Here is a 111928-nt window from a genome sequence, read left to right as displayed (position 1 = left end):
GCCCGTGAGGAGATCTTCGGTCCGGTGCTCTCCGTTCTGACGTTCCGCACCCCGGCCGAGGCGATCGCGAAGGCGAACAACACGCCCTACGGCCTCTCCGCTGGCATCTGGAGCGACAAGGGCAGCCGCATCCTCGCGGTCGCCGACCAGCTGCGCGCCGGCGTCATCTGGGCGAACACGTTCAACCGCTTCGACCCCGCGTCGCCCTTCGGCGGCTACAAGGAGTCGGGCTACGGCCGTGAAGGCGGCCGGCACGGGCTCGCGGCGTACCTGGCACCGGCGCCCATCGGCCAGGCAGCCGTCACCGGCGGTCGAGTGAAAGCGAAGCTCCCCGCCGCCGGTCGAGAAGCGGCGAAGCCGCCCGCCGCTGGTCGAGGAGCGGCGAAGCCGCGTATCGAGACCTCGGATGCCGCGAAGGGTGATCTCGATACGGCCGCAAAGCGGCCTGCTCGATCAACCAAGCCCGCGACGAAGGGATCGAAGCGATGAGCCGCCTCGCCGTGCCCAAGACCTACAAGCTCTACATCGGGGGAGCCTTCCCGCGCAGCGAGTCGGGTCGCACCTACGAGGTGCTCCGGGCCGACGGCGGCTTCCTCGCGAACGCCGCGAAGGCCTCCCGCAAAGATGCTCGCGACGCCGTCGTGGCCGCTCGAGCCGCAGTCGGCGGATGGTCGGGCGCCACCGCGTACAACCGCGGGCAGGTGCTCTACCGCATCGCCGAACTCCTCGAAGGCCGGCGGGCGCAGTTCGTCGCCGAGATCGAGGAGGCCGAGGGGGTCACGCGCGCCGTGGCATCCGCTCAAGTCGACGAGGCGATCGACCGCTGGGTCTGGTACGCCGGCTGGGCCGACAAGTTCGCCCAGGTCACGGGCAACGCGAACCCCGTCGCGGGGCCGTACTTCAACATCTCGGTGCCGGAGCCGACGGGCGTCGTTGCGGTCATCGTGCCGCAAGACAGCTCACTGCTCGGCTTCGTCTCGGCCGTCGCGCCGGCACTCGTGGCCGGCAACTCGGTCGTCGCCGTCGCGAGCGAGCGCTTCCCGCTGTCGGCGATCAGCCTCGCGGAGGTGCTCGCGACGAGCGACGTGCCGAAGGGCGTCGTCAACGTGCTCACGGGTTCGCCCGCCGAGATCGCGCCGTGGCTCGCGAGCCACTCCGATGTGAACGCGATCGACCTCGTCGGCGCCGGCGATCTCGACTGGATCTCGCTCGAGATCGACGCGGCCGACACCTTGAAGCGAGTGCTGCGTCCCGAGTCCGGGCCGGATGCCGCGGCGCCCGCGCTCGGCCGCATCAGCGCGTTCACCGAGACCAAGACGGTCTGGCACACGAAGAGCCTCAAGTAGGCGTGACGACATGGCCGGTCGCTCTGGAGCGTCGGACGAACGGGGTCGGCTCGTCACCGACCCGTTCGAGTACCGAGTCACGAAACAGGGAGGCGTGATCGTCTCCCGCGGCGGTACGCCCGTGATGACCGTCGGCGGCCGGGATGCGGCACGTCTCGTCGCTGCGCTGCAACTCGCGGACGATGCACAGGCGCAGCACCTGCTCGCCCGGGCGAGCGGCAACTACCGGCGAGGCAACGAACGGTCATGATGCCCGGCGCGGGCCAGGGCCCGGCCCGGGCGTGCGCATGGGCGGGCAGGCGTCGCCGGTGATGGCATGGCGTAGCCTCAGGAGCAGGTCGCCGCATGCGCGGCCGGTGATTCGACGGCGACCTGTTCATCGCGGATTCCTCTGAGCGAATCCGTCGAGTGCAGCGCACCGGCGGGAGACAGGACGTCCGCCATGACCGCGACCACCCCGCAACTCCTCCGACTCGGAGTGCTGGCGCACTCGAGTAAGCCCGACGAGAAGCGGCTGCCGTTGCATCCGTCGCACCTCGAGCGGATCGATGTCGACCTTCGCGAGAACCTCTTCCTCGAGCACGGGTACGGCGAGCGTTTCGGCTTCACGGATGCCCAGCTGGCCCCGTTGGTCGCCGGATTCGGCTCTCGAGGCGACCTCCTCGCCCGATCCGATGTCGTGCTGCTGCCGAAGCCGCAGGCATCCGACCTCGAAGGTCTGCGCGACGGTCAGGTGCTCTGGGGTTGGCCGCACTGCGTGCAGGACCGTGCCCTGACGCAACTCGCGATCGACAAGGGCCTCACGCTCATCGCGTGGGAGGCCATGAACCACTGGACTGCCGGCGGGGGCTTCGGGCTGCACGTGTTCCACAAGAACAACGAGCTCGCCGGCTACTGCTCGGTGCTGCACGCCCTGCAGCTGTGCGGCTCTACGGGTGACTACGGCCGGCGTCTGAGCGCTGTCGTCATCGGGTTCGGGGCGACCGCCCGAGGCGCCGTCACCGCGCTGAACGCCCACGGCATCCACGATGTGCGGGTGCTCACCAACCGCGACACCGCTGCGGTGAGTTCGCCGATCCCCTCGGTGGACATCATCCAGTTCGAGCACAACCCCGAGGCGCCGTTCGAGAGCACCGTCAACACCGAAGACGGGCCGGTGCCGCTGGCTCCATTCCTCGCCGAGCGGGACATCGTGGTGAACTGCACGCTGCAGGATCCGAACGCACCGCTCACGTACCTGCGCACGGAGGACCTCGGCGTCTTCCGCCCGGGCAGTCTCATCGTCGACGTGTCGGTCGACGAGGGCATGGGCTTCAGCTGGGCACGCCCCACGTCGTTCGAGGACCCGATGTTCATCGTGGGGGAGTCGACAAACTACTACGCCGTGGATCACAGCCCGTCGTACCTGTGGAATTCGGCCACCTGGGAGATCAGCGAAGCGCTCATGCCGTTCCTGCGCACGGTCATGGAGGGCCCGGATGCGTGGGCGGCGTCGGAGACGATCGATCGCGCCACCGAGATCGCCGGTGGCCGCATCTGCAACCCCGCCATCTTGGAGTTCCAGCGTCGATCAGCGGAGTATCCGTACCCCTCGATCGCGTAGGCCGCCCTCGCGACCCACGAACGGGAGGTAACGAAATGGTAACGGGCTTGCTAGAGTGACCTGCACCGATCGCGCAACGGCGCGCGAACGGTGGAAAGGCCCGAACCCGTGCACCACGCCCCCTCCCGACCTGCCCCCCGACTCCGCCTTCGCTTCGCCCGCCCCCGTCTCGCCCGCCTGACGCTCTCGAGCCTCGCGGTGGCTGTGCTCGCCGGCGTCCTCCTGTTCACGCAGGTTCCGCCGACCGTCTACGCCATCGACGTGTTCGGCGCCCTCCGCGAACCGGGCCAACCGGCCTTCACCGTCGGCCATCGCGGCGACCGCGCCGCAGCACCCGAGAACACGATGCCCTCACTCGAACTCGCGATGGACGAGCTCGCGTTCGTCGAGACCGACGTGCAACTCACCCGCGACGGCGTACCCGTGTTGTTCCACGACACCACGCTCGAACGTGTGACCGGCGACCCGCGCTCCGTCGCAGATCTCGACCTCGACGAGATCGCTCGCCTCGACGCCGGATCCTGGTACGGACCCGATTTCGCCGGTACCCGCATCCCGACGCTCGACACCTTCCTCGCTGCACTCGCCGAGCGCAGCGATGCCAGGGCCCTCGTCGAGCTGAAGGCCGACTGGGGAGCCGATGGTGTTCGCACCGTCACGGGCCTCATCGAGCGACACGGCCTGCGGGGCCGCATCGTGCTGCAGAGCTTCAGCCTCGAAACGCTGTTCACCCTGCAGCGCGTCGCACCCACGATCCCGCGCATCATGCTCATCAGAGAACTCCCTGCCGACCCCGTGCCGCTCGCCGAACGACTCGGCGTCATCGGGTTCGGGACGACCGTGGCATCCGTCACCGCAGTGCCCGAGGCGCTCGTCGCCCTGCACGAGGCGGGCGTGGCGGTGCTCTGCTACACACTGAACAGCCATGAGCACTGGCAGGAGGTGAGCGCCCTCGGGGTCGACGGCATCATCACCGACGAACCGAGTGAGCTCGACGACTGGCTCGCGCTCACCGCTCCCGGCACTTGAGTGAGCTCCCGGCACCTGAGTGAAAGTGACTTGAAAGCAGCCTGCACGACGATGGCTCTCGACTATCGAGGGCGATCGGAGCAGGCATGGGCGACACGGGGTATCGACGAGCGGGTAGCGGTGAGGCAACGGCGGTCACGCCGCTGTCGAGGGCACGCATGGTGGTGGTCTGCCTCGCGTTGCTGCTCGAGGGCATGAGCTCGTCGGGCATCAACGTGCAGATCGCGGCGATGCGCGACGACATCGGCATCGGGCCCAGTGAGCTGTCTCTCGTGGCGAGCGCCTTCTTGATCGCCTACGCCGGACTCCTGCCGATCGCGGGTTCCCTCGCCGACACACTCGATCGTCGCCGCGTGTTTCTCATCGGCATTGCACTGTTCGGGCTCGGATGCCTCGTCTGCGCGTTCGCGCCCGAGGTCTGGGTGCTCGTGGTCGGCCGGCTCGTACAGGGTGCGGGCGCGGCGCTGAGCGCGCCGGCGGCTCTCGCGCTCATCACCGAGGGACTACCGGGCGGTGCGGCGCGCAACCGGGCGGTCGCGCTCTACGGCGCGATGGGGGCCGTCGGGTTCTCGCTCGGGCTCGTCGTGCCGGGCGTCGTGGTGACCCTCCTCGGCTGGCGAACGAGTTTCCTCGTCTCGATCCCGGTGGTGCTCGCGGTGCTCGCCGCGACCTGGACGATTCGCGCCAGTCGAACCCGTTCGCCTGGGCGGCCCGACGTACTGGGGGCAGTGCTGCTCACAGCCGCCCTCATGATCGGAGTTCATGTCATCGGGGCGATCGGCTCCCTCCCGGTCGGCGTCGCCGCGGTCGAGCTCGTGGTGCTCGGCCTCGTCGTGACCGCTCTCGTGGCGCGTCGGGGTGTGCGCGGGTTCCCGAGCAGTGTCGTGCGCTCTCCGGGCGTGCGTGCTGCGTGCGTCGCGCTCGCCGGGGTGTTCGCCGGGGTGGTCGCGTCGATGTACGTGTTGAGCCTCGGGCTCGTCGAACTCGGGGCGACTGCGCTCATCGTCGCGCTCGTCATCCTGCCGCAACCGCTCGCCTTCAGCCTGCTGGCCGGCACCGGCGCTCGGCTCGTGACCCGTATCGGCGCTTGGCGAACGCTGGCCATCGGCGTCGCGCTGCTCGTGGCGAGCCTCGTGTGGCTCGGCGCCGTGGGTCTTGCGGCGCCGCCGTGGGTGGGCGTGCTGCCCGCGATGCTCGGCGTGGGGTGTTCGCTCGCCCTGGCGTTCCCGGCCGTGTCGGTCGCGGCGGTCGATGCCGCGCCCGCGGAGGCTCGAGCGACGACGGCCGGACTGTTGACGACCGCGCAGAACATCGGCGGCGCGGTCGGAATCGCCCTCGTCACGACGGCGGGCCTCGTGCCCGGTGCCGGGGAGTCGATCGGCATCGAACCCGCGATGTTCGCCTCAGCGCTCTTCGTCGTCGTCGCCGTGGTCGGGGCGACAAGGATCGGCGTCGTGCAACTCCGAAAGGCGCAGGCGCGCGCGGCGGCCCTGCGATGAGTCTCGTCGTCGCCACGGATCTCGACGGCACGATCGCGTTCGGCAATCGGGCCCCTGATCACCTCATCCGCACGATGCTCGCTCGACTCGTGTTCGGCTATGACGCCCGACTCGTGGTGGCGACGGCACGCTCGCCGCGAGTGCTCGGCACCTGGTTCGGTTCGCTCGCCCAGGAGATCAGCGGAGTATGCTGCAACGGCGCCCTGGTCAACTCGGGTCGGCGCGAGGTGCACCGTGCCGCACTCGCGCCCGAGGTCGTCCGCGAGGCGATACCGTGCTCGCACTGGGCAACGACCTGAACGACCTCGAACTCCTGCGGTCGGCCGATCGGGCGATCGTCGTCGGTCAGGGCCTACCCGGCATCGAGCGGCTCGAGCACGTGGTCCGGGTTCCGGCCGATACGCGGTGGATCGCCGCGGCACTGATGGCGGAGACGCGCAGCCTCGCACCGTGGATGCCGCGGGCGCGATTGGCGTGACATGCGTCGGTCACGGCTCGATGGCGCCGAGTGCCCCGGCCTGCAGGCGCTCGCTGATCGCCCGGGCCTCGTCGAGGAGTCGGGCCGCTTCGGCAGGCGCGCGCGTCTCGCGGAGCGCCGCGAGCGCGCGAAGCGAGGAGGCAAGTTGCGTGAGTGAGCCACTGCGTCGGCTCGTTTCGACGGCTCTCTCGAACATCCGCTCCGCGTCGTCCGGCGCACCATTGGCGAGCAGTGCACGGCCGAGCACTTCGGCCGACCACACCTCCATCTCGGTCTCATCAAGGCTTCGCGCGAGCCTGAGCGCCCGCTGGGCGATCGACACGGCCTCCGGCGGCGAGCCGAGCCCGAGCACCGCGCCGGCGAGCGCCCGAAGCCCGAGGCAGCAGAGGCGTTCGGAGCCGACCTGCTCGGCGATCTGAAGGGCACGGCGGCTCTCGACCTCTGCAGCCTCGTACGCCTGGAGGGCATTGTGAGCGAGCGCGAGGTTGCCGTGGCTCAGACCGACGCGCGTGAGATCGCCTGCATCTTCGTTGATCAACAACGCCTCCTCGAGCAGCTCGACCGCGCGTGCGGGGTCGCCGAGGAGTCGCTCCATCTCAGCGAGGTTGTTCAGTGCGATCGACGTGCCCGTGCGATCGCCGAGTCGTCGACTCAGTTCGAGTGCACGGACGAGGCGCTGGGCGCCGATGCCGTACTCCACACTTTCGACGTCGAGTGAACCGAGCAGTCGCAGGGCCGTGGCCTGAGCCAGCAGGTCATCTCGGCGAGTGGCGCGCTCGAGCAGGTCTTCGAAGAGGACACGCGCTTCGCTGAGCCATCCCTGCCTCGCGAGGTACGGCCGGAGCCGGAGGACGATCGCGATCGCCCTGGCATCCGCCTCGGGGCCGGCCGCAGTGACGACGGCGACGATCGCCCCGCGCTCGTCGTTGAGCCACGCCATCGCGGCCTCGGCATCCTCGAACGGCCCGGCACGCGTCGCGAGATCGACCGAGGCGATGGCGGCTTCGTCGGGTTCGGCAGTATCGCTCGATATCGGCAGCGGGCCCCATCGGGCGGTCAGTGCCGTGGCGGCGTCGGCGCATCCCGCCGCGTAGTAGGCGAGTAGGCGAGCGCGAGCACCGAGCTCGTCTTGCGCCCGAGGCTCCGTTTCGGAGAGCTCCCGTGAATACGCTCTCAACAGATCGTGCTGGGTGTGACGACCGTGATCGTCGACCTCGACGAGATGCACGCGCCGGAGGGAGCGCAGATCGGTGCGTGCCTCGCTCGGGTCGCCGCCGACGAGGGCGACCGCCGCGGCTTCGGGCGCACCCTGTTCGGGCAGGAGCCCGAGCAGTCGGAAGACGCGGCGAATTCTCGAGTCGAGTGCCTCGTACGACCACGAGAGCACGGTGCGCACGCCGGATCGAGCGTCGTCGCCGGTGTCGAGCCGGTCAAGGTGGTCGCGGTGGGCGTCGAGATCGGCGACCAGTCGAGCGACGCCCTCGCCGCGAGCAGCGGCGATGCGGGCGGCGATCTGCAAGGCGAGCGGGAGGCAGGCGCACTGCACCGCGAGTCGTTCCGCGTCGCGCTGTGTGACCGGGTCGTGCACGATGGCGCGGATGAGCTCGACCGAGGCGCGAAGGTCGAGCGCGTCGAGTTCCTCGGTGTGCACTCGCGCGTGCACGCCGAGGCCGACGAGCCCCTCACGACTCGTGACCACGACGACCGGGCCGTCGCCGCCCGGCAGCAGGGGCCGCACCTGGTCGACCGATCTCGCGTTGTCGAGCACGATCACCATGCGCCGGTCGTGCACGAGGCTGCGGAAGAGCGCAGCGAGTTCTTCGGCATCGTCTGGGAGGTTCCAGCGATACCCGAGCGCGCGTACGAATCCGGCCAGCACTTCCCCGGCGGAGCGTGGCTGGGTCTCGCTGAAGCCGCGGAGGTCGACGAACAGACTGCCGTCGCCGAAGTGCCGGCGTGCCCTGCGTGCCCATCCGAGTGCGAGCGCCGTCTTCCCGGCGCCGGCCGTGCCCGAGATGACGGCGATCCTGGGCCCATCGGCGCGGGTCAGGTCATCGAGTCGCTCGAGTTCGGCGTCGCGTCCCACGAGGCTGGCGGCGGCGGGCAGTTGCCGCGGGGCCGGGGTCGGGTCGAGGGCGTCGCCTGATACGAGGCGACGGTGCAGTTCGTCGATCTCCGCGCCCGGGTCGAGGCCGAGTTCTTCGGCGAGCGTGGAGCGGAGTGAGAAGTATGCGTCGACGGCGTCCGCCTGCCGGCCGCTCCGGGCGAGCGCGGTCATCTGCAGGGCGACGAGTTCTTCGTCGAGCGGGTCTGCGGCCACTGCCGCGCCGATCTCGGCGATGAGTCCGGCCGGGTCGTTGTGTTCCAGCTCGGCGTGGAGCACACGGTGCCGCACGGCTCGCTGCGCATCGCGAGCGCGGATCCGCGCAGACTCGAACGGTTCGCCGTCGAACCCGTCGAAGGCGGGTCCACGCACGAGGACGAGGGCGGCGCGGCCGCGGTCGGATGCTGCGAGGCGCTCGAACTCGACCGTGTCGAGCTCGTCGTCGCTTGCGGTGAGCCGGTAGCCATCGGGTTCGCGCACCACCCTGTCGGAGTCGTCGAGCGTCGCGCGCAGGCGGTGCACGAGCAACTGCAGCCGCGCGGCGGTTCCCTCGTCGCCCCAGAGCAGGTCGCTCAGGCGGTCATCGGTCACACGGGCGCCTTCCGCGGCGAGGAGGACCGCCAGCAGCGTGCGCACGCGGCTTCCCCCGGGCGTGACGTCGTGGCCGTCGATGCGCACGACGAGCGGGCCGAGCACCTCGAAGCGCATGGTCATGTGGTTCGCCGTCGACACCGCATCGCCGGAGTCTATCGAACCGACCCCTGTTCGGGGGTCAATCGGGGGTGACGGGCGCGATCCCGAGCTCTGCCGCGGCATCGGCGAAGGCGCGGTGCATGTCAGCGGAGAAGAGCACGAAGCGCATGAGCGCCGGCGACGACGCGGAAGCCGCGGCCCCGAGGGCCACGCGTGCGGCGTCCGCTGCAGGCCAGCCGTAGACACCGGCTGAGACCGCGGGAAGGGCAACGGAGACGGCGCCGAGTTCGGCGGCGAGTGCGAGCGAGTTGCGGTACGAAGCCGCGAGCAGCAGGCGCCGGGCGTCGGCCTCCGCACCGGGGCCGGGCCACACCGGCCCGACGGTGTGGATGACCCAGCGCGCCGAGAGCCTGCCGGCGCCGGTCGCCACGGCCTCACCGGTCGGCAGGCCGTCGGGCAGGATCGTCTCGCGAAGGCGTAGACACTCCTCGAGGATCGCCGGTCCGCCTGCGGCGTGGATCGCCCCGTCGACGCCCCCGCCTCCGAGCAAGGAGGAGTTGGCCGCGTTCACGATCGCATCGACCCGTTGCACGGTGATGTCGCCCGTGATGAGTTCGATGCGCGGCATCCGCTGGCCTACCCCCGATTGTTGGAGAGCTCGAAGATGCGCACGAGTTCGGCCACCGCGGCTTCGCGCTGCTCACCGCCGGCCTCGTACATCTCGGTCACGTGGGTGCGCAGGTGGTTCTCGACGAGGAGCTTGTTGAGCGAGCCCAACGACTTCTGCACGGCGAGCGAGAGCGTGATGATGTCGACGCAGTACTCGTCGTTCTCGATCATCTTCTCGATGCCGCGCAACTGGCCCTCGATGATCTTCGTGCGGTGCAGGGCGCGCTTCTTGATGTCCTCGATCACCTTGACAGGATACCCCGTTTGCAACAGATACCCCCTAGGGGTACGGTTGGGATTCGAATCGACAGGGAGACACGGATGGCGCTGCAGCACGACACCCGCACGATCGACCTCGGCATCGAGGGCATGACATGTGCGAGTTGCGTCGCCCGGGTCGAGAAGCGGCTCGGCCGGCTCGAGGGTGTCGAAGCTGAGGTGAACCTCGCGACCGAGAGGGCGCGCGTGCAGTTTCCGGTGACGACCCCGATCGACGAACTCCTCGAGGCGGTGCGCCAGGCGGGCTACATCGCACACCTTCCCGCCGCACCGCCCGCGACCGAGATGTACGAGGCCGAGCTGCACGAGGCCGGTCGGGCAGGGGAGAACCCCGCGGCATCCGACCCGCTGTTCACGCGTCTCGTGATCTCGGCCGTGCTGACCGTGCCGGTCATCGTGCTCGCCATGGTGCCGGCACTGCAGTTCACGTACTGGCAGTGGTTCTCCCTCGTGCTGACCGCGCCCGTCGTGGTGTGGGGCGGCTGGCCGTTCCATCGCGCTGCCGCCGTGAATCTGCGGCACGGCGCCCTCACGATGGACACGCTCGTCTCGCTCGGCACCCTCACCGCCTTCGCCTGGTCGGTCTGGGCGCTCTTCTTCGGCCACGCCGGCATGCCGGGCATGACCCACGAATGGACGTTCGGGGTGCGAGGCACGCCGGGCGGCGACATCTACCTCGAGGTCGCGGCCGGCGTCATCACGATCCTGCTGCTCGGGCGGGTGCTCGAAGCGCGCTCGAAGCGCCGTGCAGGCCAGTCGTTGCGCACCCTCCTCGAGCTCGCCCCGCGTGAAGTTTCGGTGCTCCGGCAGAGCGGCTCCGCCGAGCACGAAGATCGGATCCCGATCGTCGCACTTCGCCCCGGAGACCGTTTCGTCGTGCGCCCAGGGGAGCGGATCGCTGCCGACGGCGCCGTCGTGCGCGGTGAAGCCGGAGTCGACGAGAGCATGCTGACCGGCGAGCCCGCCCCCGTCGACGTGCAGCCGGGGAGCGCCGTGACGGCAGCGACCATCGTGCACGGCGGCAGCCTCGTCGTCGAGGCGGTACGTGTCGGCGCCGACACGCGGCTCGCGCAGATCGCGCGGCTCGTCGAAGACGCCCAACTCGGCAAGTCCCGCGCGCAGCGGCTCGCCGATCGCATCTCGGGGGTGTTCGTGCCGATCGTCATCGCGATCGGCGTGGGGACGGCGATCGTGTGGGTCGTCACCGGCAGTCCCGTCGAGCAGGCCATCACCGCGGCCGTCGCCGTGCTCGTCATCGCCTGCCCGTGCGCCCTCGGCCTCGCCACCCCCGTCGCGATCCTCGTCGGCACCGGTCGGGGCGCCGAGCGCGGCATCCTCATCACCGGCTCCGAAGCGCTCGACCGCGCAGGCGACGTCGACACGATCCTGCTCGACAAGACCGGCACCCTGACCACCGGGCGCATGAGCCTCACCCGGGTCACCGGCGCAGGCGGCGTCGACTCGACGGCAGCGCTCAGGATCGCGGCTGCACTCGAGCGGCGCTCGGAGCATCCGATCGCGCAAGCCGTCGTCAGCGGGGCGGATGCCTCGGGCTCCGCTCATCGGGCAGTCGCGGTCGCCGGGTTCCGTGCGCACGCCGGACTCGGGGTCACGGGCATCGTCGACGGCTCGGAGGCGGCTGCCGGTCGCCCGGCATTCCTCGTCGAGCTTGGTTTCCGCATGCCGGCCGAACTCGAAGCACGCGCGGCCGACTCCGACGACACGCTCGTGGCCGTGGGCTGGGCGGGTGAGGTGCGGGCACTCCTCGAGGTCGGCGACCGCGTGCGCGACGGCGCCCGCGAGGCGATCGATCGGCTCCGCGCACAAGGCCTGCGTCCGGTGCTCGTCACCGGCGATGCCGAGCGGCCTGCGGCGCGCGTTGCGGAAGTGCTCGGCATCGAGGAGGTGCACGCCGGGGTGAGCCCGGAGGGAAAGCTCGAGATCGTGCGGAGCGCCCAGGCTGCGGGGAGCCGGGTCGCGATGGTCGGCGACGGCGTCAACGACGCCGCCGCGCTCGCCGCCGCCGATCTCGGCATCGCGATGGGCGGGGGCACGGATGCCGCGGCGTCGGCGAGCGACCTGGCGCTCACGCGAGACGAGCCGGGCGCGATCGCCGACGCGATCTCACTCGCGCGGGCGACCCTGCGCACGATCCGGGGCAACCTGTTCTGGGCGTTCGCGTACAACGTCGCCGCGATCCCGCTCGCTGCTGCCGGCTTTCTGAACCCGATGATCGCGGGGGCCGCCATGGCGTTCTCGAGCGTGTTCGTCGTGCTCAACAGCCTGCGGCTCCGGCGGGCGTAAGCGGTCGGCGGCCGCCGTCGCCGCGCTAGCGTAGGGGCATGGTGCGCCCTCGAATTGCCGGAATCCTCGCCGCCGCGACTGTGGCGGCGGCACTCGCCGTCGGGCCGGCTTCGGGTGCGTGGGCGGTGGCCGCGGGCGATGCCGCCGGTCGCACGGGCGCCCAGGCCGCGGCATCCGTCATCGGGGCGGTCTCGACCGGGGTCGACGACTTCACCTTCGATTCGCTCGACGCCGTCTACGAACTGTCACGCGACGAGGGCGGTCACTCGGTGCTCGACACGGTCGAGACGATCGTCGCCCGCTTCCCCGAGATCGACCAGAACCGCGGCATCCGGCGTGCGATTCCGAGCTCCTACCGCGGGCACCCGACCGACATCGAACAGATCACTGTGACGGATGCCACGGGCGTGCCTCGCTCGTTCGAGGCCGAGGAGGACGAGGACGGCGAGTTCCTCCTCATCACGATCCGCGCCGACGACTACGTGCACGGCGAGCAGACGTACGTGATCGGCTACCGGCAGCACAACGTGACCCTGCAGCCCGACGATGCGACCATCGACGAGTTCTACTGGGACGTGAACGGCACGGGATGGGCGCAGCCCTTCGGTCGGGTGAGCGCCGAACTGCACCTGAGTGACGATGTCGGCGCCGCGTTCACGGGCGACGTCGCGTGCTATCAGGGCGCAGACGGGTCGAGCACACCGTGCGACTCGATCGAGGTGGAGGAGTCGCAGCCGCCGGTGCTCACCGCCGAAGCGCTCGATCTCGGGCCCTATGAGAACCTCACCCTTGCCGCGGCCTTCGATGAGGGCACCTTCATGCCGCGCGATGAGTCGTTCGGCTCCTCGCCTGCCGCGATCACGGGGGCGATCGCAGCAGTGTTCGCCGCGCTCGCCGCTGCTGGTGCCATGTTGGTGCGCGGCACGCGTTGGCGCAATCACCCGGGCCGGGGCACGATCATCGCCGAATACGAGCCGCCCGCGGGCGTCTCGGCCATGGTCGCGGCCGATATCGTGGGGCGGCCCGACAAGGGGGTGACGGCGACGATCCTCGATCGTGCCGTCGCGGGCGAGCTGCGCATCGTCGAGTCGGGTGCCAAGAAGTACGCGATCGAGTATCGCGGTGAAGCGAGCGGCGAGCCAGACGACGCCGACGCGGCAGCGGTCGTGGGGGCGCTGTTCGCCACACCTCATGCCGGCGAGCGCCGGGAACTCACTCGCGACACGGCACTCGGCAAGCGACTCCTCGCGCTCCGCCAGCGCGTCGCGAAGCGAGTGGTGACCGACGGTCTGCGCCGGCGACCCGCCCTCGGGCCGCGGCTGCTCTTCGCTGCTGTCGCCGTCGTCGGCGCCGTGCTCGCCGTGGTCTTCGGCGTCATCGCGCTCGACGCTCAGATGGGCGGCTTCTGGCCGGCGGCGTGCTTCATCGTCGCGATCGCGGCGGCCATCGTCACGTTGGTGACGGTCATCGGCGTGCGGCCGCTCACCGAACGTGGGCGCGCCATCAGGGACCATCTCGAGGGTCTGCGCCTCTACATCCGCCTTGCTGAAGCCGACCGGTTGCGCGTGCTGCAGAGTCCGGGCGGTGCGTTGCGAGTGCAACGGCCCGCCGCGTCATCCGCTGCAGGGTCTCCGGCGACGGATGCCACGGGCGCGACGGCCGCGATTGTCGACCTCGACCCGGTCACGGTGCTGAAACTCAATGAGCGCCTGCTGCCGTATGCCGTGCTGTTCGGCCTCGAGCGCGAGTGGAGCCGTGAGCTCGCCGCACTCTACGAGCAGGCGGGTACCGCGCCCGGCTGGTACGGCGGGCGCGACGGCTTCAACGCGGGCCTGCTCGCTGCGGGAGTGGCGTCGTTCTCGACGGCGTCGAGCGCCTCGTGGTCGGGCTCGAGCTCGAGTTCGTCGTCGAGCGGCTCCGGCGGCGGTGGATCCTCCGGCGGTGGCGGGGGAGGCGGCGGAGGAGGCGGCGTCTGACCTCCTTGGCGGGGCGTTGCACCGTCGCGGGCCGCTGTGGCGCTAGAATGAAGCTTGCGCACGGCGAATCCGCTCTTCGTCCGACCGCGTGAGCTGGGTCTTGATGAACCTGAGTTCGCGCGATGCTCGGTTCGGGATTCGCGCACCGCGAGCCACCGACCTGCTCGGTGCGACCAAGCGGTTCGATCATCGGATTTGTCGAGGGGCGTGCCGGATACGGCCCAAATACTGGAGGACCATTGGCCCAGACGAGGCAGCGACAGCGTACGCGTTCGCGTGACGATGACGCACCGATCATCCCGATCCTTGCGCGCAAGGTGCGCGAGGTCGAGCAGAAGGCCCAGAAGGGCAAACTCGGCCCGACCAACCGCACGAAATTCCAGGTGATCGCGCTCCTCATGCGCGAAGAGCGTGCCAGAGTCAAGGCCGACACCGAGGTGACCGATTCCGCGCGCGCTGAGCTGCTCAAACGGCTCGACGGCATCGCCCAGATCCTCGCGAAGACCGCGGCGCGCGACACGAGCCTCATCGCCTTGCTCGAACCCGATGCCTCGATCTCGACGGTCGCGCAGCGGTTCCGCCGCGACTGGCTGCTCGAATCGGGCGCTGAACTCTCGCCCGACGAGCTCATCATCACCCGTGAGCCCGAAGCCAGACCCGAGCTCAGCGAGAACCAGGTGATCCCGGCGTCCGTGCGGTCTCGTCAACTCGCGAACCCGTTCCTTCCGCCCGACTTCGCCAAGTCCGCCGCCGCGGCGGTGCCGGTGCGGCGGCTCGCGAACTGGGAACTGCTGGGTCCGTTGTTCAAGTCGTTCGAGGTGGGCTCCGGCGGCCAGGCCGCCACGATGGAACTGCCCGAGGCGCCGAAGGTCGACCGGCTCTCGCCGCGCGGCCTCGAGCTCATGAAGCACCAGGCGCGCTTCATCGAGAGCGCCCGCCAGGGGCACCGCACGTTCCTGCTCGCCGATGAGCCGGGCCTCGGCAAGACGGCGCAATCGGTGCTCGCGGCATCCGTCGCCGGTGCCTACCCGTTGCTCGCGATCGTGCCGAACGTCGTGAAGATGAACTGGGCTCGCGAGGTCGAGCGGTGGACGCCGCACCGCCGCGCGACGGTCATCCACGGCGACGGCGATACGCTCGACGCCTTCGCCGACGTCGTCGTCGTCAACTACGACGTGCTCGACCGGCACATGGCGTGGCTCTCGACGCTCGGGTTCAAGGGCATGGTCGTCGACGAGGCGCACTTCATCAAGAACCTGCAATCGCAGCGATCGAAGAACGTGCTCGCACTCGCCGAGCGCATCCGCCGCGCCGCGCCGGGCGGCGACCCGCTGCTGCTCGCCCTCACGGGCACGCCGCTCATCAACGACGTCGACGACTTCCGTGCCATCTGGAAGTTCCTCGGCTGGATCGAGGGCGACAAACCCTCGCCCGAGCTGCTCGGCAAGTTGGAGGAGACCGGGCTGACCCCGGCCGACCCCGGGTTCTACAGCGCTGCCCGCCGCGCCGTGATCGACCTCGGCATCGTGCGCCGCCGCAAGGTCGACGTCGCGGCCGACCTGCCTGCCAAACGCATCGCCGACCTGCCCGTCGAACTCGACGACGAACTCGGTCGCTCGGTGCGCGCGGCCGAGCGTGAGCTCGGCAATCGGCTCGCGGGTCGCTTCCGCGCCCTCGTCGAAGCACGGCACTTGCGCGTCGGCGACCTCGACGAGGAGCAGCGCGACCAGTTCATCCGCGCGGTCGCGAGCGCCGAGCTCGAAGAGTCGAAGTCGACCAAATCGGGCGAGAACGTCTTCACGATGGTGCGCCGCATCGGCCAGGCGAAGGCGGGCCTCGCGGCCGACTACGCCGCCCAGCTCGCGCGCTCGGTCGGCAAGGTCGTCTTCTTCGCAAAGCACATCGACGTGATGGACCAGGCCGAGGCGGCCTTCGCCGCCCGAGAACTCCGCACGGTGTCCCTCCGCGGCGATCAGACGGCCCTGCAACGCCAAGCCGCGATCGACGCGTTCAACAACGACCCGGAGATCGCCGTCGCCGTCTGCTCGCTCACAGCCGCAGGCGTCGGTGTGAACCTGCAGGCCGCGTCGAACGTCGTGCTCGCCGAGCTCAGCTGGACGGCAGCCGAACAGACCCAGGCGATCGACCGCGTGCACCGCATCGGGCAAGACGAGCCCGTCACCGCCTGGCGCATCATCGCGGCGCACACGATCGATGCCCGCATCGCCGAGCTCATCGACTCCAAGCAGGGGCTCGCCGCCCGTGCTCTCGACGGCAGCGACGTCGAGCCCGGCTCAGCCGACTCGGTGCAGCTGGACGCCCTGCAGCACCTGCTGCGGCAGGCGCTCGACGGCGCGTTGTAGCACCGGACGGCCTCCTCGGGTCAGGCGCGCGACTCGACGAGTTCGGCGAGCTGTCGGGTGACGGTGCCCCAGCCGTCGTGGAATCCGAGCTGTTCGTGCTGGTCGCGGTCGGCGATGTTGCGGTGCATCGCGGTGGCGGTGTACTCGGTGCCGTCCGGGTGATCTTTGACGTTGATGACGGCGGTCACGAATGACGCCTCCGCGGGGCGCCAGCCGGCAACGAGCGCGTCGGTGTAGACGATGCGCTCGAGTTCGTCGACGGCGAGGAAGCAGCCGGTGATGTGCGGGCCGAATGCGATGCCGTCTTGGCTGAGCTCGGTTCGGAAGGCCCCGCCGGGTCGCAAGTCCATCTGCCGTACGCGACAGACCTCTGGCGCGGGAACCCACCACTGCTCGAAACTCGCGGGGTCGGTCCAGGCGTTCCAGACGGCGGAGCGCGGGGCGCGGATGATTCGGGTGACGGTCAGGTCGAGTTCGGGGCGAGCGGAGTCGGTCATTCGGCGGTTTCCTTGTCGTGAGTGGTGGTGACGAAGTGCTCGAGCCGGTCGGTGCGGCCTTCCCAGAGGCTTCGCTGTTCGCTGAGCCAGGTCTCGATCACATCGAACGAGGTCCTCTCGAGGGCGCAGGTTCGCACACGGCCGGTCTTGCGCGTGCTGACCCAGCCCGTCTTCTCGAGGTAGTGAATGTGCTTCATGAACGACGGCAGGGCCATGTCGAACGGCGCTGCCAGCTCGCCGATGCTCGCCGGTCCCGTGCCGAGACGACCAAGCACAGCGCGCCGGGTCGGGTCGGCAAGGGCCTGGAATGCCCCATCGAGTGCGGATGAATACTGAGCCATGTGGCTAAGTTACATCGAGCGAACACCGAGCGCAACACCCGGGAATCGCTCCCGCTCGGTGCCTCCGGCCCGGCCACGGGAGTCGAGGTTCGCTAGACTTCCGGAGTCGTGCCCCGATGAAGTGGCTCCCGCGACGCTTCCCCCACTGCAAGGAGTCCCACGAGCCATGAAGATCGGCATCCTCACGTCGGGCGGCGATTGCCCCGGCCTCAACTCGGTCATCCGCGGTGCGGTGCTGAAGGGCGTCATCTCGCACGAGGCCGAGTTCGTCGGATTCCGCTGGGGCTGGAAGGGCGTCGTCGAAGCCGACATCATGCCGATCACCCGGCACGACGTGCGCGGTCTCGCGAAGCAGGGCGGCACGATCCTCGGCTCGAGCCGCACCAACCCGTTCGAGGGAGAGGGCGGGGGGCCCGAGAACATCCAGCGGATGCTCGACGAGCACGGCATCGACGCGATCATCGCGATCGGCGGCGAGGGCACGCTCACTGCCGCTCGCCGCCTCCACGACGAGGGCGGCATCAACGTCGTCGGCGTACCGAAGACGATCGACAACGACCTCGCCGCCACCGACTACTCCTTCGGCTTCGACACGGCCGTCGAGATCGCCACCGAGGCGATCGACCGCCTGCGCACGACCGCCGACTCGCACGGCCGCTGCATGGTGCTCGAGGTCATGGGCCGCCACGTCGGCTGGATCGCCCTGCACTCCGGCATGGCCGGCGGCGCCCACGCGATCCTCATTCCCGAGCAGCCGCGGTCGATCGAGCAGATCTGCGAGTGGGTCGAATCGGTGCGCGACCGCGGCCGGGCTCCGCTCGTCGTCGTGGCCGAGGGATTCACACTGCCCGGCATGAACGAGGCGCACTCGCACAAGGGGCTCGACGCGTTCAACCGGCCGCGCCTCGGCGGCATCTCGGAGCAGCTCGCCCCCATGATCGAAGAGCGCACCGGCATCGAGTCCCGGGCGACGGTGCTCGGCCACATCCAGCGCGGCGGAGCCCCTTCAGCGTACGACCGGGTGCTCGCGACCCGGCTCGGCATGGCCGCCGTCGAAGCCGTCTACGACCGCGCATGGGGTTCGATGGTCACGCTTCGCGGCACCGACATCAAGACCGTCTCGATCGCCGATGCGGTCGGCAGCCTCAACCGGGTTCCGCAGTCCCGGTACGACGAGGCGAAGATCCTCTTCGGCTGATCCCTCGAGCTCAGGAACCAGCAATGCCACTGCCCCAGGTCTGCGTCTGCTACCTCTTGCGCGAGCACGAGGGGCGGGTCGAAGTGCTCCTGGGGCGAAAGAAGGTCGGGCTCGGCCAGGGCTACTACGTTGCGCCCGGCGGCAAGCTCGAGCCGGGCGAGTCGGCAACGGATGCCGCGGTGCGCGAGGTGTTCGAAGAATCCGGCCTCGTCGTGGCTGCCGCCGACCTCGAGCCGCGCGGCGCGCTCAGCTACTTCTTCCCGCATCGCGAAGCATGGAGTCAGGTCTCGAATGTCTTCGTGTGCCGCCGATGGGAGGGTGTGCCTGCGGCATCCGACGAACTCGACCCAGAATGGTTCGATGTGCAGCAGATCCCCCTCGAACAGATGTGGGACGACGCCCGCCGATGGCTGCCGGGCGTGCTCGCCGGCGGTCAAGTGCGGCGCAGCTTCGTGTTCGGGGACGACCTCGCGACCGTGGTGGAGGAGCAGAGTCCCGTCGCGTAGTATCGACGAGTGCACGGCGAATGCCGACTCTGCAAGGCACGTCCCCTGAACATCTGGTGAAATCCATCCCGAAGGCGTGGGCATCACCGATCCCAGAGAAAGACGCCGGTGGATCTCACCCTCATCGTCGTGCTGGTCATCGCACTGGCGCTCTTCTTCGATTTCACCAACGGTTTTCACGACACGGCCAACGCCATGGCCACTCCGATCGCGACAGGTGCGCTGAAGCCGAAAGTCGCGGTCGGCCTCGCCGCCATCCTGAACCTCGTCGGCGCATTCCTCTCGACAGAGGTGGCCAAGACCATCTCGGGCGGCATCATCAAAGAGGGCGACGGGGGAGTACTGATCACCCCCGAGCTCATCTTCGCGGGGCTGATCGGCGCAATCGTGTGGAACATGGTCACCTGGCTGCTCGGCCTGCCGTCATCATCGAGCCACGCCCTCTTCGGCGGCCTGATCGGCGCGGCGCTCGTCGGGTTCGGTTTCGGCGCGATCGACTTCGGCGTCGTGCTGTCGAAGGTCATCCTGCCCGCGCTGCTGGCGCCGCTCACCGCCGGGCTCATCGCCTACACCGCGACGAAACTCGCCTACGCCATCACGCGCCGCTACGACGGCAAGCCCGACGGTCGCGACCGATTCCGCCACGCGCAGGTCTTCTCCTCCTCGCTCGTCGCGCTCGCGCACGGCACCAATGACGCGCAGAAGACGATGGGTGTCATCACGCTGACCCTCGTCGCAGCCGGTCTGCAGCCGGCCGGCGCAGACGTGCAGCTGTGGGTCATCGTCACGTGCGCCATCGCGATCGCGCTCGGCACCTATATGGGCGGATGGCGCATCATCAAGACCCTCGGCACCGGCCTCACCGACGTGAAGCCTGCGCAGGGCTTCGCGGCCGAGACGGCCACCGCCGCGACGATCCTCGCATCGAGCCACGTCGGATTCGCGCTGTCGACCACGCAGGTCGCATCGGGCTCTGTGATCGGCTCCGGGCTCGGTCGCCGCGGCTCGAAGGTGCGCTGGCGCACGGCCGGTCGCATCGGTGTGGGATGGCTCCTGACCCTGCCCGCTGCAGGAGGCGTCGGCGCGCTCGCCGCGGTCGTCGCCCACCTCGGCGTCATCGGCATCATCATCGACACGGTCGTCGGCGTCATCGTCATCGCCACGATCTTCGTCTGGTCGCGCCGCAACGAGGTCTCCCACCACAACGTGGTGAGCGAGGTTGCGCACTCGGGCCGCGCCGTCAAGATCAAGCGCAACCCCAAGCCGAAGAAGAAGGTGAAGCCGTGATCGACTGGTTCGCGTTCCTTCTCGTCTTCGTCTCCGCGATGATCGGCACCGTCGTCGTGGTCGCCGCTTACTCGCTCGGAGTCCGGCTCCTCACGATCTCTGGGCGCACGCCCATCGTGACGCCGGCCGAGTTCACCGACGCGATCACCGTGGTGACGCCCGCCGAGATCCGCCAAGCTGAGAAGCGGGCGGCCAAGGCGGCGAAGAAGAGCCCGTTGAGCGAGGGGCAGAAACGTGCCGCGCTCGTCGGTGCGTGGGCGTGTTTCGCTCTGAGCGGCCTCGCCGTGATCTTCGGTCTCTACTTGATCGTGGGCGAGCACGTCATCAAGCTGTTCACGAGCTGAACAATTCCAGTCCACCCGTCGCGCCGCACGCGCGTCCCTCATCGAAGGTTCCCGGATGACCACTGAAACGACCCCTGAGACGGCCCAGCAGAGCGAGAGGCCGTCCCACCCCATCGATCGATTCTTCGAGATCACCAAGCGCGGCTCCACCGTCGCGACCGAGGTGCGCGGCGGCATCGTCACCTTCGTGACGATGGCTTACATCGTGATCCTCAACCCGATCATCCTGTCGGCCGGCGTCGACGTCGACGGAAACCAGCTCGGGTTCGCACAGGTCTCGGCGGTCACGGGCCTCACGGCCGGCGTCATGACGATCCTCTTCGGCCTCGTCGCGCGGCTGCCGTTCGGCTTCGCCGCGGGGCTCGGCATCAACTCGTTCCTCGCAGTCTCGGTCGTCGGTCAGGTCACCTGGCCCGAGGCGATGGGTCTCGTGGTCATCAACGGCCTCGTCATCGTGCTGCTCGCCGCGACAGGCCTCCGCCGCCTGATCTTCGACGCCGTGCCGATCCAGCTGAAGCTCGCGATCACCGTCGGTATCGGCCTCTTCATCGCGTTCATCGGCTTCGTGAACGCCGGCTTCGTCACCGCAACTGGTGCTTCTTCGCCGCCCGTCGGCCTCGGCATCGCCGGTTCCGTCGCGACGGTGCCGACCCTCGTCTTCATCTTCACCCTGCTGCTCACGGGCATCCTCGTGGCACGCAAGGTCAAAGGCGGCATCCTCATCGGCCTCGTCTCGGGCACCGTGCTCGCGGTCGTCGTCGAGGCGGTCTGGAACATCGGGCCGATGTTCGCCGGCGAGGAGTTCAACGCGGGCGGCTGGAGCCTCTCGGTACCCGAGCTCAGCGGCTCGATCGTGAGCCTGCCCGACCTCTCGCTCGTCGGTCAGGTCTCGTTCGGCAGCTTCGAACGCATCGGCGTGCTCGCCGCCGTGATGCTCGTCTTCACGCTCGTCTTCACGAACTTCTTCGACGCCATGGGCACGATGACGGGCCTTTCGAAAGAGGCTCAGCTCGCCGACGCGAAGGGCGACTTCCCGCGCCTGAAGTCCGCGCTGATCGTCGAGGGCGTCGGCGCCGTCGCGGGCGGATACGCCTCAGCGTCGTCGAACACGGTCTTCATCGAGTCGGGTGCAGGCATCGGCGAGGGTGCGCGCACCGGCCTCGCGAACATCGTGACGGGTCTGCTGTTCCTCGCCGCGATGTTCTTCACGCCGCTCGTCTCGATCGTTCCGACCGAGGTCGCCTCCGCTGCGCTCGTCATCGTGGGAGCGCTCATGATGGCGCAGATCAGGTACATCGATTTCTCGGAGTTCTCGGTGCTCCTGCCGGTGTTCCTCGCGGTCACCGTCATGCCGCTCACCTATTCGATCGCGAACGGCATCGGCGCGGGCTTCATCGCCTGGGTCGTCGTGCGCTCGCTGTCGGGCAAGGCGCGCGAGATCAGCCCGCTGCTCTGGATCGTCGCGGCCGGCTTCCTCATCTACTTCGCCCGCGGTCCGGTCGAGGCGCTCCTGGGAGCCTGAACCGCAGGCTGAGACGTGGATGCCTCGTGCCCGATCGGCCACGAGGCATCCAAGTTCGAGCGCCCGATCAGATCGAACGGTCGGTCATCGGGGCGCTGCCGGGGAATGCGACGCTCGCGATGACGACCGCCGCGAGCGCGATGAGCGCGCCGCGAGGGGTATCCGCCCGGCACGGAGTCGTGCACGCCCGCCTCGGGTTCGGGGGGATAGCCCGATACCGCGTGCACCGGGGCATCCGTAGCGTTGAAGCACACCCACGAACAGGAGATACACACCATGACCACCGTCACCGACACCGCAACCCAGGCGCCGTTCGCGGAGCCGAACCCCTATGCTGCGCCGGCCGCGGAGACGCGCGGGTTCAGCATCTCGAGCCTCGTGCTCGGCCTCGTCTCGATCTTCGCGAGCTACACCTTCTTCGTGCCGGCGATCGGCCTCGTGCTCGGCATCCTCGCGCTGAAGCGCGAGCCCGCGGCTCGCACCATGGCCATCTGGGGCATCGTGCTGAACTCCGTCATGCTCGCCGGCGCCGTCATCGCGACCCTCGGCTTCCTCGTCTTCGGACTTGCGATGCTGCCCTTCGCATTCCTCTGAGCTCGCCGCCTGCGCTGGTCGAGTAGCGACGAAAGAGCGTCTCGAGACCCGGTTGCGCGATCTCGATACGCTCGCTGGCGCTCGCTACTCGATCAACGGGTGCGGGCTTCGCTGGGGCGCTACTCGATCGATGGTGAGCGGTTGGTATTAGCACCATCGAGCATGAGCCGCAAGGGGCTATCGGGACAGCCGGTTGCGCCGTAGCGTCGCAGGCTACTCACGCTCCCGATCTCGCCGGGGATTTCGACGTCGCCTTCGGCTGAGCGCGGTATACATCCGGCCGTCGATGAGGACCGATCGGGCTTTCGCGGCGACCCTCGACAGAGGGAAATGCGATGAGAAACACGCGAGTACGTTCGGCATCCATCGGCGCGGCAGTCTTGACCGCGGTCTTCATGATCGGGTCGACGGTCACGCCGGTCGCCGCCGCCGAAGAGCCGTGGATGGACACGTCCCTCTCGGCGGACGAGCGGGCGCAGCTGCTCGTCGATGTCCTCACCCTCGAGGAGAAGGTGACGCTCCTCATCCAGTCCGGCGGACCGGGTCTGCCGCAATACGGCGTTCCACCGATCCGAGGGAAGGACGGATGCTGCGGTGTCGCGGTGACCGACACCGAGTCGACTGCACTGCCCGTCGGCATCGCCCTCGCGTCGACGTTCGATCTCGAGGCGGCAGAAGCCTACGGCGCAGTCGCCGGCGAGGAAGCGCGGGCATTCGGCTACAACGGGCTCGCCGGACCCACGATGGACTTGCTGGTCACGCCCCTCAACGGGCGGATGTGGGAGGCCTTCGGCGAGGACCCGCTCGTCAGTGGCGGGATGGCGGCGGCGCAGGCCGCGGGTAGCCAGAGCGAAGACATCTCCGTCATCGTCAAGCACTACAACCTCAACAACCAGGAGACCCGTCGCGGCCACGTCGACGCCGTCATCGAGGAGCGACCGCTGCAAGAGGTGTACACCCGACCGTGGGAGACCCTCGTGCGCGACGCCGATCCGGGCGCCATCATGTGCGCGTTCAACAAGGTCAACGGCGAGTACTCCTGTGGGAACGACGAGCTCCTGAACGGCATCCTCAAGACCCAGCTCGGCTTCGCCGGGTACGTCTCCTCGGACTTCAACGCCGCGCATTCGTTCGCCGACTATGAAGCGGGCATGGACGTGCCGGGGCCCGGCTACGAGTACTCCTCGGACAACCTGATCGCCGCCGTGCAGAGCGGACTCGTCTCCGAGGAGCGGGTGACGGATGCCGCGCGCCGGGTGCTCCGGACCTTCTTCGCGGTGGGCATCATCGACGATCCGCCGCCCGGTTCGTTCGAGGATCCCCAGCCGGCATCCACGCCGCTCGACGCGGCCACCATCACCGAGCACGACGCCGTCGCCGAGGCCATCTCTGACACCTCGGCTGTGCTGCTGCGCAACGACGGCACGCTGCCGCTTGCCGATGAAACGGGGTCTCTCGCCGTGATCGGAGCCGACGCGGACTGGTACATCGACGGCGGCGGCAGCGGCGCGATCCAGCGGCCGGCAGAGCTGACCACGATCCTCGACGGCATCACCGACCGCGCCGCAGGTGACGTGACCTACCAGCGCGGCACCGATGCGGTCTCGCTCGCCGACACACTGCCGGGCCCTGTGCCGGTTCCCTCGTCGGTGCTCCGGCCCTCGAGCGGCGCCGACGAGGACGGGCTGACCGCGTTCTACTTCAACGGACTCGGGTTCCCGGGGGAGCCGACCCTGATTCGAACCGAACCGCAGGTGAACTACCGCACCGGCATCTCGAATGACACGATCAACACCTCTCAAGTGCCGAGCCCCGGCGTCCAGTATGCCGTTCAGCCGATCTCGGTCGTGTGGAGCGGCACGTTGACCGCGCCCGCCACCGGTTCGTACGAGCTGTCGCTCAGCCACCTCGGCACGGCCAAACTGCTCGTCGACGGTCAGACCCTCATCGACGACTATGGAACGACGTACGGTACCGACGCCGCGACGATCGATCTCGTCGAGGGGCAGGAGTACTTCGTCGAGGTCAGTTACGAGACGGACGTCCCGGATCAGTTCAACGGCGGGCTCAACGATCAGCCGGGGGCGATGGTGCGCTTCGGCTGGGTGCCGCCGGTCGGCGTGCTCAACCCGACCATCGATGAGGCTGTCGCCGCCGCTGCAGACGCCGACGTCGCGGTGGTCGTTGCGCGCGACTACACCGGCGAGGCCGCCGACCGCGGTTACCTGGTGCTGCCGCAGAACCAGGACGCGCTCATCGAGGCGGTGGCCGCCGTCAACGACAACACGGTCGTGGTGCTCGCCACCAGCGGTCCGGTCGCCATGCCGTGGATCGACGATGTCTCAGCGGTGCTCGAGGCGTGGTACCCGGGTCAAGCCCAGGGACGCTCCGTCGCCGGACTGCTCTTCGGTGACGTCAACCCCTCCGGAAAGCTGCCCGTGACGTTCCCCGTGGATGATGCACAGGTCACCGCGGTCGGTGGCCCCTACCAGCATCCGTTCGATCAGGTCACGCAGATCTACCCGACCACGGTGTACGACGAGGGCATCTACGTCGGATACAAGGCGTATGTCGAGAAGGACGCCACGCCGCTGTTCCCCTTCGGGCACGGCTTGTCCTACACGACGTTCGAGTACGGTTCCGCCGTCGAGGCGGCCCCCGTGGATCCGGATTCGGACGAGCAGGTCGCCACGACGGCGACCGTCACGGTCACGAACACCGGAAGCGTCGCAGGCACCGAGGTGGTCCAGGCGTACGTCGGGAACCTCCCGACGGACGTCGAGACGGTCGATCTTGCACTGGCGGGCTTCACCCGAGTGACGCTCGATCCCGGCGAGAGCGCGGAGGTCGCCATCCCGATCGACCGACGTTCCCTGCAGTACTGGGATGTCGCGACCGATTCCTGGGTGACGCCCTCCGGTTCCGTGCCGCTGTACGTCGGCGGCTCCTCGGCGGACACCCCCGCCACGGGAACCATCACCGTCGGGCAGCCGGACGTCACTCCGCCGACCGTATCGGTGACGGCGGATCCGGCGACGCCGAACGGCGACAACGGCTGGTACACCGAGCCCGTCACGTTGACCTTTGCAGCGACGGACGAGACCGATCCGGCGCCGGTCGTCGAGGTGAGCGTCAACGGAGGCGAGTACGCCGTGCAAGACGGTCCGCTCGTGCTCGATGCCGACGGTGTCTACACGGTCGGCGCGCGGGCGACGGATGCCGCGGGCAACGTGTCGGAGGTCGTCACCACCGAGATCAAGATCGACCGAACGCCACCCACCGTAACGGCGGAGCGGACTCGATTCAGGTTCCTCACCCAGCTGACGGCGACAGACGAGATCTCAGGGGTGGCGAGCATCGAGTATCGCTACCAGATCCATATCGGCAAGCGCACGATCGTCAGCCCATGGCAGAACTACCGGGGAGTGGTCTTGACGGGGACATCGCGATTCGTGCTCGAGTACCGCGCAATCGATAACGCCGGCAACGTCAGCCCGATCGGAAGGGCCGGATAGGGCTCGGCGATCGGCCTCAGAGAAGGAATCGTGTTCGTGGGTTCCTCCGCACCGCGAGCGAGTCGGTGCGGAGGAACCGTCTCTCGACGAACAGTGCTTGCCATGGGAGGGGTGGCGGGGCTGGCGGCGGCGATCTCCGCATGCACGCCCCAGTCCGCTCCGAACAGTGCATCACCACGTGCCATGAGCGCGTCTCCGACGCCAGGGTGGAATGTGGTGTGGGAGGACGACTTCTCGGCTGGCCTGAATTCCGAAGTGTGGACGCCTGAGGACTTCGGCGGCAATCGTGACCTGAACGAGCAGCAGTTCAACGATCCGAGAATGGTCGCGATCGAGGGTGGCAACCTCGTGCTGCACGCCCGTCAGGAGGAGATGGACGGGTATCCCTTCATCGCCGGGAGCATCTCCTCGAAAGGCAAAGTCACTGTCGGACCCTATGGTCGCCTCACCACTCGTCAACTCCTCGGGCCAGGACAGGGCGTGGGGTTCGGCGTGTGCCTCTACGGTGCCGACATCGATTCCGTGGGCTGGCCCGCGTGCGGCGAGATCGACGCCACGGAGATCGCGCTGGGTCGCCCTACGGCGCCGTTCGCCTCCCTTCACGGCCCGGGCTATTCCGGCGAGTCACCGATTTCGACCACTGGTACCGTGCCCTCGCTCGTCGATCGGTGGGCGGAGCATGTACTCGAGTGGGAGCCAGGTCGTATCACCTGGGCGATCGACGGGCAGGTGTACCACGTCGCCGAGGCGACTGACTCGCGCGCCCAGGGTGGTTGGCCCTTCGACCAACCGTTCTTCATCACGATCGTGATGACGGTCGGCTCCTTCCTCTCCGGTCCGGTCGATCTGAACACGTGGCCACACGACGAATCCGGCGCACCCGAGACGTACGCGGCCGTACAGTTCGTTCGGTTCGAGCAGCGGTTCGAGTAGCGACGAAGTTGGGTGATCTCGATACGCGATCAGCGGGTGTGGGGTGCGTTGGTCGAGTAGCGACGAAGGAGCGTATCGAGACCCGGTTGCGCGATCTCGATACGTTCGCTGGCGCTCGCTACTCGATCAGCGGTTCACTCACGCATAGAAGCCGCGCAGCAACGCTTCTGTGCCCTCGAGGTGTTCGGCCATGGCGCTCGCCGCTTCTTCGGGGCTGCCCCGGAGGATCGCTCCGACGATCGCTCGGTGCTGCTCGTTCGAATGCGCGATGTTCGGCGCGAGCAGCGGGATGCCGTCGAGGAGCTCGTTGACCCGCATGCGCACATCGGCGACGAGCGGGATGACGCTCGGCGAGCCGAGCACCTCGGCGATCAGCAGGTGCAGACGGGAGTCGGCCATGCGGTACTGCTCGCCGGTGGCCGACCGGCACTCCTCATAGGCCTGCCACAGTCGCTCGCGATCGTTGCCCGTGAGTTCGCTCTCGGCGGCCCGGTACGCGGCGCCGACCTCGATCATCGACCGCAACGCGAGGGTGTCCTCGAGTCTGCCCGCGGCGACGAGGGGATCGTCAGCGGTGCCGGCCGTCGCGGGCAATGCCGCCGGAAGTTCGTCGGAGACGAACGTGCCGCCGTAGCGCCCGCGGCGGGCAATGACCCATCCTGCGTCCGCGAGGGAGGCGATCGCCTCGCGGAGCGTGTCGCGGCTGACCTCGAGCATGCTCGCAAGCTCGCGCTCGGCGGGCAGGCGCTCGCCCGGGCCGATGAGACCGAGCCGGATCGATTGCAGCAACCGCTGCACCGTCTCCTCGAATGCGTTGGCGGGGCGCGCCGGAGTGAGCAGGAGCCCGGCGCTCAGCACCTCGGTGGGTTCCGCCTGCTCGTCGTCCGCTCCGTCGGTCATATCTCGAGCCCGTCGGTCATGTCTCGAGCCTAGAGCGGCGTGACGTACGCCGAGCTGATGCCGCCGTCGACGAGGAACGTCGAGCCGGTGATGAACGAGGCGTCGTCGCTCGCGAGGAACGCGACGGCCGCCGCGAGCTCCTCGGGCTCGGCGAAACGGCCGACGGGGATGTGCACGAGTCGGCGCTGCGCACGCTCGGCGTCCTTCGCGAAGAGCTCCTGCAGGAGCGGCGTATTCACCGGGCCGGGGCACAGCGCGTTCACGCGGATGCCCTGCCGAGCGAACTGCACGCCGAGCTCGCGGCTCAACGCGAGCACGCCGCCCTTCGATGCGGTGTACGAGATCTGCGAGGTCGCCGAGCCGAGCACCGCGACGAACGACGCCGTGTTGATGATCGAGCCGCGGCCCTGCGCGACCATGTGCCGCAGCGCTGCGCGCGAGCACAGGTAGACCGACTTCAGGTTGACGTCTTGCACCTTCTGCCAGGCGGGCAGTTCGGTCGTCTCGATCGAGTCGTCGTCGGGCGGGGAGATGCCGGCGTTGTTGAACGCGATGTCGACCGACCCGTATACCCGCGCGGACTCGTCGAAGAGATGGTTCACCTGATCCTCGTCGGTCACGTCGACCTCGATGAAGAGTCCGCCGACGAGTTCGGCGGCGGCCGCTCCGGCCGTGGCATCCGTGTCGCCGATGACGACCGTCGCGCCCTCGGCGGCGAACCGCTTCGCGGTTGCGAGCCCGATGCCCGATGCGCCGCCCGTGATGACGGCGGTGCGGCCGGCGAGGCGCCGGCTGAGGTCGATGCGAGGGAGGTCGGTCATGGTGCTCCTGTCGTAGGGCTCGGGGTCTCGATACGCTGCGCTACTCGACCGGCGGAGAGTCGACGGCGAGGAAGACGTTCTTGGTCTCGGTGAAGGCGAGCGGTGCATCGGGTCCGAGCTCGCGACCGAGGCCCGATTGCTTGAAGCCGCCGAACGGCGTCGAGTAGCGCACCGAGGAGTGGGAGTTCACCGAGAGGTTGCCGGACTCGACCGCGCGGGCGACGCGGATGCCGCGGCTCAGGTCGCGGGTCCAGATCGAGCCCGAGAGGCCGTACTCGCTCGCATTCGCGAATCGTACGGCGTCGTCTTCGTCGTCGAACGGGAACACCGAGACGACGGGGCCGAAGATCTCCTCGCGTGCGGTGCGAGCATCACGCGACGGGGTGAGCACCGTCGGTGGGAACCAGTAGCCGGGGCCGGTCGGCGCGGCGGCGCGGAAGGCGAGCTCCGAGTCATCCGGCACGAATGAGCGCACCCGATCGAGGTGTGCGGCCGCGACCAGCGGGCCCATCTCGGTCGTCTCGTCGGCGGGGTCGCCGACCCGTACTCCGGCGACGGCCGGCTCCAGCAGCTCCATGAACCGCTCGTACACGCTGCGTTCGACGAGGATGCGGCTCCGGGCGCAGCAGTCCTGACCGGCGTTCTCGAAGACGCCGTAGGGCGCTGTGGCTGCTGCACGCTCGAGGTCGGCGTCGGCGAAGACGATGTTCGCGCTCTTGCCGCCGAGTTCGAGGGTCACGCGTTTCACCTGGTCAGCGCACCCCGCCATGATGTGCTTGCCGACTTCGGTCGAGCCCGTGAAGACGATCTTGCGCACGACCTCGTTGGTGACGAAGCGCTCGCCGACGACCGAACCCTTGCCGGGGATCACCTGGAAGAGCCCGTCGGGCAGGCCTGCCTCGAGGCCGAGCTCGGCGAGGCGCAGGCTCGTCAGCGGCGTCCACTCCGCAGGCTTCAGCACGACGGCGTTGCCGGCGGCGAGCGCCGGGGCGAAACCCCACGAGGCGATCGTCATCGGAAAGTTCCACGGGGTGATCACGCCGACGACGCCGAGCGGCTCTTGGAACGTGACGTCAAGGCCGCCGGCCACCGGAATCTGCCGGCCGAAGAGGCGTTCGGGTGAGGCCGAGAAGTACTCGAGCACGTCGCGCACGTGACCTGCCTCCCACCGAGCCTGGGTGATCGGATGTCCCGAATTGCGCACCTCGATCGACGCGAGTTCTTCGACCGCGCCGTCGACGGCATCGGCGAACCGTCGGACCAGTCTGGCCCGGTCGACGGGTGCGAGTCGAGCCCAGTCGGCCTGGGCTGTGGCGGCGCGCGCGATCGCGGCATCCGTCTCGTCGATCGATGCGGCGGCGACCACGGTCACGACGCTCTCATCGGCGGGGTTGATGATCGTGTGCGTCACGAGGACGTCCTCTCGGCGTCGGTGCGGAACCCGGCGGTGCGGGCGGCGTGATGTTCGCGGGCGGCGCGATGTTCGCGGGCGGCATCGACGAGTCCGGCGAAGAGACGGCCGTCAGCCGCGTTCTCTTCGGGATGCCATTGCACGGCGATGCCGAACGGCACGGTCTCGAGTTCCACAGCCTCGATCACGCCGTCGCCCGTGCGCGCGGTGACCCGCAGGCCGGGCGCCACCTCATCGAGTGCCTGGTGGTGGTAGACGTGGATCGGCAGGGGAACAGCCGCGTCGCCGAGCAGTGCCGCGAGCTGGGAGTCGGGTTCGACGGATGCCTCGGTCTCGCCGAACTGCGCGGGGGCCGGTTGGTACGCATCGCTGCCGACCACGTCGGGCAGGTGCTGCACGAGCGTGCCACCGAGGGCGACGTTGAGCATCTGCGCCCCGCGGCAGATGCCGAGGAAGGGCAGCTCGAGGTCGATCGCCGCCGTCAGGAGGTGGTGCTCCCAGTCGTCGCGGTCGGTGCGCGGCGCGCCGGTGCGTCGGTGCGGCGCCTGGCCGTAGCGCGTGGGGTCGACGTCGGCGCCGCCCGAGACGATGAGCCCGTCGAGCGTGCCGAGCACGGTTCGTGCGATCTCGTCAGTCGCCGGCTGCGGCGGGAGCAGTACGGCGATGCCTCCGGCGTCGGTCACGGCGTCGATGTAGACCTTCGGCAGGAACGACGCGCGCACGTCCCAGACACCGGTCTGCGCCTGCTCGAGATACGTGGTGACGCCGATAACCGGTACGGATGCCGCGGCCCCCACCGCGGCATCCGCACCGTTCCCCGTGTCCCCCCGGGTCGTGGCGCGCCCGTTCGGCTCAGAGTCGTTCGAAGCCACGAACTCGCTCCCAATCGGTGACGGCCGCGTCGTACGCGGCGAGCTCGATGCGCGCGTTGTTCAGGTAGTGGTCGACGACCTCGTCGCCGAACGCTTCGCGCGCGATGGTCGACTCGCCGAAGAGCTCGGCGGACTCGCGGAGCGTCGCCGGCACACGCGCAATGTCGCTCTCGTAGGCGTTGCCCTCGAACACGTCATCGGGTTCGAACTCGTTCTCGATGCCCGCGAGTCCGGCCGCGATGAGCGCGGCGACCGCCAGGTACTGGTTCACGTCGCCGCCCGGCACCCGGTTCTCGACGCGCATGCCGAGCCCGTGCCCCACGACACGGAGCGCGCACGTGCGATTGTCGAGCCCCCACGCGATCGCGGTCGGCGCGAACGAGCCTGCGACGTAGCGCTTGTAGGAGTTGATGTTCGGCGCCGAGAAGAGCGTGAGCTCGCGCATCGCGGCGAGTTGGCCCGCGAGGAACTGCCGGAAGAGCTTCGACATGCCGTGCGGGGCATCCGGGTCGCTGAAGACCGCCTCGCCATCCGCACCGCGCAGCGAGATGTGGATGTGGCAGCTGTTGCCTTCGCGTTCGTCGAACTTCGCCATGAAGGTGAGGGACTTGCCGTGCCGGTCGGCGATCTCCTTCGCCCCGTTCTTGTAGATCGAGTGGTTGTCGCACGTGCCGAGCGCGTCGGTGTAGCGGAAGGCGATCTCCTGCTGGCCGAGGTTGCACTCGCCTTTGACCCCTTCGCAGTACATTCCGGCGCCGTCCATCGAGTTGCGGATGTCGCGGAGCAGCGGCTCCATGCGGGTCGAGGCGAGCAGCGCGTAGTCGATGTTGTAGTCGCTCGCCGTGGCGAGGTCACGGTACCCCTTGCGCCAGGCTTCCCGGAACGAGTCGTCGAAGACGATGAACTCGAGTTCCGTGCCGACGAAGGCCGTGAGCCCGCGCTCGGCGAGGCGCTCGAGCTGTCGCTGCAGGATGCGCCGGGGTGAGGCCTCGACGGGGGTGCCGTCGAGCCATTGCAGGTCTGCGGTGACGAGCGCGGTGGCCTCGAGCCAGGGCGCCATGCGCAACGTCGAGAAGTCGGGGATCATCGCCATGTCGCCGTAGCCGCGCTCCCAGCTCGACATCGCATACCCGTCGACGGTGTTCATCTCGACGTCGACGGCGAGCAGGTAGTTGCAGCATTCGGCGCCATGCTCGGCGACATCGTCGAGGAAGAGCCGCGCCGAGACGCGCTTGCCGATGAGCCGCCCCTGCATGTCGGTGAACGCGACGATGACCGTGTCGACGTGGCCGTCGGCGATGGCGCCGCGCAGCGCATCGAGGGTGAGGTATCCGGTGGGTGCCGACATCCGTTGGCGCCTCCTCAGTCCGTGATTGGTCTGTTCTGCCGACCATTACATCACATGGGTTCAAGGGCACGGGCGGTAGATTGCCTGAAATCTCGGGGCGATGCCGTCGATCGTGTTCGAGAAAGGTCTGTACGGGCAACCATTGGGCGCTCTATAGTCGGGCCAACGCATCCCACCCCCGCGCCGCCTCGGCTGCGCGCTTCGAGAGAGCAAGGGAACCGCCATGACCAAGGACACGCTCAAGGTCTCGGGAGTGAAGTACACGACCGCAGAGTCCGGATACTTCGAGAAGCGGCGGCTCACCCGCACTGCAGGGGTCTGGGGTCTCTGGGGCCTCGCCGTGGCCGCGGTCATCTCGGGCGACTTCTCCGGCTGGAACTTCGGCATCGACTTCGCCGGATTCGGCGGCATGCTGATCGCATTCGCGGTGCTCGTCGTCATGTACTACGGCCTCATCTTCTCGATCGGGGAGATGTCGTCGGCGATGCCGCACACGGGCGGCGCCTACTCCTTCTCCCGCGCGGCGATGGGGCCGTGGGGCGGATTCGTGACCGGGCTCGCCGAGACGATCGAGTACGTCGCGACGACGGCCGTCATCGTGTTCTTCTCGGGCGCCTACGCCGACGCGATCACGAGCGAGCTGCTCGGCTTCTCGATGCCGCAGTGGATCTGGTGGATCCTCCTCTACCTCGTGTTCATCGGCATCAACGCCGCGGGGGCGAGCATCTCGTTCAAGTTCGCGATCGTCGTCTCGATCATCTCGATCGCGATCCTGCTCGTGTTCAGTGCGATGGCGATCTTCTCGGGCCAGTTCTCGTGGGACAAGCTCTTCGACATCACCCCCGATGCCGGAGCGACCGCGTTCCTGCCGCACGGCGTACTGCCGATCCTGTTCGCGCTGCCGTTCGCGATGTGGTTCTTCCTCGGCATCGAGGAACTGCCGCTCGCGGCGGAGGAGTCGAAGGACCCGGTCCGCGACATCCCGAAAGCCGGCCTCATCGCGCGCGCCACGCTCATCGTCACGGGCCTCCTGGTGCTCTTCCTGAACACCGGCGTCGTCGGTGCAGAGGCGACGGGCGTGGCCGGGGAGCCGCTCCTCGACGGATTCCGTGCGATCGTGGGCGACGAACTCGCCGCCGTGCTCGCACTCTTCGCGCTCATCGGGCTGCTCGCGTCACTGCAGGGCATCATGTTCGCGTATGGGCGCAACATGTACTCGCTCTCGCGCGCCGGGTACTACCCGAAGTTCCTCTCGCTCACCGGCAAGCGCCAGACGCCGTGGGTGGCACTCGTCGCGGGCGCAGTCATCGGGTTCGTCGCGCTCCTCGTGCTCGACGTGCTCGCCCAGGTCGACGCCGAAGGGGCCGGCGCGGTCGCCGGCGCGATCGTGCTGAACATCGCGGTGTGGGGAGCCGTGCTCGCCTATCTGCTGCAGATGGTCGCGTTCGTGATCCTGCGCCGCAAGTACCCGAACGCGAAGCGCCCCTACCGCAGCCCGTGGGGCGTGCCCGGAGCCGTGGTCGCGGCGATCATCGCCGCACTCATCTTCCTCGGCTTCCTCCTGAACCCGACGTTCGTGCCGGCGATCATCGCGATCGGCGTCGTCTACGCGGTGATGCTCGCGAGCTTCGCGCTCTGGGGTCGGCACCGGCTCATCCTCTCGCCGGAAGAGGAGTACGCCGTGTCGGGCGGCCTGCACGGCGACCCGCAGGCCGAGGGGTACGGCGGGCAGGTCGAGAGCGAATTGCTCTCGGCCGACGGCATCGACGAATCCGACCGCCGCTGAGCAGCTCCGTCGGATCGGAGCCGGGAGAAGCGGCGTCCGCGGCGATAGGCTCGATGCAGAAGCAGCGCGCGGCGATCCCGCGAGCGAACTGGCGATGGAGCCGGCTGCGGGTGCGTCACATCCCGACGTGCACTCGAGCCCATTGTGGAGGAAGAAATGCACGAGCCCGAGACGACCGACGACACGTACACCGACCCAGCTCCGATCCCGTCACCGCCCGAGGTACCGACCCGCACCGAAACCGACTCGTTGGGCTCCCTCGAGGTGCCGGCCGACGCGTACTGGGGCGTGCACACCAAGCGAGCACTCGAGAACTTCCCGATCTCGAAGCGCCCCATCTCGGTCTACCCCGACCTCGTCGTAGCCCTCGCCTCCGTCAAGCAGGCTGCTGCGCGAGCGAATCGCGAGGTCGGCGTGCTCACCGCGCAGAAGGCGGCGTGGATCGACGAGGCCTGCCAGCGGATCCTCGACGGCGAGCTTCATGAGGAGTTCGTGGTCGGCGTCATCCAGGGCGGCGCCGGCACGTCGACGAATATGAATGCCAACGAGGTCATCGCCAACCTCGCCCTCGAGATCGGCGGCTACCCCAAGGGTCGCTACGACGTGCTGGACCCGATCGACGACGTCAATCGCAGCCAATCGACGAACGACACCTATCCCACCGCCGTCAAGCTCGCGATGACCTTCTCGCTCACCACGATGTTGCGTGAGCTCGATCTGCTGCGCATCTCATTCGGCCGCAAGGGCCAGGAGTTCCACGAGGTACTGAAAGTCGGCCGTACGCAATTGCAGGATGCCGTGCCGATGACCCTCGGCCAGGAGTTCCACGGCTTCGCGACGACCTTGGGTGAAGACCACGAACGCCTCAGCGAAACGATCAAGCTGCTCTCCGAGGTGAACCTCGGCGCCACCGCCATCGGCACAGGAATCACCGCCGACCCCGGCTACGCGGCCGCGGCGGTGCGCCACCTCAGTGCGATCACCGGGCTACGCCTCGAGACGGCGCCCGACCTGATCGAGGCGACGAGCGATACCGGTGTGTTCATGACGTTCTCGAGCGCGCTGAAGCGCAGCGCGATCAAGCTGTCGAAGATATGCAATGACCTTCGTCTGCTCTCGTCCGGCCCGCAGGCCGGGTTCGGGGAGATCAACCTGCCGCCCAAGCAGGCGGGCTCGAGCATCATGCCGGGCAAGGTCAACCCGGTCATCCCCGAGGCGGTCAGCCAGGTCGCCTACGCGGTGGCCGGGGCGGATGTCACGGTGATGATGGCGGCCGAGAGCGGCCAGTTGCAGCTGAACGCGTTCGAACCGGTGATGGCGCACTCGCTGCTGCAGTCGATCACGTGGATGCGGCAGGCCTGCTGGACCCTGCGGGTCAATTGCGTCGACGGCATCACGGCCAACGTCGACCGACTCGAGGCCATGGTCGCCTCGAGCGTCGGCGTGATCACCGCGCTCATCCCGTTCATCGGCTACACCGAGGCATCCACGCTCGCGAAGCACGCGCTGAAGACGGGCCGGCCGGTCGCCGACCTCGTCGTCGAGGCCGGCCTCATGAGTCGTGAGGCTGTGATGGCTCAGTTGCTGCCCTCGAAGCTCTCGGGCATCCGCCCGATCACGATGGCGATCCCGCTCATCGACCTGAAGGGCGAGCCGCGCGAGTAAGCGGATGCGTCGGCGACGCCCCCGAGTCCGTCGAGGAACGCACCTCGCGGAAGCCCGATCAATCGAACGAGGCGCGTAGCGCCGTGAGACCGGTCGTGAGCGCGCGCCGCGCGTCGCCGCCGATCGAGGCGAGGCGGGTCTGCACGGCGCCGACGACGAACGGCGTCGCCCGGGCGAGCAACGCGGTGCCCGGCTCGGTGAGGGTGATGAGCGAGGATCGACGGTCGTTCGGGTTGGCGACGCGTTGCACCCAGCCGTCGCGATCGAGGCGGTCGACTGATTTGCTGACCGCTCCGACGGTGATGCCGATCTCGTCGGCGATGTCCTGCACGCGGCATCCGTCGACCGAGTCGATCACCCGCAGCACGTCGTAGCTCGCCAGGTGCACGCTGTATTCGTCGAACAACTCGCCGTCGAGCCGTTCGAACCACCGGGTCTCGGCGCGCACGAGGTCGAAGAAGAGGGCGAGGTCATCAGGCACCGATGCATTCCTAAGAAATAGATTGACAGGAAGCTAATTACTCGTAGGGTTGATTCCTAGTAATCAATCTACGACAGGAGCAGCAGGATGTCACGCCTCGAGTTCGACCGTTTGTCCGAGTCCTATGCGGCCGCGCGCTTCGCCGCCGACGCGACCGTCGCAGAGATGCGCACCGCCTTCGCCGAAGGCGCGGTCGCCGCGCCCGACGGATTCGCCACTCGCGACGTCGTACTCGGCGAGCGTTCCGCGATCGAGCTCATACCCGGCGACGGCGGGGGAGCCGGTGCGCTGCTCTACCTGCACGGCGGCGGCTACGTGATCGGTTCGGCGGCGACCGGCGTGGGCGTGGCGGCGGCGCTCGCCCAGCGCACGGGCACTACGGCGTACTCGCTCGACTACCGTCTCGCGCCCGAGCACCGCTTTCCCGCGCCCGTCGACGACGCACTCGCCGCCTACCGCGAGCTGTTGGAGCGATTCAGCGCCCGGAGCCTGATCATCGCCGGTGATTCCGCGGGCGGCAGCCTCGCGATCGCGACCCTCCTCGCGGCCCGCGATGCCGACCTCGAGATGCCCGCCGCGGTCGTGGTCTTCTCGCCCTGGGTCGATCTGACGCTCAGCGGTGAGTCGTTCTCGCATCGGGTCGGCGATGACCCGCTCTTCGATCAAGACGACCTGCGCGGCTACGCCAACCGATACCTGCCCGAGTCGGGGGCGGCCGACGCCGCGGCGTCGCCACTCGCGAGCCCCGTCTTCGCGGGCCTGCGCGGCCTGCCGCCGATGCTCGTGCAGGTCGGCAGCCGTGAGCTGCTGCTCGACGACGCGGTCAGGCTGGTCGCCAACGCGGCGCACGACGACGTCGACGTCGTGCTCGAAGTCGCGGCTCGGGCGCCGCACAACTACCAGACGGCGCTCGGCGCGCTCGATGCGGCCGGGGTCGCGCTCGATCGTGCGGGCGACTTCCTCCGGCGCCGCCTCTCGGCCGGCGAACTCGTCGGCTGAGCGGGGTTCGCCGGCGCCTCAGACGACCCGGCAGTGCGTGGTGAGCGAGCCGATGCCCTCGATCGTGACCGTCACGGTCGAACCGTCGCGCAGGAAGACCTGCGGGTTGCGCGAGTACCCCGCGCCGCCCGGGCTGCCGGTGGAGATGAGTGTGCCGGCGGGGATCGTCGCCGATCGCGAGAGGTAGGAGATGATCTCGGCGACGCCGCGCACCATCTCGCTCGTCGAGGCGTCTTGCAGGATGTGGCCGTCGAGGTTCGTGGTGAGCCAGAGGTCTTGCGGGTCGGCGACCTCGTCGGCGGTCACGACGACAGGCCCGGTGGGCGTGAACCCGTCGAACGACTTGCAGCGCGACCACTGCGCTTCGCTGAACTGCAGGTCGCGCGCGGTGATGTCGTTGACGACGGTGTAACCCCACACATGGTCGAGGGCGTCGCGCACGTGCACGCCGCGCGCGGGCCGGCCGATGATGACGCCGAGTTCGGCCTCGTAGTCGACCTGTGTCGTGAGGTCGTCGGGCCAGGTCGTGGTGGCGCCGTGCCCGGTGAGCGAGTTCGGCCAGAGCGAGAAGATCGTCATCGCCGTCTCTGAGCGCAGTTTCAGCTCGGAAGCGTGCGCAGCGTAGTTCGCGCCGATCGCGATCACCTGTGCCGGGCGCAACACGGCGGAGGAATGCCGGAGCTCAGCCACTGGAGTCGGCTCGGTGCCGAGTGCGACGACGGAGTCGATGACCTGACGCACTTCGTCGAGGCCCTCCGCCCCGCGCTCGATGAGGTCTTGCAGATCGCGCGGCGGACGCTGCATGCACTCGTCGAGGAAGATCGCGGAATCGGCGACCACCGCCGCGAGTCGAGGGGTCGTCTGGCCTTCGACTCTCAGGTGCGCGAACTTCACGTCTTCAGGCTATCGGGCGTCTCGGCGAACCTGCTGTGCGCGATGTACAACGAACGTCGCCGCAAGCACCCTCACGTCGACAAGTCGATCACGCGAACGGATGCCGCTTCAGCTCGCCGCCGGTCGCAAGCGCAACTCCTGCATGCCGCCGTCGACCGCGAGCGCGACCCCGGTCGTCGATCCCGAGGCCGGGCTCGCGAGGTACGCGACGGCCTCGGCGACCTCGTCGGCCGACACCAGCCGCCCGTGCGGCTGGCGCGCTTCGAGCGCGGCTCGCTCGGCCGCGGGGTCGGGGGCGGATTCGAGCAGGCGACCGACCCACGGGGTGTCGGCGGTGCCGGGGTTGACGGCATTCACGCGGATGCCCTCACGCAAGTGGTCGGCGGCCATCGCCCGGGTGAGCGCGGCGACCGCGCCCTTGCTGGCGCTGTAGAGGGCACGCTCGGGCAGGCCGGCCGTCGAGGCGATCGACGCGGTGTTGACGATCGCGGCGGCGGGGGAGTCGCGGAGGTACGGCAGGGCAGCGCGAGCGACGCGCACCATGCCGACGACATTGATGTCGAGTACCCGGTGCCACTCGTCGTCGGCGTTCGCCTCGATCGTGCCCTGCGCGCCGATGCCGGCGTTGTTCGCGAGGATGTCGATGCGCCCGAGCTCTGCGACCACGCGCTCGACGCCGGCCCGCACGCTGGTGTCATCGGCCACGTCGACGGCGACGGCCAGATCGGCGTGGGCCGCGGCATCCGGCTGCAGATCGAAGACGGCGACGCGCGCACCGCCCCGCTGCAGGCGGGCGGCGATCGCGGCGCCGATGCCGGATGCCCCGCCGGTGACGATCGCGACGAGGCCGCTGAAGTCGTTGCTCATGTGATGGGTCCTTTCGGGTGGCGTGATCGCGTCGGGCGGATCGGGTCGGGCGGATCGGGTCGGGCGGATCGAATCGGGCGGATCGGGTCAGGCGGATCGGGTCGGGCGGATCGAGTCAGGAGGAGACGTACTGCTGGCGCTGGCGACCGAGGCCGTCGATGCCGAGCTCGACGACGTCGCCGGCGGCGAGGTACGGGAAGCGGCCGGAGAGGGCGACGCCCTCGGGCGTGCCCGTGAGCACGAGGTCGCCCGGTTCGAGGGTGAGGTACTGGCTCAGTGTCCAGACGATCGTGTCGATGCCGAAGATGAGGTCGCTCGTGCGCGAGTCCTGTCGGGGCTCGCCGTTGACGAAGCTCGTGAGGCGCACATCGTCTGCGTCGAGTTCGTCGTCGGTGACGAGCCATGGGCCGGTCGGGCAGAAGCCGGGCGCGCTCTTTCCCTTCGACCACTGACCGCCTGAGACGGCGAGCTGCCAGTCGCGCTCGGAGAGGTCGTTCGCCGTGACGAAGCCGGCGATGTGCGCGCGCGAATCGGCGGGGGAGTCGAGGTAGCTCGCGCGACGACCGATCACGACGCCGAGCTCGACCTCCCAGTCGGTCTTCTCGCTGCCGCGGGGAATCGCGACGTCGTCGTATGCGCCGACGACGGTGTTCGGGGATTTCATGAACATGACGATCTGCGTGGGCGGCTCCGAGCCCGACTCCGCGGCATGCGCGGCGTAGTTCATGCCGATGCAGTAGACGGCCGAGGGGCGGGCGATCGGAGCGCCGATGCGGAGGCTCGAGGCATCGGGCAGCTCGGGGAGTTCGCCGCCGGCGACCGCGACCCGCGCGCGCTCGATGCCGTCGCCGGAGAGGAAGTCGGCGTCGATGTCGGCGGTGATCCCGCGCAGGTCGAGGGTGCGGTCTCCGTCGACGACGACGGGGATCTCGGTGCCGACGTTGCCGAGCCGGGCGAATCTCATGCTGGTCCTCTCCATTGGGGCGCCGTGTGAACATCTGAACTCTGAGGTGCACGCGGGCGGGTTCTGGGAGATTCTTGCACAACTTTGCGCGGTTGACAGAAGAGACATCCGATGTTTATGCTCAGGGTCGCCACGAAAGGACGTCATGAGCACGATCGTCAGAGTTGATACCCGGGACATCCGCTTCCCGACCTCCCTCGAACTCGACGGTTCGGACGCGATGAACCCCGACCCCGACTACTCGGCGGCGTACCTCACGATCCGCACGGACGCAGCTGACGGCCTCGAGGGGCACGCATTCGTCTTCACGATCGGGCGCGGCAACGATGTCGAGGTCGCGGCGCTCGACGCGCTCCGCGGCCACTTGCTCGGCCAGGATGTCGAGGCACTGCTCGACGACATGGGCTCCGCCTGGCGCCTGCTCGCCCACGACTCGCAATTGCGCTGGCTCGGCCCCGAGAAGGGCGTCATGCACATGGCGATCGGTGCGGCGATCAACGCCCTCTGGGACCTGAAGGCCAAGCGTGCGGGCCTGCCGCTCTGGCGACTGCTCGCCGAGCTCTCGCCCGAGCAGCTCGTCGCGCTCGTCGACTTCCGCTACCTCAGCGATGCGATCACCCCCGATGAAGCGCTCGAGCTGTTCCGCGCGGCAGAACCCGGTCGCGCCGGGCGTACGGCCGAACTCCTCGAGATCGGCTACCCCGCGTACACGACCACGCCCGGGTGGCTCGGATACTCCGACGAGAAGCTCGACCGGCTCTGCCGCGAGGCGGTCGCCGACGGCTACCCGCAGATCAAACTGAAGGTCGGCGCCGATCTCGCCGATGACATCCGCCGGCTCGGCATCGCACGCGCCGCCGTGGGCGAGGGCTACCCGATCGCGATCGACGCGAACCAGCGGTGGGACGTCGATGCCGCCATCGAGTGGGTGCGCGCACTCGCAGAGTTCGACATCACCTGGATCGAGGAGCCGACGAGCCCCGACGACATCCTCGGCCACGCGGCCATCGCGCGCGGCGTCGCGCCGATCAAGGTCGCGACAGGGGAGCACGCGGCGAACCGCATCGTCTTCAAGCAACTGCTGCAGGCCGGCGGCATGCACGTCATGCAGATCGATGCGACCCGCGTCGGCGGTGTCAACGAGAACATCGCGAACCTGTTGCTGGCCGCGAAGTTCGGCGTGCCCGTCTGCCCGCACGCGGGCGGCGTCGGGCTCTGCGAGGCGGTGCAGCACCTCTCGATGTTCGACTACGTCGCGCTCTCGGGCACGATGGAGGGACGCATGATCGAATTCGTCGACCACCTTCACGAGCACTTCGTGACCCCCGCCGTGGTGCGCCGCGGCCGCTACCTCACGCCCGACACGCCCGGTGCGGGCACCGAGATGCTCGCGGCATCCGTCGACGAATACACCTGGCGCGGTGCGCACATCGGCGAGGTGCCTGCATGATCGCCGACCTCACCTCGGCCGAGGGGCTCGGGCCGCTAGGGTACGGTGCCGCCTCGGTCGGCAACCTCTACCGCGAGGTGAGCGACGCGCAGTCGGAGGCCGCGCTCGCCGCGGCGTGGGACGGCGGCATCCGCTACTTCGACACCGCACCGCACTACGGGCTCGGCCTCTCCGAGCGGCGACTCGGCTCCTACCTCGCCGCGAAGGCCCGAGAAGACTTCGTGCTCTCGACGAAGGTCGGGCGGGTGCTCGACCCGAACCCCGACTTCGCCGGCGGCGACGATCTGGCATTCGACTTCGTCGTGCCGAACCGCACGGTACGCCGTTTCGATCCGAGCGAGTCGGGCGTTCGCCGCAGCATCGAGGACTCCCTCGACCGCCTCGGCCTCGATCGCATCGACATCGCATTCCTGCACGACCCCGACGTCTACGACCTCGACCGCGGCATCGACGAGGCGCTGCCCGCGCTCGCGAAGCTCCGAGACGAGGGGGTGGTCGAGGCCATCGGCATCGGCACCAACAATGCGGATGCCGCGGCGCGCGCGGTTCGCGAGGGCGACCTCGACCTCGTGATGATCGCCGGGCGCTACACCCTGCTCGAGCAGCCGGCGCTCGCCGAGCTGCTGCCGCTCTGCGAGCAGCGCGGGGTCGGCGTCGTCGCCGCCGCGGTCTACAACTCGGGACTGCTCTCGACGTCGACGCCAGGGGCGAGCGGGCGCTACAACTACGGCACGGTGCCGCCCGAGGTGCTGACGCGCGTCACCCGGCTCGCCGACGTCTGCCGTGCCGAAGGCGTCGAGCTGCCGGTCGCCGCACTGCAGTACCCGCTCCGGCACCCCGCTGTGCGGTCGGTCGTCGTCGGCTCGGCGCGCGCGGCCGAGATCGCCGAGAACGCCGCCCGGGTGCACGCACCGGTTCCCGACGCCCTGTGGATCCGACTGCGCGACGAGGGGCTCATCCCGTGACCGCGCCCGCCCGCACGATCGATGCGCACCTGCATCTCTGGGATCGCGCGGTGAGCGACTACGCGTGGATCACGCCCGAACTCGGACCGCTCGACGCGGACTTCCCGCCCGAAGAGGCGCGGGCGGAACTCGACACCGCCGGCATCGACGCCGCCATCCTCGTGCAAGCCGAGGACTCGCTCGCCGACACGCGGTTCATGCTCGACGTCGCCGCACGCCACGACTGGGTCGCCGGCGTCGTCGGCTGGGTGCCGCTCGACGATCGCGCCGCGGCGTTCAGGGCGCTCGACGAGTTCGAGGGGGAGCGGGCACTGCGCGGCATCCGTCATCTCGTGCACGACGACCCGCGCGACGGGTTCCTCGAGTTGCGCGCTGTGCGTGCCTCGCTCGCCGAGGTCGCCCGGCGCGGCCTCGCCTTCGATGTGCCCGACGCCTGGCCTCGCCATCTCGGGGCGGCCCGGCGGCTCGCGCACGACCTGCCTGAACTGACCGTGGTGATCGACCACCTCGCCAAGCCTCCCGTCGGCCGCGACGACTTCGAGGCGTGGCGGCGCGAGTTCGACGCTGTCGCCGCGCTGCCGAACACGGTCGCGAAGTTCTCGGGACTGCACCTGCCGGGCGTGCCGTTCGGCAGCGCGACGGTGCAGCCGCTCTGGGAGATCGCGCTCGAGGCATTCGAGCCTGCGCGACTGATGTACGGCGGCGACTGGCCGATGTCAGTGCCGCATGGCGGCTACCAGCCGACGTGGGCGGTCATGAGCGGATGCCTCGCCGAGCTTGCTCAAACGGAACGTGAGGCGGTGCTCGGCGGCACTGCCGATCGGGTGTACTCGGCGTGAGTAATCGGATGTCTTTCATCGAAAATCTACCGGAGAGTATTCCATCGGGCTGAAACCTGCTGAAACATCGGATGAGTAGTACACTCGTCCCGAATCTCAAGGAAGAGAGGCGCACGTGCTGAGTGGCATCAACCCGATCCTCGGCGGCGAACTGCTCGCCGCACTCGATCGGCTCGGTCACGGCGACGAGCTCGTCGTCGCCGACGCGAACTTTCCCGCCCACCGCGTCGGTGCACTGGTCGTCGAGGCTCCGGCACTCGCCGCGGCCGACGTGGTCGCCGCGATCCGCACCGTCGTTCCGCTCGACGGCTACGAAGGCGCCTCCGTACTACTCATGGTGGCCGAGGGCGGCGAGCGCTTGCCCGTGCAGCACGAACTCGTCACCGCGGCCGACACCGCCCTCGACCGGATCGAAGAGCTCGAACGATTCGCCTTCTACGATCGGGCCGCCTCGGCACAACTCATCGTGCGTACGGGCGAGCTGCGGCCGTACGGCAACGTCGTGCTGCGCAAGGGCGTCGTGAACACGTACACGCCGACCGGGGCTGCATGATGAACGAGCGCGTCGACACTGCGATCCCACTGCTCGACCTCGAGGACGTCAGCAAGGGGTTCCCGGGCGTGCAGGCACTCGCCGATGTGCGACTCGAGCTTCGACACGGCGAAGTGCTCGCCCTCGTCGGCGAGAACGGCGCAGGCAAATCGACGCTCATGAAGCTGCTCGCGGGCATCTACACCCCCGACGCCGGCACCTTCCGCCTGAACGGCGAAGCGCTCGCGATCGAGGGACCGCGTCACGCACAGCAACTCGGCATCTCGATCATCCACCAGGAGTTCAACCTCATGCCCGACCTCACCGTCGCGCAGAACATCTTCATCGGTCGCGAGCACCGCGCCGGCGGTCTCTTCCTCGACGAGCGAGCCCTCAACCGGCGCGCCCAAGATCTCTTCGATCAGCTGGGCCTCGCCCTCGACCCCACCGAGCGCGTCGAACGTCTCACGGTCGCGCGACAGCAGATGGTCGAGATCGCGAAGGCGTTGTCGTTCGACGCGAAGGTACTCATCATGGACGAGCCGACCGCCGCGCTCAACGACACCGAGGTCGATGTGCTCTTCGAGCTGATCCGGCGGTTCCGCACTCCCGAGACGGGCGTCATCTACATCTCGCACCGCATGGAGGAGCTCGCACGCATCTCCGACCGCATCACGGTGCTGCGCGACGGCAGGTACATCGGCACGCGGGTGACGGCGGAAACCGAACCGCGGGAGATCATCTCGCTCATGGTCGGACGGGAGATCTCGGGCGAGCAGCGCCCACCGGCCGCGACGACGAGCGGCGTGCCCGTGCTCTCGGTGCGCGGTCTCACGACCAAGCACCTGCTGCGCGACGTCGGATTCGACGTGCGCTCCGGTGAGATCCTCGGATTCGCCGGGCTCATGGGCGCAGGGCGTACCGAGGTCGCCCGTGCCATCGTCGGCGCCGACCGCATCGAGTCCGGTGAGATCCTCGTGCACGGCCGGCCGGTGACGATCGGGAATCCCGCAGAGGCCGCTCGGCTCGGCATCGGCTACCTCTCCGAGGACCGCAAGCAGCTCGGCGTGCTGCTCGAGCGCAGCGTTCGCGAGAACATCGTGCTCGCCTCGCTCCGCGACTACGTCTCGGCACTGGGCTTCGTGAACGGCTCGCGCATCGAGGCCACCGGGCGCGAGTACGTCGAGAAGCTCCGCATCAAGACGCCGTCGACGGCGCAGCTCGTGAAGAACCTCTCGGGCGGCAATCAGCAGAAGGTCGTCATCGCGAAGTGGCTCGCGAAGGACTGCGAAGTTCTCATCTTCGACGAACCCACCCGAGGCATCGACGTCGGTGCGAAGGAGGAGATCTACACCTTGCTGCGGCAGCTCGCCGAGCAGGGCAAGGCGATCATCATGATCTCCTCCGAGCTGCCAGAGGTGCTCCGGCTCTCCGACCGGATCGCCGTCATGGCCGAGGGGCGCCTCACCGCAGTGCTCGACAACGCCGAGGCCACCCAGGAGAACCTCATGGACTACGCCACCCGATTCACCAGCGAAGGAACGATCGCACGATGAGCCCGACGACGACGCAACAGCCTGCACCGACCCCGTCGACGACGGCCTTCGCAGCGGTCGATGCCGGCACTCCGAGATTCGCGTGGCTGCGCGGCTCCCTGCAGCAACTCCTCGCCTTCGCAAGCCTCATCGTGATCGTCGCGGTCTTCTCCATCGCGAGTCCGCACTTCTTCACGGCGAACAACCTCGTCTCGATCCTCACGGCCGCGACCGTGACCGGCATCCTGGCGCTCGGCACGACCTTCGTGATCATCACGGGCGGCATCGACCTCTCGATCGGCACCGGCATGGTGCTCTGCGGCGTGATGGCGGGCGTCTTCCTCACCTACCTCGGCTGGCCGTTGTGGGCCGGCGTCGGCGCCACCATCCTGTTCGGCGGGCTGATCGGGCTCATCAACGGCGTGAACGTCTCGGTGCTCGGCATCCCGCCGTTCATCGCGACCCTCGGCATGATGCTCATCGCGGCGGGCCTGTCGCTCGTGATCTCGGGCACGAAGCCGATCTACTTCAACGACACCCCCGAGTTCCAGTCGATCATGAACTTGTCGATCGTGCCCGGCATCCGATTCCCGCTCGGCGTCGCGATCTTCATCGTCATGATCGTCGTCGCCGCGGTGCTGCTCTCGAAGACGATCGTGGGCCGCTACACCTTCTCGATCGGCTCCAACGAAGCGGCGACGGCACTGTCGGGCGTGAACGTGCGCCGGTGGAAGATCATCATCTACACGCTCGCAGGCCTCTTCGTCGGACTCGCGGGCGTGCTGAGCGCCTCACGTCTCTCATCGGCCCAACCGACCGGCGGCATGGGGCTCGAGCTCGAGGCGATCGCCGCCGTCGTCATCGGCGGCACGTCACTGCAGGGCGGCAAGGGATCCATCATCGGCACCGTGATCGGTGCGCTCATCATGGCCGTGCTGACGAACGGACTTCGCATCATCTCCGTGCCGCAGGAGTGGCAATCGGTCGCCGTCGGCATCGTGATCCTCGTCGCCGTCTACCTCGACATGCTGCGGCGCCGCAGGTCCTGATCCGCCGGTGCGCCCGGCACAACTCGCACCACCACGAATACCCACAACATGAAGGAGTGACATGTTCAAGAAGCGAACGATGGGCGTGATCGTCGGCGCCGTTGCCGCAGCCCTCGTGCTCGCCGGTTGCGCGAGCGACGGCGGAGGTTCCGGCACGGACGGCGGCGATGGCGACAAGCCGTACATCGCTCTCGTCTCGAAGGGGTTCCAGCATCAGTTCTGGCAGGCGGTGAAGTCCGGCGCCGAGCAGGCGGCCGAGGAGTTCGATGTCGAGATCACCTTCGAGGGCCCCGACACCGAGGCCGACGTCGACCAGCAGATCCAGCAGCTGCAGACCGCGCTCGACAAGAGCCCCGACGCGATCGGGTTCGCGGCCCTCGACAGCCAGGCGGCCGGCCCACTGCTCCAGCAGGCGAAGGACTCGAACATCCCCGTCATCGCGTTCGACTCGGGCGTCGAGAGCGACATCCCGCTCACGACCGCGGCGACCGACAACCTCGCTGCCGCCTCCGAGGCCGCCGAGCACATGGCCGAGGCCGTCGGCCACGAGGGCAAGGTCGCCCTCGTCGTGCACGACCAGACCTCGGTCACGGGCCAGGAGCGTCGCGACGGCTTCGTCGACTACATGGAGCAGAACGAACCGAACATCGAGATCGTCGACGTGCAGTACGGCGGCGGCGACCAGGCGAAGTCCGCCGACCTCGCCAAGGCGATCCTCGCGGCCAACCCCGACCTGAAGGGTATCTACGGCTCGAACGAGGGTTCGGCGATCGGCGTGGTGCAGGCGGTCAAGGAACTCGGCATCGACCCGAGCGAACTCGTCGTGGTCGGGTTCGACTCCGGCAAGGCGCAGATGGATGCGATCCGCGACGGCCTCATGATCGGCGCGATCACCCAGAACCCGGTCGGCATCGGCTACGAGACGGTGAAGGCCGCGGTCGAGGCGCTCGACGGCACGGAACTGCCGAAGACGATCGACACGGGTTTCTACTGGTACGACGCGTCGAACATCGACGACGACGAGATCCAGGCCGTGCTCTACGAGTAGCTCTGCGGATGCCGCGGGGCGTCGGCTTCGGCCGGCGCCCCGCTTCGCGGGTTGCGGGCCAGGTTTCGCTTCTTGCGGGGCGGTTCGGTCAGAGCGCCGCGCGGAGCCACTGCTCGACACCGCTCACGTGCACCACCGTGAGCGCCGATGCGAGATCGGCGTCGCCGGCGGCGATCGCGTCGAGGATCGCGTGATGCTCGGAGAGGGTGCGCTCGACGGCGTTCTCTTGGGTGATGCCGCGCCAGATGCGGGCGCGAACCGTATGGCTCGACAGCGAGTCGATGAGGCTTGCGAGGTAGGTGTTGCCCGCGGCGTCGGCGATGGCCCGGTGGAACTCGAGGTCGTGTTCGACGAGCCCCTCGACATCGGCGGCATGGTCGACGCTCGCGACGATCTCACGCAGGCGTTGCAGCGCGGCCGCATCGGCGTTGCGAGCGGCGAGCGCCGTGGCTGCCGGTTCGAGGATGCGGCGAACTGCGAAGATCTCGAGCACCGAGTGGTCGTCGTGCAGGTCGACGACGAACGACATCGCCTCGAGCAGGAGGCGCGGCTCGAGGCTCGTGACGTAGGTGCCGTCGCCGCGGCGCACGTCGAGCACGCGGATGACCTCGAGCGCCTTGACGGCTTCGCGGAGTGACGACCGCGAGAGCCCGAGCCGTTCGCTCAGCTCTTTCTCGGGGGGCAGCCGATCACCGGGGGCGAGTTCGCCCGCGATGATCATCTCTTTGATGCGCAGAATCGCTTCGTCGGTGACCGCCATGCCGAGATCGTACCGCGTCGGGGCGCACGCACGAGTACAGACATCAGATCTTTGTGCCGGCGGCGCGCCAGAGGTGCATCGAGGCGTAGCTGCGCCACGGCGCCCAACGCAGCCCGACATGCCCGAGCTCCGCAGCGCTGGCGGGCAGCCCCAGCCGCTCGGCTCCGTTGCGGAGTGCCAGATCACCCGTCAGCAGCACATCGGGTGCCCGGGTCACCCGCATGGCGACGTACCCGGCCGTCCATGGGCCGATGCCTGGCACTGCGAGCAATTCGGCCGTCAGCTCGTGACGCTCGCACTCGGCGGCGACGACGAGTGCGCCCGACTCGAGTCGGCTCGCGACGTCGATGATCGTGCGCACGCGTGCGGCCGGGCCTCTGAGCACCGTGTGGCCGTGCTCGGCGATCGCTGCTGCCGAGGGGAAGAGCACCGTCGGAGCCAGGTCGTCGCGCGGCGCGATGTGCTCGCCGAGTTCGGACGCGAGACGCGCGAGCGACGTGCGCGCCGACTTCACCGACACCTGTTGCCCGATGAGCGCGCGGAAGACGAGCTCGTGCGGATCGAGGCATCCGGGCACCCGAATGCCCGGCGTCTCCGCAACGGATGCCGCGAGTGCGGGGTCGCTCGACAGGGCCGCGTCGATGGCGACCGCATCGGCGTCGAGATCGAAGAGCCGCCGCACTCGTGCGACGAGCGGCGGGAGATCGGCGAGGGTCGCGAGCCGTGCCTCGACGTCGATGGCGGGAGCGTTCGCGTCGCCGGCCGGCGCCAGCGAAATGCTCGCCGCACCGCTCGGCAGTCGGAGCGTGCGCTCGTACCGGCCGGCGTGAACCCGCTCGACACCGTCGAGCGCGCGCGCCGCGAGCCAATCGAACACCCCGGCGGCGTCGAACGGCGGCCGCGCCGGCAGCCGCAGGCGCACGACGCCGGACTCTGCGGGCGAGGCGGGAACAGACGGCGGGACGGCCGCAGACGGCCAGGCGGGCACAGCGAGCGGAGACGGCTCGGCGGCGCCTCGCGTCGCCGATCGACGGGGTGTCGGCCGTCGCTCGCGCACCCGGGCGGCCGCACGAAGCTCGAGCGGACTGCGCTCGTAGACCTCGCGGATCGTGTCATTGAACTGGCGGATGCTGCCGAACCCCGATGCGAAGGCGACGTCGGCAGCGGGCAGTTTCGTCGAGGTGAGCAGTACCCTCGCGGTCTGGGCGCGGTGGGCACGGGCGAGCGCCAGCGGCCCGGCACCCAGTTCGGCGGTGAGCACGCGCGTGAGGTGCCGGGGTGTGTAGCCCAGTCGGGTCGCGAGGCCCGGCACGCCCTCGCGCTCGACGACGCCGTCGGCGATGAGTCGCATGGCGCGCGCGGCGAGGTCGTCGCGCAAGTCCCATTGGGGCGAGCCGGGCACTGCGTCGGGCAGGCAGCGCTTGCACGCCCTGAGCCCCGCCTCGTGGGCTGCCGCAGCGGTGAGGTAGAAGCTGACGTTCGTCGGCTTCGGCGACACCGCCGGGCAACTCGGCCGGCAGTAGATGCCGGTGGAGTGCACGCCCGTGATGAACTGCCCGTCGAAGCGGGAGTCGCGTGCCTGCATCGCGCGGTAGCGCTCGGCGAACTCGGGGTCGTCGAGCGGATCGGTCGCGAGCCGGCGCGTGCTCGTTGCGGTGGTCATGCACCCAGCCTCGCATGCCCCGCCGACATCGACCGGCGGGAATCGGACACGAGCGGCGCGACGTATGGTGGAGGGATGCCGCACGTCGTCGTGACCCTCCTGCAAGACGCCCTCAGGGCATCCGTGTCGACGGAGCCGGCCGACCTCGAAGCCAGCCGCGAAGACCGATCCGGGTGGCGGAGCGCTACGCCGCCGATCGCCGTCGTGCACGCGGCATCCGTCGCCGAGGTGCAGGCCGTGATGCGCATCGCGCACGAGACCGGCACTCCGGTGGTGCCCCGCGGCGCCGGCACGGGCCTCGCAGGGGGCGGTATCGCGAGCCCCGGTGCGATCGTGCTCGACCTCTCGCACATGAACCGAGTGCTCGAGATCTCCGAGGCAGATGAGCTCGCCGTGGTCGAGCCGGGCGTGCTCAACGGCGACCTCAACGACGCCATCGCCCCGCGCGGGCTCTGGTTCGCGCCCGATCCGGCGAGCCGCGCGATCTCCTCGATCGGCGGCAACATCGCGACGAACGCCGGCGGTCTTCTCTGCGCGAAGTACGGCGTCACTCGCGAGGCCGTGCTGGGTCTGGCCGTCGTGCTCGCCGACGGACGACTCCTGCGCACCGGCCATCGCACCGTGAAGGGCGTCACCGGCTACGACCTCACGGCGCTCTTCACGGGCTCCGAGGGCACACTCGGCGTCATCGTCGAGGCGACCGTGCGACTTCGGCCGATCACACCGGGCGAGACCGTCACCGTCGCCGCCGTATTCCCCGACATCGAAACGGCCGCCGCGGCATCCGCTGCCGTCAGCGCAGCTCGCCTGCAACCGGCCGTGCTCGAACTCATCGATGCCGCTGGTCTCGCCCGCGTCGCCGCCTTCATCGGCCCGGCCGGGCTCGCGGGTACGCCGCTCGAATCGATGGCCCCGGCCGAGACATTCCTGCTCGCACAGAGCGACGGCGGAGGCGCCGCCGACGAGGCCGCTGCGATCGCCCGCGTGTTCGTCTCGTCGGGCGGGCGGGCGACCCTGTCGACGGATGCCGCGACGGGCGAGCGCCTGCTCGGCATCCGCCGGGCCATGCACCCCGCGCTCGCGGCATCCGGCAATGTACTTATCGAAGACGTCGCCGTGCCGCGTTCGCGGCTGCCCGAGATGTTCCGCGCCATCGAGGAGATCGGCGCGCGGTACGGCATCGAGATCCCGACGATCGCGCACGCCGGCGACGGCAACCTGCATCCCAATTTCGTGTTCACGGGCGATGAGGTGCCCGAACACGTGTGGGCCGCTGCCGATGCCATGTTCCGCACGGCGGTCGCGCTCGGGGGCACGCTCACCGGAGAACACGGCGTCGGCATCCTGAAGCGGCGGTGGCTGGCCGACGAGCTCGGCGACGACTCGTTCGAGCTGCAACGCGGCATCAAGGCGCTCTTCGACCCCACCGGCATCCTGAACCCCGGGGTCATGTTCGAGGCATCCGCGCCGCCCGCTCGATAGGCTGCCCGGGTGACCTCAGTGGCCCCCGACCCAGCCCAGAACCCGTCGCCCGCACCGCCGATCTGGACGGCACCGCCGAAGGCGAGAAGCGGCGGACTGGTCTTCGCGATCGTCGGCATCATCATCGGCGGCATCGTCGGGCTGCTCGTCCTCGCCTACATCGCGATCGGATTCGGCCTGCCCACGCTCGCCATCGGCTCGCTCCTCGCGCTCGTGCCGCTCGCGCTCGTGCTGCTCGCCGTGCGCTGGGTCGACCGCTGGGAGCCCGAACCGCGTTGGGCGCTCTGGTTCGCGTTCCTGTGGGGCGCCGCGGTGTCGGTCGCGATCGCGCTGCTCGTCGACCTCGGGGTGCAGCTCGCGCTCGCGTTCGCCGAACCGGGTGGCGCGCGCGACGAAGCGCTGCAGGCCGTCGTGCAGGCGCCCATCGTCGAAGAGCTCGCCAAGGGCATCGGGGTGCTCCTCATCTTCGCGTTCTCGCGCTCGCACTTCGACGGACCGGTCGACGGGCTCGTCTATGCGGCCACGGTCGCGGCGGGTTTCGCGTTCACCGAGAACGTGCTGTACTTCGGCGCCGCACTCGCCGAGGGTGGTGCGCAGACCCTCGGTGCGACATTCGTCGTGCGCGGGCTCTTCTCGCCGTTCGCGCACGTGCTCTTCACGGTGTGCACCGGCCTTGCGATCGGCATCGGCGCGCGTCGGGGCGGGGGAGCCGGCGTGATCGGCTGGTTCCTGCTCGGCCTCCTCGGCGCGGTACTTCTGCACGCCCTGTGGAACGGTTCGCTCGCCTTCGCCGACGACGCCATCGGGCTCTACTTCACGGTGCAGGTGCCGATCTTCATCGCCGCCGTGCTGCTCACGTTCTTCCTTCGCAGGCAAGAGGTGCGAGTCACCAGACATCGGCTCGCCGAGTACGGTGCCGCCGGCTGGTTCAGCCCTGCCGAGGTCGAGATGCTCGCAACGCCCGCGGGCAGGCGCCAGGCGAAAGCCTGGGCGAAGTCGCAGACGCCGCCGCGCATCGGTGTGATGAAGCAGCTGATCACGGATGCCACGCACCTGGCCTTCACTCGGCAGCGCATCGCGACCGGGCTCGCGAACGAGCGCACACTGGTCGACGAGCGGGCGCTGCTCGCGGCCGTCGTCGAGGAGCGCCGCATCCTCGTGAGCTGAGGCTCTCTGCTCACGGGTCTCAGGTCGCGGGTCGCGGGTCGCGGTCCGGGGTCCCGGGGTCCGAGCTCCGGGCGGAGCCGGCTCCTCGGAGTGATCGCCAGCCGGCGTGCTCCAACTGCTCCACCTCGCCCGCACGAATCCACCTCGCCCGCACGAAGAAACTCGCCGCCCTGTGGTGTGGCATTGCCGACATCTCTACCAAGCGACGAGTCCTCGAATTCCAGAATGCAACGTGTTCGCAGTCAGCGCAAGAGGGGAGTGGACGGTTGTCCGCGATTGCGACGAAGCCGCGAACCTGTTTGGGTTGATGCATGACCGATACGAACAGCAAGCCTGAGATCGACGCCCCCGAGGGTCCGGCTCCCGTCGACCTGGTGATCGAAGACATCGTCGTGGGCGACGGCGCCGAGGCGCAGCCCGGCTCGACGGTCGACGTGCACTACCTCGGCGTCGAGTACGACAGCGGCGAGGAGTTCGACTCCTCGTGGGGTCGTGGCCAGTCGATCAACTTCCCCCTCAGCTCGCTCATCAGCGGCTGGCAAGCGGGCATCCCGGGCATGAAGGTCGGCGGCCGGCGCAAGCTCACCGTGCCCCCGCAGCAGGCCTATGGCCCGGCAGGCGGCGGCCACCAGCTCTCGGGCAAGACGCTCATCTTCGTGATCGACCTGCTCGGCGTCAGCTGACCGCTCAGCTTTCAAGTCGACGGCCGGCAGAGGCCACGGTGCGCGCCGCCGCGTCCCTGCCGGCCGTCGACGTTCCGCTGACCACGCGCTCGTCGCGAGAGCGGCCACCGCGTTTGACGATTCTGGATGCCGCGCGGTTCGCGATCTGATCGATCGCCGCCCACGTCGACGGTGCCGCGAAGTCGGCCCGGCCGTTGCGGCTGAAGATCACCCAGTCGTCGACGATCTCGATGTGCATTCCGGGAGCTTCGTCGATCATCGCCGCCATGAGGTCGGGGGTGAAGATGTCGAGCGCATCGCGCTCGTACTCCTTCGGCACGAACAGGCGGAAGTGCCCGTCGAAGTCGCCCTCGAGTGAGAGGTGCTGATCTCCGTCGAAGTCGACGGGGAACGCGCGTCCCTCCGTCGTTCGCCCCTGAGGTTCGAGCACCATGTGCGGCAGCGGAGCGTCGAGGCGTACGGCGACGTACCTCCAATACGACGCGGGGTCGGCAGAGGTGGTCGTCGAACCGCCGGGTCCGATCGAGATCCTCACCGACGTGCCGGCCCTCGTCTGCACGTAGAGCAGGTTGCCGATCTCGACCATGCGGCCCGATCTCGTCGAGAACCGCGAATTGCGCGGTTCTCCGCGGAGCTGCTCGAAGAGATGGCCCGGCAGCCTTGGTGCGCCATCCGGCTCGCCGCGAGATCCCGCTTCCGTTGCGCCGCGAGATCCGCGCTCGATATCGGACGGGTGAGGGAGACGGTGTCGATCGCCGGAAGCTGCACTTCGGTAGTCTGGCGTGCGGCCGATCAGTGGCCCGCATCGAAGATCAGTGACCCGCATCGAAGATCAGTGGCCGCATCGAAAGAGAACGACTTGTGAACCGATTCCGATCGCCCCTCATCGCGTTCGTGCCGTATCTGGTGTTCTCGGCGGCTCACCTCCTGCTGCTGTACCTCGGCCCGGCGTGGAGTGTGACGGCGACCAAGGCGCTGCTGATGCCGTTGCTCGCCTTGGCGGTGGTGCTCCTCGTGCGCCCGATTCGAGGCGCCGTGCCGATGCTGCTGGCCGGCATCGCGTTCTCCTGGGGCGGCGATGTGCTGCTCTCCTTCCCGGGTGACGGCTGGTTCGTGGCCGGGCTTGCTTCGTTCCTGTTCGCACACGTGGTGTACATCGTGCTCTTCCTGCGGATGCCCCGCGCCCGTCGTCACCCGCCGGTCTGGTCGTACGTGTACTGGGTGTGGATGATCGTCATGCTCGGCCTGCTGCTGCCGCATGCCGGCATACTCGCCGCGCCGATCGTGCTGTACGCGGCGGCCATCGGCATGATGGCGACCTGCGCGTCGATGCACGGGAAGTGGATCGCCCTCGGCGGCGCGTTCTTCGTCGTCTCGGATTCGGTGCTCGCCATTGGGAGGTTCCTGCCCGGGTACGGGTTCGCCGCGCATGACCTCGTCGTCATGTCGACCTACCTCGCGGCCCAGGGCCTCATCGGGTGGGGCGTGGTGGCGGCGATTCGCGCGGACCGCGCCGCTGCGGATCCGTCGTCTCCTGCACCCGGTCGACGAGCTGACGCCACGGCCCCGTGAGCTGACGCTCGGCGAGCGTCGCCTCGTGCGGTGGGCAGCGGATACGGTACACGAACCGGTCGGGCTCGGGCGGCAGCGGGGGCGGGTCGCCCCATGGGATCTCGTCGATGAGGATGTACCACTCGTCGGGGTCGGGCTGCTCGTCGACACGGACTTCCCAGGTGAGCCTCAACCCGGCGAGGCCACCGCTGCGAGACACGATGACGTCCATGGGCCGATCGTACTCCCGCGTTCGTGCGGGCTACCCCTGGGGCACCTCGATGCCGACGGCCGACCAGCCGCCGGCGACCGCACGCTCTTCGGCGCTGTCGCGCCCGTACCGATCACGTGCCGACCGCACCGTCTCGGCCGCGAACGTGGCGAAGTCGGCATCGACGGGCAGTCGGCCCGAGGTGAGCGCGTCGTACCAGATGCGCCCGACGTGCTCCCAGGCGAAGCCGCCGAGCTCGAGCGCAGCGAGCGCGAACGCTCGGTTCGGGATGCCCGAGTTCAAGTGCACGCCGCCGTTGTCGTCTGACGTCTCGATGAAGTCCCGCATGTGCGCCGGCTGCGGGTCGCGCCCCAGCACATCGTCGTCGTACGCCGTGCCAGGTTCGAGCATCGACCGCAGCGCCCGCCCCTGCACCTCGTCGGTGAAGATGCCCTCGCCGATCAACCAGCTCGCGGCTTCGGCGTCTTGACCGAGCGCGTACTGCTCGACGAGCGCGCCGAACGCGTCGGAGACGTGCTCGTTGAGTGCCCCCGACTGCCCTTGATAACGCAGTTTCGCCGTGTGCTCGGTGACCCCGTGGGCGAGCTCGTGGCCGATCACGCTCAGCGAATCGGTGAATCCGCGGAAGATCTCGCCGTCGCCGTCGCCGAACACCATGCGCTCGCCGTCCCAGAAGGCGTTGTCGTAGCGGTCGCCGAAGTGCACGGTCGCCTCGAGGGGCATTCCGACACCGTCGATCGAGTCGCGCCCGAAGACGCGGTCGAACATGCGGTGCGTATCGCCGAGCCCGTCGTAGGCGTCATCGACGGCCTCGTCACCGGTGGCGCGCTCGCCCTCGCGGCGCACGAGCCGACCGGGCAGCACCTCGTGGCCTTCGGCGTCGGAGATGCGACGGTCTGGCGTCGACGGCGCATCGGGCAGCGCGCTCGGAAGGTCGGGCAGAGGCTCGATGCCGAGCCGTACCGGAGGTTCGCGCAACAGCGCGCGCCTCGCGGCCTCGGCCGCGAGCGGATACCGCGGGCCGGCGGCCTGGGCGATTCGGTCGAGCAGGTAAGGAGGCACGATCTGCTGCATGGCTCGATGTTTGCACCTGCCGACGACATCGGCCCGGCGCCGCGCCCTGAGTCGCTCGCACCTGCCCGGCGGCGACACGGCCGACCCCGGCGAGACGCCGCGCCCGTAGGGTGGACGTGTGACCTCCGCCCCGCTCCTCGGCCTCCTGCTCGACGTCGACGGCCCCATCGCGAGTCCCGTGACCCGCTCGATCGCGATCCCGTCGATCGCTCGCGATCTCGCGGCACTCGCGAACGCCGGCAACCCCGTGATCTTCAACACGGGCCGCTCCGACGCGTTCATCGCCGAGCAGGTCGTGCCGCCGCTCCTGGTCGCGGGGCTCGAGCCGGGAGCGCCCGTCTGGGCGATCTGCGAGAAGGGCGCGGTCTGGGCCGCGATCGACGGTGACGGGCTCGGCGAGATCTTCGTCGACCTCGACCTCGCGATGCCCGCCGACTTCGCCGCCGACATGCGCGCCTACGTCGAGGAGCACTTCGACGAGTTCGCGTTCTTCGATGACACCAAGCGCGCCATGGTCTCGGTCGAGCAGCACGTGCACGTGGCATCCGATGACTACCTCGCGGCCCAGCCGCGCTTCGACGCGCACGTCGGCACCGCGCTCGCTGATCGAGGCTTCGGCACGGTGCGGGACGGCGACGAGCGACCGGATGCCGCAGGGCGCGTGCACTGGCGCATCGACCCGACGATCATCTCGACCGACGTCGAGTCGGTGCGACTCGGCAAGGACCTCGGGGCTGCGCGGGCCATCGAGCTGCTCGCCGAACGCGGCATCCGCCCGCAGCACTGGCGCACGATGGGCGACTCGCGCGGCGACTACCGCATGGCCGACTGGCTGCACGAGCGTGGCGAGCGCGTGCGCCACGTCGACGTGCGCCCGGCCGAGGGCATTCCGGCCACGCCGTATCCGGTGCTCACCGCGGGCGACCTCATCCACGACGAGGCGGGCGCCATGTTCCTCTCCCGCTGGGCCCGGGCATCGCGTCGCGGCGACCTCGGCGACGACGACTGAGAACGGGCAACGCATGCCGCGTACCGACGACGACCAGACGCCCGACTCCCGCAGCCCGGCGCTCGGCGCTCAGGCAGCCGTCCGAACGCATCCGATCGCCTTGGTGCCCGCCCTCCTCGTGTGCGGGGCGGCGGTGCTGCTGTTCGGCTTCATGGTGCCGATCGCGGGCTACGCGATGCTCGCAGCGGGTCTCGTCGCCGCGTGGCTCTGCGACCGTTCGGGCCGCACCGAGCGGTTGCTCGCCGATCTGGCGCTCATCGCCGTCGGACAGGTCATCATCTCGACCGTCTCGCTCAAGGCCGACCTCAGCAATGAGGGCATGGTGCGGTTCGCGGTCGTGCTCGGGCTCGCCGTGCTCGTGCCCTACCTCGTCTCGCGATTCGTGTACCGCGAACGCGTCATCCGATTCCCGTGGCGAACCGGCAACCGCTGGAATCGCATCCAGTGGCTGTACCTGATCTTCGCCACGCTCGCCGGCTGGCTGATCCTGCCGTTCTACTTCATCACCTCGGGCGTCTACCAGAACTGGCCCACGGTGACCGAGCCCGACACGATCGCACGCCTGTTCGTCGGCGTCGGCGCCGTCGGCACGTGGGACGAGCTGTTCTTCGTCTGCACGGTGTTCGTGCTGCTGCTCCGGCACTTCCCGGCGTGGCAGGCGAACCTGCTGCAATCGATCGTGTTCGTGTCGTTCCTGTGGGAGCTCGGCTACCAATCGTGGGGGCCGCTGCTCACCATCCCGTTCGCGTTGATCCAGGGCTACACGTTCAAGCTCACGAAGTCGCTCACGTACGTCTTCGTCGTGCACATGCTCTTCGACGCCGTGGTGTTCGCCGTCATCGTCTACGCGCACACGGGGTGGCCCGCGATCTTCCTGCTTTCGCGGTAGCGCCGTGAGCCTGGTGATCTTGCTCCGGCGCCGTTGCGGAGCGAGCCCGACCACCTTCCTGCTCGCTCGGTCTCGGCGCGCGACCGTATGGGGGCAGCGCGACACGCGAACGTCGGTGACACGCGATCAGAACGGCGCTTCGGTTTCGTATCGAAGCAGCAGTGCTGCGAACTCCTCATCACAGCTCGGCTGCGGATCGATGCTCTCGTGCGGATCGGCGCTCTTCTGCGGTGGGGCGTCCGGTGGTCGAGGATGGTCTGGCGGTGGATCGGGCGGTGCGACCCCCTCGCCCGCCCCGACCGACATGAACGGCCGTTCGGGCTGCGTGCGCAAGAGGTGCCCGGCCGGCGAGGTCCAGCGCAGGACCCCGCCGGGTTCGTGCACGACACGCCATTCGCTCTCATGCTTCAAGCGGTGATGGTGGCGACACAGCGCCGCGAGGTTCGACGCCTCGGTCTTGCCGCCGTGCGCCCACGCACGAGTGTGGTCGAGGTCGGTGAGGTCGGCGCGGCGTGAGCAGCCCGGGAACCGGCAGCCGCCGTCACGCGAACGCACGAAGCCGTCGAGGTCGGCGGGCGCCCGGTAGTGTTCGCGGCCGTAGCTGAGCACCGCGCCGGTCTCGGGGTGCACGAGGATGCGTTGCATCGAGGGCGCGTGCGCTGCGAGCCGTCGAGCAGTATCGGCGTCGATGGGGCCGTAGCCCTCGAGGTCAGCCGGCTCGTCGGAGAGCCCGAGCAGCGTCAGCACCGGCACCGTGACGTTGATGCGCGGCTGCACGCCGCCGGTCGCAGCTGCGCCGGACCGGGTGCGCTCGTCGTCGGCCAGCGTGCCGCCGAGCAGGAGATCGGCCGCAAGGCCGGCGGCGCGCTGTGCCGTCGTTCGCACGTCGGCGGTGCAGGAGCGGGTCGTGCGAACATCGCCGGATGCATCGCGCGCCGCAAGCGCGTCGAGCCGGTGCTTGATCGCGAGCGCGCGCTCGGCCTCGAGGGCACGCTCAGCCACGCCATGCCATCTGGCGCCGGGTCGACGTACACCCGCCGTTCGTCGACGGCACGCACCTGCCGTGCGGCCAACGCCTCGGGGTGCAAGCGCTCGGCCGCCCTGCGCATGCGTCGACGCACATCGGCGTTCGTCGAGACCGTGCCGTCGGCCGCCGCAGCGGTGGCAGCATCGAGGGCCACCTGTTCGACCGCGTCGGCGACTTCAGGCGGCAGTGCCCGGGTGAGCTCGAGTACTGATCGCACCTGCGTCAGGCCGAGGTCGCCGCGCTCGAGCGCAGCGAGGGTCGCCCAACGCGGGCCGGTCAGCCGGTCGGCCTCGTCGACCAGTCGGGCCGCGGATGCCTCGTGCTGACCGAGCGTCGTCGCGAGCTCGGCGACGAACGAGCGTTCGGCGAGGTCGCGCTGCGACGCGCTGCTCGCCGCGGTCACGCCCTCGACCTCTGCAGCGAGTTCACGAGCGCGCCCGATGCGCCGGAACTGGTCGGCCTGGATCTGCCGGATCATGCCGTCGAACGCCGAGATCGCCGCGAGCTCGAAGGCCAACGCCGTCTCTGACGGTGCGATCGCGGTGGCTGGCATGTCTTCATTCAACCAGCACCCACCGACATCGGAATCGACAGGAAAGCGCTGATCAATCCTCGAATTTCAGGATGCGTCACTCTCGACGGATGCCCCGTGCTCGGCGAGCCACTCCAGCAGCACGGTCGCGTGGTTGACCTCCTCGTCGCGCGCCCCGAAGAGCAGGGTCACCCGCTCGTGTTCCCCGCCGAGGGCGATGAGCTCCTGCGCCGCCTCGTTCTCGTCGAGCTCGCCGCGGTAGCGCTCGGCGAACTCGTCGAACCGTTCGCGGTGGTGGTGCCACTCGGTGCGGAGCTCGGGGGAGGGAGCGACCTCCTTGTCCCACAGGTCGAGCTCGGCGCGCTCTTTGCTCACCCCGCGCGGCCAGAGCCGATCGACCAGCACCCGATAGCCGTCGGATGCCTCGGCCGCGTCGTAGACCCGTTTGATGACGAACCCCATGGGGCCAGTCTGCCCCGGGGCATCCGTTCTGCCAAGCACCCGGCGTGCGTCGGTGCGCGCGCGGTCAGCTTTTGCGGCGGCCGCGCACCCCGTAGACGATGAGGCCGATGCCGAGGAGCGCGATGATCGGCCCGAGGATGGCCCACAGGGTTGAGCCCGTCATCTGGCTGCCGCCGATCACACCGAACCCCTGGAACATGAAGATCACGCCCATGACGGCGACGATCGCGCCGATGACGACGGGGAGAATCCGCATGCGGGCAGCTTTGCGCACCTCGCGCCCGGGCGCAAGCATCCGCCGCGCAGAGTCGGGTCTCGCTATCCTCGGAGCACTCGTTGTGCGAGGGGAGGGGACGCCGTGCCGATGCGTGCGATCGTGCTCGACCGGTACGGCCCGCCCGAGCGCGTCATGCGGCTCGCCGATGTCCCGGAGCCAGTGCCGGCGGCCGGCGAGGTCGCGGTGCGGGTTGCCGCGGTGTCGCTCAACTCCTGGGATGTCGACCTCGCCATCGGCGCAACGCTCGTGCGCCTCGCGGCGCCGTTCCGTCCGAGGCATCGGGTGATCGGCTCGGATGTCTCGGGCGCGGTCGTCGCCGTCGGCCCCGGCACGAGCCGGCATCGGGTGGGCGATGCCGTCTTCGGCGAGCTCTCGGCGTCGGGCTGGGGCGGCTTCGCCGAGTTCGTGGTTGCGCCTGAGGAGGCCCTCGTTTCGAGGCCGCCCGGACTCGACGATCTCACCGCGGCCGCACTTCCGCAGGCCGCGAGCATGGCATGGCAGGCGCTCGGCGGCGCAGATGCGATCGCTCAGAACGGCGCGCTGGGCGGGCGACGCGTGCTCATCGTCGGCGCCGGCGGGGGAGTCGGCACGTTCGCGATCCAGCTCGCGGCGCGCGCTGGGGCGCATGTGACGGCGGTCGAGCGCGCGGCGTGGAAGCTCGCCGCGCTCGTCGAACTCGGTGCGGACGTCGTCGGTACGGGTATCGACGGAGCGGGCATCGAGGGCGCGGCGACGTCACCCGAGCCCTACGATCTCGTGCTCGACGTGGTGGGCGCATTGCCGCCCTCGCGGTCGCGCGAGCTGCTCGCCGACGGCGGGCGTGCCGTCGCCATCGGCGGGAGTCCTCGCCGCATCATGCAGGTGCTCATCGCGAGCGTGCGCGGCAGCCGGAATGCCGCCGCCGGCCATGTCGGGTTGCTTGCTGCGGTCCCGAACCGCGACTTGCCCGAACTCGCCGCGCTGGCCGTCGCCGGCGAGCTGCGGGCGATCCTCGACGGCCCGCACCCGCTCGAACAGGTACCGCGTCAACTCGAGCGGCTCCGCGCCGGGGAAGTTCTCGGCAAAGCGGTCATCGCGATCGGCTGACCTCGATGCGTGCGCTCGGATCAGAGTTCGGACGAGGGCGGCGATGCGCACAGGGCGGCCACGAGGCATCCGCTCTGGTAGAGTATTGAGGTTGCCGTCATGACGGCCGCGCACAAAGAGAGCCCAGGCATTCGGCCACGGGCAGCGCGCAACGAAGAGAGAGGGGATCCCATCTATGGCACTTGAAGCTGATGTCAAGAAGGCGATCATCGAAGAGTACGCGACGCACCCCGGTGACACTGGATCCCCCGAGGTTCAGATCGCGCTCCTCACGAAGCGAATCAAAGACCTCACCGAGCACCTGAAGGAGCACAAGCACGACCACCACTCGCGTCGTGGCCTGCTCCTCCTCGTCGGTCAGCGTCGTCGTCTGCTCGGCTACCTCGCCGATGTGGACATCAACCGCTACCGCAAGCTCATCGAGCGTCTCGGTCTGCGCCGCTAAGGAGCTGCGCCGCTAAGGTCTGCGCCGCTAAGCAGAGTAGTCTCTGCGGCTCTCGCTGATACCGCGAACTTCTTCGAACGGGTCGTCACCTCCGGGTGGCGGCCCGTTTCGCGTGTCGCGGCTACTCGCCGACGCGCGCGCGGTGCGCCCGCGCCGCCATGCGATTGCCGCACCGGGTGCTGCAGAAGCGTCGCGACGCGTTCTTCGACAGGTCGACGAAGACCCCGGCGCAGTCGTCGGCGTCGCAGCCGCGCAGGCGGTTCGTCTCGTCGGCACGGATGACGTCGACGAACGCCATCGCGGCCTCGACGAGGATGCGTTCGGTCAGCGGCGCGTCTTGCGACGTCGCATGGATGTGCCAGCCGAGGTCGTCGTGCCGAACGAGTCGGGGCAGGGCGTTCGCCTCCGCGAGGATCGCGTTCACCTCGGTCACCGCGTCGTCTCGGTCGAGCCTCCAGAGCGCGCGCAGGCGGTCGCGAGCCGCCGCGACGTCGGCGACCTCGGCGGTGTCGCCGTCGCGTCGCCCCGTGTACCACCAGGTGTCGAGGATCGCGGCCAATTCTTGTGGGGTCGAGAGCTCGTCGGTGCCCGATTCGGATGCCTCGGGCACCGTGTCGGCGAGCGCCGCGACGAAGTTGAGCGAGGCCGTCGTGTCATCGGTGAAAATCATTTGACTCCTGACTTCCGTGTGTACTACAGTCACGAGCATAACGTCGTTCGGTCATGACGGCGCCGCAATGCCCGAACGCGAAGGAGACGATGATGCGCGGTTCGCGGGGTGTGCTCGGCATCGTTCTCGGCCTCGGTGCCGGCCTCGCATTCGGCGCGGGCGGCGCGGTGGTGAAACCGCTCCTCGAGTCGGGTTGGTCGCCCGGCGCGGCGGTCTTCGCGCGCATCAGCGTCGCCGCGCTCGTGCTCATCGTTCCGGGCCTCATCGCCCTGCGCTTCGACCTCCGGCCACTGTGGCGCGCCCGCTGGACGGTGCTCGCATACTCGCTCATCGCCGTCGTCGGCACCCAGGTGGCCTTCTACGCGTCGATCGCGCTCATTCCCGTGAGCACGGCCCTGCTCATCGAGTACCTCGCGCCCGTCGCGCTCGTGCTCTTCGCCTGGGCGCGGCAGCGCCGTGCGCCGCAGCTCGTCGTGATCGCAGGGTCGGTGCTCGCGATCGCCGGCCTCGTGCTCGTCGTCGGGCCGGGCGGCGGCGGGCTCGACGTCGTCGGCCTGCTGCTCGCGGGCCTCGCGATGGTCGGCGTCTGCGTCTACTACGTGCTGGGCGAGCGAGCGGATGCCTCGGTGCCGCCGATCGCCCTCGCCGCGAGCGGCTTCGTGGTCGGTGCCATCGTGCTCGGCGCGGTCGGGGCGATCGGCATCGTGCCGTACACGGCGACCTTCGTCGACGTGCCGTACCTCGGCGCGATCGCGCCGTGGTGGGCGCCGGTGCTCACGGTCGGCGTCGTCTCGACCGCATTCGCCTACGTCGCCGGCATCAGCGCGATCCGGCTGCTCGGCACCCGGCTCTCGTCGTTCCTCGGCCTCTCCGAGGTGATCTTCGCCGCGATCGTCGCGTGGTTCGTGCTCGGCGAAGCGGTCGGCCCGCTGCAGGGGCTCGGCGGACTGCTCATCCTCGGCGGCATCGTGCTCGTGCGGTTCGAGCGGCCGCGCGATGCCGCTGCGATCGCTCTCGATATCGACCTCGTGCCGGTTCCCGCCGACACGGGCCGGGCATAGCCGACGCGAGTCCGACTCGCGAGGCGGCGCCGGGCGGGCGCGAGGCGGCGCCGGGCGGCGCCGGGCGCCGTAACACTCGGTTCGGCAGGCGTAGCGTCGAGCTATGACACGCGCGGACTGGACCCATCTCGCCGACTCGACCCAGGCGGTGCACGCCGGCAATGCCGTCGACGGCGGTTCGGGGGCCATCCGCACCCCGATCGTGATGGCGAACTCCTACGCCTTGCCCGACGATCCGTCGACGATGAGCTGGTCGGGCACCGAGGCGCCGCTCTACACGCGCAACTCGGGCGCGAACCAGATCGGACTGCAGCGCAAACTCGCGATCCTCGAGCACGGTGACGACGCGGTCGTGCTCGCGAGCGGCGTCGCGGCGCTGCATGCCGTGTTCTTCACGTTCCTGAAGTCGGGCGACCACGTCATCGTGTCGGATGTCTCGTACGAGGCGACCTTCCGGCTGTTCACCGAGCTGCTGCCCGACAAGTACGGCATCCACGCCGATTTCGTCGATACGAGCGACCTCTCAGCGGTGCGCGCGGCCGTGCGACCGAACACCCGGCTCGTGCACGTCGAAGCGATCGCGAACCCGACGACGAAGGTGACGGATGTCGCGGGCGTCGCGGCTCTCGCGCACGAGGCCGATGCCCTGCTCAGTGTCGACTCGACATTCACCCCGCCACCGTTCTTCCGCCCGCTCGACCACGGCGCCGACCTCTCGGTGCATTCGCTCACGAAGTACATCAACGGGCACGGCGATGCGATGGGCGGGGCCGTCATCGGTCGCCGCGACCTCGTGGCCGAGCTGAAGGCCGATGCGATGGTCGACGTCGGCGGGGTCATCAGCCCGTTCAACGCGTGGCTCATCATGCGCGGATCCGTGACGCTTCCGCTGCGCCTGCGCCAGACGTTCACGACCGCCCTGCGCGTGGCGGAGGCGCTCGACGCCGACCCGCGTATCGCGTTCGTCGCGTACCCGGGGCTGTCGGGGCATCCGCAGCACGAACTCGCGACCGCGCAGTTCGGCGGGGCGTTCGGCGGCGTGATGTCGTTCGCCGTCGACGGAGGCCCCGAGGTGCAGAACGCGTTCGTCGCGGCGCTGAAGATCGTGACCTCCGCGGTCTCGCTCGGACACGACGAATCGCTCATCGTGCACGTGGGAACGACCGGGCCGCGGGTGGCTTTCTACCCCGACGGCTTCAAGCGCTTCGGACACTTGCGCTTCTCGATCGGACTCGAGGATGCCGACGACCTGATCGACGACTTGCGGCAGGCGCTCGACGCCGCGGTGGGCCCGATCGCGGGCTGAGGCCTGGCCGGCGCCGCGGCGTTGCCTAGACTCGGGTCATGCGTTTCGGCATCGTCATCCTTCCGCAGCACGACTGGCCCGAGGCCGCCCGCTACTGGCGCGGCGCTGAGGAGCTCGGCTTCGATCACGCCTGGACCTACGACCACCTCTCGTGGCGAGGCCTCGCGGGGGAGCCCTGGCACGCGACCGTGCCGACGCTCACCGCGGCGGCGATGGTGACCGAGCGCATTCGGCTCGGCACCTTCGTGGCGAGCCCGAACTTCCGGCACCCGGTGCCGTTCGCGAAGGATGTCGCCACGCTCGACCAGATCTCGGGCGGCCGGCTGCTGCTCGGCGTCGGCTCGGGCGGCACCGGATTCGATGCGTATGTGCTGGGCAGGCCCGAGTACACGCCGCGGCAGCGCTTCGAGCGGTTCGTCGAGTTCACCGAAGCGCTCGACGTGCTGCTGCGCTTCGAGCGGCCGGGGTCGGGCGGCATTTCCTTCGAGGGCGAGTGGTTCACGGCTTCGGGCGCCCGTATGGTCGGCGAGCCGGCGCAGCATCCGCGCATGCCGCTGCACGTTGCTGCCGAGGGCCCGAAAAGTCTGGAGTTCGCGGCGCGGCTCGGCGACGGCTGGGTGACGACCGGCGGCTCGGTCGACGACACCGAGGCCTGGTGGCGGCGCCTGGCCGAGCTGAGTTCACGTCTCGATGAAGCCTGCGCGAACGCGGGGCGAGAGGTCTCGAGCCTCGACCGCACTCTCTCACTCGACTCGGAGTCGCTGTACAGCCTGTCGAGCGTCGCCGCCTTCGAAGACGCCGTGAGGCGGGCGGCCGAACTCGGATTCACCGACGTCGTGGCACACTGGCCGCGGGAGCACGGCCTCTACGCCGGCGACGAGTCGGTGCTCGACGACGTGGCGCAGCTCATGCCGAGCCTGCGCTGAACGCGGCACCGGGGCATCCGTGGGCGCTGGCGCAGGCGCGGACGCCGCGGCATCCGGCGCGATAGCCTGATTCTCATGCCTGCGCCCCGTTCGAAGCCGTTGCTCGCTTCGTTGAGGGCGGGCACCGCTGCATCCGTCGCGATAGCCTGATTCTCATGCCTGCGCCCCGTTCGAAGCCGTTGCTCGCTTCGTTGAGGGCGGGCACCGCGGCATCCGGCGCGATAGCCTGATTCTCATGCCTGCGCCCCGTTCGAAGCCGTTGCTCGCTTGGGAACCGCTCCCGTATCTCGTCGTGCTCGTGCTGCTCCTCGCAACCGGCATCGTGCGACCGGATGCCGCGCCGTGGCTGTTCTGGCCCTTCGTGCTGCTGATCGTGGCAGCGGTCGCGTGGCTGGTCGCCGGCCTCGTGCGCGGGTCCAGGCGGACGAACCCCGACCAGTGGGGAGACCTCACGACCCTCGACGGTATCGAGCTCGTCGACGCGCCGCGGGTGGAGCGTGAGGTGCGTGCCGTCTCACCGGTCGCCGACACGCATCGCCATCAGCCGGCGATCGAGTTGGCGCGCCTGCACGGCGGTCCGGAGCAGCACGCCGTGCTCGTGCCGCGCGCGAGCCGCTGGCTCTCTCGCCGGTACCGCATCGGGGTGCAACTCGTCGGGGACGACCGGCCCCGCCACGCCGGGTTCCTCGATGGGGCAGCCGACGAGCGGTGGCGAGACGTGCTCGACGACCTGCGGATGCGCGGTCGGTACGTGCGCGTTCCGGCACTCGTGACCGGGGACTCGCGCCCCTACAAGGTCGAACTCGACCTCAGCGGGCTCGAGCACCTCGGGGATGCCCCGACCGACTGAGCAGCCGGACTGAGCCCAGCCGAGCTGTTCAGGCCGAGGCCTCCTCGGCCTCCTGCTTGGCGAGGTCGGCGCGCACCTGCTCCATGTCGAGCGCCCGCACCTGTGAGACGAGTTCGTCGAGCATCGGCCGGGGCAGTGCACCCGCTTGCGCGAACACGCCGATGCCGTCTTTGAACGCCATGATCGTCGGGATCGACGTGATGTTCATCGCCGCGGCCAACTGCTGCTGGTCTTCGGTGTCGACCTTCGCGAAGGTGAAGTCGGGGTTCGACTCGGATGCTGCGTCATAGTGCGGCGCGAACTGCAGGCAGGGGCCGCACCAGCCCGCCCAGAAGTCGACGAAGACGGTGCCGCCCTCGAGGATCGTCTTCTCGAAGTTGTCGAGGGTGAGTGCAACGGTTGCCATGGGTCCAGCCTAAACGCGCTCGCTGTGCCTGCGCTCGGTGTTCGCTCTGCGCGGCCTGTGCGCGACATCTGCATCCGACCGCGAGACGCCGTCGGCGCCGCATGAGCTGAAGCGGGCCTCTCGAGCGGGTTGCGTGCGCAGGATCGGACGTCGCCGGTATCGTGAAGTCGTGGTCGCATTCGGAGGCGCGCGCGGTTCGTTCCGTCGGTGCGTGCCGGTGCCCGACGGTCCGTCGGAGCCGAGACTCGCGCTCGACGAAGCCGGCCTGCTCGATGAGGCGATCCCCGATATCGATTGGCGCGCATTCCCGGCCGCTGCGGAGCACTCGATTTTCAATGCGCCGAGCGGGGCATTGGCACGGGTCGCGCTCGGGCCGGCGTCTGCGCCGCGGGTCGTGCTCGTGCCCGGGGCGACGGGCTCGAAGGAAGACTTCGTGCTGATGATGCCGATCCTCGCGGCGGCGGGCTACCGAGTCGAGGCGTTCGACCTCGCCGGGCAGTACGAATCGTGGCGCGCGGGTCCGTGGAACCTCGATCCACCGCGCGTCCGCTACGACCAACGGCTCTTCCTCGACGACCTGCTCGCGGTGCTCGACGACGGAGCGGGCAGCGCCCACGTGCTCGGCTACAGCTTCGCCGGAACGCTCGCAGAGCTCGCCCTGCTCGAACGACCCGACCGCTTCGCGAGTCTCACGTTGCTGAGCGCGCCGCCGGAGTCGGGTCAGGCGTTCCGCGGCGTCAAGCGCATCGGACAGATCAGCGGCTTCACGTCGCCGCGGCAGGGTGCAACGCTCATGTTGTGGGGCATCCGAAACAACCTCAACCGGGTGCCGCCACGGCGGCTCGCGTTCGTGCGCGAACGGTTCGCGCTGACTCGGCGAGAGAGCGTCGTCGACATCATCGCGCTCATGATGCAGACGCCCGATGTGCGGGCGAGCCTCGCTGCGGCGCCCGTACCCAAGCTCGTCGCCGTCGGCGAGCACGACCTCTGGCCACGCGCATCGCACGAGCGATTCGCCCGCGAGATCGGCGCCCGTCTCGCGGTGTACCCCACAGGCCACAGTCCATGCGAGACCGCGCCGCACCAGCTCGTGCGCGACATGCTCGGCCTCTTCGCCGCGACCGACGCCACACCGTAGCTCCACGGCGGCGGGGCCGCGCGGCGGCAGCGCTGGTGTCGTTCGACAGGGCCGCGAGGTGACTCACGCCGGCAGCGGCTCCTCACTGTCATCGTCGTGCTCGACCACGTCGAGGTTCAGTGGCTCAGTACCCTCGGACTCCCACACCCAGGCGGGCGCACGCCGCCGTTCAGCGCGGCGCGTCAGCGGCGGCCATTCCCGTGATTCGATCGACATCGTATGGAAGGCCATCCGAACGCGACGGGCGAGACCGCCGAAGCTGTCGAACGGCCGTGCGGAGACACCGACCACGAGCCGGCGGTCGCGCACGACCGTCATGCCGGGCCTCATCGACCAGGCGAGGTCGAGATCGTCGTGCACGTCGGCACGGTCGCGGTGCACGATGCTTCGGAGCTCGCCCCAGGCGTCGGCGCGCATCGCGTAGTTCGAACCGAAGATCGGCGGGTGGCCGAGCAGAGGACCGATCACGGTGAAGTAACCGCCGATATAGATGTTTCGGGCGATCCAGCGCACGACGGCGTTGCCGCCGTAGAACGTGCCGCCGTTCGTCACGACGGTCGGGCGATCGGGCCGGGTCATGCGGCGTTCCACCTCGGCCAGCCAGTCCGGCGCGGGCACCGAATCGGCATCGAGGCGAGCGAGCAGTTCGCCGGATGCCGCGTCGAAGCCTGCGGCCGTCGCCGGCCAGATGCCGCGCAGCGGCTCGGTGACGACACGCGCGCCGGCCGCTCGAGCGACGTCGGCCGTGGCATCCGTCGACCCGTTGTCGACCACGATGACCTCGTCGGCGGGCCGCGTCTGCTGGTCGAGCGCTTCGAGGCAGGCGGCGAGGAAGCCCGCGTCGTTCAGGCTTGGGATGATGACCGAAATCGTGCCCATCACGGCGAGTCTAGCCATCGCGTCGCGTCGTGGCGCAGGATTCCTGCGTGCTTGGACGAGTTTGCCGATGGGGGCTGTCGGGCAGTCGCGACCAGCGCCTAGGCTGCCCCCCGAACGGGTGCCAACGGAGACACCCGGTAAGGAGGGGAAAACGATGCGCCCAACCACCCCACGTTCCAGAAAGGCCCGCGTGATCGCGATCGCGACCGCCGCGGCGTTCACGTTCGCACTGATTCCCGCGGGGGCCGCCGTCGCCGGTCAATCCGCGAAGTGCGAGAACCGAAACAACAACACGGCAGCCAAGCTGCTCGAGTGCGTGAAGCCGAACGGCATCATGGCTCATCTCGAGGAGCTCCAGGCGATCGCCGACGACAACGGAGGCAACCGCGCCGCCGGACTTCCGGGGTACGACCAGAGCGTCGAGTACGTCGCCGAGACGCTCGAGGACGCGGGCTGGCAGGTCACGCTGGAGGAGTTCCCGTTCACGTTCACGGGGCCGTCCGCGCTCGAACAATTGGCGCCGGTCGCCGCGACGTACGAGACGGAGTCGTTCTCGGGCACCGGGTCGGGAACCGTCGAAGGCACCGTCATTCCGGTCGACGTCGTGCTCACCGCACCTTTCGATCCAGTGACGAGCGGCTGCGAGGCGGAAGACTTCACCGGTCTCGACTTCTCGGGCGCGAACGATATCGCGCTCGTCCAGCGCGGCACCTGCGAGTTCGGTGTCAAGGCGAAGAACGCCCAAGACGCCGGCGCCGAAGCGGTGATCATCTTCAACCAGGGCAACACGCCCGAGCGGTCGGGACTCGTGACCGGCACGCTCATCGGAGAGAACCCCGATCCGCTCGACATCCCCGTCGTCGGTGCGAGCACCGCCGACGGCCTCGCGCTCGCGCAACCGGGATCGACGGCGAAGGCCTTCGTGCCGGATCCGGAGGAGCGGCCTCAGGTCAACGTGATCGCAGAGCTGCCCGGCAAGAACGACCAGAACGTCGTCATGGCCGGCGCGCACCTCGACTCGGTGCAGGCAGGTCCGGGCATCAACGACAACGGCAGCGGCTCAGCGGCACTTCTCGAGCTCGCCGAGCATCTCGGCAAGCTGAAGCCGCAGAACACGCTGCGGTTCGCTTGGTGGGGAGCAGAGGAGTCTGGACTGCTGGGATCCGCGGCCTACGTCGATGGACTCCCGCAGGCGGAGAAAGACGAGATCGCGCTCTACCTCAACTTCGACATGATCGCATCGCCGAACTACATGTACATGGTGTACGACAGTGACGAGTCGGGGTACGAGGCGCCCGTGCCGGTACCTGAAGGATCGATCGCGATCGAGGACCTCTTCGAGAGCTACTTCACGCTCCTGCGGATCCCGTACGACGATGCGGAGTTCTCGGGTCGCAGCGACTACGAGGCGTTCATCCTCAACGGCATTCCGGCGGGCGGCCTGTTCACCGGTGCCGAGGTCGTGAAGACCGAGCAGCAGGCGGCGATCTGGGGCGGCACCGCGGGCGAGCAGCTCGACCAGTGCTACCACATCGCCTGCGACACGATCGAGAACGTCGACCGAACGGCGCTGCTCGTGAACACGGGTGCGATCGCGACAGCGGTGCTCACGTACGCGTACTCCACCGAAGACGTCAACGGGGTGAAGGGCAAGAAGCTGCCCTTCAAGTTCCTTCCCGAACCGGCCGGCCCGCAGGGCACGGTCGGCGGTGGCGGCGGTCACGAGCACAGCCCCATCGACTGAGGCTGGCGATCGAGGGCGGGGGTGCCGAGTCGGCACCCCCGCCTTCGACGTGCGCGGCGCTGATCGATCGGGAATAGTGGGCGAGGGGCATCCGTTAATCGAAGTGTATGCAAAAGTATGCATTACGGATACCTCGCGAAGACGAGCCCAGGAGGGCAACATGCAGTTCGGAATCTTCACCGTCAGCGACATCACGCAGGACCCCACGACGGGACGCACGCCGAGCGAGCACGAGCGCATCACCGACGTCGTGAAGATCGCCCAGCACGCCGAAGAGGTGGGCCTCGACGTCTTCGCGCTCGGTGAGCACCACAACCCGCCCTTCTTCTCCTCCTCGCCCACGACGACGCTCGCGTACATCGCGGCGAAGACCTCCACGTTGCAGCTGACGACCTCGACGACACTCATCACGACGAACGACCCCGTCAAGATCGCCGAGGACTTCGCGATGCTCCAGCACATGGCCGACGGCCGCGTCGACCTCATGCTCGGTCGCGGCAACACCGGGCCGGTCTACCCGTGGTTCGGCAAGGACATCCGCCAGGGCATCAACCTCGCCCTCGAGAACTACGCCCTCCTGCACCGACTGTGGCGTGAAGACTCCGTCGACTGGGACGGCCAGTTCCGCACGCCGCTCCAGGGCTTCCAGTCGACCCCGAGGCCGCTCGACGACGTGCCGCCGTTCGTCTGGCACGGCTCGATCCGCAGCCCCGAGATCGCCGAGCAGGCCGCCTACTACGGCGACGGATTCTTCGCGAACCATATCTTCTGGCCCGCGTCGCACACGCAGCGCATGGTGGCGCTCTATCGCCAGCGCTTCGAGCACTACGAGCACGGCACCGCCGAGCAGGCGATCGTCGGACTCGGCGGCCAGGTCTTCATGCGCAAGAACTCGCAAGACGCCGTGCGCGAGTTCCGCCCGTACTTCGACAACGCACCGGTGTACGGACACGGCCCGAGCCTCGAGGAGTTCACCTCGCAGACGCCGCTCACGGTCGGCAGCCCGCAGGAGGTCATCGACAAGACCCTCGGCTTCCGCGACTACGTCGGCGACTACCAGCGCCAGCTCTTCCTGATGGACCACGCCGGCCTGCCGCTGAAGACCGTGCTCGAGCAGCTCGACCTGCTGGGCTCAGAGGTCGTGCCGGTGCTGCGCCGCGAGTTCGCGAAGAACCGCCCTGACACGGTTCCGGATGCCCCGACGCACGCGTCGCTCGTCGCCGCGCGCAACTCCACCGCTGGTCGAGTAGCGAGCTCCAGCGAGCGTATCGAGACCCCGAAGGGCGCAGCGTTCAGCGCCGCGGCCGTGAAGGGAGCCTGACGATGACCACACGTACCCTCGCCGTCGTCTCGGCAGGCCTCAGCCAGCCGTCGTCGACGCGCATGCTCGCCGACAAGCTCACCGAGGCCACCGTCGTCAAGCTCACCGGGCAGGGCATCGACACGACCGTCGAGACCTTCGAGCTCCGGGACGTCGCGACCGACATCATGAATCACATGCTGACGGGCTTCCCGAGCCCGAAGCTCGAGGCGGTCATCGAGGCCGTGACCGGCGCAGACGGCCTCATCGCGGTCACGCCGATCTTCACGACGAGCTACTCCGGCCTCTTCAAGTCGTTCTTCGACGTGGTCGACAGCGCCGCGCTCGCCGACCTCCCCGTCGTGATCGGCGCCACCGCCGGTACGCCGCGCCATTCGCTTGCGCTCGACTACGCCCTGCGCCCGATGTTCACCTATCTGCACGCGATCGTCGCCCCCACGGGCGTGTTCGCGGCGACGGGGGACTGGGGCGGGTCCGCGGACAGCGTGAAGACGCTGCCGGCCCGCATCGAGCGGGCCGCGGGTGAGCTCGCCGCGCTCGTCGCGGCGAGCGATCGTTCCACGACGGTGCGTGACCCGTTCGCCCTCGACCGTCCGTTCGGCCATCTCATCGGGGGTCTCGCGGGGGAGTGATCTCCTCGTCGGCCGGTGCCGGTGCGACACCGCTCCGCCGCGCATCGAGTCGGCCGATCGTCCGGTCGACCACGAGACCGATCACGATGGCGACCGGAACGGAGATGGCCGCGGCGAGGAGCGGCGAATCGCGCAACAGGTTGCCGACGATCGCGCCGATCGCCACGTTGTAGCAGGCCCACGCCAATCCGGCCGCGGCCGAGAGCGGGAGGTACCGGCGGAGCGGCACGCGCCCAGCACCCGCGGCGAGATTCACCGCGATGCGGGCGAACGGCACGTAGCGTGCCGTGAAGACGAGCACCGCCGTGCGCCGGTGCACGGTGTCACGCATTCGGGAGAGAGCGGCACCGATGCGACCCTCGCGTTGCCAACGCCACCGGTCGAGACCGACCCTGCGCCCGATCAGGTAGCAGAGGCCGTCGCCGACGACGGCGCCGAGCGCGGCGACGGGGATGATCGCGCCGAGCGGCGGCGATCCGGTCGTCGCCGACAGTGCGCCGAGTGCGACCACAGCGGTCTCGCTCGGGAGCACCACGACGAAGGCGTCGCCGACGACGAGCCCGAAGAGCAGCGGAATGAGCCAGGGTGAGGCGGCGAGCCCGCTGATCCACGCGTCATCCACGCGATCGTTCTACCGGCTGGAAGTGAACAGCAGGGGCCGGATGCGTGGTCGTCAGTCGTCGGCTGAAACGAGCGAGCCGGGCTCCAGATCGTGCACCGAGTCCTTCGGCATCCCGGCCGGGCCGGTGTCCCACCCGCGAAACCACGGAGCCCACCAGATCGTCGTGCCGGCCACCCATGCGCAGACGACGAACCCGACCCAGGTCTGCGTCTCGATCGTAGATCGGCTGAGAGCCAGCGTCGTGATGATGACGGCCACCGCAGTCGTCACGACGGTGGTCGCGGTCACCGCGAGCAACTGGCGCACCCGCAGCGCCTGCGCGAGCAGCGTCAGGGTGAGGGCAGCGGCAACGATCGCAGCGGCGATCGAACGCCAGACGACATGGTTCCAGGGCTCCGGCATTCCCGCTGTGAGCGCATCGAGGCTCGCGGGCAGCACTGCCGTGACCGCGAACGACGCTGCCGCCAGCACGGCGAGCGCGATCCATCGGCCGGGTCGGGATCGCCGGGCGGCCCGCACGGTCTGCAACGCGCGGCTCGTCACCTCGGTTGCGGCGAGCACCGCGATGAGTGACAACCAGAAGGGAACGCCCCAGAGGCCGTAGACGAGGCACGCGGCGGCGAACACGATGAAGAGCACGATCGTGATGCCGATGAGCGTCGCACGCAGGATGGTCGCCCGTCGCTCGGCTGCGGCGATCACCCGGCGCGCCCGGCTCGACTGCTCCGTGTGATTGGCGACGACGAGCCAGTGACGCCGCCACGATGCGGCGGCGCTCGTCAACCGGAACGCCGCGAACACGGCGACGATGGCGAACATCACCCACCTCGAGGTCGACGGCCAGGCGAGCGGCGCCGGATCCTCGAGCTCTGGCCAGGCGAGGAGGATGCCGCAGGCGACGATCACGATGGCGAGGATGAGTCGCGGCGGCGAGAGCACCGCGGGAACGAGCACGAGCAGAGGGCGGATGATCCACTGCAGCGCCCGTATCGGCGACAGCGTGCCGGTGCCGCGCACGAGCGCGACCGAGGCGGAACGCACCACTCGCGAGGCGAGCGCCACGCGATACCCGGAATGCAACGACTCGAGGTCCTGCGTGCCGCGCACGAGCTCCGCGCGCACGGCGTCGGCGTCGGCCGATTCGATGGCGTGCTCGTACGGTCGGGCATCGTCGGCGTTCAGTTCGAGGAGGAGGGCGTCGTGCACGGTGTGCAGCTCGGCCTCGGCTTCGATCGCAACGGGCAGCTCGTTGTCCGCGACATCCGGAGCCCGCTCCATGCTGCCGAGCAACTCGAGCATGCCGGCCGATGCATCGAGGCGCCCCCACCACCAGTCGTTGCGACGCCACGCAGCACTGAGGAAGCCGGCGAAGTTCGCGATGCGGAGTCCGGCCAGCTTCGAGGAGGAACGCAGTTCGGCGTCGTCGTCGAGCAGCTTCATCACGGTCTCGCGGTCGAGTTGGTCGATCGGTTTGGCCAGCGTCGCCCGATACCCCTCGAGCAGCTGCGCGTCGAACAGGGTTCGATAGCGACGCGGCGAGGCCGGCTGCGTGTCGGAACCGATGCGATGGAATCGCACCGTCGACATCGCGGTCGGCATGCCGCTGCCCGCGAAGATGAGCGGAAGATCTCTCGCCGGCAGGTCCACGGACGAAGCGGGCAGGCGGTGCCAAGGGGACTCCAGCCATCCCGATTGCTTGGGGAACCGTTCGAGCACGGCGCTCGCGTCCTGCAGCCAGCGCACGATGCGATCGAGTTCCGCCCAGAGCTCCCGGCGCCGCTCGGGGGTCGCGGCGTTGGCCGTGAGCCACGTCAGCACGAGCCGGCGCGCACGGACGTCGGAGAGCGTGCCCTCGACCTGTGGGATGCCGTCGACGGCATCGAGTGTGCGTTCGACGGCCGAGTCGCGGAGATCGCGGGCCTCGGTCATCACGGCGTAGAGGCACTCGCGGATCGCGGCGCGCGATCGCGACCGGGTCGCGGGTTCATCGGTGACCGCGGCGTCGAAGGCGTGCAGCGAGACGGTGCGGAAGCTCTGGTCTTCGAGGGCGCGGATCCAGGTGAGTGCGCAGTACGAGGCGTCGACGAGTGTCTGGGAGCCGGCCGGGATCGCATCGATCGGCACGCCGTCGGGGAGCGTGCCACGACTCAAGTCGTCGAGCACCGCGCGAAGTGCCTTCTCGAATCGGCCGATGCTGATGCGATCGAGCGCCCGTCGGGCCGGACGATCGACGAGATTCGTACCGAGCGTCCACTCGCCGGGGCGAGTGAAGACCGAGCGCAGGAACGCCGCGTCGGTCGTGGATCGCAGCCGCGCGAATGCCGCGACATGCGCCAGCGCGGCCGGACCGTCTGCCGCGACCGGTCCTCCGTCCAGTCGCACGGCGAGCATCTCGTCGCGCCCCTTGACGACGAGCGCCGCGGCGCGCGCGGCATCGACCGCGTCGATCTCGTCTTCACTCGACTCAGACCCGGCCCGCTTGCGCACGGCGGTGAGGATCGGCGACAGGAATCGTGAGAGCGGGTCATTGCGTGCCGTCGCCGAGTCCGGAGTCAGCTCGGGTGCCGGCCCGTTGTACTCGGTCGCGCGGATGAGCCAGTGCGAGGTCTCCTTCGGCGATGGATCCAGATAGATCAGCGCCCGGTTCACGTGCTCATTCGCGGGGATGTTGCGCACGGCACGAAGCGCGCGGTCGATCGGGATGTTGTCGAGCACGCCGCCGTCGACCACCCGGAAGGGATGCGCTCGGCCTCGCTCCCGGTGCGCGCTGAAGACGTTGCGCATGTCGGGCGGACTCATGACGGCGTCGGGGCCGGTGAGCGGCTCTTCGTCGGAATAGATGAGGGCCGGTTCGAACGCCCCCGGGAACGACGACGTCGCCCGGGCCGCGTAGGCGAGGCGGGCGAAGTCCCGTTTCCGTCGGATGTCGGTGGCGCCGTGGCCGGGAATGCCGCGATCGGGCACCGGATCGACGTCGGCCCCGACGAAGCGGAAGTGCGCCCGGCCTTCTGCCGCACTGCGTTCGTTCGTGTCCTTCGCGTCGATGAGGGTCGCTGAGAGGTCGACGACGACGTGCGGCACGGCGAGGGCGGGATGCGGCGGATTGACCGCCTTCGGCGCCTGGCCCGCGCCGCCCGGACTCACTGTGCCGGAAGCGATGTCGGCGAGAGCACGATCGAGTTCGACCCAGAAGTACTCGTCGCCGCGAAGGACCGAGTCGTAGGAAGGGCGACGGCCCGTCTGCAACAGGCCCCAGGCCGAGCCGGTGCTGAGCCAGGTGCCGAGGATTCCTTCGAGTCCGACGCCGGCTCGCTGGGCGACGGCGTACATGACGCCGTTCAGGCCGCCCGCGCTGGCACCGGCGAGCACGTCGTACTCGACCCGGTCGTATCCTCTCGAACACAGGAGCCGGGCGTACGCGTCCGCCCGTGCGAGCAGATGGGCGTCGGCCTCGTGCCCGTTCGGGTGGATGAGCAGCGCTTTCGGACGCGGGTCCCGTCCATCGCGATAGATGCGGATGCGGCGGAGGATGTCGAGTTCGGCGATCGCACCGCCGATCCACACCGCGAGGCTCACTCCGCCCTTCATCGCCAGCGCGACTCTCAGGCCGCGTGCGTGGTACGGCCGCGCTCCCTCGGGGAGGAAGACGCGCTGGTTCAGGTCGGCCCGACCGTCGGACGCGACCGCGCATCCGGGTTCGGGCGGTGCGAGGTCGATGCCGGCAGGCACGGGGAAGACGCCGTAGTCGCGCGCGGCGTCACCGTCTGGATCGAGGCGAAGCGTGACGTACTCGTGCGGCGGCGGCGGGTTCGGTGCGGACATCGGCGACTCCTCGACGGAGATCTTGCGGGTGGCGACATCGTACCGACGCAGCTGCACGCGCGACCTCAGTGCTCGCACCGAATCCAGCCGGGCGAACCCGTGCCGACGGAAGCCGGCGCCGTGGGTTCACCGACGGCCGACCGTGACCGGATCAGTCGTCGAGCACGAAGGGCGCTTCGAGGGTGACCGGCCATGCACGACGTGCCGTCGACGGCTGGGCGAACGGCTTCCGACGAGTCGGTGAACCCTCGGTTCCGGCCCGCGTTTCCGGCGGTTCCCGCGCCCGGCGACCTTCACGCTGGGGGCGTGAAGGTCGTCCTCCTCGCAGAATCGTTCCTCCCGCACATGAACGGCGTGACGCACTCCCTCCTGCAGGCGCTGCGTCACCTCGAACGACGCGGTCATGACGCGCTCGTGATCGCCCCTCGATCCGGATCCATCGACCACTCGCTCTTCGGCGCTCGCGTCGTGCTGCTGCCGTCGATGCCGCTGCCGAGCTATCCCGAAGTACGGGTGAGCCTCGCGAGTGCGCACCGAGTCGCTGCCCTCATGCGCGAGCACGAGGCCGACGTCGTGCACCTCGCGTCTCCGTTCGTGCTCGGCTGGCGCGGCGTCCTCGCCGCCGACGCGCTCGGCATCCCGTCGGTCGCCGTGTACCAGACCGACATCCCGTCGTATGCCGAACGTTACGGCGCGCCCGGCGCGGCTCCCGCGCTCACCCGGCACCTCGGGCGGCTGCACCGGCGCGCGACCCTGACGCTCGCCCCGTCGTCGTCGGCCATCGAACGGCTCGAGTCGCTCGGCGTCGACCGCATCAGGCTCTGGCGGCGTGGGGTCGACACCGACCGGTTCTCGCCCGCCCGGCGAGATTCAGCCTGGCGACGCGAGTTCGCCCGCGGCGACGAGGTTCTCGTCGGCTACGTCGGCCGACTCGCTCCCGAGAAACAGGTCGAAGACCTCCGTGCGATCGACGGCCTGCCGGGTGTGCGGCTCGTCGTGATCGGCGACGGGCCATCCAGGCCCGCACTCGAGCGCATGCTGCCCGATGCCCGGTTCACGGGCTTCCTCGACGGTGACGAGCTCGCGCGGGCGATGGCGAGCCTCGACGTGTTCGTGCATCCCGGCGAGAGCGAGACATTCTGCCAGACGGTGCAGGAGGCGCTGGCGAGCGGGGTGCCGGTCGTGGCGACCGGCCGCGGTGGCCCGCTCGACCTCGTGGACAGCAGCGTGAACGGTTGGCTCTACCGGCCGGGTGACCTCGAGGACTTCCGCGGACGGGTGCGGGACCTCACAGGGGACGACGCGAAGCGACGGGCGTTCGGCGAGCGGGCGCGCGCCTCCGTCGCGGGGCGCAGTTGGGACCGGCTGGGCGACGAACTCATCGGGCACTACGAGGAGGCGATGGAGCGACGAACGGTTCGCCCGGCGGATGCGGTGCGGCCGGCGCAGATCGTTGCGACGCCGCGGCCCGCGGGCGCAGCCAAGACCTGGAGTCGCTATGTCGCCGTGGGCGACTCGCTGACGGAGGGGCTCTGCGACGTCTCCCGCATGCCGGCGGGTGAGTACCGTGGCTGGGCGGATCGGCTCGCGATGCTCCTCGCCGTCACGAGTTCGGCGGGCGCGCCCATCGCCTACGCCAACCTCGCGGTGCGGAGTCGTCGAATCCGCGATGCGGTCGAGGTGCAGTTGCCGAACGCCGCCGCGCTCGGCGCCGACCTCGTCTCCGTGCTCATCGGCGCGAACGACCTCGTGGGGCGTCGCGCCGATCCCGAGCGGCTCGCGGCGCAGCTCGGCGACGCCGTTTCACGACTGCGTGCGACCGGCTGCGATGTGCTGCTCGTGACCGCGTTCATGCCGCGACGGCCTGCTGCCCGGCTCTTCGCTCGGCGCTTCAGGGTCTTCAACTCGCGGCTTCGCGCGCTCGCAGCGGCGACCGGCTCGATGCTGCTCGATGTCGACGCCCGACCTGAACTCGTCGATGACGATCGGTGGGCCGAGGATCGCGTGCACCTCAACGCGGCCGGGCACCGTGGCATCGCCTACGCCGCCGCGCGCGTCCTCGGCGTGCCGGATGCGGGCGAGCTCGGCGCACTCGAGCACGCCGTCCACGAGCCGGCGGAGGATCAGCAGTCGACGAAGGTCGGTGACGTGGCATGGCTCGGACGGCACGCCGTGCCGTGGATGCTGCGACGGCTTCGCGGCCGGGCGGCGGGCGACGGTCGTGAACCGAAACGCGCCGTGCTGCTGCCCGTCATCGTGCCGGCGACCAACGCGCAGACGACGGTGCCGATGGAGTGAGGCCGGCTCAACCGCTCTTGCGTCGGAACTCGCGCTTGTGCTCGGCGGGACCCTGAGTGTGGTTCGCGCCGCCGCCGCCGTCGAGGTGGGCTTCGCCCTCACGCTTCTTCGACGCGTTGTTCTTGCGATCGAGCGCCTCGCGGAACTTGCGCTTCGTCTCCTCGGAGGGGCCCGGTGTGCTCTGCTCGTCGGAACTCATGCATTCGAGTTTGCCACGGATGACTCGGGCCCGCGCACCACGCGATCCCGGCGTGGACGGCACGCGGCACGCGACATCCGCTGTTCACCGGGCGAATTCGCGCGCTCTGCTAGCATTGAAGCGGTAGCTCGATGGGTTGCCGCCGTCTGATGTGCCGCGAACCGGCGCTTGCCTGTCCGGGCGCAGACGCACAATCGAATATCGAGCACTGTGCTCATTTTGAGCATTTGGAGCAGGCCGGCAGGAAGCTGGTCCCCTGTGGTGGATTACCAAGCCGACCGGTTTGGTGGACTTCTACTGGTGGCCAGCGTGAACGCACCGACCGGTGCGATTCGTATTGCCTGTTCCTGCTCCTCTGTATGAGTCGCGCCCACACGGGGTGCGACGGTAAACAAAGGAGACGACCTCTTGGAAGGTCCAGAAATCACGTTCGCCGAAGCCGTCATCGACAATGGCAAGTTCGGCACCCGCACCATCCGCTTCGAGACCGGCCGCCTCGCCCAGCAGTCGCAGGGCTCCGCCGTCGCCTACATCGACGAAGAGACCATGCTGCTCTCGGCGACCTCGGTCTCCAAGCAGCCGAAGGAGCACTTCGACTTCTTCCCGCTCACGATCGACGTCGAAGAGCGCATGTATGCCGCAGGGCGCATCCCGGGCTCGTTCTTCCGTCGCGAGGGTCGCCCCTCGACCGAGGCGATCCTCACCTGCCGCCTGATCGACCGCCCCCTGCGTCCTTCGTTCGTCGAGGGCCTCCGCAACGAGGTGCAGGTCGTCATCACCGTGCTCGCCATCGAGCCCGACGAATACTACGACGTGCTCGCGATCAACGCGGCGTCGCTCTCGACCCAGCTCTCCGGCCTGCCGTTCTCCGGTCCGGTCGGCGGCGTTCGCGTCGCCCTCATCGACGGCCAGTGGGTCGCCTTCCCGAAGTACTCGCAGATCGAAGACGCCGTGTTCAGCATGGTCGTCGCCGGTCGCGTGATCACCGAGGCCGACGGCTCGCAGGATGTCGCGATCATGATGATCGAGGCCGAGGCCACCGACAACGCGTGGAACCTCATCCAGGCCGGCGGGATAAAGCCCGACGAGGCCGTCATCGCGCAGGGCATCGAAGCGTCGAAGCCCTTCATCAAGCAGCTCGTCGAGGCCCAGCAGCACGTCGCCAAGACCGCTGCGAAGCCCACCGCCGACTACCCGACGTTCCCGCCCTACCAGGCTGAGACGAAGGCCGTCGTCGAGGCGTTCGCACTCGAAGAGCTCAAGGGCATCTACAAGATCGCCGAGAAGGTCGCTCGTCAAGACGCCGACGACGCGCTCAAGGCGCGTGCCAAAGGGCACGTCGCAGCGAAGGTCGAAGCGGGCGAGCTGCCCGAGTCGGCCAACGCCGAGGTGTCGGCCGCGTACAAGTCGGTCACGAAGCACGTCGTGCGTTCGCGCGTGCTCGAAGAGGGTGTGCGCATCGACGGTCGCGGGCTCGCCGACATCCGCCCGCTCGACGCCGAGGTGCAGGTCGTGCCTCGCGTGCACGGCTCGGCCATCTTCCAGCGTGGTGAGACCCAGATCCTCGGCGTCACGACGCTGAACATGCTGAAGCTCGAGCAGTCGATCGACTCGCTCAGCCCGGTCACCAAGAAGCGCTACATGCACAACTACAACTTCCCGCCCTACTCGACCGGTGAGACCGGTCGCGTCGGGTCGCCGAAGCGTCGCGAGATCGGGCACGGCGCACTCGCCGAGCGCGCGCTCGTGCCCGTGCTGCCCACGCGTGAAGAGTTCCCCTACGCGATCCGCCAGGTGTCCGAGGCGCTCGGCTCCAACGGCTCGACGTCGATGGGCTCGGTCTGCGCTTCGACCCTCGCGCTCCTGAACGCGGGCGTGCCGCTGCGCGCACCCGTCGCCGGCATCGCGATGGGCCTCATCTCCGACACGGTGAACGGTGAGACCCGCTACGCGGCGCTCACCGACATCCTCGGTGCTGAAGACGCCCTCGGCGACATGGACTTCAAGGTCGCCGGCACGTCGGAGTTCGTCACCGCGATCCAGCTCGACACGAAGCTCGACGGCATTCCCGCCTCGGTGCTCGCCGGCGCGCTGACGCAGGCGAAAGACGCACGCACGACGATCCTCGCCGTGCTGAACGCCGCGATCGACGGTCCCGACGAGATGGCCCCGACCGCGCCCCGCGTGATCTCGGTGCAGATCCCCGTCGACAAGATCGGCGAGCTGATCGGCCCGAAGGGCAAGACGATCAACGCGATTCAAGATGAGACCGGCGCCGACATCTCCATCGAGGAGGACGGCACCGTCTACATCGGCGCGACCGACGGTCCGTCGGCCGAGGCCGCCCGCGCCCAGGTCAACGCGATCGCGAACCCGACGAACCCCGAGGCCGGCGAGCAGTTCCTCGGAACCGTCGTCAAGATCGCCGCGTTCGGTGCGTTCGTCTCACTGCTCCCGGGCAAAGACGGCCTGCTGCACATCTCCGAGGTGCGCAAGCTCGCCGGTGGCAAGCGTGTCGAGAACGTCGACGACGTGCTCGCCGTCGGCCAGAAGATCCTCGTCGAGATCACGAAGATCGACGACCGCGGCAAGCTTTCGCTCGCCCCGGTGCTGGCTGAAGACGCCGACACCAACGGTCGCGAGATCGCCGGCACGCACGCCGAGGCTCCGGCCGAGGGTGCTGACGTCGACGCGTAGTTCGCGCCCGTTCGTCGCTTGAGCGACGACACACGGATGCCCCGCCCGACACGTTCGGGCGGGGCATCCGTCGTCTCGCCAGCCATTGAACCGTGCGCAATTCAGGTGCGGAGGTGTGTCGCGGTCGCGACACGCCGCGCTCGAACGCGACACACCGCGGGCCGACCTGAATTGCGCACTCCGTAGCAGGGCGGGGGAGACATGGCCGGGTCGAGGCCGACCGCCGTGTCAGCTCACCGGAGGAAGCCCGGCGCGCCGCATCGCCTCCGCGTTGTCGGCGACGGCGCGGCGCGCCTCGCCTCGAAGCGCGATGAGCTGCGCGAGCTCGTCGCGTGTTGGGCGGGCGGACGCGCGACGTGCGCCCCAGCTCTCGAGCGCGCGGCCCGCACGGACGGCGAGGCCGGGCACCCCGGTGGGGAATACGGGGCGGGCCGTCTGGCCTCCCAACGTTGCGGTGTTCATGATGATTCCTCGTCGGTCGGTGCGGGAGTGAGTTCGCCCCGCACGAGTGGGAACGCGTTGATGTGGAGCTGCACCGGCCGCGCGCCCGGTGTGGGTGTGCGCTTGTAGGCGTCGAGGTACCTCTTGAGCACGGCGTCGAGATCGATGACGAGCGCGTGCAGTTGCTCGGCCGTCAGGCGCACGTTGATCGTGTCCGAGGTGGCGACGTCGAGCCACTCCGCTCCGAAGACGTGTTCTCCCTCGGCGAGGTACTCGTGGAAGTTCCGTTCGCGGGTGCGGTACCACTCGTCTTCCAACATGCGCACCGCGAGCCGTTCGGCGCTGCCCGGCGGCAGCTTCCGGGCATCCGGGACCGTGATCGACCCCGGTCGTCGCTCCCACCAGCGCTCGCGACCCTTGCCGCGGGTCTCGTCTTCGCGTACGAGACCCGCGCGCTCGAGCTGGCGCAAGTGGTAGCTCGTTGCGCCGCTGGACTCGCCGAGACGAGCGGCGAGGCCACTGGCGGTGAATGGCCCGTACGCCGAGAGCTCGTCGTAGATGCGCACACGGAGCGGGTGGGCGAGGCTCTTCAGGCTCGAGCTCGTGAGCATATGGTCGACACCCGGGTGCCGCGTGCTGCTCGGCTGTGTTTCGAGGTCGTCGCCGTTCGTAGCATCCATGTTGCAAAGATGCGTTGCAAAGAAACCTTTGCAAATAGTTCTTTGCAACTTGTCGATCACCGCTCGAGCAGTGGCCCCAGCCGGTAGGGGATGAGTTCGCCCATCGCGAGGGACGTCTCGGTGCGCTCGACGCCATCGATCGCGAGGATCTCCCCGTCGATGCGGAAGAGGTCGTGCGCGTCACGGCAGACGACGCGCACGAGGAGGTCGATCGAGCCCGAGAGTCCGTGCGCCTGGATCACCTCGGGGATGCGTGCGATCTCGTCGACGACGGAGCCGAGCAGCTTCTGGCGCACGTGCACGGCGATGAATGCCTCGAGCGGGTAGCCGAGCGGCGTCGGGTCCATGCTGCGTTCGAAGGAGAGGAACGCTCCGGATGCCTCGAGCCGCGCCATGCGCGCCTGCACGGTGTTGCGTGAGAGCCCGAGTCGGTCGGCGAGCGCGACCACCGTCGCGCGAGGGTCGGGGGCCAGGGCGATGAGCAGGGCCTTGTCGACGGCGTCGTAACCGGTCATAACGCCACACGATAGCACCGCTGCGGGCGCTCGAATCGTGCAACATGCTCAACAGCTCGGCGGTTGGTTGAGCTGTGTGCAAGATCGACGTACGCTCTGGGTAACCGGCAGAGCCGCCGGGCGCGGGCAGCCCACGAAGCGCGCCCGCCGACAGCGAGGATCGACGATGACCCCATCCGACCGAGACGCCACCGGGCTCCTCATACAGCGCGAGTTCACCCGGCCAGACGAGTTCGTGCAGCTCGTCAGCCCGACCGGCGAGCGCCGTTCGAACGCCGACTTCGACCCGTGGGTCGCCGACGTCGACCTCGTGGCGCTCGGCCGCCTCTACCGCGATATGGCGATCGTGCGGCGCATCGACACCGAGGCGACCGCACTGCAACGGCAGGGCGAGCTCGGACTCTGGCCGCCGCTCGCCGGCCAGGAGGCGGCGCAGATCGGGTCGGGGCGTGCGCTCCGCGACGATGACTTCATCTTCTCGAGCTATCGCGAGCACGCGCTCGCCTGGTGCCGCGGAGTGCAGCCGGCCGAGCTCCTCTCGGTGTGGCGAGGAACCGCGGCGTCGGGCTGGAACCCGTACGAGCACGGCATGGCCGTGCCTCAGATCATCATCGGCGCGCAAGCTCTGCACGCGACCGGCTACGCCATGGGTGCTGCCTGGGAGGGCACGGACACCGCAGCCGTCGCCTACTTCGGCGACGGCGCCACGAGCGAGGGCGACGTCAACGAGGCCCTCGTGTTCGCCGCGAGCTTCGACGCCCCCGTCGTCTTCTTCTGCCAGAACAACCAGTGGGCCATCTCCGAACCCGTCGGCTTGCAATCGAAGCAGCATCTCGCGCGTCGAGCCGACGGCTTCGGCATGCCGGGCGTGCGTGTCGACGGCAACGACGTGCTGGCCGTGCTCGCGGCGACCCGCATCGCGCTCGACCGTGCACGACGCGGCGACGGGCCGACGTTCATCGAGGCGGTGACCTATCGCATGGGCCCGCACACGACCGCCGACGACCCCAAGCGCTACCGCACCGACGACGAGCTCGCCGAGTGGAGCGGGCGCGATCCGCTGTCACGAGTGCTCGCGCTGCTCGAGGCATCCGGTGTCGACATCGCGCGTCTCGAACGAGACGTCTCGGCCGAGGCCGACCGCGTCGCCGCCGAGCTTCGTGCCGCCATCACGACGATCACCGACCCCGAGCCGTTGACGGTGTTCGACCACGTGTACGCAGAACCCAACAGCCACCTCGAGCGGCAGCGCGAGCACTACACGCGTTACCTCGCGATGTTCGACGACTCGGATGCTTCGACGGAGCTCAGCACAGGTGCCGCGACATCCGTCACCGCCGAAGGAGACCCACGATGACCACACTCACGCTCGCAAAGGCGCTCAACTCAGGTCTTCGTCGCGCGCTCGCCGACGACGACAAGGTCGTGCTCATGGGCGAGGACATCGGCACGCTCGGCGGGGTCTTCCGCGTCACCGACGGCCTGAAGTCCGAGTTCGGGGCGAAGCGGGTCGTCGACACGCCGCTCTCCGAGGCGGGCATCGTCGGCACGGCGGTGGGGCTTGCGTACCGCGGCTTCCGCCCGGTGGTCGAGATCCAGTTCGACGGCTTCATCTACCCGGGCTTCGACCAGATCGTCGCCCAGGTCGCGAAGCTGCACTACCGTTCACGCGGGAACGTGCGCATGCCGATCACGATCCGTGTGCCGTTCGGCGGCGGCATCGGTGCGGCCGAGCACCACTCCGAGTCGCCCGAGGCCTACTTCGCACACACCGCGGGCCTGCGCGTCGTCGCGTGCTCGAACCCGGCCGACGCGTTCGTCATGATCCGGCAGGCCATCGCGAGCGACGACCCCGTGCTCTTCTTCGAGCCGAAGCGGCGGTACCACGTGAAGGGAGAGGTCGACGAGACGGCGAGCCTCGCCGACGCGCGGCCGATGGGCGTTGCGACCACGGTCACCACGGGCACCGACGCCACGCTCGTGACCTACGGCGCCCTCGTGCAGACGGCCCGCGACGCCGCGGTCGCCGCTGCGGAGGACGGCGTCTCGATCGAGGTCATCGACCTGCGCTCGCTCGCCCCCGTCGACTACGCGACGGTCGAGGCTTCGGTGCGCCGCACCGGCCGGCTCGTCATCACCCACGAGGCGGGCCAGCAGGGCGGCGTCGGCGCCGAGCTCGCGGCCTCGATCACCGAGCGTTGCTTCGAGTTTCTCGAGGCCGCGCCAGTGCGGGTCACCGGCCACGACATCCCGTATCCGCCGGCGAAGCTCGAGCGTCACCATCTGCCCGACCTCGACCGCATTCTCGACGGCGTCGACCGGGTGCTCGGGCGTCCGAATTCCATGAGCGGGGCGACGGCGTGAGCATGATGATCAGAGACTTCGCACTGCCCGACCTCGGCGAGGGCCTCACCGAGTCCGAGGTGGTCGCCTGGCGGGTCGGCGTCGGCGACCGGGTCGAGCTGAACCAGATCATCGCCGACGTCGAGACCGCCAAGGCAGTGGTCGAGCTGCCATCGCCATTCGCGGGGGTCGTGACGGCGCTGCACGCGGCCGAGGGCGAGACCGTCGAGGTGGGTGCGCCGCTGTTCTCGTGCGACACGGGTGGCTCGGGCGGTGCCCCGGTGACGGATGCCCCGACCGTCGCGCCGACATCGAAGCCGTCGCCGTCCAAGGCGAGCTCAGAGAGCACCGCGACGGAAGCCGCGCCCGGCCCGAACCTCGTGGGCTACGGCGCCGCAGCGGAGTCGGGACCGAAGCGGCGCGCTCGCCGCACGGCGCTCGCCGACGATCTCGTTCCGTCGCTGCCCGAGATGGCCGAGCGTCCCGCTGATGCCACCCCCGGCGCAGCCGTCTCGCCTGCCGATGCGACTCGCCAGGGCGAGCGTCCGCGCTCGACGCCGCCAGTGCGCAAGCTCGCCCGCGACCTCGGACTCGATCTCGAGACGGTCACGGGCACGGGACAGCGGGGCCTGATCACGCGCGACGACGTCGAACGCGCGGCATCCGGTCTCGCGATGCCGGTGCCCGACGACGTCTCGTCGCTCACCTCGGCGGGTTCGGTCGACGCGCCCCCGGAGACTCGCATCCCGATCAAGGGCGTGCGCAAGCACACCGCGGCCGCGATGGTTCGGAGTGCGTTCACGGCGCCGCACGTGACCGAGTTCCTGACCGTCGACGTGACGGCGACGATGGAGCTCCTCCGCGGCATCCGTGAAGATCGCGACCTCACCGGGCACAAGGTGACCCCGCTCACGGTCGTCGCGAAGGCCGTGTGCCTCGCCGCCCGTCGCACCCCAGAGATCAACTCCCGATGGGATGAGGACGCCCAGGAGATCGTGCGATTCGGTGGGGTGAACCTCGGTATCGCGACGGCGACCGAGCGGGGACTCGTGGTGCCGAACGTCAAGGGAGCGGGGCGCATGACGCTCATCGAGCTCGCCGACGCGATCGCCGCGCTCGCCGAAACGGCGCGGGCGGGCCGTACGAGCCCGGCCGAACTCAGCGGCGGCACGATCTCGATCACGAACATCGGCGTGTTCGGCATCGATGCCGGCACACCCATCCTCAATCCGGGCGAGGCGGCCATCCTCGCGATGGGGGCCGTGCGTCGCCAGCCCTGGGAACACCACGGCGAGATCGCGCTCCGTGAACTGATGACCCTGAGTCTCTCGTTCGACCATCGTCTCGTCGACGGGGCGCAGGGGTCGCGGTTCCTCGCCGACATCGGCACGATCCTTCGTGAGCCGGGCCGAGCGCTGACCATGGCCTGAGAGTGGGCGTCGGCACCCCATGGCGCAATCGACGCGGCGGCGGGAGGATGGACACATGGACGAACGCACCATCCTCTCGCCCGCCGACACAGCCGACGGGCTCGCCGGAACGGCCTTCATCCACGTCGAGGATCATCTGGTTGCCGCATACGCGACAGACGATTTCGCGAGCGCGGTGCGGCTGCTCGATGCCGTGGCGGTCGTCGCCGACGAGCTGAACCATCACCCCGATGTGCGGCTGGGCTGGGGCCGTGTCGAGTTCGAACTGACCTCGCACGATGTCGGCGGTGTCACCCCGCGTGACGTGTCACTCGCACGGCGGATCGGCGTGCTCGCGGCCGAGCTGGGCGCGCGCACCGCCAACTGAGCGCGCCGCGGCATCCGCTCGCCCTATTCGAGGATGTGGGTGAACTCCTCGATCTCGGCGCCGCGGGCGTTCGCGAACGCGACGTCGCCGCCCGTGCGGCGGAAGCCGAGCGTCTCGAGCAGGGCGATGGACGCGGCGTTGTCAGCTGCGACCCGCGCCCGCACCGGCCGTTCGGAGAACGAGTCGAGGAAGAGCCGCATCGCGCGCGTCGCAATGCCTTCGTTCCAGTGCCCGGGGTCGATCCAGCAGGTGACCTCGGCGGTACCGCCTTCGAACCAGCGGGCGACACTGCCCACGATGTCCCCGTCGGCGCGTACGGTGCGCGCATCGACCGTGGGGTCGTCGAACAGGCGCTGCCAGTGGGCGTCGAACAGAGCGCGATCTGTCGGGTCGGTCGGGGTTAACGCGGCCATGCGCACGGCCACAGGATCTTGTTCGAAGCGGAACAGTGCGTCGAGATCACCCGCGCGGGTCACGCGCAGGGTCACGACATGAGGCTCGCCCATGCCATTTCCTCCAGGATGCCGCGGGCGGCGCCGTCGGCGGGTCTGCGCCCAGGGATGCGGGCGCTGTGCGGAGTGGAGTTCAGGAGACCGAAGGCGGCGTGTGCCCGGAACCTGAGCTCCGTCTCGGCCCGATCGGGCCGGAGTCTTTCGAGGGTGTCGACCCAGTGTTCGACGTACCGGCGCTGGAGGAGCCGCACTTCGTGCCGGGCGCCGACATCGAGCTGCTCGAGCTCCCGGTCTTGCACGAGGATGACGTCGGCGTCGCCGAGCGCGAAATCGACGTGGAAGGCGATCAGCCGGTGCAGGGCGGATGTCGCGTCGGGCGCCTCGCCGAGCACTCGCTCGGCGCCGTCGAGGAGTGTGCGGCTCGCACCCTGGAGGATCGCGGCGAGCACGGCGGCCTTGCCGGGGAAGTGGCGGTACACGGCCGGGCCCCGCACGCCCACGGCGGCGCCGAGGTCTTCGATCGTGACACCCGCGTAGCCTCGCTCGGCGAAGAGCGCGGCTGCCGCAGTGAGGATCGCCTGGCGCCGGTCGGCCTTCTGCCGGCTCCGCTCGGTGGTTGCGCCGGCTGTGGCCGCATCGCCGGCTGCGGCCGCATCTTCGGTGGTTGCGTCGTCGGTGGTCGCCGCGTCGTCGGCATCGAGGTCGGTGTCGGTGCCGACCGTCTCGTCGGTGCTGAGGTCGGTGCCGGCCTGATCGACCGCACGCGAAGTGGTTGCCATCTCGGTTAATGCTCGCTAACATCGGGGATCGAGTTAGTGCACACTAACCGAAATCGCGCACCCGCACAAGGGGCCGCGCCGAGCTCGAAGGCGAAGCGGAATGGGCACACTCCACAGCGGCATCGACCCCGCCGGTGAGGCGGCGCGCGCGAACGGCGCGGGCCACGCGGCGCTCGTTCGTGAACTCCGCGAGAAGGTCGCCGCGGCGGCGGCGGGCGGCCCCGCGGCATCCCGTGAGCGCCATGTCGCCCGTGGCAAGCTGCTGCCGCGCGACCGGGTCGACCGCTTGCTCGACGAGGGCAGCCCGTTCCTCGAACTCTCGCCGCTCGCCGCCGCTGGTCTCTACGGAGGAGACTCGCCGGGCGCGGGCATCATCACGGGCATCGGTCTCGTGCACGGCCGCCCCGTGCTCGTCGTGTGCAACGACGCGACAGTCAAGGGCGGCACCTACTACCCGATGACCGTGAAGAAGCACCTGCGGGCTCAGGAAGTCGCGAAGGAGCACCGGCTGCCGTGCATCTACCTGGTCGACTCGGGTGGGGCATTCCTGCCCCTGCAAGACGAGGTCTTCCCCGACCGCGAGCACTTCGGCCGCATCTTCTTCAATCAGGCGCAGCTCTCGGCGAAGCGCATTCCGCAGCTCGCTGCCGTGCTCGGCTCATGCACCGCCGGCGGCGCCTACGTGCCGGCGATGAGCGACGAGACCGTGATCGTTCGGGGCCAGGGCACGATCTTCCTCGGCGGCCCGCCGCTCGTGAAGGCCGCGATCGGCGAGATCGTGACGCCCGAAGAACTCGGCGGCGGCGAACTGCACTCGCGGGTATCGGGGGTGACCGATCATCTCGCCGAAGACGACGAGCACGCCCTTGAACTCGTGCGCGACATGGTCGCGACCCTTCCGGCGCAAGAGCCTCGCGCGTGGACGGTGCGCGAGCCCCGGCAGCCCGCTGTCGACCCGTCGACGCTCACAGCGGCCGTGCCGCTCGACGTGCAGCAGCCCTATGACGTGCGCGAGGTCATCGCCCGCCTCGTCGACGGCAGCGAGTTCACCGAGTTCAAGCGCGAGTACGGCGACACGCTCGTCACGGGTTTCGCCCACATCGACGGACACCCCGTCGGCATCGTCGCGAACAACGGCGTGCTCTTCAGCGAGGCGGCGATGAAGGGCGCCCACTTCATCGAACTCTGCGACCAGCGCGGCATCCCGCTCGTCTTCCTGCAGAACATCTCGGGCTTCATGGTGGGTCGCGACGCCGAAGCGGGTGGCATCGCCAAGCACGGCGCGAAGATGGTGACCGCGGTTGCGACGACGCGCGTGCCGAAGTTCACGGTCGTGATCGGCGGTTCCTTCGGCGCGGGCAACTACTCGATGTGCGGGCGGGCGTACTCGCCGCGGTTCCTCTGGATGTGGCCGAACGCCCGCATCTCGGTGATGGGCGGCGAGCAGGCGGCATCCGTGCTCGCGACCGTCAAGCGCGACCAGCTCGCGGTGAAGGGCGAACAGTGGTCGGATGCCGCGGAGCAGGCGTTCAAGGATCCGATCCGGGCCCAGTACGACGACCAGGGCAGTCCGTACCACTCGACTGCTCGTCTCTGGGACGACGGGATCATCGCTCCGGAGGACACGCGCACGGTGCTCGCGTTCGCGCTCGAGCTCGCGAGTCGCACGCCGTTGCCCGAGCCCTCCTTCGGACTCTTCCGCATGTAGGGCTCGCCCGCGCCTCGCCCGCGCCCGCGGGGGCTCACCGTGCCTGCCGAGCGTGCACTTGGCGCCCCTTCAGGGGCGTTTCCTGCACGTTCGGCGCGTCAGATGCATTCGGTCATGAAGCGGATGCCGCGGCGGCCCGCTCGACCTCGCGCACGGCCTCATCGACTCCGCGGTTCCAGGGCGAACCGTGGCCGGGTAGCACCCAGGTGACGCCGAGGCCCTCGAGACGCCGGAGCGAGGCGAGCGCCTCTTCGGGGTCGTCGGTGAACGGCGCCGGCCGCGGGCCGGTCACCCCCGTCAGCACATGGCGAGTGGTGAGTGCGTCGCCGACGAAGACGGCATCGGCCACCGGTACGTGGATCGCGATGCTGCCGGGGGAGTGGCCGGGCATGCCGATCACCTTCGGTGCGCCCGGCAGGTCGAGCACATCACCGTCTCGTACCGTGACGACCTCGGTGAGCGGGGTCGTGCGGAGCCCGTTGTGCGTCATGGAGTACCAGAGGAACCGCGCCGTCGGGCCGAGCTTCACGCTGCCCCACTCGGGCTTGGTCGAGACCTCGCCGCGGGCACGAGCGGCGTCGGCCTCGTGCACGTAGACCGGCACGCCATGGTCGCGCCGCAGGCGCTCGGCGAAACCGATGTGGTCGGAGTCGCCGTGCGTGAGCACGACGCCGCGGATGTCGTCGAGCGAGCGGCCCATCGCCTCGAGTTCGACGGTGAGCTCGCCCCACTGGCCGGCGAGCCCGGCGTCGATGACCGTGACGCCCTCGGGCGTGTCGACGAGGTAGACCGCGACGATGTCGGAGCCGATGCGGGAGAGGGAGGGGCCGAGCTTCATTTGGTGCCTCGCTTGATCATGGATGCGGGAGGGGGTGATGGCTATGATACATAGCTATCATGGCTACGCGCAATAGCCTAGAGTCGAGATGTCGAAAGGGGCCGAGGATGCCGACACCGGAACGAACTTCCCTCGAGGCCATCGTGGCGGCGGGTCGCGAGATCCTCGAGGCCGACGGCCTCACGGGCCTGACCATGCAGGCCGTCGCCGAACGCGTCGGCGTGCGCGCCCCATCGCTCTACAAGCGCGTGCGCAACCGCAGTGAGCTCGTGCGGTTGATCGCTGCGGCGGCCGTCGTCGATCTCAGCGTGCGCCTCGGTGCGGTCGGCGATGCGAGCAACGTTCGGGCCGACGGTGGCCACGCCGCGCTCGCCGAGGTGGCCCGTCTCGCTCGCGCCGTGCGGGCGTTCGCACACGAGCGCCCCGCGGCGTACGGGCTCGTCTTCGCGCCGGGCGACGACTCAGGGCTCGAGGTCGAGGCGCTGCGCGATGCGAGCGCACCGCTGTTCGCCGTCGCCACCGAACTCGCCGGCCCCGATCATGCCCTCGACGCGGCCCGTACGCTCACCGCGTGGGTCACCGGGTTCATCAGCATGGAGCTCTCGGGCGCGTTCCGATTGGGAGGAGACGTCGACCGGGCATTCGAGTTCGGCGTCGATCGCATCAGCGCTGCCCTCGCGTCGACGAGCGCCTGAGCGGCCGGCGGTCGCCGGTAGGCGGTAGGCGGTCGCCCGCCGGCTGAATCATCCGCTGTTCGTCGATCTCGCAGCGCCACCGCTTGTCATTTCAGTTAGCGAGCACTAACATCGAATCCAGTTAGTGCGCGTTAACTGATGTTCGCGCATGTCGAGCGCAGGGAGGCGCGGATGGGCACGGGCGACACCGTCACCGAGTCACGATCGCCGCGTCAGGCAACGCGTCCGTTCGACCGCGTGCTCGTCGCCAACCGAGGCGAGATCGCCGTGCGGGTCATCCGCACTCTGAAGCGGCTCGGCATCCACTCGATCGCCGTGTTCTCCGATGCCGACGCCGGCGCACCCCATGTTCGGCTCGCCGACGATGCCGTGCGCATCGGCCCGGCGGCCGCGGCCGAGAGCTATCTCGATCCGTCGCGCATCATCGACGCCGCGCGCGAGACCGGAGCCCAGGCGATCCACCCGGGTTACGGCTTCCTCTCGGAACATGCCGGATTCGCCGACGCATGCCGCGCGGCCGGCATCGTCTTCGTCGGCCCAGGGGTCGACGCCCTCGAGATCATGGGTGACAAGATCCGGGCGAAGCAGCACGTCGCGGCATCCGGCGTTCCAACCGTGCCGGGCGTCGCCGATGCCTCGCTCGACGACGGCGCGCTCGCAGCCGCCGCAGAGTCCGTGGGCTTTCCGCTGCTCGTGAAGCCGAGCGCCGGTGGCGGCGGCAAGGGCATGCAGATCGCGCGTGATGCACGAGAGCTCGCCGCTGCATTGGCCGCGGCGAGGCGCGTGGCACTCGCCGCGTTCGGCGACGACACGCTGCTCCTCGAACGACTCATCGAGCGACCGCGCCACATCGAGGTGCAGGTGCTGGCCGACGACCACGGCAACGTGATCCACCTCGGCGAACGCGAGTGCTCGTTGCAGCGCCGCCATCAGAAGGTCATCGAAGAGGCGCCATCGCCCCTGCTCGATGCCGAGACCCGCGCTCGCATCGGGCTGGCGGCGTGCGGTGCGGCGCGCAGCGTCAACTACCGCGGCGCCGGCACCGTCGAGTTCCTGGTCTCGGATGACGCTCCCGACGAGTTCTTCTTCATCGAGATGAACACCCGGCTCCAGGTCGAGCACGCGGTCACCGAGTTCGTCACCGGCATCGACCTCGTCGAACAGCAGTTGCGCATCGCGGCGGGGCAGCCGCTCGAGCTCGCGCAATCGGAGGTGCGTCTCACCGGGCATGCGATCGAGGCCCGTGTCTACGCCGAGAGCCCCGAGCGCGGCTTCCTCCCCTCGACCGGTGAGCTGCTCGTGTATCGGGCACCAATGGGCATCGGTGTACGCGTCGACGACGGCATCGTCACCGGCCAGTCCATCACGGCCGATTACGACCCGATGCTTGCGAAGATCATCGCCTACGGGCGAGACCGCGCCGAGGCGCTCGACCGACTCGACCGCGCGCTCGCCGACACCGTCGTGCTCGGCGTCGAGACGAACCTCGGGTTCCTGCGCCGCCTGCTCGCCGACGAGGCGGTGCAGCGCGGTGATCTCGACACGGGCCTCATCGATCGACTTCCGGCCCCTGACACGGATGCCGCTCCGCCCGAGATGCTCGCCGACGTCGCCGCGTTCCGTGACGCCCAGGCCGTCGCCGCCGCTCGTGCCGGTGGCGCGCATGCCTGGCAGACGGCCCGCGGCTGGCGACTCGGCCGCATCACTCCGTCGCCGCGAGACGCCGATTCCACTCGCCGTAGCGGCTCCGGCGCCGATCTCGGCAGCGCGCCGACCTCGGGGCAGGGCGGCGAACCGGTCTTCGCGACGGCCGACGACGGCACGGTATGGGTGCACGCGTCATCCGGCACTTGGAGCGTGCCGGCCCGAGACCGTCGCGCCGCCCTCGACGCGCGTCTGGCCATGATCGAACGCGGTGGCCTCGCCGATCCCGAACTGCGCGCGCCCATGCCCGGTACCGTCACTGCCGTGCTCGTCGCCGACGGCGACACCGTCGATGCCGGAGACGCCGTCGTCGCGATCGAGGCGATGAAGATGGAACACCGCGTCACCGCGTCCATTGCCGGCGTCGTGCGCCTCGCCGTGGGGGTCGGCGAACAGGTCGCGCGCGACCAAACCGTCGCACGCATCGAGCCTCACCCCGTTGCATCCGACGCACCGACTCGCGACGCCGCGACATCCGACGCACCGACTCGCGACGCCGCGACATCCGTCCCCGCACCGTCGACCGCGCTCCACGAAGGCGCACACCCGACCGCACCCCGCACAGAATGAGGAGCACGACCGTGAACTACGAGCTGAGCACCGAAGAGCAGGCGCTCTTCGACCGGGTCAAGGAATTCGCCGACACCGTCGTCGCCCCCGCGGCCTACGAGTACGACACGAAGCGCCGCCTGCCGATGGAGATCATCGCGCAGATGGGCGATCTCGGCCTCTTCGGGCTGCCGTTCCCCGAGTCGGTCGGGGGTCAGGGCAAGAGCTACTTCCAGCTCTGCCTCGCCGTCGAGGCGCTCGGGCGGGTCGACCAGTCGATCGGCGTCACCCTCGAGGCGGGCGTCGGCCTCGGAATCATGCCGATGTACCGGCACGGCACGCCAGCGCAGCAAGCCGAGTACCTGCCCGACCTCGTCGCCGGCCGCGCGCTCGCCGGATTCGGCCTCACCGAGGCCAAGGCCGGCTCCGACGCCGGCGCGACGCAGACCACGGCGGTGCTCGACGGCGACGAGTGGGTCATCAACGGCACCAAGCAGTTCATCACCAACTCGGGCACGCCCATCACCCGGTTCGTCACGATCACGGCGGTCACGGGCGAGAAGACGGCGCCCGACGGCACCGTCAAGAAAGAGCTCTCGACCATCATCGTGCCGAACGGCACGCCTGGCTTCACCGTCGAGGAGGGCTACGACAAGGTCGGATGGCACACCTCCGACACGCACCCGCTCACCCTCGCCGATGTGCGGGTGCCTGCGGCGAACCTGCTCGGCGCCCGCGGCCGCGGGTACGCGAACTTCCTGCAGACTCTCGATGAAGGCCGCGTGGCGTTCGCGGCGCTCGCGACCGGCGCCGCGCAGGGATGCCTCGAAGAGGCGCTGCGCTACGCGAAGGAGCGCGTCGTGTTCGGCTCGTCCATCGGCTCGAACCAGCACATCGCCTTCAAGATCGCCCGCATGCAGGCCCGCGTGCACCAGTCCCGCCTCGCCTGGCACGACGCCGCCCGCAAGCTCGATGCGGGCAAGCCCTTCAAACTCGAGGCTTCAATCGCCAAGATGGTCGGAGGGGAGGCCGCGATGGACAACGCCCGCGACGCCACGCAGATCTTCGGCGGCTACGGCTTCATGAACGAGAACACCGTTGCGCGCCACTACCGTGACTCGAAGATCCTCGAGATCGGCGAGGGAACCACCGAAGTGCAGCTCATGATCATCACCCGCGAACTCGGAATCGCCGCCTGAGGCGAGCGGATGCCGCGGGCATCCATGACACGAAGGAGCCGAGATGTCCGGTGAAGCCGTCATCCCACCCGTGCACCGCGACGTGCTCGAGCGCGGCCTCTGGTTCGAGGAGTTCGAACCGGGCACTCGCTACTTGCACCGCCCGGGTCGCACCGTCACCGAGGCCGACAATGTGCTGTTCACGACGCTCACCATGAATACGCAGGCGCTCCACCTCGATGCTGCCTGGGCCGAGACCCAGCCGTTCGGCGAGAGGCTCGTCAATTCGATGTTCACGCTCGCGACGATCGTCGGGGCGTCCGTCGCCCAGCTCACGCAAGGCACGATCGTTGCGAACCTGGGCTTCACCGAGGTCGCGTTCCCTGCGCCGCTGTTCCATGGCGACACGCTCTACAGCGAGACCGTCGTGGTCGCGATACGGCCGTCGACGTCGCGGCCGGGGCAGGGAATCGTGACCCTGCGTCACGTCGGACGCAACCAGCACGGCGTCGAGGTCGCCCACGCGACCCGGTCGACGCTCGTGTGGTTCCGCGAAGCGGGGCAGCGGCAGGCGGCGATCGCCGACGCGCAGCTGGCAGCGGGCGCCGCCGACGCATCCGCCGCGGCTGCCGCGGCCACGGCCGCTGCCGGGGCCGTCGGGGCGCGCGCCGACGAGGAGACGAGAGGATGACGCATCCGTCGTTCCGATTCGGCCCGGCCCTGCTCTTCTGCCCGGCCGACCGGCCCGACCGCTACGCGAAGGCGCTCGGGCGCGCCGACGCCGTGATCCTCGACCTCGAAGATGCCGTCGCCGATGAGTCGAAGCACGGCGCCCGTCTCGCGCTCCTGGGCGCACCGCTCGATCCCGAACGGGTGATCCTGCGCCTGAACCCCGCGTCGGGCCCGTACTTCTCGGACGATCTCGCGGCCCTCGCCGAGACCGGGTACCGCACGGTGATGCTCGCGAAGTGCGAGGGCACCGCCGATCTCGTCGACCTCGGCGATTTCGAGGTCATCGCCCTCTGCGAGACGGCGAAGGGTGTACTCGCGGCGAACGACATCGCGGCGATCCCGAACGTCTCGGCGCTCATGTGGGGCGCGGAAGACCTCATCGCCTCGCTCGGCGGTTCGTCGAGCCGATTCGCGAACGGCCGGTACCGCGACGTCGCGAGGGATGCCAGGTCCCGGGTGAGCCTCGCCGCAGCCGCCCACGGCATCGCCGCGATCGATACCGTGCACCTGGAGATCGCCGACCTCGACGGACTGCGGGCCGAGGCCGAAGATGCCGCCGCGGTCGGCTTCGCTGCCACGGCGTGCATCCACCCGTCGCAGGTCGATGTCGTACGCGAGGCGTACCGGCCGGACGCCGACCGACTCGAGTGGGCGCGCGCGGTGCTCGACGCAGCAGAGAGCGAGCCCGGAGTGTTCGCCTTCAGGGGCGGAATGGTCGACGCGCCGCTGCTGCGGCAGGCCGAGGCGGTCGTGCGCCGCGCAGGCGGCTGAAGAACGATTCGGTAACGGTTCACCCGCTGTTCCGCGGATCGCATACCCCGAGCACGTATCCACCCGTATCGTCGGAGTCAATCCTGGGGAGGAGGGGAGCGTGGCACGACGACACGTATACCGGGCACACACGGCGAGCGCCGGAGGGGCAACGCTCGCGTTGGCTGAGACGATGCCGCACGAGACGATGCCGCACGACGAGCTCTCGACGACGTTCGAGGGGCCTCACGTCGAGGTGGTCGCGACGAACCCGCTCTCGGGCCCCATCAAGGTGACTCGACGCGCCACGATCGGCGACACCGGGCTGAACGTTCACCCGCTGGCGCTCGGCGGCAGCACCTTCGGCTGGACCCTCAGCACCGAGCAGGCATTCGACGTGCTCGATCGCTTCGCGGGAGTCGGCGGGGCGCTGCTCGACACGGCCGACAGCTACGCCGCGGGCCGCAGCGAGTCGATCATCGGCAAGTGGATGGCCGCCCGCGGCACGCGCGATCGAATGGCCGTCATGACGAAGGTCGGACACCACCCCGACCACCGCGGGCTCGCGCCGGCCGAACTCGTCGTGGCCGTCGACGACTCGCTTCTGCGCCTCGGCGTCGACCGCATCGATCTGCTCTACTTCCACGGCGATGACCGTGACGTGCCGCTCGAAGAGAGCCTCGGCGCAGTCGACGCCCTGATCGCGGCGGGCAAGGTCCGCGCGATCGGCGCGGCCGACTTCACCCCCGAACGCCTCATCGAGGCGCGGGTGCTCGCCGCCAACGGCCTGCCCAGGTTCCAGGCGTACACGACGAAGTACAACCTCATGGATCGCCACCCGTTCGAGGGCGCTCCCGAGCTCGTTGCGCACGCGCAAGGACTCGCGGTGATGCCCTACTTCGGCCTGGCCAACGGATTCCTCGGCGGCCAGGTGCGTCGACGTGCCGACATTCGCCACGATGCTCGCGGCGAACGCCAGGCGCGCCACCTCGGGCGGCGCGGGCACCGGGTGCTCGCCGCCGTCGACGAGGTCGCCTTCGCGCACGGTGTGCAGCCCGCAGCGATCGCCCTCGCCTGGCTGCTCGCCAAGCCCACCGTGGTCGCTCCCGTCGTCAGCGCGAGCCGACCCGAGCAGGTCGATGCGCTCGTGGCCGCGGCATCCATCGAACTGGCGCGTTCTGAGATCGTCGAGCTCGACCGCGCCTCGGCCTGACGACGCCCGCGACGCAGACGACCGAACGGACGTCGTCTGAGCGCTTCTGCCGAGCGTGGCATAGGCTGAGCGGGATGAACGGCGCCGTTGACCTCCCACTCGGCCAGGCCGAACTCTCTTTCACGGCAGCAGGCGACGCGCGAGTTCGGCGCAGCGTGCTCCCATCGGGGGTTCGGGTGCTCAGCGAACAGGTGCCCGGCAGTCGCAGTGTGACGATCGGGTTCTGGGTGGCGGTCGGCTCTCGAGACGAGCAGCGAGCGGATGCCGCGCACCCGGCGACGTACGGATCGACGCACTTCCTCGAACACCTCCTCTTCAAGGGCACGACGACGCGGTCGGCTCTCGACATCGCCATCTCCTTCGACGCGGTCGGCGGCGAGCACAACGCGCTCACGGCGAAGGAGTACACGTGCTACTACGCGAAGGTGCAAGACCGCGACTTGCCGATGGCCGTCGCCGTGCTCGCCGACATGTTCACCTCCTCACTCCTCGACCCGGTCGAGTTCGAGAGCGAGCGCGGCGTCATCCTCGAAGAGTTGTCGATGGCGGGTGACGACCCCGGCGATATCGCGAACGAGCGTTTCTTCGAATCGGTGCTCGGCCGCCATCCCCTCGGCCGACCCATCGGCGGCAACCCCGAGACCATCCGCGGAGCCACCCGCGACGGCGTGTGGGAGCACTACCGGGCGAACTACCGGCCGCAAGACCTCGTCGTCACCGTCGCCGGCGCCGTCGACCACGACTTGCTCCTCGCCGAGCTCGATCGGGCACTCGCCACGGCCGGATGGGACGTATCGGTCGCTGCGCTACCGGTGGACCGCCGGCCGGTCGAGCCCGTCGTGCTCGAAGCCGGCCCGGCGCTCACGGTCGTCGCGCGCCCGACAGAACAGGTGAACCTCCTGCTCGGGGTGCCCGGGCTCGTCGCAACCGATGATCGACGCCCCACGATGAGCGTGCTGAACGCGATCTTCGGTTCCGGCATGTCCTCCCGGCTTTTCCAACAGGTGCGCGAACGTCGCGGCCTCGCGTACTCCGTCTACTCCTTCGCTCCCGGATACTCCGACGCCGGGCTCTTCGGCATGTACGCCGGATGCGCACCCGCCAAGGCGGGCATCGTCGCCGAGCTCATGCGCGACGAACTCGGACGCCTCGCCGAGCACGGGGTGACCGCCGATGAACTCCGACGGGCATCCGGCCAGCTCGCGGGTGCCTCCGCGCTCGCTCTCGAAGACTCCGACACCCGGATGTCCCGACTCGGCCGGGCCGAACTGACCCTCGGCGAGTTCGCCGATCTCGATGAGGCCTTGCGGCGCATCGCACTCGTCACCGCCGACGATGTGCAACGTCTCGCCGCAGACCTCATCGACCGCCCGTTCTCGCTCGTCGCCGTCGGCGCGATCGACGAATCGGCATTCACCGGTGCGACCGATGCGGTCGCCTCGAGCTCCGACGTCGCCTGAGCGCGGCACCCGACCCGCAACAGAGGAACCGATACCTGTGGCAAACCATCTCTACCTCGTCCGGCATGGCGAGCAGCTCGACGCCGAGCACGGCCTGCCCGACGGGCCCCTCTCGCCGCGCGGGCGCCGTCAGGCCGAACTCCTCGCGGAGCGCCTCGGCGGGGTCCCGTTCGACAACGCCTGGCACTCGCCGCTGCAGCGGGCGACCGAGACGGCGGCGATCATCGCGGCGAAGATGCCGGCCCTGAACCCCGAGCCTTCGGCGTTGCTCTTCGACTGCGTTCCGTCGGGGCCCGCTCCCGAGACGCCGAAGGCGTACGATCCGTTCTTCGGGTCGGTCACCGAGGCCGAGATCGAGGCGGGCAGTGCGCAGATGGCCGACGCGGCTGCGGAGTTCCTCCGCTCGCACCGTGAAGACCGGCACGAGCTGCTGATCACCCACAACTTCGTCATCGGCTGGTTCGTGCGCGAGGTGCTCGGCGCCCCCGACTGGCGATGGGTCTCGCTCAACCAGGCGAACTGCGCGTTGACCGTGCTCACGCAGCGGCCCGGTCGGCCGTGGAGTCTGGTCGCGCACAACGACATCGCCCATCTGCCGCCAGAGCTCCGAACGGGTTTGCCCGAGCCCTACGCGCTCTGAAGTTCGCTGAGCCTGCTTTGAGGTTCGCTGAGCCTGCTCTGAGGTTCGCTGAGCCTGTCGAAGCGAGCGCCGGCGACCCCGATCACCCCGCGAGGCGTTTGCCGAACCAGTGCGTCGCGTTCGGGTTCTCGTTGTACGGCTCGATCTCGAGGTAGCCGCTCGAACGGTAGAGTCCGCCGGCCGCCTCGAGGCTCGCATTCGTGTCGAGCACGAGCTCGCGTGCCCCGAATTCCGTCGCACGCAGCTCGAGCTCCTCGAGCAGTCGCCGCCCCTCGCCAGATCCGCGCGCCGCCGGAGCGAGCCAGAGATGCTTGATCTCGAAGCTGCCGTCGCGATGCTGCAGGCCTCGCACACCGCCGCATCCGACCGCCGCACCAGACTCGTCGACCGCGAGGATGAAGATGCCCGCCGGGGGAGTGAACTGCGCCTGGTCCGGCCAGGCAGGCCGGTACTCGCCCTGCGCGGCGGGGAATCCGGTTGCGCGTTCGGCGAAATACGCGCCGAGCAGCGCGAGCGCGTCGGCGTCGGTCACTGAGGCGTCTCGGAAGCGCAGCATGCACCCACACTATTTGAGCACGGGCAGCGGATGCCGCAGCCGGGCCCACCCCGAGGCATCCGTACCCTCATGCGCGCTTGCTAGGGTGAAGCGGTGACGATACGGGTCGCCGTGGCCGGGGCCACAGGCAAGATGGGGCAACTGGCCGTTCGACTGATCGAGGAGGCCGAAGACCTCGAGCTCCACGCAGCGCTCGATTCCCGCTCGAGCCTCGACCTCATGCTGGGCGCAGACGTCGCGCTCGATGTCACGCATCCGGGAGTGAGCGCCGAGATCGTCGAGTTCGCAGCAGGGGCCGGTATTCCGATCGTCGTCGGCACCTCGGGTTGGTCGAGCGATCGCATCGCCGACATCTCGGCATTCGTGCGCGGCCATGCTGACGCAGGCGCGGTGCTGTTCATTCCGAACTTCTCGATCGGCAGCGTGCTCGGCACCGCCTTCGCCGCCCTCGCGGCTCCCTACTTCGACTCGATCGAGATCGTCGAGGCGCACCACGCCGGCAAGGTCGACTCGCCGTCGGGCACGGCCGTGCGCACGGCAGAGCTCATCGGCGATGCTCGTGGTCGAGGCGGGCCGGTCGCGGCCCCCCACGCCGACCAGCGCGCTCGCGGGCAGCTCGTGAGCGGCGTGCCCGTGCACAGCTTGCGCCTGTCGGGCGTCTCGGCCGAGCAGCGCGTGATCTTCGGCGGCGATGGCGAGACGCTCACGATCACTCACTCCACACTCTCGCCGAGCTCGTACGAGACCGGCATTCTGCTCGCCCTGCGCAGCGCCCCCGAGGCATCCGGAGTCACCGTGGGGCTCGACAAGCTGCTCGACCTCGGGGTACCGGGCGCCACCCGATGACCGAGAAGACGGGCACCACCCGATGACCAAGATGATCGGCGCGCTCATCATGGCCGCGCTCCTCGTGCTCTACCTCGTGCTCGTCGGCTGGCGCGCGGTGCAGTTCATGGGCACGGGGGAGCCGATCGCGATCGCCATGGGTGTCGCGCTCTTGGTGCTGCCCCTCATCGCCGTCTGGGCGCTCTGGCGGGAACTTTCGTTCGGCATCGGTTCTCAGGCGCTCGTGAAGCGTCTCGACGCAGAGGGCGGTCTCGATCTGCAGCTGCCGCTCCTACCGAGCGGCCGACCCGAGCGGGCGGCTGCCGCTGCCGCGCTCGACGCGTTCCGGGCCGCGGCAGCGGCCGAGCCCGGGTCGTGGCGGTCGGCGTTCCGACTCGGCCTCGCCTACGACGCCGCCGGCGACCGGCGGAACGCCAGACAGGCCGTGCGGCGAGCCCTCGATCTGGAGCGCTCGGAGCGCTCGGAGCGCTGAACTCTCGACGAAGCGTCGCCCGGCTAGCCAACCGGCGCGTGCGGCGCGCTGAGCATCGCATCGAGCGCCGACTCGACCGTGGTGTGTCGGAAGCGATAGCCGCCGTCAATGAGTCGCTGCGGTCGCACCTTCTGGCTCGCGAGCAGGAGTTCGTCGGCGGCGCGGCCGAGGGCGATCTCGAGCACGCGCTCGGGCACGCCGAACACGTAGGGCCGCCGCATGCGTTCGGCCATCGCGGTCATCACCCGATCGGCCGTCGCCGGTGTAGGCCCGACGATGTTGACGGCGCCTGACATGGGGGAGCCGAGCAGGTGCACGATCGCGCCGACCTCGTCGTCGAGGGCGACCCAGGGCCAGTGCTGGCCACCGGTGCCGAGGCGCCCTGAGACCCCGAGCCGGGTCAGCGTGCCGACCCGTTTCAATGCACCGCCACGGCCGACGACGACCCCGGTGCGGAAGACGACGGTGCGGGTCTCTTCCGGCGCGAGCTGCGCCGCGGCCTCCCACCGGGCGACGACTTCGGCGAGGAAGCCGGAGCCCGGGCTCGAATGTTCGGTGAGGAGCTCGCCGGGCCGGTCGCCGTAATAGCCGACCGCCGAGGCGTTGAGGAACACCGCGGGCGGGCGCCGCGCCTTGCGCATCGCATCGGCGAGCGTGCGAGTCGCCGTGACGCGCGACTCGAGGATCTCGCCGCGGTAGGACTTCGTCCACGGAAGACGTGCGAGCGAGGCACCCGAGAGGTTCACGACCGCATCGACCCGATCCATGACGGTGAAGTCGATGATGCCGGCCGCAGGCGACCATGCCGCCTCGTCGAGCCCTTGCGCGCGACGGCGTACGAGACGCACCACCTCGTGCCCGTCAGCGGTCAGTCTGCCGACGAGCGCGGTGCCGATGAATCCGGATGCGCCGGCGACGAGAACCCGCATCACTCAGGCGAGTTCGGCTTCGATCGTGATCGGAATCCCGGCGAGCGCCTGGGAGATCGGGCAGTTCTTCTTCGCGTCTTCTGCGAGCACCTCGAACTGCTCTTCGGTCAGGCCCGGCACGCGGGCGCTCACGAGCAGGTGACTGCCGAGCACGCCCTTGCCGGCCTCGAACGTGACCGCCGCGGTGGTCTGGATGCTCTCGGCCGGTGTGCCCGCTTGCGCGAGTCCGAGCGAGAGGGCCATCGAGAAACACGAGGAGTGGGCCGCCGCGAGCAGTTCTTCGGGGTTCGTCGTTCCGGCCGTACCCTCGGAGCGGGCCTTCCAGTTCACCGGGAAGGTGGCGAGACCCGAGGAGTCGAGGGCGACGTCGCCCGATCCCTCGAAGAGCGTGCCTTTCCAGACGGTGGTCGCTTCACTCGTGACTGCCATGTGGTCCTCCTCGTCGAGCCGGGCTTCCAGCCTAGCGGCGCGCGCGCCCGACGGTCAGGTTCGAGCGACGATCCGCGCCCGCGCGAGGAGCAGGTAGATCTGGCAGCCCAAGCAGAAGTCGAACGCGGCATTCAGGAACGCCGCGACGAACGCGATCGCCGCGGCGATCGGCACCGCGTACGGCAGACCGAGCAGCGACAGGATGACGCCGGCGACCGCGACGGCGAAGCCGACTCCCTGCGCGAACGTCGGCGGACGCGGATCTTCGAGCTCGGTCGGTGGCGCGATTCGCGGACGCACGAGCTTCGCGAAGATCAGGCCGAACGGATGCCGACGGATGCCCGCGAACGCACCCCACGCGAACAGGAGCGTGATGGCCGCGAGCAGCCAGAACGCCGCGTCGGCCGCACCGGCGACCGAGAGCACCACGGTGACGAGGAGCAGGGTCGCGGTGATCGCAGCGCCGAAGCGCGGACCGCGCGGGTCGATGCCCTGGGCTCCTCGAGCGGATGCCGCATCCTCGGCGGATGCCGATTGCTCGTCGCGCACAGTGGTGGGGTCAGTGGGAGATGGCACTGCTGCTCCTCAGGAGATCGTCGAGTCGTTCCCGCACCGCGGCGGCACGGGGCAGGCCGGCGATGCGAGCGCGGACCGCGCCTTCACCGTCGAGCAGGAGGGTCGTGGGGGTCTCGGTCACGCGGAAGCGGCCGGCGAGGTCGGGCCGATGCGTGAGGTCGACGACGATGTGGGCTGCGCCTTCGTGTTCGTGCGCGAGCTGCCCGAGCAGGCGACCGGTCGCCGGGCAACGGGCGCAGAACTCGGTCGAGAACTGCACCAGCGTGGCGCGCTCGCCGAACGCCTCGACACCGAGCTCCCCCGGTCGGACCGTGTCGCCCGATCCCTGCCGCGCGATGCCCTGCCGCGAGCGCCACGCGAGACCGACCGCCGTCGCGGCCACGAGCAGCGCGGCGCCCGTCGCGAGGGCGGTGAGCCAATCCATGCGTCGAGCGTACGCAGCGGCCGGTGCGCCCGGGGGAGTGTGACCGAGGATGACGCAGGCTCGCAGCATCCCCTCATCCGACGGCCCGCCTCGGCCTAGATGTCGCCGGCCCGCGTTAGCCTTGAGGGGATGGCCGAGACGATTCCCACACCGTACGAAGACCTGCTGCGCGACGTGCTCGAGCACGGCACGGTCAAGACCGATCGCACGGGCACCGGCACGCGCAGCGTGTTCGGGCGGCAGCTGCGGTTCGACCTCTCGGCGGGCTTCCCGCTCGTGACCACCAAACGCGTGCACTTCAAGTCGATCGCCTACGAGCTGCTGTGGTTCCTGCAGGGCTCGTCGAACGTCGGCTGGCTTCGTGAGCACGGCGTCACCATCTGGGACGAGTGGGCCGATGCCGCGGGCGAACTCGGTCCCGTCTACGGTGTGCAGTGGCGTTCGTGGCCGACGCCGTCGGGCGAGACGATCGACCAGATCTCGCAGGTCGTCGAGCAGATCCGCACGGACCCCGACTCTCGCCGCCTCATCGTCTCGGCGTGGAACCCGGCCGACATCCCCGACATGGCGCTCGCGCCGTGCCACGCGCTCTTCCAGTTCTACGTCGCCGACGGCAAGCTCTCGTGCCAGCTCTATCAGCGCAGCGCCGACCTCTTCCTCGGCGTGCCCTTCAACATCGCCTCCTACGCGTTGCTCACGCACATGGTCGCCGCGCAGACCGGGCTCGAGGTCGGTGACTTCGTCTGGACCGGCGGCGACTGCCACATCTACGACAACCACGTCGAGCAGGTGCGCCTCCAGCTCGAGCGCGACCCGTTCCCCGCGCCGACCCTGCGCTTGGCTCGCACCCCCGACTCGATCTTCGACTACGAGTTCGACGACTTCATCGTCGAGGGCTACCAGCACCACCCGCCCATCCGCGCTGCCGTCGCCGTATGAGTCGAGCGGATGCCGCGGCGCCCGTCGATGCGTCGCCCATGGCCCCGTCGCCCATGGCCCCGTCGCCCATGGCCCCGTCGCCCATGGCTCCTCGTGTCGGTCTGATCTGGGCAGAGGCAGAAGGCCACGTCATCGGCCGCAACGGTGGCATGCCGTGGCATGTGCCCGAAGATCTCGCGCACTTCAAGTCCGTCACTCTCGGGAGCCCCGTCGTGATGGGCCGCAAGACGTGGGAATCGCTGTCTGCGCGCTATCGCCCGCTTCCGGGGCGCCGCAACATCGTCGTCACCCGCCAGCCCGATTGGGCGGCGGAAGGCGCCGACGTCGCGGCATCCATCGATGACGCACTCGCCCTCGTCGCGCAAGACGACGTCGAACGCGTGTGGTTCATCGGCGGCGGGCAGCTGTATGCGGAGGCTCTCGGACTGGCCGATCGCCTCGAGATCACCGAGCTCCGCCACTCTGAGGGCGATGCATTCGTGCCCATTGATGGCGATGTGCACGCCCCGGCGATCCCTGCCGTGTTCAAGCTCACGGCATCGGATCCGCTCGTCGGCGAGCATCTCTCCCGCTCCGGAATCCGCTACCGATGGTGTCGCTACGATCGCGATCGACCGACATCACGACTGCCGCGGTCCGCGACTGATCACGGTCGCACCTGACACGAGCGCCTGACACGAGCGCCTGACACGAGCGCCTGACCACGATCAGACCCACCACGGTGGGCCCGACCAGGATCAGCCGAGCGACCCGAAAGACGGACTCGAGCCGCGTTCAGACCGCGCGACTCCTGAATGCAAGGACACTGCGCGTCAACGATCCGTTGTCCTTGTGTTCAGGAGGCGGCGTTTGTCCTTGTGTTCGGGAGGCGGCGTTTGTCCTTGTGTTCGGGAGGCGGCGTTTGTCCTTGTCTTCAGGAGCGTTTGTCCTTGTGTTCGGGAGGCGGCGTTTGTCTGTTGGTATCAGTGTTTGTCCTTTGGCATGTATGAGGAGTCGGCGTTCGTCCGTGTTCCAAGACGGCGCTCGTCCTTGTGTTCAGGAGTCGAGGGGCGTTTCCGATCAGAGGTCGTTCTCTTGCTCGCGTGACGGCGAGGCGCGGTCCGTCCGAAGCCGGGTACTCCTCAACAGGCGCCGGTCGACGCCAGCTCGGCACGGGACGGTTCGAAGACGTCGTCCTCCAGGCTGGAGGCGGTCATGCTCGGGTATGCGATACGAACGGGAGACGGCCGCCCTCGGCGGCATTGCGAGACGATCCGATCTGCGACGAATGGCGCTCGACGATGAAACCGTGCGCATCCTCGTCGCGCATGGCCGACTGCTTCGTGTGCGTCAGGCTTGGTATGCGCTGCCCGACACGGATGTAGACGTCATGCGGGCATGCGAGATCGGCGGCCGTCTCGCCTGCGGGAGCGCACTTCGCTTCCACGGCGCGCTCGTCGCCGACGACGGCGTTCTGCACGTCGAGATGCCTGCGAACGCGGTGGCTCGCGCCAGGCGCGACGAACAGTGGAACGTGAGGCTTCACTGGTCGCGGCATCCATCGAATGGGAATCGGGCTGCGGTCGATGCTGAGGCCGCGTGGTTGCAGTGGGAGCGATGCGTGCGGGCGGGACGATAGCCTTGACCACGTGGCTCAAGATAATCCCTTCGGACAAGTGCTCGTCGCGCTCGTCACGCCGATGACGGCGGACGGCGAGGTCGATTGGCCAGGGGTCGAGAAGCACATCGACGATGTCATCTCGGCCGGCGCCGACGGCATCGTCGTCACCGGCACCACGGGCGAGACCTCGACGCTCACCGACCCCGAGAAGATCAAGCTCGTCGAGGTCGGCAAAGACGTCGCCGCCGGCCGCGCGAAGATCATCACGGGCGGCGGCTCGAACGAGACCGCGCACGCCATCGAGCTCTACAAGCACAGCGAGCAGGCCGGCGCCGACGGCATCATGATCGTCACGCCGTACTACAACAAGCCGACGCAGGCGGGCATCCTCACGCACTTCCGTCTGGTTGCCGACGCCACCGACCTGCCGGTCATCCTCTACGACATCCCGGCTCGCACCGGGGTGCCCATCATGTACGAGACGATCCTGCGGCTCGCCAAGCACCCGAACATCCTCGCCGTGAAAGACGCCAAGGGCGACTTCTCCGAGGTGAGCCGAGTGCTGAACCAGACCGACCTCATGTACTTCTCAGGTGACGACGCCAACGTGCTGCCGCACCTCTCGATCGGCGCGACCGGGCTCATCGGCATCACGGCGAACGTCGCACCGGCGCCGTATCGCCAGATGATCGACGCCGTGAACGCGGGCGACCTGGCAACGGCGACCGCCGCGCATCAGCAGCTCGAACCGCTCGTGCGCGCCGTCATGACGCACGTGCCGGGCACGGTCGCCGCGAAGTACATCCTGCACGGCCTCGGTCGCATCGCCAGCCCGCGCGTGCGCCTGCCCCTCGTCGGCCCCGAAGAGTGGGAGGCCGCCCTCATCGAAGACGAGATCGACCACGTCACGGGCATCCCGGGCGCCGACTTCCACAACTTCCGCCCCGACCGCAACGCCGCCGCGGGCGGCGCGCTGCCGAAGGTGGCGGGCACCACGCGCTAGTCGCACGCACGAGCTCGCTCGCGCCATGAGACATCCGCGGCCCTGAATGGCCGCACCGAACTGAACACCGCAACAGAAGGAGGGCCCATGCCCGACGTCGTCATCGATCCTGCCCCGCTCGAGGCCGGAACGCTCCGCATCATCCCCATCGGCGGCCTGGGGGAGGTCGGCCGCAACATGACCAGCTACGAGATCGACGGCAAGATCCTCATCGTCGACTGCGGCGTGCTGTTCCCCGAAGAGCACCAGCCGGGCGTCGACCTGATCCTGCCCGACTTCGGCTTCTTGAAGGAGCGCCTCGACGATGTCGTCGGCGTCGTGCTGACACACGGTCACGAAGACCACATCGGTGCGGTGCCGTACCTGCTGAAGCTCCGCGGTGACATTCCCCTGATGGGCTCGCAGCTCACGCTCGCGCTCGTGGAGGCGAAGCTCAAGGAGCACCGCATCCAGCCCTACAGCCTCACGGTGAAAGAGGGCCAGCACGAGCAGATCGGCCCGTTCCGGCTCGAGTTCATCGCCGTGAACCACTCGATCCCCGACGCGCTCGCCGTGGCGATCAAGACCGACGGCGGCACCGTGCTCGCGACCGGCGACTTCAAGATGGACCAGCTGCCGCTCGACGGGCGCCTCACCGACCTGCGCGAGTTCGCGCGTCTCGGCGAAGAGGGCGTCGACCTCTTCATGGTCGATTCGACGAACGCGGATGTCCCGGGCTTCACCCCACTCGAGCGTTCGATCGGTCCCGTGCTCGACGAGGTCATCAACCGTGCTCCCCGCCGCGTCATCGTCGCGAGCTTCTCGAGCCACGTGCACCGCGTGCAGCAGGTGCTCGACGCCGCGTGGGCGAACCACCGCCGTGTCGCGCTCCTCGGTCGCAGCATGGTGCGCAACATGACGATCGCGGCCGACCTCGGCTACCTGAATGTGCCCGAGGGCGTGCTCATCGACTACAAGAAGGCCGGCAACATCCCCGACGACCAGATCGTCTACATGTCGACGGGTTCGCAGGGCGAGCCGATGGCGGTGCTCTCCCGCATGGCGAATCGCGACCACCAGATCGAGGTCGGCGAGGGCGACACGGTGATTCTCGCATCGAGCCTGATCCCGGGCAATGAGAACGCGGTCTACCGAGTGATCGACGGCCTCACGAAGCTCGGTGCGAACGTCGTGCACAAGGCGAACGCGAAGGTGCACGTCTCGGGCCACGCGGCCGCCGGCGAGCTGCTCTACTGCTACAACATCCTGAAGCCGAAGAACGTGCTGCCGATCCACGGCGAGTACCGGCACCTCTTCGCCAACGCGAAGCTCGCGCAAGACACGGGCATCCCCGCGAAGAACACCTTCATCGGCGAGAACGGCTCGGTCTACGACCTGCGGGGCGGCGTGCTGCGGGTGGTGGGTCAGCTCGACCTCGGCTTCGTCTACGTCGACGGCTCGACGGTCGGCGAGATCACCGACGCCGACCTGAAGGATCGCCGCATCCTCGCCGAGGAGGGATTCATCTCCGTCATCGTCGTCGTCGACGCGTCGACGGGTCGGGTCATCACCGGGCCCGAGATCCACGCGCGCGGTTTCGCCGAAGACGCGTCGGTGTTCGACGACGTCAAGCCGAAGATCATCGAGGCGCTCGCCGAGGCGGCGCAGAACGGCGTTCGTGATTCGCACGCACTCTCGCAGATCTTGCGCCGTGTACTCGGCGGCTGGGTGAACCGTCGCCTGCGCCGTCGGCCCATGCTCGTGCCGCTCGTCATCGAGGCGTAGCCCGGCGAGGCGCGCTCGTCATCGGGGCGGTCGCTGGGGCGAGCCTCGGCGACGGCCGGCGATGACGGGCGCGTCGGCGACCGCGTCGCCCCGCCCCGAGTCCTCCTGGCGCCGTCGATGGCGCTCAGCGCAGTCGGCCTGCTCGTGGCCGCGATCACGACTGCCCCGTAGCGCTCCTGCTTCCGGCGGCGGCCCTGATCCTCGTGGGCCGAGGTGCACGGTCGCGGCGGCGTCGGCCCGGCCCGCGGCATCCGCTCGGTTCGGTCTCGTCGCAACGCTCGTCGATACCGGTGGCCCCCGAGTCGGGGATGACCCCGAATCCTCCCTGAGAGGGATTCCGCGGGGCGCTCCGAATCCCTAAGGTGGTGGGGATGCCCGGCGGCCCCTACGGCTGGGCGACCCGACGAAGGAGTGCCGTGGGCGTCTGGCGCAAGTGGATTTTCCCGACCGTACGCATCGTGATGGTGGCGGTGATCGCGATCGCACTCGCGAAGCTCGCGTTCTTCCCCGATCGGGCCGAGGCCGACGCAGAGGTGATCTCGCCCACGGGCACGGTGTCCGAGCCGCAGGCCGTCGTGGCACGCGGTTCCATCGCGAACGACGTCGTGCTCACCGGCACCGTGAACGCGGATGCCTCGGCGCCCGTCAAGGCGACGGGCACCGGCACGGTCGACGAGGTCTTCGCGACGGCGGGGCAGCAGGTCGCCGCCGGACAGAAGATCTTCGACATCAAGGTCGAGGATCCGGTCGAACCGGTCGAGTCGACGGGCCCCGACGGCCTGCCGACGGTCACGGTGCCGCGTGCGAGCTTCCACTTCGAGAAGGTGCTCGCGCCGACGGCGGGCGTGCTCTCCTCCCTCGATGTCATCGCGGGCCAACCGGTCGCCACGGGGGATGTCGCGGGCCAGGTCGCCCCGCCGAGCTTCAACGTGACGGCGACGCTGAGTCCCGAACAGCAGTATCGGCTGACGAGTGCGCCGACCGAGGCGGCCGTGACCATCGCGGGCGGTCCGGCGCCCTTCACGTGCGGGGGCCTGGTGATCTCGACGCCGCTGTCGGGCGCCGGCAGCAGCCCGACCGGATCGGCCGCGGGTGCGGCCGGTGGCGCTGGTGCAGGCGCCGGTGGCGAGGCATCCGGAGGCACGACTGTGCGTTGCGCCGTGCCCGGCGACGTGCGTGTCTTCCCCGGCCTCTCCGCCCAGGTCACGATCTCCGCGGGCAGCGCCGACGACGTCCTCGTCGTGCCGATCACCGCGGTCGAGGGCGGCGCCGAGACCGGCGTGGTGTGGCTCGTGACGCCCGACGGCGAACGCACCGAGCAGCCCGTACGCCTCGGCCTGAGCGACGGCAGCCAGGTCGAGGTCGTCGAAGGCGTCGCCGAGGGCGATCAGGTGCTGCAGTTCGTGCCCGGTGCGCCAGGCGACAGCGGCGCTGAGGGCTGCGTGCAGACGCCCGACGGCATGATGACGTGCGGAACCGTCACGAAATGACGCTCGTCGA

At 69.2% G+C, this 111928-nt stretch carries 109 protein-coding genes (2 of these 109 only partly in view); 68 read left to right on the top strand and 41 right to left on the bottom strand.

Going from position 1 to position 111928, the window contains the following annotated elements:
- The 8 genes from AC1C2S_RS00805 to AC1C2S_RS00770 form a co-directional block, all read left to right on the top strand.
- On the top strand, positions 1-489 hold the 3' portion of the coding sequence (locus AC1C2S_RS00805; RefSeq protein WP_495350640.1) for an aldehyde dehydrogenase family protein. 1152 nt of this gene lie to the left of the window's left edge; only the last 489 of its 1641 coding nucleotides appear in the window; the start codon falls outside the window, past its left edge; it ends in the stop codon at positions 487-489.
- Positions 486-1346: an aldehyde dehydrogenase family protein gene (locus AC1C2S_RS00800; RefSeq protein ID WP_495350639.1), complete on the top strand. Its 861-nt coding sequence runs from the start codon at positions 486-488 to the stop codon at positions 1344-1346. The genes AC1C2S_RS00805 and AC1C2S_RS00800 overlap by 4 nt, the downstream gene beginning before the upstream one ends.
- 10 nt (positions 1347-1356) lie before the next feature.
- Positions 1357-1596 carry a hypothetical protein gene (locus AC1C2S_RS00795; RefSeq protein ID WP_495350638.1) on the top strand — a complete coding sequence of 80 codons (240 nt, stop codon included), beginning with the start codon at positions 1357-1359 and terminating at the stop codon, positions 1594-1596.
- A gap of 192 nt (positions 1597-1788) precedes the next feature.
- Positions 1789-2949 (top strand): N(5)-(carboxyethyl)ornithine synthase, encoded by a 1161-nt coding sequence (locus tag AC1C2S_RS00790; RefSeq protein WP_495350637.1) that lies wholly within the window; start codon positions 1789-1791, stop codon positions 2947-2949.
- Positions 2950-3057: 108 nt separating this feature from the next.
- The gene (locus AC1C2S_RS00785; RefSeq protein ID WP_495350636.1) at positions 3058-3978 is read left to right on the top strand and encodes a glycerophosphodiester phosphodiesterase; all 921 of its coding nucleotides are present in this window, start codon (positions 3058-3060) and stop codon (positions 3976-3978) included.
- An 86-nt stretch (positions 3979-4064) separates the two neighbouring features.
- A complete protein-coding gene (locus AC1C2S_RS00780) occupies positions 4065-5477 on the top strand; it encodes an MFS transporter (RefSeq protein ID WP_495350635.1) in 1413 nt (470 codons plus the stop codon).
- Positions 5474-5776, top strand: coding sequence for an HAD family hydrolase (locus AC1C2S_RS00775; protein WP_495350634.1), 303 nt, complete (start codon positions 5474-5476; stop codon positions 5774-5776). Before AC1C2S_RS00780 ends, AC1C2S_RS00775 begins: the two co-directional genes overlap by 4 nt.
- Positions 5752-5955, top strand: a complete 204-nt coding sequence (locus AC1C2S_RS00770; protein WP_495350633.1) for a hypothetical protein — start codon at positions 5752-5754, stop codon at positions 5953-5955. Before AC1C2S_RS00775 ends, AC1C2S_RS00770 begins: the two co-directional genes overlap by 25 nt.
- A gap of 10 nt (positions 5956-5965) precedes the next feature.
- On the opposite strand, the gene AC1C2S_RS00765 is transcribed toward AC1C2S_RS00770, so the two are convergent.
- From AC1C2S_RS00765 to AC1C2S_RS00755, 3 genes are read right to left on the bottom strand one after another with little or no spacing between them, the layout of a single operon-like run.
- Positions 5966-8773 carry an AfsR/SARP family transcriptional regulator gene (locus AC1C2S_RS00765; RefSeq protein WP_495350632.1) on the bottom strand — a complete coding sequence of 936 codons (2808 nt, stop codon included), beginning with the start codon at positions 8771-8773 and terminating at the stop codon, positions 5966-5968.
- Positions 8774-8831: 58 nt separating this feature from the next.
- A complete protein-coding gene (locus tag AC1C2S_RS00760; protein WP_495350631.1) occupies positions 8832-9380 on the bottom strand; it encodes an O-acetyl-ADP-ribose deacetylase in 549 nt (182 codons plus the stop codon).
- An 8-nt stretch (positions 9381-9388) separates the two neighbouring features.
- Positions 9389-9667: a metal-sensitive transcriptional regulator gene (locus AC1C2S_RS00755; RefSeq protein WP_495350630.1), complete on the bottom strand. Its 279-nt coding sequence runs from the start codon at positions 9665-9667 to the stop codon at positions 9389-9391.
- Between the two features lie 75 nt (positions 9668-9742).
- Between AC1C2S_RS00755 and AC1C2S_RS00750 the strand changes: the two genes are divergently transcribed.
- From AC1C2S_RS00750 to AC1C2S_RS00740, 3 genes are all read left to right on the top strand, one after another.
- Positions 9743-12004, top strand: a complete 2262-nt coding sequence (locus AC1C2S_RS00750; RefSeq protein WP_495350629.1) for a heavy metal translocating P-type ATPase — start codon at positions 9743-9745, stop codon at positions 12002-12004.
- 38 nt (positions 12005-12042) lie between these two features.
- Positions 12043-13980: a DUF2207 family protein gene (locus AC1C2S_RS00745; protein ID WP_495350628.1), complete on the top strand. Its 1938-nt coding sequence runs from the start codon at positions 12043-12045 to the stop codon at positions 13978-13980.
- Between the two features lie 239 nt (positions 13981-14219).
- Positions 14220-16343, top strand: a complete 2124-nt coding sequence (locus AC1C2S_RS00740) for a DEAD/DEAH box helicase (RefSeq protein ID WP_495350627.1) — start codon at positions 14220-14222, stop codon at positions 16341-16343.
- A gap of 20 nt (positions 16344-16363) precedes the next feature.
- Here the strand turns inward: AC1C2S_RS00740 and AC1C2S_RS00735 are convergent, their stop codons facing one another.
- Positions 16364-16840, bottom strand: a complete 477-nt coding sequence (locus tag AC1C2S_RS00735) for an SRPBCC family protein (protein WP_495350626.1) — start codon at positions 16838-16840, stop codon at positions 16364-16366.
- The gene (locus tag AC1C2S_RS00730; protein ID WP_495350625.1) at positions 16837-17181 is read right to left on the bottom strand and encodes an ArsR/SmtB family transcription factor; all 345 of its coding nucleotides are present in this window, start codon (positions 17179-17181) and stop codon (positions 16837-16839) included. Before AC1C2S_RS00730 ends, AC1C2S_RS00735 begins: the two co-directional genes overlap by 4 nt.
- Before the next feature lie 166 nt (positions 17182-17347).
- Between AC1C2S_RS00730 and AC1C2S_RS00725 the strand changes: the two genes are divergently transcribed.
- From AC1C2S_RS00725 to AC1C2S_RS00690, 8 genes are all read left to right on the top strand, one after another.
- Positions 17348-18379 (top strand): 6-phosphofructokinase, encoded by a 1032-nt coding sequence (locus AC1C2S_RS00725; protein WP_495350624.1) that lies wholly within the window; start codon positions 17348-17350, stop codon positions 18377-18379.
- A 23-nt stretch (positions 18380-18402) separates the two neighbouring features.
- The gene (locus AC1C2S_RS00720; RefSeq protein WP_495350623.1) at positions 18403-18885 is read left to right on the top strand and encodes an 8-oxo-dGTP diphosphatase; all 483 of its coding nucleotides are present in this window, start codon (positions 18403-18405) and stop codon (positions 18883-18885) included.
- A gap of 108 nt (positions 18886-18993) precedes the next feature.
- Complete coding sequence (locus tag AC1C2S_RS00715) at positions 18994-20172, top strand: inorganic phosphate transporter (protein WP_495350622.1); 1179 nt, start codon at positions 18994-18996, stop codon at positions 20170-20172.
- Positions 20169-20516 (top strand): peptidase, encoded by a 348-nt coding sequence (locus AC1C2S_RS00710; RefSeq protein ID WP_495350621.1) that lies wholly within the window; start codon positions 20169-20171, stop codon positions 20514-20516. The genes AC1C2S_RS00715 and AC1C2S_RS00710 overlap by 4 nt, the downstream gene beginning before the upstream one ends.
- Before the next feature lie 55 nt (positions 20517-20571).
- On the top strand, positions 20572-22038 hold the full coding sequence (locus tag AC1C2S_RS00705; protein WP_495350620.1) for an NCS2 family permease: 1467 nt from the start codon (positions 20572-20574) through the stop codon (positions 22036-22038).
- 276 nt (positions 22039-22314) lie between these two features.
- Entirely contained in the window at positions 22315-22632 is a 318-nt protein-coding gene (locus tag AC1C2S_RS00700) for a DUF4190 domain-containing protein (RefSeq protein ID WP_495350619.1), read from the top strand.
- Between the two features lie 335 nt (positions 22633-22967).
- On the top strand, positions 22968-26147 hold the full coding sequence (locus AC1C2S_RS00695) for a glycoside hydrolase family 3 C-terminal domain-containing protein (RefSeq protein WP_495350618.1): 3180 nt from the start codon (positions 22968-22970) through the stop codon (positions 26145-26147).
- A gap of 183 nt (positions 26148-26330) precedes the next feature.
- Positions 26331-27080: a glycoside hydrolase family 16 protein gene (locus tag AC1C2S_RS00690; protein ID WP_495350617.1), complete on the top strand. Its 750-nt coding sequence runs from the start codon at positions 26331-26333 to the stop codon at positions 27078-27080.
- A gap of 138 nt (positions 27081-27218) precedes the next feature.
- Here AC1C2S_RS00690 and AC1C2S_RS00685 read toward each other — a convergent pair whose 3' ends face one another.
- Genes AC1C2S_RS00685 through AC1C2S_RS00665 form a run of 5 tightly spaced genes read right to left on the bottom strand, consistent with a single transcriptional unit; the run spans position 27219 to position 32432 of the window.
- Positions 27219-27980, bottom strand: a complete 762-nt coding sequence (locus tag AC1C2S_RS00685; RefSeq protein WP_495350616.1) for a FadR/GntR family transcriptional regulator — start codon at positions 27978-27980, stop codon at positions 27219-27221.
- A 29-nt stretch (positions 27981-28009) separates the two neighbouring features.
- Positions 28010-28801 (bottom strand): 3-oxoacyl-ACP reductase, encoded by a 792-nt coding sequence (locus tag AC1C2S_RS00680; RefSeq protein ID WP_495350615.1) that lies wholly within the window; start codon positions 28799-28801, stop codon positions 28010-28012.
- Positions 28802-28841: 40 nt separating this feature from the next.
- Positions 28842-30212, bottom strand: coding sequence for an aldehyde dehydrogenase family protein (locus tag AC1C2S_RS00675; protein WP_495350614.1), 1371 nt, complete (start codon positions 30210-30212; stop codon positions 28842-28844).
- On the bottom strand, positions 30209-31009 hold the full coding sequence (locus tag AC1C2S_RS00670) for a gamma-glutamyl-gamma-aminobutyrate hydrolase family protein (protein ID WP_495353168.1): 801 nt from the start codon (positions 31007-31009) through the stop codon (positions 30209-30211). Before AC1C2S_RS00670 ends, AC1C2S_RS00675 begins: the two co-directional genes overlap by 4 nt.
- Before the next feature lie 55 nt (positions 31010-31064).
- Positions 31065-32432, bottom strand: a complete 1368-nt coding sequence (locus AC1C2S_RS00665) for a glutamine synthetase family protein (RefSeq protein WP_495350613.1) — start codon at positions 32430-32432, stop codon at positions 31065-31067.
- A gap of 223 nt (positions 32433-32655) precedes the next feature.
- On the opposite strand from AC1C2S_RS00665, the gene AC1C2S_RS00660 reads away from it, so the two are divergent.
- On the top strand, positions 32656-34218 hold the full coding sequence (locus tag AC1C2S_RS00660) for an amino acid permease (RefSeq protein ID WP_495350612.1): 1563 nt from the start codon (positions 32656-32658) through the stop codon (positions 34216-34218).
- A gap of 156 nt (positions 34219-34374) precedes the next feature.
- Entirely contained in the window at positions 34375-35883 is a 1509-nt protein-coding gene (locus AC1C2S_RS00655) for an aspartate ammonia-lyase (protein WP_495350611.1), read from the top strand.
- 58 nt (positions 35884-35941) lie between these two features.
- On the opposite strand, the gene AC1C2S_RS00650 is transcribed toward AC1C2S_RS00655, so the two are convergent.
- Entirely contained in the window at positions 35942-36364 is a 423-nt protein-coding gene (locus AC1C2S_RS00650) for a MarR family winged helix-turn-helix transcriptional regulator (protein WP_495350610.1), read from the bottom strand.
- An 87-nt stretch (positions 36365-36451) separates the two neighbouring features.
- On the opposite strand from AC1C2S_RS00650, the gene AC1C2S_RS00645 reads away from it, so the two are divergent.
- A complete protein-coding gene (locus tag AC1C2S_RS00645) occupies positions 36452-37363 on the top strand; it encodes an alpha/beta hydrolase (RefSeq protein ID WP_495350609.1) in 912 nt (303 codons plus the stop codon).
- Between the two features lie 18 nt (positions 37364-37381).
- Here AC1C2S_RS00645 and AC1C2S_RS00640 read toward each other — a convergent pair whose 3' ends face one another.
- The 3 genes from AC1C2S_RS00640 to AC1C2S_RS00630 form a co-directional block, all read right to left on the bottom strand.
- A complete protein-coding gene (locus AC1C2S_RS00640; protein WP_495350608.1) occupies positions 37382-38257 on the bottom strand; it encodes a fumarylacetoacetate hydrolase family protein in 876 nt (291 codons plus the stop codon).
- Positions 38258-38365: 108 nt separating this feature from the next.
- Positions 38366-39124 carry an SDR family NAD(P)-dependent oxidoreductase gene (locus AC1C2S_RS00635; protein ID WP_495350607.1) on the bottom strand — a complete coding sequence of 253 codons (759 nt, stop codon included), beginning with the start codon at positions 39122-39124 and terminating at the stop codon, positions 38366-38368.
- 115 nt (positions 39125-39239) lie between these two features.
- The gene (locus AC1C2S_RS00630; protein ID WP_495350606.1) at positions 39240-40088 is read right to left on the bottom strand and encodes a fumarylacetoacetate hydrolase family protein; all 849 of its coding nucleotides are present in this window, start codon (positions 40086-40088) and stop codon (positions 39240-39242) included.
- 145 nt (positions 40089-40233) lie between these two features.
- On the opposite strand from AC1C2S_RS00630, the gene AC1C2S_RS00625 reads away from it, so the two are divergent.
- From AC1C2S_RS00625 to AC1C2S_RS00595, 7 genes are all read left to right on the top strand, one after another.
- Positions 40234-41538: an L-fuconate dehydratase gene (locus AC1C2S_RS00625; RefSeq protein ID WP_495350605.1), complete on the top strand. Its 1305-nt coding sequence runs from the start codon at positions 40234-40236 to the stop codon at positions 41536-41538.
- Positions 41535-42503 carry an aldo/keto reductase gene (locus tag AC1C2S_RS00620; RefSeq protein ID WP_495350604.1) on the top strand — a complete coding sequence of 323 codons (969 nt, stop codon included), beginning with the start codon at positions 41535-41537 and terminating at the stop codon, positions 42501-42503. The genes AC1C2S_RS00625 and AC1C2S_RS00620 overlap by 4 nt, the downstream gene beginning before the upstream one ends.
- Positions 42500-43342, top strand: coding sequence for an amidohydrolase family protein (locus tag AC1C2S_RS00615; RefSeq protein ID WP_495350603.1), 843 nt, complete (start codon positions 42500-42502; stop codon positions 43340-43342). Before AC1C2S_RS00620 ends, AC1C2S_RS00615 begins: the two co-directional genes overlap by 4 nt.
- Positions 43343-43457: 115 nt before the next feature.
- Positions 43458-43895: an RbsD/FucU family protein gene (locus AC1C2S_RS00610; RefSeq protein ID WP_495350602.1), complete on the top strand. Its 438-nt coding sequence runs from the start codon at positions 43458-43460 to the stop codon at positions 43893-43895.
- The gene (locus tag AC1C2S_RS00605; RefSeq protein WP_495350601.1) at positions 43895-45430 is read left to right on the top strand and encodes a sugar ABC transporter ATP-binding protein; all 1536 of its coding nucleotides are present in this window, start codon (positions 43895-43897) and stop codon (positions 45428-45430) included. The genes AC1C2S_RS00610 and AC1C2S_RS00605 overlap by 1 nt, the downstream gene beginning before the upstream one ends.
- Entirely contained in the window at positions 45427-46458 is a 1032-nt protein-coding gene (locus AC1C2S_RS00600) for an ABC transporter permease (RefSeq protein WP_495350600.1), read from the top strand. The genes AC1C2S_RS00605 and AC1C2S_RS00600 overlap by 4 nt, the downstream gene beginning before the upstream one ends.
- A gap of 61 nt (positions 46459-46519) precedes the next feature.
- Positions 46520-47506 carry an ABC transporter substrate-binding protein gene (locus AC1C2S_RS00595; protein WP_495350599.1) on the top strand — a complete coding sequence of 329 codons (987 nt, stop codon included), beginning with the start codon at positions 46520-46522 and terminating at the stop codon, positions 47504-47506.
- An 88-nt stretch (positions 47507-47594) separates the two neighbouring features.
- Here AC1C2S_RS00595 and AC1C2S_RS00590 read toward each other — a convergent pair whose 3' ends face one another.
- Positions 47595-48266, bottom strand: a complete 672-nt coding sequence (locus AC1C2S_RS00590; protein ID WP_495350598.1) for a FadR/GntR family transcriptional regulator — start codon at positions 48264-48266, stop codon at positions 47595-47597.
- 43 nt (positions 48267-48309) lie between these two features.
- Positions 48310-49929 (bottom strand): AlkA N-terminal domain-containing protein, encoded by a 1620-nt coding sequence (locus tag AC1C2S_RS00585; protein WP_495350597.1) that lies wholly within the window; start codon positions 49927-49929, stop codon positions 48310-48312.
- A 75-nt stretch (positions 49930-50004) separates the two neighbouring features.
- On the opposite strand from AC1C2S_RS00585, the gene AC1C2S_RS00580 reads away from it, so the two are divergent.
- From AC1C2S_RS00580 to AC1C2S_RS00570, 3 genes are all read left to right on the top strand, one after another.
- Positions 50005-51411: an FAD-binding oxidoreductase gene (locus AC1C2S_RS00580; RefSeq protein WP_495350596.1), complete on the top strand. Its 1407-nt coding sequence runs from the start codon at positions 50005-50007 to the stop codon at positions 51409-51411.
- Positions 51412-51420: 9 nt separating this feature from the next.
- A complete protein-coding gene (locus tag AC1C2S_RS00575) occupies positions 51421-52578 on the top strand; it encodes a PrsW family intramembrane metalloprotease (protein ID WP_495350595.1) in 1158 nt (385 codons plus the stop codon).
- A 311-nt stretch (positions 52579-52889) separates the two neighbouring features.
- A complete protein-coding gene (locus AC1C2S_RS00570) occupies positions 52890-53261 on the top strand; it encodes an FKBP-type peptidyl-prolyl cis-trans isomerase (protein WP_495350594.1) in 372 nt (123 codons plus the stop codon).
- Positions 53262-53265: 4 nt separating this feature from the next.
- Here the strand turns inward: AC1C2S_RS00570 and AC1C2S_RS00565 are convergent, their stop codons facing one another.
- Positions 53266-53847, bottom strand: a complete 582-nt coding sequence (locus tag AC1C2S_RS00565) for a hypothetical protein (protein WP_495350593.1) — start codon at positions 53845-53847, stop codon at positions 53266-53268.
- A 275-nt stretch (positions 53848-54122) separates the two neighbouring features.
- On the opposite strand from AC1C2S_RS00565, the gene AC1C2S_RS00560 reads away from it, so the two are divergent.
- On the top strand, positions 54123-54833 hold the full coding sequence (locus AC1C2S_RS00560) for a lysoplasmalogenase (RefSeq protein WP_495350592.1): 711 nt from the start codon (positions 54123-54125) through the stop codon (positions 54831-54833).
- On the opposite strand, the gene AC1C2S_RS00555 is transcribed toward AC1C2S_RS00560, so the two are convergent.
- Positions 54733-55044: a protealysin inhibitor emfourin gene (locus AC1C2S_RS00555; protein ID WP_495350591.1), complete on the bottom strand. Its 312-nt coding sequence runs from the start codon at positions 55042-55044 to the stop codon at positions 54733-54735. The two genes, AC1C2S_RS00560 and AC1C2S_RS00555, sit on opposite strands and share 101 nt — an antisense overlap.
- Before the next feature lie 30 nt (positions 55045-55074).
- Positions 55075-56118: a M4 family metallopeptidase gene (locus AC1C2S_RS00550; protein WP_495350590.1), complete on the bottom strand. Its 1044-nt coding sequence runs from the start codon at positions 56116-56118 to the stop codon at positions 55075-55077.
- Between the two features lie 118 nt (positions 56119-56236).
- Between AC1C2S_RS00550 and AC1C2S_RS00545 the strand changes: the two genes are divergently transcribed.
- Entirely contained in the window at positions 56237-57127 is an 891-nt protein-coding gene (locus tag AC1C2S_RS00545) for a hypothetical protein (RefSeq protein ID WP_495350589.1), read from the top strand.
- 13 nt (positions 57128-57140) lie between these two features.
- Positions 57141-58016 (top strand): CPBP family intramembrane glutamic endopeptidase, encoded by an 876-nt coding sequence (locus AC1C2S_RS00540; protein ID WP_495350588.1) that lies wholly within the window; start codon positions 57141-57143, stop codon positions 58014-58016.
- A 126-nt stretch (positions 58017-58142) separates the two neighbouring features.
- Here AC1C2S_RS00540 and AC1C2S_RS00535 read toward each other — a convergent pair whose 3' ends face one another.
- The 4 genes from AC1C2S_RS00535 to AC1C2S_RS00520 form a co-directional block, all read right to left on the bottom strand.
- Positions 58143-58793, bottom strand: a complete 651-nt coding sequence (locus tag AC1C2S_RS00535; protein ID WP_495350587.1) for an HNH endonuclease signature motif containing protein — start codon at positions 58791-58793, stop codon at positions 58143-58145.
- On the bottom strand, positions 58757-59596 hold the full coding sequence (locus AC1C2S_RS00530; RefSeq protein WP_495350586.1) for a DUF222 domain-containing protein: 840 nt from the start codon (positions 59594-59596) through the stop codon (positions 58757-58759). The genes AC1C2S_RS00535 and AC1C2S_RS00530 overlap by 37 nt, the downstream gene beginning before the upstream one ends.
- Positions 59597-59662: 66 nt before the next feature.
- Positions 59663-60037 carry a DUF488 domain-containing protein gene (locus AC1C2S_RS00525; protein WP_495350585.1) on the bottom strand — a complete coding sequence of 125 codons (375 nt, stop codon included), beginning with the start codon at positions 60035-60037 and terminating at the stop codon, positions 59663-59665.
- Between the two features lie 64 nt (positions 60038-60101).
- The gene (locus tag AC1C2S_RS00520) at positions 60102-60293 is read right to left on the bottom strand and encodes a hypothetical protein (RefSeq protein WP_495350584.1); all 192 of its coding nucleotides are present in this window, start codon (positions 60291-60293) and stop codon (positions 60102-60104) included.
- A gap of 108 nt (positions 60294-60401) precedes the next feature.
- On the opposite strand from AC1C2S_RS00520, the gene AC1C2S_RS00515 reads away from it, so the two are divergent.
- Both AC1C2S_RS00515 and rpsO read left to right on the top strand, forming a co-directional pair.
- On the top strand, positions 60402-61400 hold the full coding sequence (locus tag AC1C2S_RS00515; RefSeq protein WP_495353167.1) for an NAD(P)-dependent alcohol dehydrogenase: 999 nt from the start codon (positions 60402-60404) through the stop codon (positions 61398-61400).
- Between the two features lie 175 nt (positions 61401-61575).
- The gene (gene rpsO, locus AC1C2S_RS00510; protein WP_056658110.1) at positions 61576-61845 is read left to right on the top strand and encodes a 30S ribosomal protein S15; all 270 of its coding nucleotides are present in this window, start codon (positions 61576-61578) and stop codon (positions 61843-61845) included.
- 121 nt (positions 61846-61966) lie between these two features.
- Here the strand turns inward: rpsO and AC1C2S_RS00505 are convergent, their stop codons facing one another.
- Positions 61967-62515, bottom strand: coding sequence for a CGNR zinc finger domain-containing protein (locus tag AC1C2S_RS00505; protein ID WP_495350583.1), 549 nt, complete (start codon positions 62513-62515; stop codon positions 61967-61969).
- A gap of 53 nt (positions 62516-62568) precedes the next feature.
- Here AC1C2S_RS00505 and AC1C2S_RS00500 point away from each other — a divergent pair, with 53 nt between their 5' ends.
- From AC1C2S_RS00500 to AC1C2S_RS00485, 4 genes are all read left to right on the top strand, one after another.
- Complete coding sequence (locus tag AC1C2S_RS00500) at positions 62569-63576, top strand: EamA family transporter (RefSeq protein WP_495350582.1); 1008 nt, start codon at positions 62569-62571, stop codon at positions 63574-63576.
- A 103-nt stretch (positions 63577-63679) separates the two neighbouring features.
- Positions 63680-64882: a trans-sulfuration enzyme family protein gene (locus AC1C2S_RS00495; RefSeq protein WP_495350581.1), complete on the top strand. Its 1203-nt coding sequence runs from the start codon at positions 63680-63682 to the stop codon at positions 64880-64882.
- A gap of 38 nt (positions 64883-64920) precedes the next feature.
- Entirely contained in the window at positions 64921-65808 is an 888-nt protein-coding gene (locus tag AC1C2S_RS00490; protein WP_495350580.1) for an LLM class flavin-dependent oxidoreductase, read from the top strand.
- A 235-nt stretch (positions 65809-66043) separates the two neighbouring features.
- On the top strand, positions 66044-66658 hold the full coding sequence (locus AC1C2S_RS00485) for a hypothetical protein (RefSeq protein ID WP_495350579.1): 615 nt from the start codon (positions 66044-66046) through the stop codon (positions 66656-66658).
- A 28-nt stretch (positions 66659-66686) separates the two neighbouring features.
- Here the strand turns inward: AC1C2S_RS00485 and AC1C2S_RS00480 are convergent, their stop codons facing one another.
- Positions 66687-67064, bottom strand: a complete 378-nt coding sequence (locus AC1C2S_RS00480) for a thioredoxin family protein (protein ID WP_495350578.1) — start codon at positions 67062-67064, stop codon at positions 66687-66689.
- 217 nt (positions 67065-67281) lie between these two features.
- On the opposite strand from AC1C2S_RS00480, the gene AC1C2S_RS00475 reads away from it, so the two are divergent.
- On the top strand, positions 67282-68202 hold the full coding sequence (locus AC1C2S_RS00475; RefSeq protein ID WP_495353166.1) for an alpha/beta fold hydrolase: 921 nt from the start codon (positions 67282-67284) through the stop codon (positions 68200-68202).
- Between the two features lie 63 nt (positions 68203-68265).
- On the opposite strand, the gene AC1C2S_RS00470 is transcribed toward AC1C2S_RS00475, so the two are convergent.
- Complete coding sequence (locus AC1C2S_RS00470) at positions 68266-69081, bottom strand: glycosyltransferase family 2 protein (protein ID WP_495350577.1); 816 nt, start codon at positions 69079-69081, stop codon at positions 68266-68268.
- 154 nt (positions 69082-69235) lie between these two features.
- Here AC1C2S_RS00470 and AC1C2S_RS00465 point away from each other — a divergent pair, with 154 nt between their 5' ends.
- From AC1C2S_RS00465 to AC1C2S_RS00455, 3 genes are all read left to right on the top strand, one after another.
- Positions 69236-70825 (top strand): M28 family metallopeptidase, encoded by a 1590-nt coding sequence (locus AC1C2S_RS00465; protein WP_495350576.1) that lies wholly within the window; start codon positions 69236-69238, stop codon positions 70823-70825.
- Positions 70826-70985: 160 nt separating this feature from the next.
- Positions 70986-72146 (top strand): LLM class flavin-dependent oxidoreductase, encoded by a 1161-nt coding sequence (locus AC1C2S_RS00460; protein ID WP_495350575.1) that lies wholly within the window; start codon positions 70986-70988, stop codon positions 72144-72146.
- A gap of 2 nt (positions 72147-72148) precedes the next feature.
- Complete coding sequence (locus AC1C2S_RS00455) at positions 72149-72778, top strand: FMN reductase (protein WP_495350574.1); 630 nt, start codon at positions 72149-72151, stop codon at positions 72776-72778.
- Here the strand turns inward: AC1C2S_RS00455 and AC1C2S_RS00450 are convergent.
- Both AC1C2S_RS00450 and AC1C2S_RS00445 read right to left on the bottom strand, forming a co-directional pair.
- Complete coding sequence (locus AC1C2S_RS00450; protein ID WP_495350573.1) at positions 72753-73400, bottom strand: DedA family protein; 648 nt, start codon at positions 73398-73400, stop codon at positions 72753-72755. The genes AC1C2S_RS00455 and AC1C2S_RS00450 overlap by 26 nt on opposite strands.
- A gap of 51 nt (positions 73401-73451) precedes the next feature.
- Positions 73452-77222: a DUF3376 domain-containing protein gene (locus tag AC1C2S_RS00445; protein WP_495350572.1), complete on the bottom strand. Its 3771-nt coding sequence runs from the start codon at positions 77220-77222 to the stop codon at positions 73452-73454.
- A gap of 306 nt (positions 77223-77528) precedes the next feature.
- Here AC1C2S_RS00445 and AC1C2S_RS00440 point away from each other — a divergent pair, with 306 nt between their 5' ends.
- Positions 77529-79520, top strand: a complete 1992-nt coding sequence (locus AC1C2S_RS00440) for a glycosyltransferase (RefSeq protein ID WP_495350571.1) — start codon at positions 77529-77531, stop codon at positions 79518-79520.
- 7 nt (positions 79521-79527) lie between these two features.
- Here AC1C2S_RS00440 and AC1C2S_RS00435 read toward each other — a convergent pair whose 3' ends face one another.
- Positions 79528-79719: a DUF5302 domain-containing protein gene (locus AC1C2S_RS00435; protein ID WP_495350570.1), complete on the bottom strand. Its 192-nt coding sequence runs from the start codon at positions 79717-79719 to the stop codon at positions 79528-79530.
- A gap of 408 nt (positions 79720-80127) precedes the next feature.
- On the opposite strand from AC1C2S_RS00435, the gene AC1C2S_RS00430 reads away from it, so the two are divergent.
- Positions 80128-82416 (top strand): polyribonucleotide nucleotidyltransferase, encoded by a 2289-nt coding sequence (locus tag AC1C2S_RS00430; protein ID WP_495350569.1) that lies wholly within the window; start codon positions 80128-80130, stop codon positions 82414-82416.
- 228 nt (positions 82417-82644) lie between these two features.
- Here AC1C2S_RS00430 and AC1C2S_RS00425 read toward each other — a convergent pair whose 3' ends face one another.
- The 3 genes from AC1C2S_RS00425 to AC1C2S_RS00415 are packed head-to-tail and all read right to left on the bottom strand — an operon-like array spanning position 82645 to position 84052.
- Positions 82645-82878, bottom strand: coding sequence for a hypothetical protein (locus AC1C2S_RS00425; protein ID WP_495350568.1), 234 nt, complete (start codon positions 82876-82878; stop codon positions 82645-82647).
- Entirely contained in the window at positions 82875-83537 is a 663-nt protein-coding gene (locus AC1C2S_RS00420; protein ID WP_495350567.1) for an ArsR/SmtB family transcription factor, read from the bottom strand. Before AC1C2S_RS00420 ends, AC1C2S_RS00425 begins: the two co-directional genes overlap by 4 nt.
- A gap of 56 nt (positions 83538-83593) precedes the next feature.
- Positions 83594-84052 carry an Lrp/AsnC family transcriptional regulator gene (locus AC1C2S_RS00415; protein ID WP_495350566.1) on the bottom strand — a complete coding sequence of 153 codons (459 nt, stop codon included), beginning with the start codon at positions 84050-84052 and terminating at the stop codon, positions 83594-83596.
- 166 nt (positions 84053-84218) lie between these two features.
- Between AC1C2S_RS00415 and pdhA the strand changes: the two genes are divergently transcribed.
- The 4 genes from pdhA to AC1C2S_RS00395 are packed head-to-tail and all read left to right on the top strand — an operon-like array spanning position 84219 to position 88192.
- Positions 84219-85409 carry a pyruvate dehydrogenase (acetyl-transferring) E1 component subunit alpha gene (gene pdhA / locus AC1C2S_RS00410; protein WP_495350565.1) on the top strand — a complete coding sequence of 397 codons (1191 nt, stop codon included), beginning with the start codon at positions 84219-84221 and terminating at the stop codon, positions 85407-85409.
- Entirely contained in the window at positions 85406-86416 is a 1011-nt protein-coding gene (locus AC1C2S_RS00405; RefSeq protein WP_495350564.1) for an alpha-ketoacid dehydrogenase subunit beta, read from the top strand. Before pdhA ends, AC1C2S_RS00405 begins: the two co-directional genes overlap by 4 nt.
- A gap of 5 nt (positions 86417-86421) precedes the next feature.
- Positions 86422-87825, top strand: a complete 1404-nt coding sequence (locus tag AC1C2S_RS00400) for a dihydrolipoamide acetyltransferase family protein (RefSeq protein ID WP_495353165.1) — start codon at positions 86422-86424, stop codon at positions 87823-87825.
- Between the two features lie 55 nt (positions 87826-87880).
- The gene (locus AC1C2S_RS00395; protein WP_495350563.1) at positions 87881-88192 is read left to right on the top strand and encodes a 4a-hydroxytetrahydrobiopterin dehydratase; all 312 of its coding nucleotides are present in this window, start codon (positions 87881-87883) and stop codon (positions 88190-88192) included.
- A gap of 23 nt (positions 88193-88215) precedes the next feature.
- Here the strand turns inward: AC1C2S_RS00395 and AC1C2S_RS00390 are convergent, their stop codons facing one another.
- Entirely contained in the window at positions 88216-88698 is a 483-nt protein-coding gene (locus tag AC1C2S_RS00390) for a GNAT family N-acetyltransferase (RefSeq protein ID WP_495350562.1), read from the bottom strand.
- A complete protein-coding gene (locus AC1C2S_RS00385) occupies positions 88677-89423 on the bottom strand; it encodes a TetR/AcrR family transcriptional regulator (RefSeq protein WP_495350561.1) in 747 nt (248 codons plus the stop codon). Before AC1C2S_RS00385 ends, AC1C2S_RS00390 begins: the two co-directional genes overlap by 22 nt.
- A gap of 100 nt (positions 89424-89523) precedes the next feature.
- On the opposite strand from AC1C2S_RS00385, the gene AC1C2S_RS00380 reads away from it, so the two are divergent.
- A complete protein-coding gene (locus AC1C2S_RS00380; RefSeq protein ID WP_495350560.1) occupies positions 89524-91131 on the top strand; it encodes a carboxyl transferase domain-containing protein in 1608 nt (535 codons plus the stop codon).
- A 112-nt stretch (positions 91132-91243) separates the two neighbouring features.
- Here AC1C2S_RS00380 and AC1C2S_RS00375 read toward each other — a convergent pair whose 3' ends face one another.
- Positions 91244-91969: an MBL fold metallo-hydrolase gene (locus AC1C2S_RS00375; protein ID WP_495350559.1), complete on the bottom strand. Its 726-nt coding sequence runs from the start codon at positions 91967-91969 to the stop codon at positions 91244-91246.
- 107 nt (positions 91970-92076) lie between these two features.
- On the opposite strand from AC1C2S_RS00375, the gene AC1C2S_RS00370 reads away from it, so the two are divergent.
- From AC1C2S_RS00370 to AC1C2S_RS00335, 8 genes are all read left to right on the top strand, one after another.
- On the top strand, positions 92077-92664 hold the full coding sequence (locus AC1C2S_RS00370) for a TetR/AcrR family transcriptional regulator (protein ID WP_495350558.1): 588 nt from the start codon (positions 92077-92079) through the stop codon (positions 92662-92664).
- Between the two features lie 171 nt (positions 92665-92835).
- Positions 92836-94938 carry an acetyl/propionyl/methylcrotonyl-CoA carboxylase subunit alpha gene (locus tag AC1C2S_RS00365; RefSeq protein ID WP_495350557.1) on the top strand — a complete coding sequence of 701 codons (2103 nt, stop codon included), beginning with the start codon at positions 92836-92838 and terminating at the stop codon, positions 94936-94938.
- Between the two features lie 11 nt (positions 94939-94949).
- Positions 94950-96116 (top strand): acyl-CoA dehydrogenase family protein, encoded by a 1167-nt coding sequence (locus tag AC1C2S_RS00360; protein WP_495350556.1) that lies wholly within the window; start codon positions 94950-94952, stop codon positions 96114-96116.
- A 43-nt stretch (positions 96117-96159) separates the two neighbouring features.
- On the top strand, positions 96160-96786 hold the full coding sequence (locus AC1C2S_RS00355; RefSeq protein WP_495350555.1) for a MaoC family dehydratase: 627 nt from the start codon (positions 96160-96162) through the stop codon (positions 96784-96786).
- Positions 96783-97598 (top strand): HpcH/HpaI aldolase/citrate lyase family protein, encoded by an 816-nt coding sequence (locus tag AC1C2S_RS00350; protein ID WP_495350554.1) that lies wholly within the window; start codon positions 96783-96785, stop codon positions 97596-97598. The genes AC1C2S_RS00355 and AC1C2S_RS00350 overlap by 4 nt, the downstream gene beginning before the upstream one ends.
- Positions 97599-97698: 100 nt before the next feature.
- A complete protein-coding gene (locus AC1C2S_RS00345; RefSeq protein WP_495350553.1) occupies positions 97699-98790 on the top strand; it encodes an aldo/keto reductase in 1092 nt (363 codons plus the stop codon).
- A gap of 74 nt (positions 98791-98864) precedes the next feature.
- Positions 98865-100250 carry a M16 family metallopeptidase gene (locus AC1C2S_RS00340; RefSeq protein ID WP_495350552.1) on the top strand — a complete coding sequence of 462 codons (1386 nt, stop codon included), beginning with the start codon at positions 98865-98867 and terminating at the stop codon, positions 100248-100250.
- A 37-nt stretch (positions 100251-100287) separates the two neighbouring features.
- The gene (locus AC1C2S_RS00335; RefSeq protein WP_495350551.1) at positions 100288-100890 is read left to right on the top strand and encodes a histidine phosphatase family protein; all 603 of its coding nucleotides are present in this window, start codon (positions 100288-100290) and stop codon (positions 100888-100890) included.
- Positions 100891-100972: 82 nt separating this feature from the next.
- Here the strand turns inward: AC1C2S_RS00335 and AC1C2S_RS00330 are convergent, their stop codons facing one another.
- The gene (locus AC1C2S_RS00330) at positions 100973-101446 is read right to left on the bottom strand and encodes a GNAT family N-acetyltransferase (protein WP_495350550.1); all 474 of its coding nucleotides are present in this window, start codon (positions 101444-101446) and stop codon (positions 100973-100975) included.
- Positions 101447-101539: 93 nt separating this feature from the next.
- Between AC1C2S_RS00330 and dapB the strand changes: the two genes are divergently transcribed.
- Both dapB and AC1C2S_RS00320 read left to right on the top strand, forming a co-directional pair.
- The gene (gene dapB, locus AC1C2S_RS00325; RefSeq protein ID WP_495350549.1) at positions 101540-102292 is read left to right on the top strand and encodes a 4-hydroxy-tetrahydrodipicolinate reductase; all 753 of its coding nucleotides are present in this window, start codon (positions 101540-101542) and stop codon (positions 102290-102292) included.
- A 22-nt stretch (positions 102293-102314) separates the two neighbouring features.
- The gene (locus tag AC1C2S_RS00320) at positions 102315-102764 is read left to right on the top strand and encodes a hypothetical protein (RefSeq protein ID WP_495350548.1); all 450 of its coding nucleotides are present in this window, start codon (positions 102315-102317) and stop codon (positions 102762-102764) included.
- Positions 102765-102787: 23 nt separating this feature from the next.
- Here AC1C2S_RS00320 and AC1C2S_RS00315 read toward each other — a convergent pair whose 3' ends face one another.
- Genes AC1C2S_RS00315 through AC1C2S_RS00300 form a run of 4 tightly spaced genes read right to left on the bottom strand, consistent with a single transcriptional unit; the run spans position 102788 to position 105122 of the window.
- The gene (locus tag AC1C2S_RS00315; RefSeq protein ID WP_495350547.1) at positions 102788-103693 is read right to left on the bottom strand and encodes a TIGR01777 family oxidoreductase; all 906 of its coding nucleotides are present in this window, start codon (positions 103691-103693) and stop codon (positions 102788-102790) included.
- A gap of 3 nt (positions 103694-103696) precedes the next feature.
- The gene (locus tag AC1C2S_RS00310; protein WP_495350546.1) at positions 103697-104122 is read right to left on the bottom strand and encodes an OsmC family peroxiredoxin; all 426 of its coding nucleotides are present in this window, start codon (positions 104120-104122) and stop codon (positions 103697-103699) included.
- 54 nt (positions 104123-104176) lie between these two features.
- Positions 104177-104671: a DUF4395 domain-containing protein gene (locus AC1C2S_RS00305; RefSeq protein ID WP_495353164.1), complete on the bottom strand. Its 495-nt coding sequence runs from the start codon at positions 104669-104671 to the stop codon at positions 104177-104179.
- A 10-nt stretch (positions 104672-104681) separates the two neighbouring features.
- Positions 104682-105122 (bottom strand): thioredoxin family protein, encoded by a 441-nt coding sequence (locus tag AC1C2S_RS00300; RefSeq protein ID WP_495350545.1) that lies wholly within the window; start codon positions 105120-105122, stop codon positions 104682-104684.
- 129 nt (positions 105123-105251) lie between these two features.
- Here AC1C2S_RS00300 and AC1C2S_RS00295 point away from each other — a divergent pair, with 129 nt between their 5' ends.
- A complete protein-coding gene (locus tag AC1C2S_RS00295; RefSeq protein ID WP_495350544.1) occupies positions 105252-106061 on the top strand; it encodes a thymidylate synthase in 810 nt (269 codons plus the stop codon).
- 83 nt (positions 106062-106144) lie between these two features.
- Positions 106145-106723 carry a dihydrofolate reductase gene (locus AC1C2S_RS00290; protein WP_495350543.1) on the top strand — a complete coding sequence of 193 codons (579 nt, stop codon included), beginning with the start codon at positions 106145-106147 and terminating at the stop codon, positions 106721-106723.
- Between the two features lie 530 nt (positions 106724-107253).
- Here AC1C2S_RS00290 and AC1C2S_RS00285 read toward each other — a convergent pair.
- Positions 107254-107520 (bottom strand): hypothetical protein, encoded by a 267-nt coding sequence (locus AC1C2S_RS00285; RefSeq protein WP_495350542.1) that lies wholly within the window; start codon positions 107518-107520, stop codon positions 107254-107256.
- A 169-nt stretch (positions 107521-107689) separates the two neighbouring features.
- Here AC1C2S_RS00285 and dapA point away from each other — a divergent pair, with 169 nt between their 5' ends.
- From dapA to AC1C2S_RS00265, 4 genes are all read left to right on the top strand, one after another.
- Positions 107690-108664 (top strand): 4-hydroxy-tetrahydrodipicolinate synthase, encoded by a 975-nt coding sequence (gene dapA / locus AC1C2S_RS00280; RefSeq protein ID WP_495350541.1) that lies wholly within the window; start codon positions 107690-107692, stop codon positions 108662-108664.
- An 87-nt stretch (positions 108665-108751) separates the two neighbouring features.
- Entirely contained in the window at positions 108752-110428 is a 1677-nt protein-coding gene (locus AC1C2S_RS00275) for a ribonuclease J (protein ID WP_495350540.1), read from the top strand.
- Positions 110429-110799: 371 nt separating this feature from the next.
- The gene (locus AC1C2S_RS00270; RefSeq protein WP_495350539.1) at positions 110800-111918 is read left to right on the top strand and encodes an efflux RND transporter periplasmic adaptor subunit; all 1119 of its coding nucleotides are present in this window, start codon (positions 110800-110802) and stop codon (positions 111916-111918) included.
- Positions 111915-111928, top strand: partial view of an ABC transporter ATP-binding protein gene (locus AC1C2S_RS00265; protein ID WP_495350538.1) — the start only. The gene runs 691 nt beyond the window's last position; the window shows 14 of its 705 coding nt (coding positions 1-14); its start codon is at positions 111915-111917; its stop codon lies beyond the right edge, outside the window. The genes AC1C2S_RS00270 and AC1C2S_RS00265 overlap by 4 nt, the downstream gene beginning before the upstream one ends.

The organism is Agromyces sp. Y782, from assembly GCF_059445405.1.
This window is presented reverse-complemented; position numbering and strand designations above follow the sequence as displayed.

Excerpts from the sequence above, each read along its gene's own strand:
- AC1C2S_RS00800 (WP_495350639.1), top strand. The coding sequence starts at position 486 with ATGAGCCGCCTCGCCGTGCCCAAGACCTACAAGCTCTACATCGGGGGA.
- AC1C2S_RS00795 (WP_495350638.1), top strand. The coding sequence starts at position 1,357 with ATGGCCGGTCGCTCTGGAGCGTCGGACGAACGGGGTCGGCTCGTCACC.
- AC1C2S_RS00790 (WP_495350637.1), top strand. The coding sequence starts at position 1,789 with ATGACCGCGACCACCCCGCAACTCCTCCGACTCGGAGTGCTGGCGCAC.
- AC1C2S_RS00780 (WP_495350635.1), top strand. The coding sequence starts at position 4,065 with ATGGGCGACACGGGGTATCGACGAGCGGGTAGCGGTGAGGCAACGGCG.
- AC1C2S_RS00775 (WP_495350634.1), top strand. The coding sequence starts at position 5,474 with ATGAGTCTCGTCGTCGCCACGGATCTCGACGGCACGATCGCGTTCGGC.
- AC1C2S_RS00765 (WP_495350632.1), bottom strand. The coding sequence starts at position 8,773 with ATGACCATGCGCTTCGAGGTGCTCGGCCCGCTCGTCGTGCGCATCGAC.
- AC1C2S_RS00760 (WP_495350631.1), bottom strand. The coding sequence starts at position 9,380 with ATGCCGCGCATCGAACTCATCACGGGCGACATCACCGTGCAACGGGTC.
- AC1C2S_RS00750 (WP_495350629.1), top strand. The coding sequence starts at position 9,743 with ATGGCGCTGCAGCACGACACCCGCACGATCGACCTCGGCATCGAGGGC.
- AC1C2S_RS00745 (WP_495350628.1), top strand. The coding sequence starts at position 12,043 with ATGGTGCGCCCTCGAATTGCCGGAATCCTCGCCGCCGCGACTGTGGCG.
- AC1C2S_RS00735 (WP_495350626.1), bottom strand. The coding sequence starts at position 16,840 with ATGACCGACTCCGCTCGCCCCGAACTCGACCTGACCGTCACCCGAATC.
- AC1C2S_RS00730 (WP_495350625.1), bottom strand. The coding sequence starts at position 17,181 with ATGGCTCAGTATTCATCCGCACTCGATGGGGCATTCCAGGCCCTTGCC.
- AC1C2S_RS00725 (WP_495350624.1), top strand. The coding sequence starts at position 17,348 with ATGAAGATCGGCATCCTCACGTCGGGCGGCGATTGCCCCGGCCTCAAC.
- AC1C2S_RS00720 (WP_495350623.1), top strand. The coding sequence starts at position 18,403 with ATGCCACTGCCCCAGGTCTGCGTCTGCTACCTCTTGCGCGAGCACGAG.
- AC1C2S_RS00705 (WP_495350620.1), top strand. The coding sequence starts at position 20,572 with ATGACCACTGAAACGACCCCTGAGACGGCCCAGCAGAGCGAGAGGCCG.
- AC1C2S_RS00700 (WP_495350619.1), top strand. The coding sequence starts at position 22,315 with ATGACCACCGTCACCGACACCGCAACCCAGGCGCCGTTCGCGGAGCCG.
- AC1C2S_RS00695 (WP_495350618.1), top strand. The coding sequence starts at position 22,968 with ATGAGAAACACGCGAGTACGTTCGGCATCCATCGGCGCGGCAGTCTTG.
- AC1C2S_RS00690 (WP_495350617.1), top strand. The coding sequence starts at position 26,331 with ATGAGCGCGTCTCCGACGCCAGGGTGGAATGTGGTGTGGGAGGACGAC.
- AC1C2S_RS00685 (WP_495350616.1), bottom strand. The coding sequence starts at position 27,980 with ATGACCGACGGAGCGGACGACGAGCAGGCGGAACCCACCGAGGTGCTG.
- AC1C2S_RS00680 (WP_495350615.1), bottom strand. The coding sequence starts at position 28,801 with ATGACCGACCTCCCTCGCATCGACCTCAGCCGGCGCCTCGCCGGCCGC.
- AC1C2S_RS00665 (WP_495350613.1), bottom strand. The coding sequence starts at position 32,432 with ATGTCGGCACCCACCGGATACCTCACCCTCGATGCGCTGCGCGGCGCC.
- AC1C2S_RS00660 (WP_495350612.1), top strand. The coding sequence starts at position 32,656 with ATGACCAAGGACACGCTCAAGGTCTCGGGAGTGAAGTACACGACCGCA.
- AC1C2S_RS00655 (WP_495350611.1), top strand. The coding sequence starts at position 34,375 with ATGCACGAGCCCGAGACGACCGACGACACGTACACCGACCCAGCTCCG.
- AC1C2S_RS00645 (WP_495350609.1), top strand. The coding sequence starts at position 36,452 with ATGTCACGCCTCGAGTTCGACCGTTTGTCCGAGTCCTATGCGGCCGCG.
- AC1C2S_RS00635 (WP_495350607.1), bottom strand. The coding sequence starts at position 39,124 with ATGAGCAACGACTTCAGCGGCCTCGTCGCGATCGTCACCGGCGGGGCA.
- AC1C2S_RS00630 (WP_495350606.1), bottom strand. The coding sequence starts at position 40,088 with ATGAGATTCGCCCGGCTCGGCAACGTCGGCACCGAGATCCCCGTCGTC.
- AC1C2S_RS00625 (WP_495350605.1), top strand. The coding sequence starts at position 40,234 with ATGAGCACGATCGTCAGAGTTGATACCCGGGACATCCGCTTCCCGACC.
- AC1C2S_RS00620 (WP_495350604.1), top strand. The coding sequence starts at position 41,535 with ATGATCGCCGACCTCACCTCGGCCGAGGGGCTCGGGCCGCTAGGGTAC.
- AC1C2S_RS00605 (WP_495350601.1), top strand. The coding sequence starts at position 43,895 with ATGAACGAGCGCGTCGACACTGCGATCCCACTGCTCGACCTCGAGGAC.
- AC1C2S_RS00600 (WP_495350600.1), top strand. The coding sequence starts at position 45,427 with ATGAGCCCGACGACGACGCAACAGCCTGCACCGACCCCGTCGACGACG.
- AC1C2S_RS00595 (WP_495350599.1), top strand. The coding sequence starts at position 46,520 with ATGTTCAAGAAGCGAACGATGGGCGTGATCGTCGGCGCCGTTGCCGCA.
- AC1C2S_RS00590 (WP_495350598.1), bottom strand. The coding sequence starts at position 48,266 with ATGGCGGTCACCGACGAAGCGATTCTGCGCATCAAAGAGATGATCATC.
- AC1C2S_RS00585 (WP_495350597.1), bottom strand. The coding sequence starts at position 49,929 with ATGACCACCGCAACGAGCACGCGCCGGCTCGCGACCGATCCGCTCGAC.
- AC1C2S_RS00580 (WP_495350596.1), top strand. The coding sequence starts at position 50,005 with ATGCCGCACGTCGTCGTGACCCTCCTGCAAGACGCCCTCAGGGCATCC.
- AC1C2S_RS00570 (WP_495350594.1), top strand. The coding sequence starts at position 52,890 with ATGACCGATACGAACAGCAAGCCTGAGATCGACGCCCCCGAGGGTCCG.
- AC1C2S_RS00565 (WP_495350593.1), bottom strand. The coding sequence starts at position 53,847 with ATGGTCGAGATCGGCAACCTGCTCTACGTGCAGACGAGGGCCGGCACG.
- AC1C2S_RS00555 (WP_495350591.1), bottom strand. The coding sequence starts at position 55,044 with ATGGACGTCATCGTGTCTCGCAGCGGTGGCCTCGCCGGGTTGAGGCTC.
- AC1C2S_RS00550 (WP_495350590.1), bottom strand. The coding sequence starts at position 56,118 with ATGCAGCAGATCGTGCCTCCTTACCTGCTCGACCGAATCGCCCAGGCC.
- AC1C2S_RS00540 (WP_495350588.1), top strand. The coding sequence starts at position 57,141 with ATGCCGCGTACCGACGACGACCAGACGCCCGACTCCCGCAGCCCGGCG.
- AC1C2S_RS00530 (WP_495350586.1), bottom strand. The coding sequence starts at position 59,596 with ATGCCAGCCACCGCGATCGCACCGTCAGAGACGGCGTTGGCCTTCGAG.
- AC1C2S_RS00525 (WP_495350585.1), bottom strand. The coding sequence starts at position 60,037 with ATGGGGTTCGTCATCAAACGGGTCTACGACGCGGCCGAGGCATCCGAC.
- AC1C2S_RS00520 (WP_495350584.1), bottom strand. The coding sequence starts at position 60,293 with ATGCGGATTCTCCCCGTCGTCATCGGCGCGATCGTCGCCGTCATGGGC.
- AC1C2S_RS00515 (WP_495353167.1), top strand. The coding sequence starts at position 60,402 with ATGCGTGCGATCGTGCTCGACCGGTACGGCCCGCCCGAGCGCGTCATG.
- rpsO (WP_056658110.1), top strand. The coding sequence starts at position 61,576 with ATGGCACTTGAAGCTGATGTCAAGAAGGCGATCATCGAAGAGTACGCG.
- AC1C2S_RS00505 (WP_495350583.1), bottom strand. The coding sequence starts at position 62,515 with ATGATTTTCACCGATGACACGACGGCCTCGCTCAACTTCGTCGCGGCG.
- AC1C2S_RS00500 (WP_495350582.1), top strand. The coding sequence starts at position 62,569 with ATGACGGCGCCGCAATGCCCGAACGCGAAGGAGACGATGATGCGCGGT.
- AC1C2S_RS00495 (WP_495350581.1), top strand. The coding sequence starts at position 63,680 with ATGACACGCGCGGACTGGACCCATCTCGCCGACTCGACCCAGGCGGTG.
- AC1C2S_RS00490 (WP_495350580.1), top strand. The coding sequence starts at position 64,921 with ATGCGTTTCGGCATCGTCATCCTTCCGCAGCACGACTGGCCCGAGGCC.
- AC1C2S_RS00485 (WP_495350579.1), top strand. The coding sequence starts at position 66,044 with ATGCCTGCGCCCCGTTCGAAGCCGTTGCTCGCTTGGGAACCGCTCCCG.
- AC1C2S_RS00480 (WP_495350578.1), bottom strand. The coding sequence starts at position 67,064 with ATGGCAACCGTTGCACTCACCCTCGACAACTTCGAGAAGACGATCCTC.
- AC1C2S_RS00470 (WP_495350577.1), bottom strand. The coding sequence starts at position 69,081 with ATGGGCACGATTTCGGTCATCATCCCAAGCCTGAACGACGCGGGCTTC.
- AC1C2S_RS00465 (WP_495350576.1), top strand. The coding sequence starts at position 69,236 with ATGCGCCCAACCACCCCACGTTCCAGAAAGGCCCGCGTGATCGCGATC.
- AC1C2S_RS00460 (WP_495350575.1), top strand. The coding sequence starts at position 70,986 with ATGCAGTTCGGAATCTTCACCGTCAGCGACATCACGCAGGACCCCACG.
- AC1C2S_RS00455 (WP_495350574.1), top strand. The coding sequence starts at position 72,149 with ATGACCACACGTACCCTCGCCGTCGTCTCGGCAGGCCTCAGCCAGCCG.
- AC1C2S_RS00445 (WP_495350572.1), bottom strand. The coding sequence starts at position 77,222 with ATGTCCGCACCGAACCCGCCGCCGCCGCACGAGTACGTCACGCTTCGC.
- AC1C2S_RS00435 (WP_495350570.1), bottom strand. The coding sequence starts at position 79,719 with ATGAGTTCCGACGAGCAGAGCACACCGGGCCCCTCCGAGGAGACGAAG.
- AC1C2S_RS00425 (WP_495350568.1), bottom strand. The coding sequence starts at position 82,878 with ATGAACACCGCAACGTTGGGAGGCCAGACGGCCCGCCCCGTATTCCCC.
- AC1C2S_RS00420 (WP_495350567.1), bottom strand. The coding sequence starts at position 83,537 with ATGGATGCTACGAACGGCGACGACCTCGAAACACAGCCGAGCAGCACG.
- AC1C2S_RS00415 (WP_495350566.1), bottom strand. The coding sequence starts at position 84,052 with ATGACCGGTTACGACGCCGTCGACAAGGCCCTGCTCATCGCCCTGGCC.
- pdhA (WP_495350565.1), top strand. The coding sequence starts at position 84,219 with ATGACCCCATCCGACCGAGACGCCACCGGGCTCCTCATACAGCGCGAG.
- AC1C2S_RS00405 (WP_495350564.1), top strand. The coding sequence starts at position 85,406 with ATGACCACACTCACGCTCGCAAAGGCGCTCAACTCAGGTCTTCGTCGC.
- AC1C2S_RS00400 (WP_495353165.1), top strand. The coding sequence starts at position 86,422 with ATGATCAGAGACTTCGCACTGCCCGACCTCGGCGAGGGCCTCACCGAG.
- AC1C2S_RS00395 (WP_495350563.1), top strand. The coding sequence starts at position 87,881 with ATGGACGAACGCACCATCCTCTCGCCCGCCGACACAGCCGACGGGCTC.
- AC1C2S_RS00390 (WP_495350562.1), bottom strand. The coding sequence starts at position 88,698 with ATGGGCGAGCCTCATGTCGTGACCCTGCGCGTGACCCGCGCGGGTGAT.
- AC1C2S_RS00385 (WP_495350561.1), bottom strand. The coding sequence starts at position 89,423 with ATGGCAACCACTTCGCGTGCGGTCGATCAGGCCGGCACCGACCTCAGC.
- AC1C2S_RS00380 (WP_495350560.1), top strand. The coding sequence starts at position 89,524 with ATGGGCACACTCCACAGCGGCATCGACCCCGCCGGTGAGGCGGCGCGC.
- AC1C2S_RS00375 (WP_495350559.1), bottom strand. The coding sequence starts at position 91,969 with ATGAAGCTCGGCCCCTCCCTCTCCCGCATCGGCTCCGACATCGTCGCG.
- AC1C2S_RS00370 (WP_495350558.1), top strand. The coding sequence starts at position 92,077 with ATGCCGACACCGGAACGAACTTCCCTCGAGGCCATCGTGGCGGCGGGT.
- AC1C2S_RS00365 (WP_495350557.1), top strand. The coding sequence starts at position 92,836 with ATGGGCACGGGCGACACCGTCACCGAGTCACGATCGCCGCGTCAGGCA.
- AC1C2S_RS00355 (WP_495350555.1), top strand. The coding sequence starts at position 96,160 with ATGTCCGGTGAAGCCGTCATCCCACCCGTGCACCGCGACGTGCTCGAG.
- AC1C2S_RS00350 (WP_495350554.1), top strand. The coding sequence starts at position 96,783 with ATGACGCATCCGTCGTTCCGATTCGGCCCGGCCCTGCTCTTCTGCCCG.
- AC1C2S_RS00340 (WP_495350552.1), top strand. The coding sequence starts at position 98,865 with ATGAACGGCGCCGTTGACCTCCCACTCGGCCAGGCCGAACTCTCTTTC.
- AC1C2S_RS00330 (WP_495350550.1), bottom strand. The coding sequence starts at position 101,446 with ATGCTGCGCTTCCGAGACGCCTCAGTGACCGACGCCGACGCGCTCGCG.
- AC1C2S_RS00320 (WP_495350548.1), top strand. The coding sequence starts at position 102,315 with ATGACCAAGATGATCGGCGCGCTCATCATGGCCGCGCTCCTCGTGCTC.
- AC1C2S_RS00315 (WP_495350547.1), bottom strand. The coding sequence starts at position 103,693 with ATGCGGGTTCTCGTCGCCGGCGCATCCGGATTCATCGGCACCGCGCTC.
- AC1C2S_RS00310 (WP_495350546.1), bottom strand. The coding sequence starts at position 104,122 with ATGGCAGTCACGAGTGAAGCGACCACCGTCTGGAAAGGCACGCTCTTC.
- AC1C2S_RS00300 (WP_495350545.1), bottom strand. The coding sequence starts at position 105,122 with ATGGATTGGCTCACCGCCCTCGCGACGGGCGCCGCGCTGCTCGTGGCC.
- AC1C2S_RS00295 (WP_495350544.1), top strand. The coding sequence starts at position 105,252 with ATGGCCGAGACGATTCCCACACCGTACGAAGACCTGCTGCGCGACGTG.
- AC1C2S_RS00290 (WP_495350543.1), top strand. The coding sequence starts at position 106,145 with ATGGCTCCTCGTGTCGGTCTGATCTGGGCAGAGGCAGAAGGCCACGTC.
- AC1C2S_RS00275 (WP_495350540.1), top strand. The coding sequence starts at position 108,752 with ATGCCCGACGTCGTCATCGATCCTGCCCCGCTCGAGGCCGGAACGCTC.
- AC1C2S_RS00270 (WP_495350539.1), top strand. The coding sequence starts at position 110,800 with ATGCCCGGCGGCCCCTACGGCTGGGCGACCCGACGAAGGAGTGCCGTG.